We start from the raw sequence: 113279 nt of genomic DNA, 5'->3' as shown, positions 1-113279 counted from the left end.
AGAACGGGAAGATCGAGACGAAGGCCGCGAGGCCGAGCAACAGGTAGGTGGCCGTGCGCCCGATGAGGTGCGGGAGGTTGAACCAGCGCGTGCGGCGCTCGATCCGGGATGTGGCGAGGGGAAGAGCTTGATCGGTCATTTGCTGCGGTCCCGTGCAACGATGAACTGCAGGAAGCTCAGGACAGCGACGAGCAGCACAATGACCCAGGAGACGGTGGCGGAGTAGCCGAAGCTGGGCATGAACTTGAAGGTCAGGTTGTAGATGTAGAGCGACAGCGTCAGCGTCGCATCGGACGGGCCACCGACGGTGATGTTGTTGACCTCGTCGAACAGCTGCAGCGTGCCGATGGTGGAAACGATGGTGGTAAAGAGGATCACCGGCTTCAGCATGGGCACGGTGATGTACCGGAAGCGATGCCAGGCCGAGGCGCCGTCGATCCGCGCCGCCTCGTAGATCGAGCGGTCGACGTTCTGCAGCGCCGCCAGGTAGAACACCATGTTGTAGCCGGTCCAGCGCCAGGTGATGGCGATGATGATCAGGACCTTGGCCCAGAACGGATCCTGCAGCCAATGGATCGGCTCCTGGATGATCCAGACCGCCATCAGCATTTTGTTGACGATGCCGTCGGTGGCGAACATCGACTTGAACAGGGTCGAGTAGGCAATGAGCGAGGTCACGCAGGGCAGGAAGATCGCCGTGCGGAAGAAGCCGCGGAAGCGAAGCTTCGGATCGTTGAGCGCGACTGCCGCGAGCAGCGCCAGCACGATCATGATCGGCACCTGCACGACGAGGAAGGTCAGCGTGTTGACCAGCGCGCGGATGAAGATCGGGTCCTTGGTCAAGCGGACGATGTTGGCGAAGCCGCCGAAACTGAAGTTCATCCCCTTACCGACCTGGAAGCTCATCCAGAGCGACCAGATGATCGGATAGAGCATGAAAACGCCGAGCAGCACGAGGGCGGGCGCGATGAACGTCCAGCCGGTGATGTGCTCGGTGCGGCCAAGTCTTTCGTTTGCCATGCCAACTCCCCGACAGGCGACTACAACAGCTGTCGGCCGCGCCCCGGCGAAGGGTGCGACCGGCGAAAGGGAGGAGGCGGCGCCTTGGGCCCCGCCTCCGGACCCGTTACTGCATCAGCTGGCTGGCCTGGTCGTTGATGGCCTTCAGCGCATCGTCGACGCTGCCGCCCTTTGCAACGGCCGGCAGCTGCGCGACCACGGCGGAGTCCACTTCGGCGGTGAAGATGCCGTAGTCGACGCCCGGGATCTTGGCCTGCCAGTCCGAGAAGTTCGCCCAGACCGGCTGACCGCCGAAGAAGTCATCCGACGACTTGTAAGCTTCGCCAGCCGAGGCCGGCAGCCAGGTGCTGAACGCGCCCTGGCCGATGAGGATCTTCTGGTAGAAGTCGACATCGGTGGCCCAGACCGACTTCAGGAAGTCGACAGCGGCGTCCTTACCGGGGCCCGACGACAGGACGTACCAGCTCGAGCCGCCTTCGTTGGAGTAGCCGGTGGCGCCGTCGACGCCTTCGAGCTTCGGAATGGGAGCGACGCCCCACTTGCCGGCCTGGTCGGGCTGCGACTTGATGGTGCCGGTCATCCACACGCCGTTGAGCGCGACAGCAGTTTCACCCGAGGTGAAGGCGCCAGTGAACTCGGTCCAGCCGGAAACCGGCTTGACGATGTCCGCCTGCCAGATCTTGGCGTAGTTTTCGAGAGCGGCCTTCAGCGGCTTGTTGTCGAGAACGTTGAGGCTGCCGTCGGCGTTGAAGAACCAGGCGCCAGCCGACTGCATCATGACGCGGATGAGGCCGCCGCCGTTAAGGTCGAGCGCGATCAGGTTGTGACCGGTCTTGGCCTTCACGTCCTTGCCGATCTGGATGAACTTGTCCCAGGTCAGGTCCTGCATGTCGGCGGCCTTGTAGCCGGCCTCCTCGAGGTAGTCGGCGCGGTAGAAGAGGCCGGTAACGCCCGAGTCGAAGGGCAGCGAGTACGACTTGCCGTCAAAGGTCGCGGCCTTCACCTTGTAGGGCGCGAACTGGGTCATATCGATCGAGTCCGAGAGCGGCACGAAGGCGCCCGGGAACGACTGTAGGTATTTCTGCGCCACGTCATCCTGGACGAGCACGATGTCGGGCAGGCCGCTGGTGTCGCCGGCGAGCAGCTGGGTCTGCAGCTTCTGGCGGATGTCGTCCTGCGCCATGCTGTCGTCGATCTTGATGTTCACGTCCGGGTGCGACGTGGCGTAGCGGGCCACGGCTTCCTTCATGGCGGCGCCGTTGAAGTTGGTATCCCAGCACCAGACGGTGACATCGACGGCCATGGCGGCCGTCATCGTGAGCATGGAAACGCCGGCGGCAGCTGCAATGGCGAGCGCGTGGCGCCACCGCGATGCGATGGTAGTCATGTAATCCTCCCGTTTTCATTTGGCTCACCTTGGGCAAGCGTGGTTAGAATATGCGACCAAGGGTGTATGTCCGCGTCAAAGGGAATGTGGAGTTGGCGGAAAGTAAGGTGCATCAGCGGGAGATTTATCAGCCGAACGCCACGACCATCGAGGCCCATCCGACGATCCTGTCGATGTTCCACGACCACCCGCGGGTGATGCTGAAACCGCACTGGCACGCTCAGGTCGAAGTGAACTTTATCGTCGCTGGCACAGTGCATTACCGCATGCACACGCACGAGCTGACGCTCTCGGCCGGGCAGATGGTGCTGTTCTGGGGCGGCCTGCCACACCAGATGTACGACCTCTCCGACGACGCGATCTACGCCGGCGCGCACCTGCCGCTGATGCATTTCTTCCGCCTGAGGCTGCCCGAGGACGTGCCGCACCGGCTGATGCAGGGAACGACGCTGCTCAGCTGCACTCCCGACGATTCCGATGCGCATAATTTCGAACGGTGGAACCGCTATGCCCGGTCCGGCGACCCGGTAAAGGCGCAGCATGCGGTGGACGAGCTGCTGCTGAGGCTCGAGCGGATGCGGTTCGAACCCTACGAACTGGTCGGTACCAGCAAGATCGCGGGCGAGACCGTCGAAACCGCGGAAGTCCAGTCGTCACGCAACGTCGGAAAGATGTGCGACTACATCGCCGAGAATTTCCTGCACGAGATCGACTCGATCGACATCGCCCGGGCCGCGAACCTCCACCCCAAATACGCCATGAGCATCTTCAAGCGCTCCACCGGCATGACGCTCAACGAGTATGTGAGCCTGTTGCGGCTCAGCTACGCCCAGGCGCTGCTGCTGCGCGACGATGCCAATGTGCTGCGGGTGGCGATGGAGTCGGGGTTTGGCTCGCTGAGCGCGTTCAACAAGTCGTTCCGCAAGATCGCGGGCATGTCGCCCTCGGATTTCCGACGCGATGCGTTCGTCCCGGGGGCCCTCGCCTCGTGAGCTTGAACTTCCGCGCACCGGCATTGTAACGATGCCCATCCGTGGAGCGAGCTTGCTCGCCCTTGGCCCCTGATTTTCGCGCGCGAGGAATGCTCAATGTTCGTAGTGGGTGGCGAGAGCCTGATCGACCTCATCTCGGAGCCGGTCGGGGCCGATGGCGTCATTCGCCTCGTGGCGCACCAGGGCGGCTCGCCCTACAACTGCGCCATCGCACTCTCGAAGCTGGGCAACGATACCGGCTTCCTCTGCCCGATCAGCTCGGATGGCCTCGGCACGTATCTGCTTGCCCCGCTTGCAGAAGCCGGCGTTAAGCCACTGCTCACCGAGCGCGTCGCGGCCTATACGACGCTCGCCGTCGTCACCTTCGATGCCAAAAAGAGCGCGCAATACGGCTTCTACCGCCAGGCCGATCGGGCGTTCACGCGCGAGGGGCTGATCGCGGCGCTGCCGTCAAAGCTCGAGGCGTTCCAGGTCGGCGGCTTCTGCCCGATCGAGCCGGAAGACGCCGTTGTCTGGATGGATGTCGCCAAGGAAGCGGCGCGGCGCGGCGCAACGCTGACCATTGACCCCAATGTGCGGCCCTCGCTGGTTTCGGATTTCGCCGCATTCAAGCAGCGGCTCTCGGGCTTCCTTGACATCGTCAACCTGGTGAAGGTGTCGATCGAGGATTTGGCCTCGCTCGAACAGAATCGTGCGGTCCGCGCGACCGAGCTGACGCCGGCCGATATCGAAGCGTTGGTGGCGAAATACGTGGCCGATTTCCTCGGCCGACCCAATTGCGAGCTGGTGATCGTCACTTTTGGCGACGAGGGGAGCCGTGCGTTCACCAAGGCGGGATCCGCCAGGCAGGGTATCTACAAGGCTGTGCCGTTCGGCGATACGGTCGGCGCGGGCGACACGCTGATGGCCGCAGTGCTGACGCTGCTCAACGAGCAGGGCAACCTGAAGCCGGGCAAGCTGGGTGCGATGGACGATGCGGCGCTGGGCACGATGCTGCGCTTCGGCGCGGTGGCAGCCGGGCTCAACTGCCAGTTTGTCGGCTGCCATCCGCCGACCCGCGGCGAAGTCGACGCGGTGCTGGCGGCGGCCTAGCGGTTCACGCGCTCGTCAGTTGCGTGGCATCGGCACCGCTGCTCAACTCCGCCGCACTTAGGCGGAGAGGTCAATATGCGGGCTTGGATGTGGCTGCTGGCGGCAGCAGTCGTCGTTGCGGGCGGGGCCAGCCTCTACATGCTGCGGCCGGTGCAGGGCGCTGCCCGCGACCTGACGCTGGTCGGTGACGTCACGCGCGGACAGTACCTGCTGCGCCTAGGCGATTGCATCACCTGTCACACCGACAAGAAGAACGGCGTGGCCGAACTTGGCGGTGGGCCGGGACTGGTGACGCCGTTCGGCACCTTCTACGCACCCAACATTACCCCGGATCCGAAGGCCGGTATCGGCGGCTGGACGCTGGCGCAGTTCTCGAAGGCGATCAGCGATGGTGAAGGGCCGGCGGGGCACCTCTATCCGGCGTTTCCGTACGAGAACTATACGCTGATGAGCGACCAGGACGTGGCTGACCTCTATGCCGCGCTGCAGCAGGTGCCGCCGGTCGCGACGTCGGCGAAGCCGCACGAAATCCCGTTCCCGTTCGACATCCGCCCGCTGGTCGCGGGCTGGAAGAACCTGTTCTTCACGCCGCGCCGCTACGAGGCCGATGCCACGCATTCGGAGCGCTGGAACCGGGGCCGCTATCTCGTTGAGGGGCCCGGCCACTGCGTGATGTGCCACTCGCCGCGGAACCTGCTTGGCGCCGTGGAGAAGGGCAAGGAACTCACCGGCAACCCGGCGGGCGGTACGGGCGGCAAGGCCCCGGCGCTGACCGCCGAGCGGCTGAAAGGCGAAGGCTACGATGTCGCCTCGATCGCGAGCGCGCTGAGTGACGGCTTCACCCCGGAGTTCAACGTGCTGGGCAGTGCGATGGGCGAGGTGATCGCCGACGGCACCTCGTTCTGGACGGAAGCGGACCGCGCGGCGGTGGCGGCGTATCTGCTGGGCGAGGAGTAACTTACGCCTCGGCGCGGATCGCCAGCGCGTCTTCCAGCGTCATCTCGGTGTGGTGTTCCCATTCCGCTCGCGGCTCGGGGAAATCGGTGCGGAAATGGCCGCCGCGGCTCTCCTCGCGCTGCAGCGCGCCGGCAGCGACCAGCGTCGCCGAGGTGGTCATGTTGAGGAACGAACGGGTGACGCCCTGGGCCGTGGCTTCGATCTCGGCGATACGACGCAGCGCAGTGCGGAGATCCGCGGCGTTGCGCTCGACGCCGACGAGGTCGGTCATGGTGCGGCGCAACTCCTTCACCGAGATGTGGTTGCGCAGGCGCTCCTCCACCTTCTCGCCCTCGACCGGATCCCAGCCGATGCCAGGGAAGGGGGCGAGCGGGTTGCGCAGCGGCTCCAACCCGGAGATGTCGGCGGCGATACGGGCGCCGTAGACCACGGCCTCGAGCAGCGAGTTCGAGGCGAGGCGGTTGGCGCCGTGCAGGCCGGTTGACGAGCATTCGCCGGCGGCCCATAGGCCGGGCAGCGAGGAGCGGCCGTTGGCCTCCACCTTGACGCCGCCCATGTGGTAGTGCGCCGCCGGGGTAACCGGGATCAGCTGAGTCACCGGGTCGATGCCGAAATCGGTGCAGTATTTCGCGACGGTCGGGAAGGCGGTGAGGATGCGCGCGCCGATGGCCTCGCGGGTATCGAGGAACACCTTCCGACCAGCCTTGATCTGCCGGTAGTTGGCGCGGGCGACGATGTCGCGTGGGGCGAGTTCAGCGTCCGGGTGGATCGCCGGCATGAAGCGCTCGCCGAGATCGTTGACGAGGATGGCGCCTTCGCCGCGCAGCGCCTCGGTGGCGAGCGGGGCGGGGTCGGCGCCCGTGGCAATGGCGGTGGGGTGGAACTGCACGAATTCGGGATCGGCGATCAGCGCGCCGGCGCGAGCCGCCATGCCCATGGCGTGGCCACGCACGCCGGACGGATTGGTGGTGACGGCGTAGAGCCCGCCGAGACCACCCGCCGCGAGCACGGTGGCGCGGGCGCGGATGAGGACCGGCTCGGCATAGCGATCACCGAGCTTGCGGGCATAGACGCCGATGATGCGGCCATCGGCGCGGGCGAGGTCGACGACGGTGAGGCCCTCGACAATGCGGATCGACGCGGTCTTCCGCACCTCGGCGATGATCGCCTGCATGATGGCATAGCCGGCGCGGTCGCCTTCGACGCGCACCACGCGGTTGCGGGAGTGGGCGGCTTCCTTGCTCAGGACGTAGTGACCGAGTTCGTCGCGGTCGAAGGGAGTGCCCCAGCGGGCGAGGTCCTCAATGCGAGCGGCCGCTTCGGCGGTGACCGACTCGGCTTCGTCCTCATCAACGATACCGGCGCCGGCGATCTCGGTGTCGACCGCGTGCGCGTGCGAGGTGTCACCGGGGCCGACGGCGGCGGCGACGCCGCCCTGCGCCCAGGCAGACGACGCGCCGTTGCCGAGCGGTACCGGGGAAATGACGGTAACTGGGCGGGGCGCCAGCTTCAGCGCGCAGAACAAGCCTGCAAGACCAGCGCCGACGATGAGCGCACCGTCGGCGTTTAGGACGTTGTCAGTAAAGGTCATCGGTCTCCCCCGGGCGAAACGCCCGGATCAGGCCTCGTCGACCACAGGGGTTTCTGCAGCGCGCTTCTTAAGCGATTCTATGGCGTTTTTGGCGCTCGACTTCGACTTGTAGGTTTCGGTCCGGACCATGGTCTCGCCGTTCGCCGCGACGAAGCGCACGAAGGTCTGGCCGTCCTTGGAGGCAGCCAGCTCGAAGCGGTAGCCCTTGCCGGCTTCGCCTTTGGCTGTGTCCACCACCGATGCGCCGGGGGCGTTCTTCTTCAGCGAAGCGATGGCGTTCTTGGCGCTGTCCTTGCCCGCGTAGTTCTCGGAACAGAAGATGGTTTCGGCATTGTAGACGTACTTGGCAACGAACTGGCCGCCCTTGGCGGACGTGATCTTGAAGGAATGTGGCACGACGCTTTACCCCTCGGTTCGCGGGCCGGGGAAGTCGTGGCCCGATTGGGCAAATCTAACGGGGCGTCGGAGTCGCGCAACCCTCAAAGTCATGCACCCAGTTGATTTGATTGAGCTTGCGGCAAAGCTGTCGCCATACTGATGGTTGAACTACGTAGACGAAAGTCCATATCCACCGATACAGTGACGGCCATCGCGGGGGCGACGGTTGGTCAAGCTGGCACTAGCGGTGGAGGAGGCGAAGAGGCTCGGGCCCGACCGGGTGAGCTTTCGCATCACTTCGCGCGCCGGCCAGCTGGCTCACAAGGCCTTCGGCGAGACGATCATCGTCTATCAGCGGGCTCCCGATCTCGTGCTGTTCGTGGGGAGCGGGCGCGTACTGGGCCTCGATTTCGAGGCGCCCGGCTTCGACAGCTTGCGGCTCGGCGACTACCGAGCCTTCCCCGCCCCGGTGCCCAGCGACGCCGCGGGCGAGGCGCGAGACCCGGGAGTCCGGCGCAGCCTGTCACTCGACGAGGCGAGGTTCGACGAAATCCTTCGACTGGCGGCGACGGCCGACGTCACGGCGCTTGCCGAGGCGCAGGCCGTTTTCGCGCATGACCGGCAGGCTGGGCTCGATGCCTATCTCAAGCTGCACGACCGGGTGCTGCAGCGCTGGAAGCACCGCTGCGTATTTACCGGAAAACAGTTCAGGCCCGCTGACACGCGGCCACACCCGCACCTGCGGGTGGTGGCGATCCGCCCCCGCGAGCTTGGCGGGCAGTTGCACGTCCGGAACTACTTGCCGATGGTGGCTGAGGTCGAGCACGCGTGGACGAGCGGACACCTGACGCTCGGCCCGAGTTTCGGCTTCCAGGTTTCGGAGCGACTGATAGATCCGGAACTGCACGAGCGGCTGTTGCCGCTTGGTCGGCTCGATCTACCGGGCGAGCCCTCACTCTGGCCCGACCCTGAGTCCGTCGCCTACCACCGGCTGAACATCTTCGACCGCGACTAGTCGCGCTTCTTCGAGAAATCGATCATCCGCTGCACGGCGGCGCGGGCCGGTTCGAGCAGTTCGGGGGCCACCGTGACCTCTTCGGTCATGGTGTGGAGCGACCACAGGATGTTCTCGAGGTTGATGCGCTTCATGTGCGGGCAGATGTTGCAGCCGCGGAGGAAATCGACGCCCGTCGCTTCTGATGCGACGTTGTCCGACATCGAGCACTCGGTGACCATCACCACGCGCGGCGGCTTGTTCGACTTCACGTAGTCGATCATCGCGGCGGTCGAGCCGGAGAAGTCCACCGCGTCGATCACCTCCGGCGGGCACTCGGGGTGGGCGATGATTTTTGCCGTCGGATAGGCATGGCGCAGTTCGGCGATGTCGTCGGCGGTGAAGGTCTCGTGCACCTCGCACGAGCCGGCCCAGGTGATGATCTTCTTGCCAGTCTTTTTGGCGGTGTTCCGCGCCAGATACTGGTCGGGGATCATGATCACCGTGTCGCCGGGCACACCGTTGACGATGTCGACAGCGTTGGACGAGGTGCAGCAGACGTCGGTGACGGCTTTCACCGCAGCGGAAGTGTTCACGTAGGTGACGACCGGCACGCCTGGATATTGCGCGCGCATGGCGATGACATCCTCGGGGGTGATCGAGGAGGCGAGCGAGCAGCCGGCGCGGCTGTCGGGGATCAACACTGTCTTCTTGGGATTGAGGATCTTGCTGGTCTCGGCCATGAAGTGCACACCGCACTGCACGATCACCGACTGCTTGACCTTGGTGGCTTCGATGGCGAGCTGCAGGCTGTCGCCGACGATATCGGCGACGCCGTGATAGATCTGCGGCGCCTGGTAGTTATGCGCCAGGATCACCGCGTCCTTTTCCTTCTTCAGCCGGTTGATCTGCAGGATCAGCGGCGCATAGAAGGGCCATTCGATCTCGGGGATACGGTCTTTCACCTTGTTGTAGACGCGGGAGGTCACGCGTTCGACCGCCTTGGTGAACTTGAGGTCGAAACTCTCCGCGAGGATGGCGCGAGCCTCCTCCAGCGGGGTGAGAGCATTGATAAGCTGCACCGGATCGTCCCTCCAGACCGGGGGAGACTTAAGGTCGATCGCGCCTCTTTTCAATGTGGTGATTTGGCTTGATCGACATGCGCCAAGTGCCTAACGCTCTCGCCGAACGTTCCGCACTCGAGGATTACCATGCCGCAAGATGCCGCCGCCCTTCGCCAGACGCTTTCACTTGCGCCGGTGATCCCGGTCATCGTGCTCGACGACGTCTCGGCGGCACGTCCGCTGGCCGAAGCGCTGGTCGCCGGCGGTTTGCCGGTGTTGGAGGTGACGCTTCGCACTCCGCACGCGCTGCAGATCATCGAAGAGATGGCCAAGGTGCCCGGCGCCGTCGTCGGTTCGGGGACCGTGCGCTCGCCGCTGCAGATGGGACATTCGGTCGACGCCGGCTGCCAGTTCATGGTGTCGCCGGGCGCTTCGCCGCGCCTGCTCGAGGCGGCCGAGGAGCACGCCATCCCGCTGCTGCCGGGTATCGGCACGCCAACCGAGGCTATGACGGCGTCGGAACATGGTTACTCGTTCCTTAAGTTCTTCCCGGCCGAGGCGCTGGGCGGGGTGAAGGTGCTGAAGGCCTATGCGAGCCCGCTCGCCGACATCACGTTCTGCCCGACCGGCGGTATCGATGTGGCGAAGGCGAGGGAATACCTGGCGCTGCCGAATGTCATCTGTGTTGGCGGTTCCTGGATCATGCCGGCGGATGCGATCGCGAACAAGGACTGGAAGCGGATCGAGACGCTGGCGCGCGAAGCCGCGGCGCTGAAGCAGGGCTGAGATCTCTTGCCTTCTCCCCCTGTGGGAGAAGGTGCCCGAAGGGCGGATGAGGGGTTGTCTCCACGCACCCCGACCGCTCCTCGTTACACTCGGATCGCGCGACGCGAGCGTCGCGGACCCCTCATCCGGCCTGTCGGCCACCTTCTCCCACAAGGGGAGAAGGCGATCACGGAGATGGCGGTGCCAAAGAACGCGACCATCGGCCTCTCCCATCTCCGCATCACCCTGTCCGAGAGCTTCTACATCGGTCCCGGCCGCGCAGACCTTATGCAGTTCATCGCCGAAACGGGCTCGATCTCCGAGGCGGCGAAGCGCATGGGCATGTCGTACAAGCGGGCCTGGGGGCTGGTGCAGGCGCTGAACGAGGGGTTCGGGGCGCCGCTGGTCGAGGCATCGCGCGGCGGGAATGCTCAGGGGGCGTCGCTTACCGAGGCGGGGCGCGAGGTGCTGGAGCGCTATCGCGGCATGCAGGAGGCGACGCGCAAGGCGATCGCCCGTGATGTCGAGGCGCTGGTTGCGCTGCAAGGCGATATGTCCGAGCGAAAATAACGCTTGCTGGCTGGCTCTCGCGTTGGCACAACCATCGATATCCCCATTTGGACATATCGAGGGCTTCATGCGTCGGATCACAGTTCTGCTTGGCGTCAGCCTGCTTGCGCTCACCGGCGCTCCGGCCTTTGCCGCCGACGTCAGCGCAGCGGTGGCTGCGAACTTCACCAAGCCGGCCGAAGAGCTCGGCGCGGCCTTCACCGCAAAGACCGGCGACACGGTGACCTTCAGCTTCGGCGCCACCGGGGCGCTCTACACCCAGATCAGCCAGGGCGCGCCGTTCGAGGTGTTCTTCTCGGCGGACAATAAGCGGCCGAAGCAGGCGGTGGCCGAGGGCTTTGCTGTCGATGGCACGGTGTTCACCTACGCCGTGGGCAAGGTGGTGCTTTATTCGCCGACACTCGACCTCACAGATGGGGCGGCCGTGCTCAAGGCCAGTGCGTTCCAGCACCTGTCGGTCGCCGATCCCAAGACCGCGCCCTATGGCGCCGCGGCGATGGAGACGCTCGACAAGCTCGGGTTGACCGAAGCACTGACGCCGAAGTTCGTCACCGGCGAGAACATCAGCCAGGCGCTGCAGTTCATCGACACCGCCAATGCCGAGCTTGGCTTCGTGGCGCTCAGCCAGGTGATCGAGAGGCCGGCGCCGCAGGTCTGGCGCGTGCCAGCCGAGGATTACGCGCCGATCCTGCAGGACGCGGTGCTGCTGAAGGCCGGCGAGGCCGATCCGGCGGCGGCCGCCTTCCTCGAGTTCTTGAAGGGCGACGAAGCCCGCGCCATCATCGAGAAATACGGCTACGAGGTTGGCTCGATAGATTGAGGGATGTGGGATGCTGAGCGCCAGTGAGATCGTCCAGCCCGTTGGGCTGACGCTGACGCTGGCGTTCATCGTCACCGCCATCCTGCTGGTCATCGGTACGCCGATCGCCTGGTGGCTCTGCCGCACCCGCTCCCCGCTGCAAGCTCCGATCGCGGCGGTAGTGTCGCTTCCGCTGGTGTTGCCGCCCACGGTGCTCGGGTTCTACCTGCTGCTGGCGTTCGGGCCGAACGGGCCGGGCGGCTTGCTCGCGCCGCTCTGGGGGGCGCGGACGCTTGCCTTCTCGTTCGAGGGGCTGGTCATCGCTTCGGTGATCTATTCGCTGCCCTTCATGGTCCAGCCGCTGCGTACTGCGTTCGAGGCGGTAGGCGACGATCCGCTCGAGGCAGCGGCGACCCTCGGCGCTGGGCCGTGGAAGACGTTCTTCCGCGTCGTCCTCCCCCTGTCGCGGGCGGGCTATCTCACCGGCGCGATCCTCACCTTTGCCCACACGGTTGGGGAGTTCGGCGTGGTGCTGATGATCGGCGGCAATATCCCGGGCAAGACCAAGGTGCTGTCGATCGCCATCTACGACTATGTCGAGCGGCTCGAATGGGGCAACGCCCACATCCTCGCTGCCGGCATGGTGGTGTTCGCGTTCGTGGTGATCACGGCGGTGATGCTGATCGACCGGCGGGTTGGGCGGGTGGTCGGCTAGTCCCCGCCATCCGCCAACACGATGTCATTCCCGCGTAGGCGGGAACCTAGTGGGATGCTTCAGCACAAGCGGGCGTGGAGAGATCGCACTGGGTCCCCGCCTTCGCGGGGATGACGCCGTGGGGGGCAGTCCGAGGTCGCTCTAAGGCAGCCGCAGCAGTTCCACGAAGCGCTTCAGCGCCTTGCCCAGGCCCTTGCGCTTCTTCTGATCCAGGTCGGCGAACAGCGCTTCCTCGAGTTGCTCCCAGTTCGCTGCCAGCACCTCGCGGATGCGTGCTCCGCGCTCCGTCAGGGCCAGGCCCGGCACCAGGTCCGGACCGATGGCCTGGCGGGCCACGATGTCCCGCTCGATCAGCCGGTCGAGCCGCGGCTGCAGGGCTTCCGGCTCCAACCCCAGTTCCTCGGCCAGCGCCGCCTCGCTCGCCCCGAGCTCGGCGTGCAGCACGAAGATCACGGCATCGTCGCCGGCTTCCAGCCCGCGGTCGAGCAGCGGCACCAGCAGCGCCTTGTGGGCGAGCTGGCCAGCTTCGATCAGCCGGTAAAGCGTTGAGCGGGCTTCGGGTTTGGTCATGGGTGGATAGATAGACTTCAGGATGGGTTCTAGCGACATGGGACCCAGTCTATCGTTAATCGGTAAACGACCAAGGGGCGGCATTGTTCACCCTATGCAGATGACTTAAGCGTGGAGAGCGTGTTCGGGTGGAACGCGCTTCAGTCTACACATTTCAGGTCAGCAACGCATGAGCCAGGACCTCGCCCGCATCCGGGCTTTCGTGCAGGTGTTCGATGCCGGTGGCTTTTCCTCCGCGGCGCGGCAGCACGGGCGCTCCAAGGCGCTGCTGTCCAAATATGTCACCGACCTCGAGGATTATCTCGGCGTCCGGCTGATGAACCGGACCACCCGCAAGCTAAGCCTCACCGAAGCCGGCGAAGCCTATTACCGCGAGGCGAGCCAGCTGCTGCAGCAACTCGACGATCTCGACGCGACGATCTCCGATCAGACCGCGGAGCCGCGGGGGCTGGTGCGGGTATCGGCGCCGCGCAATCTCGGCGAAACCACGCTGGCGCCGGCGATCTTCGCGTTCATCGCCAAGAACCCGCTGATGTCCGTCGATCTGCGGCTCGAGGATCGCTACGTCGATCTCGTCGAGGAGAGCGTCGACGTGGCGCTCCGCATCTCGACGCTGGCGGATTCCTCGCTCATCGCCCGCAAGATCTCGGACATGCGGCATGTCATCTGCGGTTCGCCGGAATTGGTGAAGCGCGTGGGGTTGCCGACCTCGGGCGAGGCGCTGCGCAACATGCCCTGCGTGCTCGATACCAACATGCCGTCGCACAGCTCCTGGCGCTTCATCGAGGATGGCAAGCCCCTGTCGGTGCACGTGTCCGGTCCGGCACGCGTAAATTCACCTGTGGCGGCCATGCAGGCGGCGCTTGCCGGCCTTGGCTTCGCCGTATTGCCGACCTACCTCGCTGACCCGCATATCGCCGAAGGGCGGCTGGTGCGCGTGCTCGAGGACCGGATGCCGGAAGGCCCCAGTCTGCAGGCCGTTTACCCGCACCGGCGGCATCTTGCCGGCAAGGTCCGCGCGCTGATCGACCATCTGGTCGCCTGGTTCGCCGACAACCCGGTTAAGTAGATCTAGGCAACGGGGCAGGGGCGTCGATGGCGGGTTTGTTGCGCAAGCTGGCGCTGGCTTCGGCAGCCGCTTTCGGTTTCGTCGGCGCCGCCCAGGCCCACCCGCATATCTTCATCGATGCCAAGGCGACCATCGTCTTCAACGACGCGGGCGAACTCTCCGAGATCCGCAACGCCTGGACCTTCGACGAGGCCTTCTCGGTCTGGCAGATCCAGGGCCTCGATACCAACAATGACGGCATCACCTCGTCCGAGGAGATGCAGGAGCTGGCCGACGAGAACATCAAGGGGCTCGGCGAGTACAACTTCTACACCTCCGCCGGCGAGACAGCTGCGTCCATACCGTTCACCTCGACCGGCCCCGGCAAGTTCGAGTTCCGGAACAACCGCTCGACGCTGAGTTTTTCCATCGCGCCGCAGCAGCCGTACCGGATCAAGAACAAGCTCGAGATTGCCATTGCTGACCCCGAGTACTATGTGGCGATCGCCTTCAATGCGCCGGCCGATGTGACGTTGGAGAACGCTCCGGCCGGGTGTGCCGTGCACATGGAGCCGCCGCGCGAGCTGTCGCCCGACCTGCAGGCGCGGCTGTTCGACCTGTCGCCCGACGTGACGCAGTTGCCGCCCGATCTCGAAGCGGCGGTACGCGGATCACAGGGCGCCATCGTGCTCGATTGCGCCGGCGCCGCGCCGCCCAAGGAAGCGGCCACCGCTGTCGAGGCCGTAACGCAGGTGGCCGAGGCCAAGCCGGCGCTGCCGTTCGGAGGCCCGCCGCCCGAGCCGGGGTTCAAGCTGCCCAAGACCGGCTTTCTCGGCTGGGTTTCGCAGATGCAGTCCGATTTCTACCAGGCGCTCACGGCTGCGCTGGGCAAACTCAAGACCGACTACACCGCGTTCTGGGTGCTGGGCGGGCTGAGCTTCCTCTACGGGGTGTTTCACGCCGCCGGCCCGGGGCACGGCAAGGTGGTGATCGGGTCGTACATGCTGGCCAACGAGCGGCAGGTGCGGAGGGGCATCGGGCTGAGCTTTGCCGCGGCGATGATGCAGTCGCTGGTGGCGGTGGTCTTCGTCGGCGTGGCGGCGGCGATTCTCGGGCTATCGAGCGTTGCCATGAACCACGCCGTCGGCTGGATCGAGAAGGCCTCCTATGGGCTCGTCGCGCTGCTCGGGCTGTGGTTGATCGCGCGAAAGCTGTTCGGCTGGGGCGGCCACTCGCACGACCATGGCCCCGATCTCACCGCCAAGGCGCACCAGCATCTCCACGCCGGCGAAGCGCCGAAGCACGCGTTGCTGAGCGAGCGAGGCCAGAGCTTCAACTTCCGCTCCAGCCTGCAGCCGGCGGATGGCCCGCGGCTCGATGCGCATGGCCGGGTGCCGGGCGACGCGCATTACGGCCACGACCACGGCGATCACGGTGACGATCACGACCATGGCCATCATCACGTGGTGACCGCCGAGCAAACCGGCGGCGATTGGCGCGAGCAACTGGGCGTGGTGCTCGGTGTCGGGCTGCGGCCCTGCTCGGGGGCGCTGGTCGTGCTGGTGTTTGCGCTGAGCCAGGGCATCCTCGCGGCAGGTATCGCTGCGGTGTTCCTGATGGGCCTCGGCACGGCGATCACCGTGTCGGCGCTGGCGGTGCTGGCCGTCGGCGCCAAGGGTTTTGCGCAGCGCTATCTCGGCTCCGAAGGCAAGATCGGCGGCCGGCTGGTCTGGTGGGCTGAACTCGTCGGCGCGCTGGTGGTGTTTGCGTTCGGCGCAGTGCTGCTGCTCGCCAGTTTCTGAGCCTGCCGCGACACCCTTGCACTTGTGTTCGGGGCGGCCCTGACTATGTTGCGCGCCAACAACGTTTTCAAGCTACAGGCCAGCCCATGGCAACCGGACTTCCTGCCGGACACCCCCCGATTGCGACGCCGAAGGTCGGGGTGCTGCTGCTCAATCTGGGCACTCCCGATGGTACCGACTACTGGTCGGTGCGTCGCTATCTCAGCGAATTCCTCTCCGACAAGCGCGTCATCGAGGCATCGCCGTGGATTTGGCAGCCGGTGCTGCAGGGCGTGATCCTCACCACCCGGCCGCAGAAGAGCGGCGCCAACTACGAGCGCATCTGGGACAAGGAGCTGGACGAGAGCCCGCTTCGCGTCATCACGCGCAAGCAGGCGACCAAGCTGCAGGAGCGGCTGGGCAAGAACATCGTGGTCGAGTTCGCCATGCGCTATGGCAACCCGTCGACCAAGTCGGGCATCGATGCGCTGCAGGCCGCCGGATGCCAGAAGATTCTCCTCGCGCCGCTCTATCCGCAATACTCGGCGACCACCACGGCGACCGCCAACGACAAGGCGTTCGATGCGCTGAAGACGATGCGCTGGCAGCCAGCGATCCGTACGCTCCCGGCCTATTTCGATGAGCAGGCCTATGTCGAGGCGCTGGCGCAGAGCATCGCCGATGGCGTCGCAGCCCTGGATTTCACTCCGGACCTGATCCTCACCTCGTATCACGGCATGCCGGTCGAGTACCTCGAGAAGGGCGACCCGTACCATTGCCAGTGCCTCAAAACGACGCGGCTGGTGCGCGAGCACCTGGGCTGGTCCGAAGAAAAGCTGAAGGTGACGTTCCAGAGCCGGTTCGGGCCGACCAAGTGGCTCGAGCCCTACACCGACGCGACACTGATGGCGCTGCCCGGCCAGGGGGTGAAGCGCGTCGCCGTCGTGGCGCCGGCCTTCTCCGCCGATTGCATCGAGACGCTAGAGGAAATTGCCATCACCGGCCGCGAGCAATTCGAGCACGCCGGCGGCGAGCGCTACGCCTACATCCCGTGCCTCAATGACAGCGAGCTGGGGATGGGCATGCTGGAGAGCGTGATCCGCAGGGAACTGCAGGGCTGGGTTTAGGCTCGTTGGTGCCCGATGCTCGGGCGGCCCGCCAACCGGTGGGCTGTGGGACGCTCAGTATGCCAAGTCAGAGCTTCAGATCCTTCAGCGGCCCCGCCACCGCCTCCACCATGCCCTTGGTGATCGACTGGGTCAGGTCGAAATATCCCACCCACGGATCCGGCTCCTGCGCCTTGGCCGCGGCGGCTTCGATCTCGAACAGGTTGGCCGCCTTGATCGTCTCGAGTTCATCCCAGCCGACCGGCACGGCGCAGGGCGCGTTGGGGCGGGCGCGGGTGGAGAACGGGGCGATCGCGGTCGAGCCGCGCTCGTTGCGCAGGTAGTCGACGAACATCCGGCCCTTGCGCTCGACCTTGCGGATGTTGGCGGTGAAACTGTCGGGCTCGTTGTCCTCGAGCTTTTGCGCGAAGGTGCGGCAGAACAGCTTGACCAAAGGCCACTCGGTCACCGGTTTCAGCGGTGCGATGACGTGGATGCCCTTGCCGCCAGTGACCATCGGGAAGCTCTTCAGCCCCCATTCGCCTAGCACGTCGCGGATATGGATGGCGGCCTGGCGGGTCACCTTGAAGTCGAGGCCCTCGTCCGGATCGATATCGAAGATGATGCGGTCGGGCTTTTCCAGGGTATCGATATGGCTGCCCCAGATGTGGAACTCGAGCGTCGACATCTGCACGCCGGCGACGATGCCGGCGAGGTCGTCGACATAGAAATGGTCTTCCCGTTCGCTTTCCTTGAGCTCGATGGCGACGCGCTTCATCACATCGGGAAAGCCGCCGGTATCGTGCTTCTGGAAGAACGGCTTGCTGCCGCGCGGCACGCGGACGAGGCTGAGCGCGCGTTTCTCGATATGGGGCAGCATGCGCTCGGCCACGGCATCGTAATAGGCGACGAGTTGGCCCTTGGTAACGCCGCCGTCCGGCAGCGCCTCGCGGTCGGGGCTGGTGAGCCGCACGCCGAGCCGCTCGGCCACGGCTATTCCCATGTCGTCGGTGAGCTTCATGGGCTTGAGCTTAGCCGCTGATTTCCGCTTTGTCGCCACGGGCTTGGGCGCCTTGGTTTCCAGTTTCACTTCGCGGGCGGGCTTATCCTTCCTGAGTCCGACGAAGGACGGATGACGCAATACTCCGTCGGGGGTGAACTCCGTGAAGTCGACTTCAGCGACCAGTTCCGGCTCGATCCATTTCGCCCGGCGCGAGATATCGCGCGGCACGGTCTCGAAGGCCGGGGTCTTCCGCGCCCGCTTGTCCATCTCCGCCTGCAATTCCGCGGCGCTCTTCGCATTGAAGCCGGTGCCGACGCGGCCACGATAGACCAGCTTGCCGTGCTCCCACGTCCCCAGCAGCAGCGAGGCGAAACCCTTGTGCTTGTCCGATGGCCGCCAGCCGCCGATGACGAATTCCTGCCGGTTGGTGCATTTGATCTTCAGCCACGTGCGGGTGCGCTCATGCCGGTAGGGCGCGTCGGCAAGCTTGGCGATCACCCCCTCCTGGTGTGCCTCGCACATCGCCTTGAACACTTCGTCGCCGTGTCCGCGCACGTGATCGGAGTACTGCACCTCGGCATGCTGGTTCACCCTGCCAATGAGCTTCCGTAGTCGCTCCTTGCGCTCCAGCAGCGGCAGCTTCTCGAGGCTCTCGCCGTCCTGTTCGAGGATGTCGAAGACGAAGTAGACCAGCGGTCCGCCGCTCGACAGCGCGTCCTTCAGCGTCGAGAAGTCGGTGCGGCCGTCCTTGAACGAGCAGATTTCGCCGTCGAGCAGTACGGAGCCCTTGGTGAGCTTGGACAGCGGCTCGACGAGGCGGCCGAACTGCGTCGTCCAGTCGTTGCCGTTGCGGGTGAAGAGCCGCACTTCGGGCCCGGCGACCGAGGCGATGCAGCGGTAGCCGTCGAACTTCATCTCGAACAGCCAGTCGTTACCGCTGGGGATTTCCTCTACCAGCGTCGCCAATTGCGGCTCGCGGAAATCCGGCAGTGCCACAGCCTTGCCGCCCGTCCACACCTTGGCGTTCGAATCCCCCTTGGCTTCTGCCTTCGCCGCCTTCTTGCGCGGCTTATTGCCCTTGGCGATGCCGGAGAGGTCGCGGCCGGTTTCGACGCTGGTGGTGAACTTCTCGGTGAGGCCATCCGTGTCGGTGGAGTGGTCGTCGCGGTGCTTGATCAGCAGCCAGTTCTCGCGGGTGCCGTTCTTCGTCTTGTTGTCGCGGCCCTTCATGTGGACGAGCACCCATTCGCCCTTCATGCGCTTGCCGTTGAGTCGGAATTTCAGGTCGCCCCCATCGAGGCCCTCGTGCGGATCGCCGACGGGCTCCCAGGTGCCTTCGTCCCACAGCATCACCGTGCCGCCGCCATATTCGCCTTCGGGAATGGTGCCCTCGAAGTCGCCGTAGTCGAGCGGATGGTCCTCGACCCGTACGGCCAGCCGCTTGTCGGCGGGGTTGGTGGATGGTCCCTTGGTGATGGCCCAGCTCTTGAGCACGCCGTCGAGTTCGAGGCGGAAGTCGTAATGCAGCCTCGTGGCATCGTGCTTTTGCACCACGAAGCGCAGCGGCTTGCCCTTGGCGGCGCGCTTCGCCTTCTTGCCGGAGGGTTCCGAGGTTTTGGCGAAGTCGCGCTTCGCCTGGTAATCCCTAAGCAATTCGCTGGGGGTGGCAGACATCTCAGCTCGCCTTCTTGCGTGGGGTGGCCTTGGCCAGCGCCTTGGACTTGCTGGCGCTGCCGCCTTCGAGACTCTTCTTCAGCGCGGCCATCAGGTCGACGACGTTGTCGCCGCGGGGCGAGCGGCTTGGCTCTTCGACATCGGTGGTGATCTTGCGGCCCTTCGATTTCAGCTTCCGGCCAATGAGTTCACGCAAGGCCGCCTGGTAGTGGTCCTTGAAAGCCTTAGGGTCGAACTTCTCGGTCTTCTTCTCAATCAGTGCCGTCGCCACATCGAGCAGGTCCTCGTCGCTGGATTTGGCCGGAATGTCGGAGAAGAAGCTGTCGGACTTCTTCAGCTCGTCCTCGTAGTGCAGCGTTTCGAGCAGGATGCCCTTGCCGCAGGGCTTGATCGAAACGAGGTATTCCTTGCCGCGCAACGCCAGTTGGCCCAGCCCAACCTTCTTTGCCTTGCGCAGTGCATCGCGCACGACACGGAACGCGTCCTCGGCCAGTTCGTCAGCGGGGGTCAGGAAGTAGGGCGTGTCAAAGTACATCGGCGGGATCTCGTCCTCATCGACGAATTGCACCAGCTCCAGGGTCTTCCGCGTCTCCAGCTTCACCGCATCGATCTCGTCATCGGTGAGCAGGACATAGTCGCCCTTCTCGTACTCGAACCCCTTGCGGATCTCGTCTTTCTCCACCGGGCCGACGCCATCGACCACCTTCTCGTAGTGGATTGGCTTGCCGGTCGGTTCGTGGATCTGGCGGAAACTTGGCTTGGCGCCAGATTTCGTGGCCGTGAACATTTCCACGGGAATCGAAACGAGAGAAAGGCGTAACTGGCCTTTCCAGATTGGACGGGTGGCGGGCATGGTCTCAACTCGCGAACGATTGGTCGATCATTCAACGGCATTTGCCGCCCGAGTGTTCCCACCGGCTAGCGATGGATAAAGACCAACCAACATTGCGCCGACTCCGCCCCGCACATACATATTTCGCAACGGGCCGGGCACGTGGAAGGGGACGAGGCATGGACTTTCTGGAACTCGATGGGTTGAGCCTGACGCTGATCACGCTGGGCGTGCTCGCCGTGCTGGTGCTGTTCGCCGGCGCCAAGGTGGTTCCACAGGGCTATAACTACACGGTGGAGCGGTTCGGGCGGTATATCCGCACGCTGAAGCCGGGCCTCAGCCTGATCATCCCGTTCATCGACGGCATTGGCCGCAAGATGAACATGATGGAGCAGGTGGTTGATGTCCCGCACCAGGAAGTCATCACCCGCGACAACGCCACGGTCACCGTCAATGGCGTGAATTTCTACCAGATCCTCGATGCCGCGGCCGCTGCCTATGAAGTGGCGCAACTGGACCTCGCGGTGCAGAACCTGACCATGACCAACATTCGTACGGTCATGGGCTCGATGGACCTCGACCAGTTGCTGAGCAACCGCGACGAGATCAACCAGCGCCTGCTCAAGGTGGTGGACACGGCGGTGTCGCCCTGGGGCCTCAAGATCACCCGCATCGAAATCAAGGACATCGATCCGCCCAAGGACCTTATCGACTCGATGGGCCGGCAGATGAAGGCGGAGCGCGAAAAGCGCGCGCTGATCCTCGAAGCCGAGGGCAAGCGGCAGGCCGCGATCCTCCAGGCCGAGGGGCAAAAGCAGAGCCAGGTGCTCGAGGCCGAGGGCCGGCGCGAAGCGGCGTTCCGCGATGCCGAGGCGCGCGAGCGTTCGGCCGAAGCCGAAGCCAAGGCGACGCAGGTGGTGTCGGACGCCATCGCGTCGGGCAACGTGCAGGCGATCAACTACTTCGTTGCCAATAACTACATCAAGGCGCTCGAAGCGCTTGCCAAGTCGCCGAACCAGAAGGTGCTGATGCTGCCGGTCGAAGCGGCCAGCGTCATCGGCGCCATTGGTGGCATCGCCGAGATTGCCCGCGAAACCTTCGGCGCCGAAAAGCCGGCGACGCGGCCGTCCAGCGGCCGCCCGCCGTCCACCACGTAACCCACGCGAACCCAGGAGGCAGACATGCAGGTCCTCGACTTCATCGCCACCCACGGCGCGTGGTCATGGATAGTGGCGGGATTGGTTCTCCTGGCGCTCGAGCTGGTGGTGCCCGGCGGTGTGCTGGTGTGGCTCGGCGCCGCGGCGCTGATCACCGGGCTCGGCGCGCTGTTCATCGACATCTTCTGGCCGCTGCAGTTCGTGATCTTCGGCGTCCTGGCGCTGGTCAGCATCTGGCTGTGGCTCAGGTTCCGCGGCCCGGGCGTGGTGTCCGACCGGCCGTTCCTCAACCAGCGCGCCAACCGCTTCATTGGCCACGAGGCGGTGCTCGACGAACCAATCCGCGATGGCTTTGGTCGGTTGTCGCTCGATGACACGGTGTGGCGCGTGCAGGGCCCCGATCTCGCCGCCGGTTCGCGCGTGCGGATCGTCGAGGCGCACGGGGCGCTGTTGAAGGTCGAAGCCGCCTAGGGCCTAAGGTCCACCGGCACCGGCGGCTTCTCGAATTTCAGCAGGATCGAGACGCGTTGGTTGGCGCTGAGATAGGGGTCGTTCGGAAAGAACGGATCGGTGGCGCCGCGACCGGTGACCGATCGCAGCCTGTCCGGTGACAGGCCGAATTCCTCGAGGATCTGCCGCACCACGTTGGCGCGGTCAAAGCTCAGCTCCCATTCGCCATAGCGCGGGTTGTCGTAGGTGCCGCCGGCCGAGGTGTGCCCGGTGATCTCGATCTGGTTTGGCAGCTTGTTGATCAGTGGCGCCAGCGCGGCGATGGCCTTGCGGGTGATCTCGTAGGGATATTTCGAGCCCTCGGGGAACATGGCGCGGCCCTGCTGGTCGGCGATGACGATGTTCAGCCCGTCCTCGGTGTTCTCGACGATCAGGTTGTCCGCCAGCGCGGTGATGTCGGGCTGGTCCTGCCAAGCCTGCTTCAGGCTGGCCGCGGCCAGCGCATACTGGGCCGCACGCTCAAGGGAGGTGCGCTCGTCGGCGAAAGTGTTGGCTTCCTGCCCCTGGCTTTGATTTTCCTGCTGGTCTTCGGTCGCGAACTCGGTATCGGCCTTGGTCTGGGTGGTTGCGACGCTCTTGAGATAGTCGCGCTCGGGATTGCCCTGCCGCTCGATCATGCCGGTCATCTGCGAGAACGGCTGGATGCCGAAGGCGTCCTGCACGGAGCCGGCCGCCATGTTCAGCTTTTCCTGGTCTTGCACCGAAAAGCTCAGCAGCATGACGAAGAACGCCATCAGCAGGCTCATCAGGTCGGCGAACGAGATGACCCAAGCGCCGCCATGGCCGCCGCTGCCGATGGCCTTCTTGCGGTGGATGGCCATCACGCGGCTTCCAGCAGTTTTTCGCGGGTATGCAGCGGCAGGAAGCTCGCCAGCTCGTCGCGGATGGTGTTGGGGCTGCGGCCCTCGCGGATCATCACGAGCGCCTCGATGATGAGGCTGCGGTTGGTGCCCTCCTCGGTGGCGCGGTTGGCCAGCTTGTCGGCGATAGGGAGCGCGAAGACGTTGGCGAGCACCGCGCCATAGAGCGTGGTCAGCAGGGCGATGGCCATCCCGGGGCCGATCTTCTTGGGATCGTCCATGTGGCCGAACATCGAGACGAGGCCGATCAGCGTGCCGACCATGCCCATGCCGGGCGCGGCTTCGCCGAATGCCTTGAATATCTTGTGGCTTTCCTCGATGCGCTCGTAATCGAGATCGCGCTCGCGCTCCAGCGAAGCGCGGATGGCCTCGGCCGAGAAGCCGTCGGCGATCATGCGGACGCCGCGCTTGAAGAACGGATCCTCGACCTGCACGTTCTCGAGCGCGATCGGGCCCTGCCGCCGCATCGTCTCGGCGATCTCCGCGATCTGGTCGATGAGGTGGTTGGTCGAGACGTGCTTGTAGAACAGCACCGACTTGAAGCCATTGACCGTGCCATTGGCAAAGCCGGCCATCGTGTAGCGCGCCATCACCGCCATGATGCCACCGCCCACCACGACGACCGTCGCCAGCAGGTTGATGAAGCTCATGGGGCTTGAGCCTTCGAGCAGGATCGCGCCGAACAGCATGGCGAAGCCGCCAACGATCCCGATGAGGGTTGCGATATCCATAGTCGTGAGCCCCGACGCTGCAAATATAGGCTAAAAGCCGAGGCCTATCCTGACCCCCACCGAATAATTCCCATTTAAGAGCAAGGGTTAACGGGTGGTTTTGTGATTGGCGGCCGGGCTGGGGCAAGGCTTCCTTAACCATAAGCTGCAAGGGTTCGTTGAGGATTATCCGGCGGGACGCTGCAGCTGATGGGAACGAGGAGAGCCGGCATTGTCGCAAGCGCCACGGCGCTGGCGCTGCTCGTCGTCCCCACCATGGCGGGCGAGTTCAACCCGCTGGGCGATGGATCGGGCACCAACAATGCCGACCTGACCCGCGACCCCACCGCCGACTGCGACAATTGCCGCGCCACGCCGCCCTATGAATGGGGCGACGCGCCGTTCGATCTCGACTGGAGCCTCGGCCTGCGTGGTGGCATCACGGATGATGGCAGCGAGCAGACCTACCAACTGATCGCACTGCCGAGCTTCACACTGCGGCACGAAACCATCCGCGGCGGCTATGATGTCGGACTGAAGGGCGAGCTCACCTACGACCTCGATGGCACCGCGCGCATCGACTCGATCACCGGCACGGCGGGCGGCGAGTACGAGCTCGATGCGCTGACCACGCTGGCCGGCCGGGGCAACCTCATCGTGTCGCAGGACGATCCGGACGCGCCCAACGTTGCATCCGAGCCGGTGGTGATCTCGGGCGATGGCGAAGTCAGCGCATCGCGCGACCTCGGCGCGTTCAATGTGGCAGTGCGCGGCCGCGCAAGCCGGGTGGTCAATGGCGAGACCGTCTACGTCGACAATTCGACCAGCGACAACAGCTTCCAGAACACCACCGGTTACGGTGCGGGCGCCCGCCTCGGTTATGAGCTGACGCCGGGCCTCGTCGCCTTCGTCGATGCCGAGGCCGACTACCTGACCTACGACCAACCGTCGCCGAGCCTCCTGGTCAAGCTCGACAACGTCACCTATGCGGGTCGCGCCGGGCTCAGTGCCAAGTTCAACGAAACGCTCGAACTGGAAGGCTCGCTCGGGCTTGGCTACAGCGATTTCGCCGATAGTTCGCTCTTGGATTTCTCCGCTGTGCTCTACGACGCCAAGGCGACCTTCCGGCCTCACGAAACGCTGACGCTCTCCGGCACTTTCTCGACCACCATCTCGTCGCCTGGCACCACTTCGGGCGCGACGTCGAAGCTCACCTACGCAGCGGTGGGCGACATCAGCTACCAGGTGAACCCGTGGCTGCGGCTGCGCGCCGACGCGCAGTGGAGCGAGGCGCACTACCAGGGCATCGACAACGACGAGTACAAATGGGGTTTTGGCGCGGGAGCGGACTACCTGCTCAACGAGCACATCGACCTCACGGCCGATTACAGCTTCCTCAGGACCGAAAAGACGCCGGCCCCGGCCACCGATGAGCACCAGGTGACCGTGGGGGTCACCTTCCACAAGTAATCGCGGCCAAGCGTCAGATCAGGTGGCGGATTTCCTTGCGGAAGGCCTCGGCGAGATCCGGCCGGTCTAGTGCGAACACCACGTTGGCGGTGAGGAAGCCGAGCTTCGAACCGCAATCGAAGACCTTGCCGTCGTATTTCACGCCGGTGAAGTTCTGCGTGCGGATCAGGATCTGCATGGCATCGGTCAGCTGGATTTCGCCACCGGCGCCCTTGGTCTGCTCGCTGAGTAGCGTGAAGATTTCGGGCTGCAGGATGTAGCGGCCGGAGATGAAAAGGTTGGACGGGGCGTCCGCCGGCTTGGGCTTTTCCACCATGCCGGTGATCTTGAAACCCGAATCGGGGCCCTTGCCGCGCGCCACGATGCCGTAGCTCGACACCTCCGCTGGGTCGACTTCCTCGACGCCGATGATGTTGCCGCCGGTTTCCTCATAGGCTTGCATCATCTGCTTCATCACGCCGGGCTTGGCCTTGAACACCATGTCGGGCAAGAGCAGTGCGAAGGGCTGGTTGCCCACCAGTTCGCGAGCGCACCACACCGCGTGGCCGAGCCCGAGCGGCTCCTGCTGGCGGGTGAAACTGGTCTGGCCGGCCGAGGGCAAGTCCTTCTGCAACTCCGACAGAGCATCGGTCTTGCCGCGGGTTTCGAGTGTATGCTCGAGTTCGTACTGGCGATCGAAATGGTCCTCGATGACGCCCTTGTTGCGCCCGGTGACGAAGACGAAATGCTCGATGCCCGCCTCGCGCGCCTCGTCCACGGCGTACTGGATCAGCGGCCGATCGACCACGGTCAGCATTTCCTTGGGCATCGCCTTGGTGGCAGGCAGGAAGCGGGTGCCGAGACCCGCAACCGGGAAAACGGCGGTGCGCACGCGATTGGGCAAGGAGGAACTCCTGAAAAGGCGGGAGAGGGGGCTATAGGCAGGCTATAAGGCGTTTCTTAGCATCTCGCGAATTAGCGTCCATGCCGTTAATTTCGGGTTTGAGGGTTGAACCATGACGGTTCTGGTCACCGGCGGCGCCGGCTATATCGGCAGCCACATGGTGCTGCGGCTAGCCGACGCCGGACAGCAGGTCGTGGTGCTCGACAACCTCACCACCGGCTTCGATTGGGCCATCGACCACCGGGCGACGTTCGTTCAGGGCAATGCCGGCGACATGGAGCTGGTGGGCAAGCTCATCGCCGAGCACGGCATCACCGAGATCGTCCACTTCGCCGGCTCGATCGTGGTGCCGGAATCGGTCAGCGATCCGCTGAAGTACTACGCCAACAATACCGCCACCTCGCGCAACCTCATCGAGGCGGCGGTGAAGGGCGGGGTGAAGCACTTCATCTTCTCGTCGACCGCCGCGGTTTACGGAAATGCCGGGCTCGAGCCGGTGGCCGAGACGAACCAGCTAATGCCCGAGTCGCCCTATGGCCGCTCCAAGCTGATGACCGAGCTGATGCTCGCCGATGTTGCTGCGGCGCACCCGCTGACCTATGGCGTGCTGCGCTACTTCAATGTCGCCGGCGCTGATCCCAAGAAGCGCAGCGGCCAGTCGTCGCCCACTGCGACGCACCTGATCAAGGTCGCCGCGCAGGCCGCCCTTGGGCAGCGGCCGAGCATGGGGATTTTCGGCACCGATTTCCCGACCCCCGACGGCACCGGGGTGCGCGACTACATCCATGTCAGCGACCTGGTCGAGGCGCATGCCCTGCTGCTCGACTACCTGCGCAAGGGCGGCGCGTCGGTCACCATGAACTGCGGCTATGGCCGTGGCTTCTCGGTGCGCGACGTGGTGCGCACGGTGAAGGAAGTCTCGGGCGTCGACTTCAAGGTGATCGAGGAGCCGCGCCGCGCCGGCGACCCGGCTTCGATCGTCGCCAAGGCCGACAAGGTGCGGCAAGTGCTGGGATGGAAGCCGGCGCATGATGACCTGAACGAGATCGTTGACGCGGCGATGAACTGGGAGCGCTATTTAGCCACACGGAACAGGTAGCGATTCGTTATGCAACGTAAGCTCGCTCTTTTCGTCGCGCTCCTCGGTCTCAGCTCGCCGGCGTTGGCTCAGCCGGTTGAGAGCTTCGAGTCTTTCATCAAGAACTTCGAAGCGACAGCGGTGGCCGCTGGTGTGACCCATGAAACTTACGCCAAGGCGATGTACGGCCTGAAGCCCGATCCGAATGTGCCGGAACTGGTGACCGCGCAGCCCGAGTTCACGACTCCGCTGTGGGACTACATCGACAAGCGCGTCACCGAGTGGCGCATGGGCAAGGGCAAGGAAGCGATCGAGCAAAACCAGGCCCTGCTGACAGCTACCGGCGAGAAGTATGGCGTTGATCCTTATCTCCTGGCCTCGATCTGGGGCATCGAGACCAACTACGGTCGAGTGCTCGCCGATCCCAAGTTTATCCGTCCGATCATCCCATCCCTGGCCACTCTGGTGCATCAGCGGCGCGTTCGGCTCGAAGGCGACACGGCGGACCTGATCGCGGCGCTGCTTCTGGTCCAACGCGGGCCGCTCGACGCCACCCAACTGGTCGGCAGCTGGGCCGGCGCGATAGGGCATCTCCAGGTTAACCCCTCCAATGTCATCAAATACGGCAGGGACGGCGATGGCGACGGTGCCATCGACCTGCAGAACTCTCTCGCTGACGCTCTTGCGACCACTGCCGAGTACCTGCTCGGGTTCGGCTACAAGCCCGGCCTCGACTGGGGCTATGAAGTGAGTGTGCCGGATGGGTTCGATTACCTGCTGGCAACACGCGACCAGCTGCGCCCCATCTCGTTCTTCACCGATCTCGGCGTGAGCCGGCTCGGCGGCGCTGCCTTCAGCGACCCGTCGATTCCGGTGTTTCTCTATGCGCCAACGGGAGCCAAGGGACCCAAGTTCCTGATGACGAACAACTACCTCGTCCTCAAGAGCTACAATTTCTCCGACAGCTACGCGATGGCCATCTCTCACCTCGAAGACCGACTGAAGGGGCGCGGCGAGTACATTACGGCCTGGCCGCGGGACACCGAATTCCCCAATCTCGAGCAGCGCAAGGCGATCCAGGAGGCCCTGATCAAGCTCGGGCTCTACGAGGGGCTGGTCGACGGCCGCATTGGGCCGGTCAGCCAGGCTGCATACGCCAAGTTCCAGGCGTCAAAGGGTGAGGTGGCCGACGGGTTCATCACGCTGCACAGCTATGAGGAACTGACTACTGCCGCTTCGCAGTAGATTCTGCGCGAGCGGCCTTAACTTCACCGCGTCACCTCCGCTAAATACCTGCCATGCAGAAGAAACCCAACCGTTTCGTCCTCTGGATCATCGGCGCCGTTGTGGCGGCGCTGGTGCTCACCGACATGCTGCCGATGTTCGTGCAGGCGCGCGAGGCTGAGCAAGCCGCGCCGGCGATCACCCAGCAGGCCGATGACGGGAGCATGCTGGTTGCCCAGCAGGAGCAGCCGCGCAAGAAGCGCCGCACGCTGATGGACCTGCTGTTCGGCAACGACGATCAGCAGCAACAGGAAGAAGCTCCGCTGGTCGAAAAGCCGGTGGTGAAGAAGCAGAAGAAGGCCGCCTTGCCGCCCGCCAAGCCGGCGGTGGAGAAGGCGACCGGCGCCACCCGCCTCGCGGTGTTCGGTGACTCGATGGCGAACGATGTCGGCAAGGCGCTGGAGCGCTTCTATGCCGAGGATCCGAACATCGCCATCCTGACGCAGGGCGTCGCGGACTCGAGCTTCGTGCGGCCGGATTTCTTCGATTGGCCCAAGACCATCAACGAGCAGATCGCGGCCAACAGCTTCGACATCGCGGTGATCCTGATCGGTATCAACGATCGCCAGAAGATGCGGCTCAACGGCGAAAGCTACGGCTCGCTGACCCCTGAATGGACCACCGAATACTCGGCTCGCGTCACCAATGTGGTGAAGGCGCTGCGTGCTGCTGGCAAACCGACGATCTGGATCGGGCTGCCGCCAATGGAGGCGCCAAAGTTCGGCAAGGCGATGATCCAGGTCAACGAAATCCAGCGGCTCGCGGCCTTCAGCGGCGGCGCCGAGTTCCTCGATATCTACGAGCGCTTCGCCACCGAAGATGGCGGCTACACGTCGCGCGGCCCGGACCTCAACGGCAACCAGGTCCGCATGCGCAAGGATGACGGCATCCACTTCTCCGCCGCCGGTGCAGACAAGCTTGCCTTCTACCTCAGCCAGAGCCTCAAGAACTATTATCGCGGCGGCGGCACGGTCGGCATCGAGGTGGCCGATCCGCTGCTCGGCACCGACGCGCAGCTGATGGTGCGTCCACCCTACCAGGGGCTGGGGCAGATGAAGCTGCTCGAAGTCGCGGGCGCGGTGATCTCGCTCACTCACACGCCGCGACGCGCTACCGATCTCGTCACAGCCGACATGGCCGACGCCACATCGGTCGGCTTCGACCTCACGCAGATGATCGATGCGCCAGTCGGCCGTGCTGATGCATTCGGTGTTGGCAGGGTCGAGAACCCCAACCCGAAATGAAGAAGGGGCGCCGAAGCGCCCCTTGAACTCTCAGTACTCCCGCGTTTAGCGCGGCAGCTCAGTGGTCCCCATCAGCCACTGGTCGATCGAGCGGGCGCACTGGCGGCCTTCGCGGATCGCCCATACCACCAGCGACTGGCCGCGGCGCATGTCGCCGCAGGAGAACAGCTTCTCCTTGGTGGTCTTGTACTGCATCACGTCGGCCAGCACGTTGCCGCGCTTGTCGTATTCAACGCCCGAGGCGTTCAGCATGCCGTCCTGCACCGGGCCGAGGAAGCCCATGGCGAGCAGCACCAGGTCGGCCTTGAGCACGAACTCGGTGCCCGGGATCGGCTGGAACTTCGAATCGGCGCGGGCGCAGTGCAGCGCCGTGACCTTGCCGTTCTCACCGTCGAACTTCACGGTGGCAACGGCGAAGTCGCGGACCACACCCTCTTCCTGCGAAGAGGAGGTGCGCATCTTCATCGGGTAGTTCGGCCAGACCAGCGCCTTGTTCTCCTTCTCAGGAGGGGCGGGCATGATTTCGATCTGGGTCACCGACAGGGCGCCCTGGCGGTTCGAGGTGCCGATGCAGTCCGAACCCGTGTCGCCGCCGCCGATCACCACGACATGCTTGCCGGTGGCGAGGATCGGGGCGACGTTGTTCAGCGGCTCGTCGCCATTGCGGCGGTTCTGCTGCGGCAGGAACTGCATGGCGAAGTGGATGCCGTCGAGCTCGCGGCCAGGGATCGGCAGGTCGCGCGGCTTCTCGGCGCCACCGGCGAGGGCCACGGCGTCATACTGGGCCTGCAGTTGCTCGATGGTCACGTCGTAGCCGACGTGGACGCCGGTATGCAGCGTCACGCCTTCGGCCTGCATCTGCTCGGCGCGCCGGTCGATGTGGCGCTTCTCCATCTTGAAGTCGGGGATGCCGTAGCGCATCAGCCCGCCGATCTTGAGGTTTTTCTCATAGAGGTGCACGTCGTGGCCGGCGCGGGCCAGTTGCTGGGCGCAGCTCATGCCGGCGGGGCCGGAGCCGATCACCGCGACCTTCTTGCCGGTCTTGTTGGGGTTGATCTGCGGCTTGATCCAGCCTTCTTCCCAGCCCTTGTCGACAATGGCGCACTCGATCGACTTGATGTTGACCGGGGTGTCCGGGATGTTCAGCGTGCAGCTCGCCTCGCACGGGGCGGGGCAGATGCGGCCGGTGAATTCCGGGAAATTGTTGGTGGAATGAAGGTTCTTCAGCGCCTTCAGCCACTCGCCCTTGTAGACGAGGTCGTTCCAGTCCGGGATCTGGTTGTTCACCGGGCAGCCGTTGTGACAGTACGGAATGCCGCAATCCATGCAGCGCGCCGCCTGGTCGCGGGTGCCCTTGTCGCCCAGCGGGATGACAAACTCGTTGTAGTTCTTCAGCCGCTGCTCGACGGGAAGGTAATCTCGGTCGACGCGATCGATCTCGAGGAAGCCAGTGATCTTGCCCATTATTCTTACTCCGCGGCGATCTGCTGCGCCGCAGCGCGTTGCTGTTCCATCTTGGCCAGGGCCTTGCGATACTCGACCGGCATCACCTTCCTGAACTTGGGCAGGAATTCGTCCCAGTTGCTCAGGATGTGGTTGGCGCGCGACGAGCCGGTGAAGCTCTTGTGGCGCGCGATCAGCTGGTAGAGCCGCTCGGCGTCACGCCGGCCGAGATCGTGGAGGATCTCGACGACGCCCATGGTTTCGAGGTCGCCATGGTGGCCGTATTCGCGGCCGGAGATGTTCTCCTCCTCGACCACCGGCTCCAGCTCGACCATCGCCATGTTGCAGCGGCTCTCGAACGTCTCGTCCTCGTCGAGGACATAGGCGACGCCGCCCGACATGCCAGCCGCGAAGTTGCGGCCGGTCTTGCCCAGCACCACCACCACGCCGCCGGTCATGTACTCGCAGCCATGGTCACCGGTGCCCTCGACCACGGCGATGGCGCCTGAGTTGCGGACCGCGAAGCGTTCGCCGGCCACACCGCGGAAGTAGCACTCCCCGGTAATGGCGCCGTAGAGCGCGGTGTTGCCGATGATGATCGACTCTTCCGGCACGAAGCCGCGCTGTTCCGGCGGCCGGACCACGAGGCGAGCGCCCGAAAGCCCCTTGCCGACATAGTCGTTGGCTTCGCCGACGAGGTCGATCGAGATGCCGCGCGTCGCCCAGGCGCCGAACGCCTGGCCGGCGGTGCCGGTCAAGGAGATGGCGATGGTGTCCTCGGCGAGGCCGGCATGGCCGTAGCGCTTGGCCACCGCGCCGCCGAGCATGGCGCCCGCCGAACGGTCGACGCTGGCGATCTTTTCGACGATCTTCACCGGAGTGCCGTGGTCGAGGGCAGGCCGTGCCTGCTCGATCAGCCGCCGGTCCAGCACGTTGTGGATCGGGTGGTTCTGCACTTCGGTGTGGGTGATCGACACGCCTTCGGCCGCGAACGGCTTGTGGAAGAGCTTCGAGAAATCGAGCCCCTTGGCCTTCCAGTGTTCGACCGCCTCGGTGCGGTCGAGCATCTGCATCTGGCCGACCATTTCCTCGAACTTGGTGTAGCCGAGTTCGGCCATCAGTTCGCGGACTTCCTCGGCGACGAAGAACAGGTAGTTGATGACGTGCTCGGGCTTGCCGGTGAAGCGCGCGCGCAGCACCGGGTCCTGCGTTGCGACGCCGACCGGGCAGGTGTTGAGGTGGCACTTGCGCATCATGATGCAGCCGGCAGCGATCAGCGGAGCCGTCGCCATGCCGAACTCATCGGCACCCAAGAGGGCACCGATCACCACGTCGCGGCCGGTACGGATACCGCCGTCGACCTGCACGGCAATACGGCCGCGCAGCTTGTTGCGCACCAGCGTCTGGTGGGTTTCGGCAAGGCCGATTTCCCACGGGCTGCCGGCATGCTTCAGCGAGGTCAGCGGCGAAGCGCCGGTGCCGCCTTCATAGCCGGAGATGGTCACATGGTCGGCGCGCGCCTTGGCGACGCCGGCGGCAACAGTGCCGACACCGACTTCGGAGACGAGCTTCACCGAGACCTGGCCGTCGGGATTGACGTTCTTCAGGTCGAAGATCAGCTGCGCCAGGTCTTCGATCGAGTAGATGTCATGGTGCGGCGGCGGCGAGATCAGGCCGACACCCGGGGTCGAGTGACGCACCTTGGCGATGGTCTCGTTGACCTTGTCGCCGGGCAACTGGCCGCCTTCGCCGGGCTTGGCACCCTGCGCCATCTTGATCTGCATCATGTCGGAGTTGACGAGATACTCCGTCGTCACGCCGAACCGGCCCGAAGCCACCTGCTTGATGGCCGAGCGCTTGGAATCGCCGTTCGGCATCGGCTTGAAGCGGTCGACTTCCTCGCCGCCCTCGCCGGTGTTCGACTTGCCGCCGATCCGGTTCATGGCGATGGCGAGCGTGGTGTGCGCCTCGAGCGAAATCGAGCCATAGCTCATCGCACCGGTCGAGAAGCGCTTGACGATCTCGACCGCCGGCTCGACCTGATCGAGCGCCACGGGAGCACGGCCATCCTCGCCCGCGCCCTTGATACGGAACAGCGAGCGAATGGTGACGTACTTGTCCTCAACCTCGTTCACGAGCTTCGAGAATTCGCGATACTTGTCCTGGGCATTGCCGCGGGCGGCATGCTGCAGGTTCGCAACCGTCTCGGAACGCCAGACATGCGCCTCGCCGCGCTGGCGGAAGGCGTAGTCGCCGCCGATGTCCAGCACGTCCTCGAGCACCGGCGAGTTGCCGAACGCATCGATGTGGCGCTTCACCGTCTCTTCGGCGACCTCGGCGAGGCCGGCGCCTTCGATGGTGGTGGCGGTACCGGTGAAGTAGGTGTTCACGAACTCCGAGGTCAGGCCGACGGCGTCGAAGATCTGCGCGCCGCAATAGGACTGATAGGTCGAGATGCCCATCTTGGCGGTGACCTTCAGGATGCCCTTACCGATCGCCTTGATGTAGCGATAGATGATCTCGTCTTCGTCGACCTCGCCCGGCAGGTCGGGCTTCATCGCGATCAGTGTCTCGAACGCCAGATAGGGGTTGATCGCCTCGGCGCCATAGCCCGCGAGAGCGCAGAAGTGGTGGATTTCACGCGCTTCGCCGGTCTCGACCACGAGGCCCACCGAGGTACGGAGGCCCTTGTTGATCAGGTGATGGTGCACGCCCGCGGTCGCCAGCAGCGCCGGGATCGCCACCCGGTCGCGACTCATGGCGCGATCGGAGAGGATGATGATGTTGTCGCCCGAGTGGACGGCCATCTCGGCATCCGAGAACACCTGGTCCAGCGCCCGCTTCATGCCCTCGGCGCCTTCCGACACCGGATAGGTGATGTCCAGCGTCTTCGAACGGAACGGGTTGTCCTCCATGCCGCCGATGGCCCGGATCTTCTCCAGGTCTTCGTTGGTGAGGATCGGCTGGCGCACTTCCAGCCGCTGGCGCTTGCCGCCGCCCTTCAAGTCCAGAACGTTCGGGCGCGGGCCGATGAACGAGACGAGGCTCATCACCAGCTCTTCGCGGATCGAGTCGATCGGCGGGTTGGTGACCTGCGCGAAGTTCTGCTTGAAGTAGGTGTAGAGGAGCTTGGACTTGTTCGACAGCGCCGAGATCGGCGTGTCCGTGCCCATCGAGCCCACCGCTTCCTGCCCGGTGGTCGCCATCGGGGTGAGGAGGAGCTTCAGGTCTTCCTGGGTGTAGCCGAACGCCTGCTGCCGATCGAGCAGCGGGATGTCCGAGGTCTTGGGCTCGAAATGCACGGCCGGAAGGTCCTCGAGCACGATCTGGGTGCGCCCGAGCCAGGTCTTGTACGGATGTGCCTGCGCGAGGTCCGCCTTGATCTCCTCGTCGGAGACGATGCGGCCCTGCTTCAGGTCGATCAGCAGCATCTTGCCCGGCTGCAGGCGCCACTTCTTCTTGATCTTTTCGGCCGGGATCGGCAACACTCCGGCTTCCGAGCTCATCACCACTTCGTCATCTTCGGTGACGAGATAGCGGGCCGGGCGCAGCCCGTTGCGGTCGAGCGTCGCGCCGATATGGACACCATCCGAGAAGCACATGGCGGCGGGGCCGTCCCACGGCTCCATCAGCGCAGCGTGATACTCGTAGAATGCGCGGCGATCCTCATCCATCAGCGGGTTGCCGGCCCAGGCCTCGGGGATCAGCATCATGGCCGCATGCGGCAGCGAGTAGCCGCCACGGATCAGGAACTCGAGCGCGTTGTCGAAGCAGGCGGTATCCGACTGCCCCGGATAGGAGATCGGCCACAGCTTGTTGATGTCGCCGCCGAACAGCGGGGACTCGACCGAAGCCTGGCGCGCCGCCATCCAGTTGACGTTGCCGCGCACGGTGTTGATTTCGCCGTTGTGGCAGACGAACCGATAGGGGTGCGCCAGCCGCCAGCTGGGGAAGGTGTTGGTCGAGAAGCGCTGGTGGACGAGCGCGAGCGCCGACTCGAAGTCGGGGTCATGCAGGTCCTGGTAGTAGGCGCCAAGCTGGGCCGCGAGGAACATGCCCTTGTAGACCAGCGTCCGGCAGCTCATCGACACGATATAGAAGTCGTTCGGCTTGCCCTCAAAGGCCGAGAAGATCTTGGCCGACATCACCTTGCGGATGATGTAGAGCTTGCGCTCGAACGCTTCCTCATCGGCGATGCCGTCGCCGCGGCCGATGATCACCTGCCGGTGGCAGGGCTCGGTGGCGACGATCTCGGGGTCCTTCGACAGCGAGGCGTTGTCGGACGGCACATCGCGCCAGCCGACGACCGTCTGGCCCTCGTCTTCGATAACCTTGTTGACGACGCGCTCCATCTTGGCGCGCAGGTCTGCATCCTGCGGCATGAAGATGAAGCCGACGGCGTACTTGCCCTGCTCGGGCAGGTGGAAACCCAGCCGCGCGCTCTCCTTGACGAAGAACTTGTGCGGGATCTGCACCATGATGCCGGCGCCATCGCCCATGAGTGGGTCAGCGCCCACGGCGCCGCGATGCTCGAGGTTCTCGAGGATAGCCAGACCGTTCTGCACGATCTTCTGGCTGGGCAGGTTCTTCATGTTGACGATGAAGCCCACGCCGCAAGCATCGATCTCGCGCGTCGGGTCATAGAGGCCCTCGGCCTGCGGACGCATCACGCCTGTGGGCAGGTCGGTGCGATAGCCGTTTTTGCGATTGGCGGTATCCGTGACGGGAAGTGAGACCATTCCGTTCCGTGCATCAGCCATTTCGCAAAATCCTCTGTTTGCAGTCGTCTTCGAGACCAGGGCGAGTGCCCCGGTGTTCAAGTTCCTTTCGACGCGCCTTCGTCCCCCAGTCGTACCTCAGTGTACGGCTCGAATCCGAGTGCGCAATCCTTTAGTGGGGAGCGGCTCTGCATCCAAATGGCCGCTCATTCGGGCTCGATAAGGCCCCACCCCTCCGTTTCCGCTATCGACAAGCGGTCCAGCCGGATCGGCGTGTGAAACGCATCCGGGGAGACCGGCCGCTCACGAAATTGGACAGACGTACTGTCCTATCGAGGCTACATTTGCATAATTCCAAACTGCGAGCAAGCGCCCGGGAACACTTTTTTGCCGTCTTGTGACAGCTCGGGCGTAGGAGATCGCCCAGAGGTATAGGAAAACAGTAGGAATTGAAGCCCCGGCAGCCTGTGAGTATGCCGTGGTCCGACCCGGAAATCCGGCCGGCAGCAATAGGAGATTTCGCGCTTCGCCAAAGGCATCAGAGTAGGCGCCGGCCAGTTTCTGCCGATGAAACAACAGCTTGCATTTCTATCGACATTGGCCGCGGGGCTCGGCATGTTTCGCGCCGATCCGCGGAGGTACGCCGTGACCACCAGACCGTCGTTCATCGTCAACATCCGCGACGGGCTGCGGCCATTGGATCATGGCGGCTTTGCCGACATGGGCGGGTTAGACCATCCGATCGGCGGTCTGCATGGCCTCACCCATATCGGTATCAACTACGAGGTCACCCCGCCGGGCTCTCGCACCTCATTTCCGCACGCAGAGAAGCTGGAGGAGGAGTTCGTTTTCGTGCTCGGCGGCCGGCCTGATGTGTGGATCGATGGGGAGTTGCACCAACTCGAGGCAGGCGACGCGGTGGCCTTCCCGGCTGGCACGGGAATCGCCCACTCGTTCCTCAACAACAGCGACGAGGACATGCACCTCATCATCCTCGGCGAGCATGAGCTCCCGGGCAACCAGCTCTATTACCCGCTCAATCCCGAGCGGATGGCCGAATTCACCAAGTGGAAAGGCGCCTGGCTCGATGCTCCGAAACGTCCGCTCGGGCCGCATGACGGCAGGGCCCGCGCCGGCACCCGCGAGGCTGATGCGGGCAGCGCCACCCGTCCGCCGTTCATCGCGCGCTACTCCGACGGGCTGAAGCCGTTCCCCAATCCCAGGCACACCAACCACGGCGGCCAGAGCAGCCGCATGGGCGCCGCGCTGGGCCTCACCCGCCTCGGCATCAACTACGACATCGTCGCCCCCGGCAACCGCACCTCCCGCCCACACGCCGAGAGCCACGAGGACGAGTTCGTGCTGGTGCTGCAGGGCCGCCCGGACGTCTGGATCGACGGATATCTCCACGAGCTCACCGAAGGCGATGCCGTGGTCTTTCCTGCTGGCACCGGCATTGCCCACTCGTTCCTCAACAACAGCAGCGAGGACGCCCACCTGCTGGTGATCGGCGAACACGCCCGCGAGGGGAATCAGCTGAACTACCCGCTCAACCCGGAGCGCATGGAGGAGTTCGCGAAAGTGGGGCGTGCGTGGCTCGATGCGCCGAAGCGGGAACTGGGGCCGCATGACGGGATGGCGCGGGCCGGGACGCGGAAGAGTTAGCCGTGATCGTGTTGCGGCAACGAGAAACGTGCCGAACAAAAGTGCAGGACGACAACATGCGTAATTCGGTTGGCGGATGGATACGTCAGGTCACTTATGCGGACGGCAATCCCTCGCCGGCCGAGAACACGGCGATCCTGCAAATTGCAGACGCCATGCGGGAGGTGCGGCGGTCACTGCCGCACTAACAGGGTTAGACAGCAGGCAGCTCCTGCTACCGCCTACTCCAGATGGCTCTTCAAGAACCACAGGTTCTTGTCCAGGCTCCGCGAGAACGCCGTGAAGATGTCCGCCGTGTCGGCGTCCCCCGCCTCATCGGCCGCATCAATTCCCTCGCGGGTCGATTTGCTCAACGCGGCGTAGCGCTCGACCAGTGCACCGACGTGGTCGGCGACCTTGCGGATGTCGGTGGGGTAGGGGGCAAGCTTGCTGGCCTTGCTCACCGTCTGCAGGGTGCCAAGGGCGATGCCGTCGAGCTGGGCGACGCGCTCGGCGATGATGTCGACGTGCTCATCGACGTCGTCGCGGAGGGTGTCGAGCAGTTCGTGCACGGCGATGAAGGTCGGACCCTTGAGGTTCCAATGCGCCTGCTTGGTGACCAGCGCCAGGTCGATGGCGTCGGCCAGCCGGGCGTTGAGCAGGTTGATCATTTCGGTCTTGGTGTTGGACTTGAGCCCAATTTCGGGGGAGATCATCAGGTGCCTCTGGAGACGGGTTGAACCGCCTGTGAACGGCGGACTGAGCCCGAGGTTCCAGGCTGTGAGCCGGTTTCGCCATCGTGCGAAAGTGTACCTTGTTCAAACCTTAGGGGGGCCGCGCCCAGTGCACCTACGGAAAAGGGCGCGGCCCTTGCGGACCACGCCCCTCACTTCCGTTCACCTGGCGATCAGACCGCCTGGTTCGTCGCCAGGTCGTTCGTGACCGGATTAGTTGACGGTCTTGTCCTCGATGGTCTTGGTCGAGGCGCTGATCGGGATCTGGCGGGCCTTCTTGCTCTCCGGAATCTCGCGCTTCAGCTCGATGTGGAGCAGGCCGTTCTCGAGGTTGGCGCCGGCGACCTCAACATAGTCGGCCAGCTGGAAACGCAGCTCGAAAGCGCGCTCGGCGATGCCGCGATGCAGGAACTCGCGAGCCTTGTCCTCACTCTCGGTGGGCTTGGCGCCCTTCACGACGAGGTTGTTCTCCTTGCTCTCGATGGCGATGTCGCCATCGGCAAAGCCGGCGACGGCGATCGAGATGCGGTAGGTGTTCTCGCCCGTCTTCTCGATATTATAGGGAGGGTAGGACTTCGCCTCCTGGCCCACCAGGGCATCGAGACGATTGAAGACGCGGTCGAAACCGACGGTCGAACGATAGAAGGGGGAAAAATCGTAGGCAGCCATTTCACATTCTCCTTTGAGCAACGTGGCTTTTCGGGTGTCCCATGCGCGCTCCCCGATTGGGCAAGCACACATTCCCGGGTGTCCCGGTTCCCGGGGCAATCCCGGCGAACAGCATTGATTTAGGAAGCCTTGGCGGCGGTTCAAGACCCCTGTTCAGGTCGATGAACCGAACATGAATGTCGTGATCAAAGCCGGTTCAGACGGCGGCTCCTATAAGCGGGACTGTGCTTACTGTCTGCTGCAGGGCACACCGAATGAGCCGCCTTCACCCGCCCCCCGCAAGGCGGCCATCACAGGAAAGCCAGTGTCTCAACCGAGGCGCTGGCTTTTCTGTTTCTGGGGTCGGCGGGTTCAAACCTCTCGGTCGTCATTCCCGCGAAGGCGGGAATCCAGTATGCACAGGACTATCGTCTCGGCCGGTTCAGTTTCCGACATCCCACTAGGTTCCCGCCTTCGCAGGAATGACGATGGTGGATGGGGTAGGGCCAGTCACTCGGAGCAGGCAGCATGAACGCCATCGTCGATCCCAACGGCCCCACGCTTGCGGTTGTGCCGTCAAATCCGGTGCCGGAGGGAGCGCGGGTCGGCTATTTCACCACGGCCGACAAGGTGCAGCTGCGCTTCGCCACCTTCCCCAAGGGCGAGGGTGCGGCCAAGGGCACTATCTGCCTCGTGCAGGGACGCACCGAGTTCATCGAGAAGTATTTCGAGACCATCGCCGATTTCCAGTCGCGCGGCTTTGCCGTCGCCACCTTCGATTGGCGCGGGCAGGGCGGCAGCCAGCGGCTGATAGGCAACAAGAAGCTCGGCTATGTCCGCCGCTTCGATGACTATTGGACCGACCTCAAGAGCTTCCACGGCTCGATCCTGTTGCCCGATTGCCCTGCACCTTATTATCTCGTCGGCCATTCGATGGGCGGGCTCGCCTCGCTCTATGCCGGCATCCGCGACCGCATGATGTTCGAGCGCATCTTCGTCTCGGCGCCGATGGTCGGGCTCGATCGCCAGCCGTTCGGCATGGCCGGCATGGCGCGGTTGACCGGCACGCTGGCCAATCTCGGCCTCGGTCGCCTGCCGATCGGGCGGCGGGGCGACAAACCGCAATCGCAGCTGAGTTTCGCCGGCAACCTGCTGACCTCCGACATGCGCCGCTTCACCCGCTCGGTCGATGTGCTGAAGGCGCGTCCTGAGCTCGAAATCGGGGCGCCGACGATTCGCTGGGCCGCCTCGGCGTTCGATGCAATGGCCGGCGCCGCGACGGATCAGTTCCCCGGCGCTGTGCGCATTCCCGTGCTGATGCTGGCCGCAGCGCGCGACGAGATCGTTTCCACCGCTGCCACTGAGACCCTGGGCCTCAGGATGCGAACCGGCCGCCACGTGATCATCCCCGGGGCAAGGCACGAGCTGTTCATGGAAAACGATTCGATCCGCGCCCAGGTGTTCGCGGCGTTCGACGCATTCATCACTGAGCAGAGCGCCTGACCAACCTCCCAGTCGGTGCTTTCTCCCCTCGTGGGAGAAGGCAATCAGCCGACAGCGCAGAGTACTACCCCCGCAACACCGCCATCGCCGCCGCATGTAGCTCCGGCGTCGCCGCTGCCACGCAGTTGCCGCCCTGTTCGGCGCGGCCGCCGTCCCAGGTGGTGATGACCCCGCCGGCGTTCTCGATCAGCGGGATCAGCGGGCAGATGTCCACATCCTTCAGCGCCGCCTCGACCACCAGGTCGATATGTCCGGCCGCCATCAGTGCGTAGCCGTAGCAATCGAGCCCATAGCGGGTGGTGAGCACGGAGCGGCGGATCCGGTTCCACGGCTCGGCGACGCCCTTCCGCTGGAACAGGTCGGGCGAGGTCGTGGTCATCTTGGCCCGAGCCAGTTCCGTCACCTTCGAGGTGCGCATCTCCACGCGATCCGTACCGCGGTGATAGGACGCCTCGCCGGGCAGGCTCATGAAGATTTCGCCGGTGAAGGGTTGCGCCATCAGCCCGGCCACCGCCTTGCCATCGATGGTCAGCCCGACCAGCGTTCCCCACACCGGCACGCCGGTGATGAAGGCGCGGGTGCCGTCGATCGGATCGATGATCCAGGCGAAGCGTCCGGCGCCCGGCTTGTCGTCCCATTCCTCGCCGATGATGGCATGATCAGGAAAGCGGTTGCCGATCACCTCGCGGATGGCGAGCTCGGCCTGCCGGTCGGCCTCGGTCACCGGATCGAAGCCCTGCGCCTCCTTGTTGTCGACCGCCAGCGCGGAGCGGAAGCGCGGCAGCGTCACCGCGGCGGCGATCTCGGCGGCATCGAGCAGGGTGCGGCGCACGAGGTCGGCGGTGAGGCCGGCAAGATCGGTGCCGGCAAGAGGTGTATCGTTCATATCAGCCTTCCGGGCGCGATTTTGTGAGATGTTCCAGTGATCTAGCGGCGGCTGTCAGCACATTTTCGCGAATAGCCGGTGACGGTCATGATTCATTTTTGCAACAACAACCGAAGTTTATCTGTTGAAGACTTCTGGCCACCTTGTGAAGGGAGGCAAATCAGTTCACGCCGGTAGTTGCATGATGGATGGGCGGGTCTGGCGCCTCTTGCCTCGACTTAGGCAACGCACTCTGGCCGCCATCGTTTCCTCCCTTGACTGGGCCGCTCCGGCGGCCCCATTTTTGTGGGGACCTGCCACTCCGCTCAGTGTTGAAATGTCCCGTGGATAGTCGCCCGCTCCGTGCGGCGCGCCTTCACTCCGCCGCGTATTTCTCCGGCACGGTTGCCGGCGGCGACAGCACCGAAAAATCGAGCCCGATCAGCGTCGACACCAGCCGATCCACCAGCTGCCGCATCGCGGCGAAGCCCTCGTTCTTCTCGAGCGTCACCTCGTTCATGTAGAGGTGCCTGCTGAGCTCGATCTGCAGCGCGTGCACGCCGTGCTGCGGGCGGCCATAGGTACGGGTGCAGAAGCCGCCGGCATAGGGCCGGTTGCGCGCCACCCGCAGTCCGGCGCCGGCGAACACCATTTCCGCTAGGTCTGCGAGAATCGGGGCGCAGGTGGTGCCATAGCGATCACCCAGCACAACGTCGGGACCGAGCCGGTCGCCGGAACGCGACAGCCGCGGCATCGAGTGGCAATCGATCAGTACGGCCACTCCGAAGGCGCTATAGGCCTCGGTCAGCAACCGCTGCATGGTGGCGTGGTAGGGCTGGTAGATGCCCTCGATGCGCATCCGCGCATCATCGAGCGTCAGGCGCTCTCTATATATCGGCTTGTTCTCGGCCACGACGCGGGCAAGCGTGCCGAGCCCTGCAGCAACGCGCGGGCTGGTGGTGTTGAAGCGCTCGGACAGCGGCTCGACGAACATCGTCGGGTCGAGCTCCCAGGGCTCGCGGTTCACATCGAGATAGGCCCGTGGAAAGTGCGCCCGGATCAGCGGCGAGCCCAGATGCGGGGCGCGCGCGAACAGCTCGTCGACGAACGCATCCTCGGATTGGCGGATCGACAGGTGATCGAGCCGCGTCATCGAGAGGAAGCGTTCGGGGTAGTCGCGGCCGGAATGGGCGGAATTGAACACCAGTGGCGCCATCACCCGGCGGGGCCGGATGGTTTCGAATGCTGGCCTGTCCCAATAGTCGGACTGCACCGGGGCTCCCTTCAGCGCCGAAGCGCTGTCTCACCACGACAATCTGCCGCGCAAGCCGCCGAATGTCCATAAGGCCGAAAGGGGCATGTTCACACTTCTTGGCTATGGGTTCTCGATAGAGAAAACTTGCATTAAACATCACTCACTAGAGTCCCGCGGCAGAACGCCGTCAAAGAGGGACGCTCAAGGGGACATCATGAAGCGCATATTGCTCGCCGAAGACGATAACGACATGCGCCAGTTCCTCACCCGCGCGCTGAAGACCGCGGGCTACGAGGTGGTGTCCTTCGACAATGGCCGGTCGGCCTACGAGCGGCTGCGCGAGGAACCGTTCTCGCTGCTGCTCAGCGATATCGTGATGCCCGAGATGGACGGCATCGAACTGGCGCGCCGGGCCACCGAGCTCGATCCTGATCTCAAGGTGATGTTCATCACCGGATTCGCGGCCGTGGCGCTCAATCCCGATTCCGAGGCCCCCAAGGACGCGTCGGTGCTGTCGAAGCCCTTCCATCTCAAGGATCTCGTGCACGAGGTCGAGCGGCTGCTGGCCGCCTGAACCACTGAGTTTGCAGTCGGGATGCCTTCTCCCCTTGTGGGAGTAGGTGGCGCGCAGCGCCGGATGAGGGGTCCCGCATCGCTTGCGATGAGCGATCGGAGCGACGCGACGGGCGACTATGTGTGCGGAGACAGACCCGTCATCCGCCCTTCGGGCACCTTCTCCCACAAGGGGAGAAGGCGACACACCGCCGGATTCTGCCCCCGTTTTCCCGCCCCGCAATTGACCCTTGACCGGCAAACAGGTTTTATGGTCTACCGCGCTCCCAACGACGGGCGCCGCCCGAAGTTGATGGCGAAGTGATGGGTGTATAGCTCAGCGGGAGAGCACTACCTTGACATGGTAGGGGTCACAGGTTCAATCCCTGTTACACCCACCATCCTCCGCCCGGGGACTCCCGAAGTCCTTGAATACGCCGAACAAATCGGCGCCGCAGTTTGGTCGCGACGGACGTGGTCGCAACCCGCACGGATGGGTGTGTAGCTCAGCGGGAGAGCATCGCCTTCACACGGCGGGGGTCACAGGTTCAATCCCTGTCACACCCACCATCCAAACCAAAAGCCCCTGGCGCCGATCGGCTGCCGGGGGCTTTTGTTTTCGGCGACGGCGTGTGGCTGGCAAATTCGAGCACCATGCGTCCGGGATGAACAGTTGATGATGCCGAGCACAACAAGAATCGTCCCCCAATCTCGAGTCATCGCCGCGCCGAATGCAGTTGTCACGGCTTCGCCACAAAGTCGTCACCCCAGTCACGGACGCGTGAACGGATACACGATTCCAAGTAGATGAGCCGGCTAACTGGTTGCAACATAAGGCGAAGACTCTTGCTATGCCAAAGGTTGGAGTCGATGCAGGGCTGCAACACTTGCCTGGATAGTGACAATTGTTGCCCCGGGAAGGCTCGATTCCTGCCGTATTCCGTGTGAGGGTACGGTCAACCTATGGAGGGCAACCATGAAACGCATCACCATTGCACTGCTGGCCGCCGTGGTCGGCGCTGGTCTGATGTCCTCGGCCTACGCTGCCGATCTCATCATTGAGGAGCCTGCCGAAGTCGGCGTCGTTGACGTCGGCGGAGACTGGGACGGCCTATATATCGGCGCTCACGTCGGTTACGGCTGGGGAACTGCGGACCACACGTCCGGTCCGGGCTTCAATGACATGGATCTGAGCGGGTGGCTTGCCGGCGTGCAGCTCGGTGCCAACTTCACGGTGACCGATGGAATCGTAGCCGGCATCGAAGGAGACATCTCCTGGTCGGGTATCGGCGGCGTTTGCGACATCACCTGTAATACTGTCGGCATCACGCACGACATTGACTGGGTTGGCTCGCTCCGTGGGCGACTGGGCTTCGACGGCGGTGCGTTCATGCCGTACGTGACGGCTGGTGTGGCTTTTGCAAGCGCGACGCGCGATGCGCCCAATCTGGCACCGGCCGATACGCAGACGCATGTGGGTTGGACCGCCGGCGCCGGTGTTGAGTTCATGGCGGCAGAGAACGTGTCGCTCAATCTTGAGTGGCGCTACACCGATCTGGGCGAGGCCGAGTACGACACCGGCGGCATTCCTCCGACGATCGACCTGCAGTTCCACCAGATTCGCGCCGGTCTGAACTGGCACTTCTAAGTCAGCTTCAGCGCCAAAAACTGATGACCCCGTCCAGCGCGAGCTGTGGCGGGGTCTGTTCTTCTGCAGTGGTGAGGCGCTTCTTCTGCATGCGAGGACTCGCATACCGGCCACTCGAAGATGGTGCGGCCCTGCAACAGTAGCAACAATAGTGGCAACTGTTGCCGTCGGACGGCTCGATTTCTGCCGTCTTTCGTGTGAGACTAGGTTTGAGCTATGGAGGCAAATATGAAGCGTTTGACTACTGCAGTGCTGGCTACCGCTGTCGGCTTCGGTCTGATGTCCTCGGCCTACGCTGCGGACCTTATCGTTGAAGAGCCGGCAGAAGCTGGCGTTGTCGATGTTTCTGGCGATTGGGACGGAATCTACGTCGGTGCTTTTGTTGGCTACGCTTGGGGCGATGCTACGGAGCACGACTTTATCGTGGGCGACCTTCCGTACGACCTCGCCGGGTGGCTCGCCGGTGTGAACATCGGTGCTGATTTCACGGTGACCGACGGGATCGTTGCTGGCGTCGTCGCTGACGCGGCCTGGTCCAACATCGATGACGATGTATTCGACCTTATCGACGTCCGGTGGACCGGCTCGGTTCGCGGCAAGCTCGGGTTTGATGGCGGCGCCTTCCTGCCGTACCTCACCGCTGGTCTCGCAGTGGCAGGGGTTGATTTCGATGGTGACTCCAACACGCATTTTGGTTGGACTGCGGGCGCTGGCGTTGAGTTCGCGGTTGCTCAGGATCTTTCGGTGGATCTGGCTTACCGGTACAGCAGCTATGGCGAAGTCGACTACTTCGGGAACGGCGACACCATGGACTTCAACACCCATCAGCTCACCGTCGGTTTGAACTGGCGTTTCTAAGCCTAGAGACGGTTAGAGAGTTGACCCCGCCCGGCGCGAGCCGTGGCGGGGTCTCATTTTTCGCGAAAATTTCTCATTTGTGCCTTGAAATTGCCACCTCGAAACCAGGTGTGGCGCGAATGTAACGAGTCTCTCCGGGAGCGGCCGCGCGTAAACACTTTCTTCGCGATTGGGGTCGTTTTTGCGTTTCACACGGGCTAACCCACAGCCCTCTCTCTTGGAGTTGACTAAATGAATCGTTTTGCAATCGCTCTGCTGGCCGGTGTGGCTGGCGTCTCCGTGATGTCGTCGGCTTTTGCGGCTGACCTCATCGTCGATGAGCCCGCTCCGGCGGTCGGCATCGTCTCCACCACCGGTAACTGGGACGGCCTGTTCATCGGCGCGTTCGCCGGCGCTGGCTGGGGCACCGTCACCGACGAAGACGGCGTCTTCACCGCTGTTGACACCGACTACGATCTGTCGGGCTGGGAGCTGGGCGTCAACGCCGGCTTCAACGTCACCGTCTCGGAAGCCATTGTTGCCGGTATCGTTGGCGACATCGCCTGGTCGAACATCAGCGGCGATAACGCCGATGGTTTCGAGTACGATGTGAACTGGATCGGTAGCGTCCGCGGCCGTCTCGGCTTCGATGGCGGCGCCTTCCTGCCGTACGTCACGGCCGGTGTGGCCTTTGCCAATGCCACTCTCGGTGATACCGTCGCCGCGATCGACGACACTCAGACCCACATCGGCTGGACCGTCGGTGCCGGCGTCGAGTTCGCCGTTGCCGACAACGTGTCGCTCGACCTGCAGTACCGCTACACCGACTACGGCTCGAAGGACTACGACATTCCGGCTGCCTCGTCGTTCGGCCTGACCTCGCACGCCATCACTGCCGGCGTGAACTTCAAGTTCTGATTTCCGCTTCAGCCTAGCTGATCGGTTTTCTGTTCAACCCCGCCCGGCGTAAGCCGCGGCGGGGTTGTTTGTTTCGAGTTACTTAAAGGTCCGTGCGAGGCGTTCCCCGCAAATCTAAAATGTGGCAAAATATAGACTTGAAAATACTTGATTGTGGCAAAATACTAGCTGTGACCGGAGGGCAACACAGTCCGGAGAAGCTGTGCGTTGCTGGCTTGCGGAGGGTTCTCTTTCGGCAGAACGTGCGTATCTTACGGTCGGTTGCTTATTTGGAGGCCAAACATGAATCGTCTTGCCATTTCCCTGCTCGCTGGCGTTGCCGCCCTGAGCTTCATCTCCTCGGCCCACGCGGCTGACCTTATCATCGACGAGCCGGCGCCGCCCGTTGGTATCGTCGACACCAGCGGCAACTGGGACGGCGTGTTCGTCGGTGCCTTTGCCGGCTACGGTTGGGGCACGCTCACCGACGATGACTCGCTGCTCGGTCTCACCAGCGGCGATGACACGCTGGATCTCACCGGTTGGCAGGTCGGCGTGAACGCCGGCGCCAACTTCACGGTCTCGGAAGCTATCGTTGCCGGTATCGTAGGCGATATCGCCTGGACGGACCTGAGCGGTGACGACACGACCGCTACCGTGCCTTTCGCCTATGACGTGAACTGGCTTGGTAGCATCCGCGGCCGTCTCGGCTTTGACGGCGGTGCCTTCCTGCCCTACGTGACCGCCGGTGTGGCCTTCGCCAATGCCACCGCCACCGAAACCCCCGCCGTGGCCGAAGACACCCAGACCCACATCGGCTGGACCGTCGGTGCGGGCGTCGAGTTCGCCGTCGCGGACAACATCTCGCTCGATCTGCTGTACCGCTACACGGACTACGGTTCGAAGGACTACGATCTGACGGCCACGACGCCGCTCAGCCTGACCACGCACGCCGTAACGGCTGGTGTGAACTTCAAGTTCTGATCTCGACCTCAGCTTTGGCTGAACGAACCTGATCGAGCCCGTCCCAGCGAAAGCCGGGGCGGGTTCTTTGCATCATTTCCCACTTGTTTGGGGTTGTTGCAGATTTGCCCTTGTCAGATCGGCAGAACAGTCCCACCTTCGCTGTCATGTTCAACCAGCAAAAGGAGGTGGTCCAAGTGTCTCATCAGAAATCGTCGGTTTGGAAGGGTCTTGGAGTCTCCGGTAGTTCGGAGCAGCCTCTGGCCTAATCGAAGGCACCTCGCCCCATCGGAGCGACCTCCTGGTCCTCTCTTGCGGGCAGTGACCACTTCGAAAGCCGCGAAATCGGGAAGGGTCGCCTCAGGGCGGCCCTTTCTTTTTGTCTGTTGCGGGCCCGGGCAGCCCAATGGCTGAGCGGAGTGCCTTCTCCCCTTGTGGGAGAAGGTGCCCGAAGGGCGGATGAGGGGTTGTCTCCGCGCACACCGTCACTCGTCGCTACGCTCCGATCGCGCAACCTCCGGTTGCGGCCCCCTCATCCGGCGCTGCGCGCCACCTTCTCCCACAAGGGGAGAAGGCAAGGCGGTGGTCCTGCCGCGAGGTCTTGCCCCAACCATTCGTTAACCAAACCCTGACGGTTACCGCCGCGTAAACCAGTTGTTTGCAATTTGGATTCGATTCATGCGGGCACGAACCACCTGTTCCCTCGTGTACCTTGGAGGCACATCATGAACCGTTTCTCTCTCACTCTGCTGGCGGGCGTTGCCGTGCTGTCCATGGCTTCGGCCGCTTCTGCCGCTGACCTGCTGGTCCAGCAGCCGTCGATGCCGGGCTTCGTCGATATGGGCGGTGGCGGTGGCTGGGATGGCGCCTATGTCGGCGGCTTCGTCGGCTATGGTTTTGGCACCCTGTCGGAAGATCCCAATGTCCTGCTGACCGACACCGAGCTTGATCTGTCGGGTTGGACCGTTGGTGGAACCGTCGGTGCTAACTTCACAGTGGCGCCCGGTTTCATCCTCGGCGCGGCCGGCGATATCGCCTGGTCGAACATCAGCGGCTACGACGCCGGTGCGACACTCGACTACGACATCAACTGGACCGGCTCCCTGCGCGGCAAGGCCGGCTTCGATGGTGGTGCTTTCATGCCCTACCTGACTGCTGGTCTGGCTTTCGCGGGCGCTACCGCCAGCGAGGGCGGAAACGACAACTCGCAGATGCACTTCGGCTGGACCGCTGGTGCGGGCGTCGAGATTGCGGTCGCCGAGCAGATCTCGCTCGACCTGCAGTACCGCTATTCCGACTACGGCACCGCCGATTACGATCTGCCGACCGACGCAGAGCTGGGCATCAGCACCCATGCCGTCACAGGCGGCGTGAACTTCAAGTTCTAAGCCTCGCCGATCGACAAGATCAGCAGCGGCCGTCCTTCGGGGCGGCCGTTCTCTTTTTGCATTCGGCGCGCAACACGACTATGTAGCGGCCTTCCATACTCGAGCATCCCGATGAACGCCCTGACCGCGGCGGCGCCCGCCACCAGATTGCTGCCCTATCAGTCGCGCCGGACCTTCGCGATCATCTCGCACCCGGACGCCGGCAAGACCACGCTCACCGAAAAGCTGCTGGCCTCGTCGGGCGCCATCCAGCAGGCGGGGCAGGTGCGTCATCGCGCCAACCAGCGCGCCACCCGGTCGGACTGGATGGAGATCGAGCGGCAGCGCGGCATCTCGATCACCTCGTCGGTAATGACCTTCGAGCACCTGGGGCTGACCTTCAACCTGCTCGATACCCCCGGCCACTCGGACTTTTCCGAGGACACCTACCGCACGCTGACCGCGGTCGATGCCGCCATCATGGTGATCGACGTCGCCAAGGGTATCGAGGCGCAGACGCTGAAGCTGTTCGAGGTCTGCCGCCTGCGCGACATCCCGATCATCACCTTCGCCAACAAGGTCGATCGCGAGGGCAAGGATCCGGTCGAAATCCTCGACGAGATCGCCTCGACCCTGGCGCTCGACGTCTCGCCGGTGGTCTGGCCGCTCGGCGGCGGCGTCGACTTCAAGGGCATCGTCGACCTCACTGCAGGCGTCGTAAAGCGGCCGAACGGCGAGGTCTGGAAGACCTTCACCAAACTCGAGGACCTCGCCCGCGACAACGAGTTCGCCATGGACCCGGTGATCATGGCCAGCCTCGAGAATCTCGAACTGGCCCGCGCCGGCTTCCCGGAGTTCGATCACGAAATCTATCTCGCCGGCCACCTGACCCCGGTGATCTTCGGCTCGGCGCTGAAGTCCGTCTCGGTGCCGGAAATGCTCGCCGCCCTCGGCACCTGGGCGCCCGAGCCGCGCCCGCAGCCGGCCGAGCCCAAGCCGATTCAGCCCGATGATCCCAAGGTCTCCGGCTTCGTGTTCAAGGTGCAGGCGAACATGGACGCCAACCACCGCGACCGCATCGCCTTCGTGCGTCTCAGCTCGGGCACCTTCAAGCGCGGCATGCGGCTCAAGAATGTGCGCACCGGCAAGGACATGGCGGTGTCGAACCCGATGTTCTTCTTCGGCCACGATCGCGAACTGGCCGAGGAAGCAGTGGCCGGCGATATCGTCGGCATTCCCAACCACGGCGCGCTCAGCGTCGGCGACACGCTGACTGAGGGCGCCAACATCAAGGTCACCGGCATCCCGAACTTCGCGCCCGAAATCATCCGGCGCGTGCGTCTCACCGATCCGATGAAGGCGAAGCAGCTCGCCAAGGCGCTCAGCGATCTCGCCGAAGAAGGCGTGGCGCAGATCTTCCGCCGCATGGTGGGTGCCGACTACATCGTCGGCGTGGTCGGCCAGCTGCAGCTCGAAGTGCTGCAGTCGCGCATCCAGACCGAATACAACGTGCCGATCAGCTTCGAGTCGATCAATTTCGAGCTGGCCCGCTGGATCTTTAGTGACGACAAGGCGGAGCTGGCGCGCTTCATCTCCACCAACAAGCTGGAGATGGCCGAGGACAAGTACGGCGATCCGGTCTACCTCGCCCAATCCACCTGGTGGCTCGGCCGCGCAGAGCGGGATTATCCCAAGGTGCAGTTCCTGACGACGAAGGAACGGCACTAGCCGCGCTAGTCCGTTCGCGTCGCTTCCCGTTCCAGTCCCAAGCGGCTATGAAACGCCGCAACAAACGGGAGTGGATCATGAACAGGCGCAAACTCGGCAAGACCGGCTACGAGGTCTCGGAAATCGGTCTCGGCACCTGGCAGCTGGGCGAGAGTTTCGGTCAGCTCAGCGACGAGACGGCGAACGAGATCCTGAAGACCGCCCGCAGCGTCGAGGTCAACTTCTGGGATACCGCCGACGTCTACGGCGGCGGCCAGTCCGAGCGGCGCATCGGCGAGTTCAAGGACAAGCGCGGCGTGTTCGTCGCCACCAAGCTCGGCCGCAACGGCGACATCTTCCCCAACAAGACCGGCTACAACCGTAAAAAGATCAAAGAGAGCCTCGCCGGCTCCCTGAAGCGCCTCGGCGTCGAAACGCTCGACCTGGCGCAGCTCCACACCGTCCCCACCGAAGTGCTGGCGGACGGCGAAGTGTTCAACATCATGGATGACCTCCGCGCCGAGGGCATGATGCGGCACTGGGGTGCCAGCGTCGAAAACGTCGAGGAAGCGCTGATTGCGATGAAGGCGGATGGCTGCACCACGCTGCAGATCATCTTCAACCTGTTCCGCCAGGACTACATCACCGAGGTGTTTCCGGAAGCCACGAAGCGCAATGTCGGCATCATCGTCCGCCTGCCGCTGGCCTCGGGCCTGCTCTCGGGCAAATGGAACAAGGACACCAAGTTCGCCGAAACGGATCACCGCAACTTCAACGCCAATGGCGAGAAGTTCAACGTCGGCGAAACCTTCTCCGGCCTGCCGTTCGACAAGGGCGTCGCTTTCGCCGAGCAGATCAAGCAGATGGCCCCGAACTACCCGCTGAGCCAGTTCGCCCTGCGCTGGATCCTCGACCAGCCGGCGGTCTCGACCATCGTCGCCGGCGTGACGCGTCCGGATCAGCTGAAGGCCAATGTCGACGCGACCAAGCGGGAGCCGGTGGAGCCCAAGCTCGCCGAGGAACTGGCTGGCTGGTACCAGGAAAAAGTGCGGCCGGAGATCCGGGGGCGGATTTAGTCTCTAGCTGCGGTGCGGAAAGAGCACCGCCACCCCTGTCCCCTCCCCGCAAGGGGGAGGGAGACCAAAACACTGACGCCAGTGTGAGGGTCACCTCCCCCCTTGCGGGGGAGGGACAGGGTGGGGGGTATCTTCCCGCACCGGTGTTCGCGACCGGCCCCACCTCCCCATCCGCCTAGCCCCCCTTCCATCCGCCCCCGCCGCTGCCTAAGTTACGCACACCCTCCCACCACCTTGAGTACCCACATGTCCGAGCATCCCGCCTTCGAACTCGTCCGCGAGCAGCAGATCGGGGAGATCAGTTCGCTGGCGCGGCTCTATCGGCACAAGAAGACCGGGGCGGAGGTGCTGAGCCTCATCAATGACGATGAGAACAAGGTGTTCGGCGTGACGCTGAAGACCCCGCCGGAGGATTCGACCGGCGTTGCGCACATCCTCGAGCACTCGGTGCTGTGCGGCAGCCGCAAATACCCGGTGAAGAAGCCGTTCGTGGAGCTGCTCAAGGGGTCGCTCCACACCTTCCTCAACGCCATGACCTTCTCGGACAAGACCGCCTATCCGGTCGCCAGCCAGAACCTCAAGGACTTCTACAACCTCGTCGATGTCTATCTCGATGCGGTCTATTTCCCGCTGATCTCGGAGGACACCTTCCGGCAGGAAGGCTGGCACTACGAGCTCGATTCCACCCAGGGACCGATGGTCTACAAGGGCGTGGTGTTCAACGAGATGAAGGGCGCCTATTCCTCGGCCGCCGCGGTGCTCGGCAAGGTCAGCCAGCTGTCGCTCTACCCGGACACCACCTATGGCGTGAATTCGGGCGGCGACCCCAAGGTGATCCCCGATCTCACCTATGAGTACTTCAAGAACTTCCATTCGAAGTATTACCACCCGTCCAACTCGCGCGTGGTGTTCTACGGCGATGACGATCCGGCGCAGCGCCTCGCCATCCTCGAGGAGTATTTCAGCCAGTTCGAGCGCATCGACCCCAAGGCCGAAGTCGGCATCCAGCCGCGCTGGAGCGCACCGCGTTCGCTGCACGAGACTTACGCCGCGAGTGAAGCCGAGGCCGGCAAGAAGACCGCCATGGTCTCGGTCAACTGGATGCTCGACGAAGTCTCCGACCCGGAGCTGGCGCTGTCGCTGAACGTGCTCGAGTCCGTCCTCGTCGGCACGCCCGCCGCGCCGCTGCGCAAGGCGATGATCGATTCCGGGCTGGGCGAGGGCCTTACCGGCTCCGGTCTCGCCGATGGCATCCGCCAACCCTATTTCACCTTTGGCCTCAAGGGCATCGAGGACGATGCCGGGGAGAAGGTCGAGCAGCTGATCATCGCGACGCTCGAGCAGCTCAGCGCCGAGGGCATCGACCCCAAGACCATCGAAGCCGCGATGAACTCGACTGAGTTCGCGCTACGCGAAAACAACACCGGCTCGTTCCCGCGCGGCATCGCGCTGATGTTCCGCTCGATGGGCACCTGGCTCTATGGCGGCGATCCGCTGGAGCCGCTGAGCTTCGAGGCGCCGCTCGCCGCCATCAAGGCGAAGCTCGCCGCCGGCGAGCGCGTGTTCGAGACGCTGATCAAGACCCACATCCTCGACAACAAGCACCGGTCCACGGTGCTGCTCACTGCCGACCCCAACAAGGCGGCCGAGGAGGCTGCCGAGGAACGGGCGCGGCTCGACAAGGCGCAGCAGTCGCTGGACGCCGCCGGCGTCGCGCAGGTGGCCGAGCAGACCCGCCGCCTCAAGGAACTGCAGAACGAAACGGATTCCCCTGAGGCGCTGTCGAAGATTCCGACGCTGACGCTCGATGACCTGCCGCGCGCCAACAAGTCGATCCCTATCGCTCGCGAAGAGCTCGAGGGCGTCACGCTGTTCAGCCACGACCTGCCGACCAGCGGCGTGGTCTATCTCGACCTCGGGTTCGACCTGAAGGCATTGCCGGGCCGGTTACTGCCCTACCTTCCGCTGTTCACCCGCGCGCTCACCCAGACCGGCACCAGCAGCGAGGATTTCGTCTCGCTCACCCAGCGCATCGGCCGCACCACCGGCGGCGTCGGCGCCAGCCGCTGGATCTCGACCCGCCGCGATGGCTCGGGCACCGCCGCCTGGCTGTTCATCCGCGGCAAGGCGACGCCCGATCATGTCGGCGACATGCTGTCGATCATGCGCGACGTCATCACCGATGCGCGGCTCGATAACCGCGAGCGCATCCGCCAGATGGTGCTGGAATCCAAAGCCGGCTTCGAAAGCTCGCTCGCCGGCATGGGCAACGGCATCGTCTCGATGCGCGTGCGCGCCGGCTCCAGCGAAGCCGATTGGCTGAACGAGAAGCTGGGCGGCGTCAGCCACTATTTCTTCCTCAAGGACCTTGCGGCCCAGATCGACGGCAACTGGCCGGCGGTGCAGGCAGCGCTCGAGGAAATCCGCACGCTCCTCATCGGTCGCGCCGGCATGATCGCCAACGTCACCGCCGACAGCTTCGCCATCGCGGCGCTGAAGCCGGAACTGTCGAACTTCATCGCGGCGCTGCCTGCCGGCAAGGGTCCGTCCGTCGAAGGCTGGGGCTTCGAGCCTTCGGCGCTGTCCGAAGGCCTCACCTTCCCGGGCCAGGTCAACTACGTCGCCAAGGGCGCCAACCTCAAGGCGCTGGGGTTCGAGCCCACCGGCGGCACCGCCGTCGCCATCAAGCACCTCAACACCACCTACTTGTGGGACAAGGTGCGCGTGCAGGGCGGCGCCTATGGCGGCTCGTCCGGCCTCGATCCGTTCGCCGGCACCTTCGCCTTCACCTCGTACCGCGACCCCAACCTCGTCGACACCATCGACATCTACGATAAGGCCTCGGCGTTCCTCAAAGCCGGGGTAGGGCAGCAGGACCTGGTGCGCTCGGTGATCGGCGTCATCGGCGCGGTCGATACCTACCGCCTCCCCGACGCCAAGGGCTTCACCTCGCTGGTCTGGGAATTGGCTGGCGACAGTGAGGACGCCCGCCAGAAACGCCGCGACGAAATCCTCGGCGCTTCCAACCGCGACTTCAAGGCATTGGCCGAGGCACTGGATCAGGTGGCCCGGAACGGCCAGGTGGTGGTGCTGGGGTCGGAAACGGCGATCAAGGCCGCTAACGATGAGCGGGGCGGGTTCCTCAAGGTTACGAAGGTGCTGTGATCGAAGGGACCGGCCTCGACCTCACACAACTCAGCGTCCCGGCCATCATCGCCCTGGTGATGGTCGGGATCGCCCTGAACTACTTTATCCCCTGGCTGAAGCGACGCCGCGAGCCGGGGCCGACCAAGCTCTCGGCCTGGAGCCAGTCGCACCTCGATGACTTGCGGCCGAATGGGCGGTGGACGTCTTCGATGAGTTGGTTCAACCGCAGCGTCGCCGGTGCGCTGACGGCGCCACGCGGCGGCAAGAAGGGCGGGCCGGTCGCCGTTGCTGAGGTTCGGGCCCGCATCCGCGCGGCGCTCGTCTGGGTGCTTCACAGCGAGATTGCGCTGCGCGTCGCGGGACGAGAAATCCGGCTCACTGCCGGTGGTTTTTTCGACTGGCCCTTCGTCGTTGTACCCCGCATCGGCCGCTTCGCGGTGTTCGACGGCGCGCGGCCGATGGGCAGCATGGTCGCATCGGCCACTGACATCGTGGCCTACGATACCCACGGCGTCGAAGTCGGCCGTTGGCAGACCGATGCACCGCTCGGCGCCATGCTGCCGGGCGCCGATGAGCCGGTCTATGGTCGTCTGGTGTTGGGGGGCAGGGCGCTCGGCCAGCTTCGAGTGCCGCGCTGGCGCACCCAAAGCCGCAGCCTGCTCGATTTCCCCGGCGTCCCGTTCCTAGTTGGCCACAGCGGCAACGACGACGACGCCGAGCCCTGGCTCCTGGCCTTCCTCGCCCTCTCGGCCCAGGCCTCGCTATACCTACAATCCCGCTCTCCGCACCGGCCGAGGGCGCTGAACGAGCGGTGAGCAGGCATCGCAGCTTCCCACCACCACGCTCAGCCTAGTCGCGATACTCACCGCCCCTATCATCGCCGCCGAACATATCGTTGCGGGCGACGGTGGTGTAGCGGTCGTCGTCGGCCTGCAGGTGCAGCGCCGACAGGATCTTGCCGAGCATGTTCTGTTCGGCCGTGCCGGTATGCTGCTTGCTGAGTTCGACGAGGGTGGCGGAGGTGGCGTCGAGGCGCGTCGCCATCAGCCAGGCGAGGCGCATCGTCATCGCTTGGTCCTGCTCGAGGTACTTGCGCGCATCCTGGATGACACGAACCGTGGTGGTGCGGTCGGCCTTCACCGTGGCGCTGTTGAGCGTTCCGAGCACGACAGACATCTCGCCGACCACAGCGTTCGGCGATGAGATCGTGGCGATCGCCACGCCGTCGCGCTCGACAACCAACTGCCCACTTTCGAGCACGAATAGATCGCCGCCTTCACGACCCTGGGCGATCAGTATTTCTCCCGGCGCCAGCGTGCGGATGGGTCGGGTCGCGGCCAGTTCGAGCAGGCTCTCCATTATCGGCTCCGCGTGATCTCCGGAGCGCAGCCTATTCGCTCCCATGCAACCGGGATAGAGTTCGGCCGTTGATTTTCATGGGCCAGCTTCGGATGCAGGAAGTACTGTAGTTTCATGGCTTCCCCCTTCCTTGATCGCGACCTGCGCGTCCTGCCCATCGACGCCTATATCGACCCGCCGTTCCCGCGGGCCCGGGCCATCATCACCCATGGCCATGCTGATCACGCCCGCGCCGGTCATGGCGCGGTGCTGGCGACGCCCGACACCATCGCCATCATGAAGGCACGCTATGGCGAGGATTCGGCGCGCACGTTCCAGCCGCTTGAGTTCGATACGCCGTTGCAGGTCGACGACGTCACTATCACCCTGAAACCTGCCGGGCACATCCTCGGCTCGGCGCAAGTGCTGATGGAGCACAAGGCGCAGCGCATCGTCGTCACCGGCGACTACAAGCGGCTACCGGACCGGACATCGCAGCCGTTCGAGCTCGCCGAATGCGACCTCCTCGTCACCGAAGCCACCTTTGGCCTGCCGGTATTCCAGCATCCCGATCCGTTCGACGAGATCGCCAGGCTGCTTCGCTCGGCTGCCAGCTTTCCGGATCGCGCCCATGTCATCGGCTGCTATGCGCTGGGCAAGGCGCAGCGGGTCATCGCGCTGCTCCGCGACGCCGGCTACGACGCGCCGATCTACCTGCATGGCGCGATGATCCGTCTGTGCGAACTCTATGTCGAACGCGGCATCCGGCTGGGCGAGCTGAAGCCGACGCTCGGGACCACCAAGTCCGAACTCGCCGGACAAATCGTCATCGCGCCGCCCTCCGCCATCAAGGATCGCTGGAGCCGGCGGCTGCCCGATCCGGTGCTCGCCGTCGCCTCAGGCTGGATGAGCGTCAAGCAGCGCGCCCGGCAGTCCGGCGTCGAGCTGCCGCTGGTGATCTCCGACCATGCCGACTGGAACGAGCTGCGCCAGACCATCGCGGAGACCAAGGCCGGCAAGGTCTGGGTCACCCATGGTCGCGAGGACGCGCTGGTCTACCATTGCCGTCAGCAGGGGCTCGAGGCCGAACCGCTCAACATCCAGGCCTATGAGGAAGGCGAAGAGGGCGGCGAGCCGGAGCAGGGGGAGCTCGAAGAGTGAGACGGTTCGCGCAACTGATGGAGCTGCTGGCGCTCACCCCATCGCGCAATCGCAAGATCGAAGCGCTGAGCCAGTATTTTCGCGACACGCCGGACCCCGACCGCGGCTATGCCCTCGCCATCCTCACCGGCGCGCTGACCTTCAAGAACGTCAAGCCGGCGATCCTCCGCGATGTTGTCCTTGCCGAGGTCGATCCGCACCTCTTCAGCCTCAGCTACGACTATGTCGGCGACCTCGGCGAGACGATTGCTCTGATCTGGCCCCATCACGGCGGCACCGAGCCGCTGCCGTCGCTGAGCGATCTGGTCGAGCTGTTCAACATGACCAGCAAGGCGGAACTGCCGCGCCTCATCGGCTCGCTCCTCACCCGCGCCTCGATCAATGAGCGCTGGGCGCTGGTGAAGTTCGCCACCGGCGCGCTGCGCATCGGGCTATCGGCGCGTCTCGCGAAAACCGCGCTGGCCGAAATGAGCGGCAAGGACCTGCAGGACATCGAGGAGGTGTGGAACGGCCTCGTCGTGCCCTACACCGACCTGTTCGACTGGCTCACCGGCAAGACCGAGCGCCCCGATATCGACCACACCGCCCGCTTCCATGCGCTGATGCTGTCGAACCCGATCGACGAGGGCAGGGACCTCGAAAAGCTCGATCCGGCCGATTTCGTCGCCGAATGGAAATGGGACGGCATCCGGGTGCAGCTGATCGCGTCGAAGGGCAAGGTGTCGCTGTTCTCGCGCACCGGCGACGATATCGCGGCGGCATTCCCCGATGTGGTCGAGAGCGTGTTCGGCGACGCCGTGCTGGATGGCGAATTGCTGGTCGGCGCCGAGTTCGAACCGTTGCCGTTCAACGACCTGCAGCAGCGATTGAACCGCAAGCAGGCAATTGCCAAACATGTAGCGACTTTCCCTGCATTCGTGCGCGTCTATGACATGCTTTTCGAGGGCGTTGAGGACATCCGGAGCCTCCCCTGGACCGAGCGCCGCAAGCGCCTCGAAGCCTGGTTCGTCAGGAACCCGCAGACCCGTCTCGACCTCTCGCCGGTGCTGACCTACCGCGACTGGGACGACCTCGCCGAGATCCGCCGCCGCGGCGCCGCCGAGCACGGCCATGAGGGGGTGATGGTCAAGTTGCGCAGCGCGCCCTACGTCCCCGGTCGCCCCAAGGGCTTGTGGTACAAGTGGAAACGCGATCCGAACGTGGTCGACGCAATCCTGATGTACGCCCAGCGCGGCCACGGCAAGCGCTCGTCGTTCTACTCGGACTACACATTCGGCGTCTGGAAAGGCAACGAGATCGTCCCCATCGGCAAAGCCTATTTCGGCTTCACCGACGAGGAACTGAAGCAGCTCGACAAATGGGTCCGCAACAACACCGTCGCCAGCTTCGGCCCCGTCCGCGAGGTGTCGAAGGAACTGGTGTTCGAGGTAGCCTTTGATTCCGCTCAGGAATCCGGCCGCCACAAATCCGGCATCGCGCTTCGCTTCCCCCGCATCAACCGGATAAGGTGGGACAAGCCGGCCGCGGAGGCCGCGACGCTCGAAGAAATGCAGGTCTTCCTGACCGCCACCTGAGGCCGCAAATGTCGCTCGCCGCCATCGAGAGAAAGATCATCGCGCTCGAAGGCGAAATGCTCGCCGCCGTCACCCGCGAGGACTTCGAGACCGCGGCGCGGCTGCGCGACGAGATCGCGTCGCTGAAGGGTGGCGCCGTCCGGCAGCCGCCTCCGGGCGAGATGGGGCTCGGCACGCAAGTCCCGGTGGTCGAGCCGCCCAAGGGCTGGAAGCGGCCGAAGAAGCCGGACCTGATGACCAATGTAAAACCGCGGAAGCGCTAGTCATCCGCGGCGCCGGACGTCGTCGCGCTTCACGCGGCCTTGTACCAGTCGCCATCCCTCACGATCGTTGCCGGCGGCTCGCCCGTCCCGGCCCACGCAATCAGCGGAGACGTGGTAATCGTGCCCTTGGCCATCAGCTCGATGATCGCTTCGAGCCCGGGGCGATCGATGACCGTGACGGCCTTCTCGGCGATGGTCACGCCGGCAGGTGTGGCGAGCCCGGCAGCTGCGAGTTCAGCGGCCGGATCGGCGGCAAAGATCATGCGCAGCTCCATGATGCCGTCCCGATAGCGGGCGATCCCATACATCACGCCGCCGCCTTCGGCTGACTTGCCCACGACATTGAGCAGGTGGCTCCCGTCGGCGCGCGGCACGAAGTAGACCGTCATCTCGCCGGCGGGATCGGCATAGGTCCTCGAGCCGGCGACTTGTGCAAAGCCGCCCGGCGGCTGGTCCGACGAGCGGGCGAACGCTCCGTCCTTTTCGCTGTAGGTGACGAAGGTGAAGCCAGCTGGCAGCAGTTCGACCGCTTCATCGGTGGGGACGAGCGGAGTTGCGGACCCAAGTACGCAGCCGGAGAGCAGAATTGCGAGGCCAGTCAGAAGAACGGCGGCCGCGGCGCGGCGCCAGATAGCAAAGCTTCTCATCGGATGTCCTTCGTCAACGCGGGTTGTGGCCTTTGGGCGCTGTCGACAAACAGCGTAGGCACTATCGACAACTCGTCTGGGTGGAGCGAGTGCGCTACCCCCGCACCATCTGGTCACCCGCCAGCTTCCGGATCTCCCGCAATTCCCCGATCGTCGTTTCGAGGTCGGCCTTCTGCCGCTCCAGCAGGTCCAGCCGCTCGTCCACCTTGGCGACCAGCAGCTGGGTCTGCGCGGTCTGCGATTGCGCGTCGTAGAGGCTCAGATAGTCGGAGATGTCGCGCAGCGAGAAGCCGAGCCGCTTGCCGCGGAGGATCAGGATGAGCCGTGCGCGGTCGCGGCGGCGGAACACCCGGGTGCCACCGACCCGCTCCGGGTTGAGCAGCCCCTTGGTCTCGTAAAAGCGGATGGCGCGGGTCGAGATGCCGAACTCCTGGCTGAGGTCGGCAATGGCGAACAGGTCGCGGTTTTCGGGTTCAGGCCGGTTCATGCTTCTTCCGCGCTGCGTACTCTTCGCGCAGCTCCTTTTTTGACAGCTTGCCGATCAGCGTCTTGGGCAACTGGTCCTTGAAGATGATTTCCTTGGGCATTTCGATCTTGTTGAGCGTGTCTGCCAGGAATTTCTTGAGTTCGGCCTCGGTGGTCTTCTGCTCCGGGCGTAGCTTGACGAAGGCCACCGGCGCCTCGCCGCGATACTCGTCGGGCACGCCGATGACGTTGACCTCTTCCACCGCCGGGTGGTGCATCATCGCTTCCTCGATGTTGCGCGGGTAGACGTTGAAGCCCGAGCAGATGATCAGGTCCTTGATGCGGTCGACGAGGAAGACATAGCCGTCCTCATCGATGAGGCCGATGTCGCCGGTCCGCAGCCAGCCATCCATGAAGGCGTCCTTGGTCGCCTCCGGGTTGTTGTAATAGCCCAGCATCACTTGCGGGCCTTTCACCTGCAGCTCGCCGCGCTCGCCGAGCGGCACGACGCTGCCGCTTTCGACGTCGACGAAGCGGATATCGGTTGCCGGCAGCGGCTGGCCGATCGACAGGGGCTTGCTCGGTACGCGCAGCGCCGCGCAGCACACCACCGGCGAGGCTTCGGTCAGCCCATAGCCTTCGGCGAGCAGCGAGCTCGAGACCTTGCTCCAGTTGTGGCGCACCTCGTCGGACAGCGGCGCCCCGCCGGAGATCGTCACCTCGACCGAGACCAGATGCGGCTTCGCCTTGTCCCCGGCCTTGGAAAGCGCCTGCACCAGCGTCGGCACGGCCGGCAGGATGTTGGCGCCAGTGCGGGTCATCAGGCTGAGAAAGGCCTTCATCTCGAAGCGCGGCAGCATCACCACCTGCGACCCCACGGACAGCGGCACGTTCATGCACACCGTCATCGAGAAGATGTGGAAGAACGGCAGCACCGCAACCACGCGGCTCGGCGGATAGAACAGCCCGCAGCCCCAGGCGTCGATCTGGCTGAGGTTGGCGGCGATATTGGCGTGGCTCAGCATGGCGCCCTTGGGCAGCCCGGTGGTGCCGCCGGTATATTGCTGCACCGCCACGTCCTTGGTGGCGTCGATGGTCACCGGAGCCGGCATCAGGTTGCGTGACACCAGCTTTTCGAAATGGATCACCTTGCCGGCGATGCCGCTCTGGTCGACCTTGCTGAGGTCCTTGGATTTCGCCAGCCGGTACAGCAGCTTCTTCACACCGGGCAGCGCATCGGGGAAATGGCAGATGATCAGCTGCTTGATGTGCCCGGCCTCGACCAGTGCCTCGGCTTTCTCGAATGTCAGCTTCAGGTCCAGCGTCACCATCAGCTCGGCGCCGGAATTGCCGACGATGTGGCTCAGCTCCTTGACCGTGTAGAGCGGGTTGCAGTTCACCACGATGCCGCCGATGCGCAGCACCGCGTAATAGGCGATCACGTAGAACGGCGTGTTGGGCAGCAGCAGCGCGACGCGCGTACCCTTCTTGACCCCGAACTCGCTCTGCAGTGCCCCGGCGAAGGCATTGATCAGCCGGGCCAGTTCGCCGAAACGGGTCTTCTTGCCGAGAAAATCCAGCGCATCGGTGTTCGGCGTGCGAGCACAGGTGGCCAGCACCTGCTCATGCACCGGCGTCAGGTCGATCGGCGCGTCCCAGGCAATGCCCTCGGGATAATGCTGGATCCAGGGGCGGGCGGCGCCCTCCGCTGCCGTCGTGGCCATCTTCTTCCTCCTCAGGCTTTTCGCCCGTTGGCAGAAATATCCCATCAATTGACGTTAGCGTCAAACGGGAGACGTTGATGCGGGAGTGCCGGAGGTTCAGGGTGGCGCGGCAGCTTGCTCGGTGCCCTCGCAACGCCCGCGTCCACCAGTTGACGTATACGTCAACCATCGCTATTTTGTAGCGATGGTGCCTGCCCGGGCATAACAATCGGCAACAAGAGTCGGACCGGGCGCGTTGTTGAGCGGGGGCTCATCTCGCTTGTTGACGGTGCGCCGCGACCTTGGTCGAGGAGATATGCATGGTCTGGGCGCTGTTGATCCTGTCGATCCTTGCTTTCGCGGTGCTGGCGATGCGCCGCGCGCCGCTCTGGCAGTGGGCGGTCGCCGCGCTGGTCATCGGGGCGTTGAGCCGCATCTCGACAGATAATGGTCTCTGGTTGATGACGGATGTGCTGGGCTGGGTGCTGGCACTCCTGCCGGCCGCCATCCTGGGTCTCCTCACACTCGTTCCGGTCCGCAAGCTGCTGCTGACCGGTCCCGCCTACGGCCTCGTCAAATCCATCCTGCCCCGCGTCTCGCGCACCGAGCAGGAAGCGCTCGATGCCGGCACGGTCGGCTGGGATGCGGAGCTGTTCTCGGGCAAGCCCGACTGGCAGAAGCTGCTCGGCGTCCGCAAGCCGACGCTCTCGACCGAGGAGCAGGCGTTCCTCGATGGGCCGTGCGAAAAAGTCTGCTCGATGATCGACGACTGGGATACGCGCAACAACCGCGCCGATATGCCTCCGGCCGTCTGGACTTATCTCAAGGAGCAGGGCTTTCTGGGCATGCTGATCGGCCGCGAACACGGCGGCCTCGGCTTCTCTGCGCAGGCGCAGAGCCAGGTGGTGTCAAAGATCGCCTCGCGCTCGATTGCTGCCGGCATCACCGTGATGGTGCCCAACTCGCTCGGGCCCGGCGAACTGCTCGAGAAGTACGGCACCGAGGAGCAGAAGAAGAAGTATCTCAGCCGCCTCGCCAAGGGCCAGGAGGTGCCGTGCTTCGCGCTCACCGGTCCACACGCGGGCTCTGACGCGGCCGGCATGCGCGATGTCGGCGTCGTCTGCTACGACATGTACGAGGGCAAGAAAACGCTGGGCGTGAAGCTCAGCTGGGACAAGCGCTATATCACGCTGGCGCCCGTCGCGACCCTGCTCGGCCTCGCGTTCCACCTGCATGACCCCGAACACCTCATCGGCGAGGTCGACAATATCGGCATCACGCTGGCGCTGGTCCCGGCCAAGCACAAGGGCGTCAAGATCGGCCGCCGCCACTATCCGGCACGCTCCGCCTTCATGAACGGGCCGACGCAGGGCCGTAACGTCTTCATCCCGATGGATTTCCTGATCGGTGGCACCGAGTATGCCGGGCAGGGCTGGCGCATGCTGATGGAGTGCCTCGCCACCGGCCGCGCCATCTCGCTGCCGGCCATCGGCACCGTCTCCATCAAGCACGCGCTGCGGGTGACCTCGGCCTATGCCCGCATCCGCCGCCAGTTCGGCATTCCGGTGGGGCTGATGGAAGGCGTCGCCGAGCCGCTGAGCCGCATGGTGCGCTTCGCCTACACCTACGAGGCCTCGCGCGGCCTCACCGCCTCGATGGTCGACGAGGGTCAGCGCCCGTCAGTGCTGTCGGCGCTGCTCAAGTACCGCACCACCGAGGCGATGCGCCTCGCCTTCAACGACGCCATGGATATCCATGGCGGGCGTGCCGTGCAGGACGGGCCGACCAACTACCTGTTTTCAGGCTACATGACGACGCCGGTCGCGATCACCGTCGAAGGCGCCAACATCCTGACGCGCACGCTGATCACCTTCGCGCAGGGCGCACTCCGGGCTCATCCCTACCTTTACGCCGAGATTTCGGCCGCCCAGAACAAGGACCGGAAGGCCGGCATCGCTGCCTTCGACACCGCGTTCGCCGGCCATGTCAGCTTCATGCTGCGCAACATGGCGGGCAGCTTCCTCCACGCCGTAACCTTCGGCGCCTTCGCCTCGACCCCGGTCGATCACGAGATGGCGCACTGGTACAGGCAGCTCAGCCGCTACAGCCAGAGCTTCGCGCTCTGCGGCGACTGGACCGTGGCCTTCCTCGGCGGCGACCTGAAGCGCAAGCAGCGCCTCTCGGGCCGCATGGCGGACATCCTCTCAGACCTGTACCTCCTCTCCTCGGTGCTCCGCCGCTACGAGGATGATGGGCGGCTCGCGGAAGACCGACCGGTGGTCGAGGCGGTGGCGCGCGACCTCGTCTTCTCGATGGAACAGAGCTTTGCAGCTGTGTTCGCCAACTTCCCCAACTTCGCACTGCGGAACCTGATGCGGGTGCTGGTGTTTCCTCTCGGTCGCCATGCCAAGCCGGCCTCGGACCGCGAGACTTACCGGCTGGCCCGTTCGGTGATGCAGCCCGGCGCCTTCCGCGACCGGCTTACCAAGGGAACCTATGTCTCGATGGACCCCAAGGATCCGACCGGCGTCCTCGAAGACGCGCTGATCAAGGTGACAGCGGCGGCCGAGATCGAGACCAAGTTCGTCCGCGCCATCAAGAAGAGCGTCATCGAGCGCCGGCTCGACCGCGACGCGATCAGCGATGCAGTGGAGGCCGGGGTGCTCACCGAGGCGGAAGCGGCGACGCTGCGGCTCGCCGACCAAGCCACCGATCGGGTGATCAAGGTGGACGATTTCGACTTCGATGAACTGGGCTCGAAGCAGCTCAGGCGTGAGCCCGCCGCCATCGACGCCGCCGCCGAGTAGTTCCAGAACGAGGAGCCGGAAATGGCCCAGATGCCCCCAAGCCGCGCCTGGAGTTTCGACCTCGATTTCGAGGGCATCGGCTGGCTGACGATCAACACGCCGGACTCGCCGGTGAACACGCTGAGCCGCGAGACGCTGTCCGAACTGGTGGGCATCGTTTCGACCCTCGAAGAGCTGGCGAACGGTGGCGAGCTGAAGGGCGTGGTCCTGCTGTCGGCCAAGGACTCCGGCTTCATCGCCGGAGCCGATGTCACCGAGTTCGACGACATGTCCGATCCCGGCGTGCTCAAGGCGGCGCTGGACCGCACGCACGCGCTGTTTGATCGGATCGAGGCGCTGAAGGTGCCCGTCGTCGCCGGCATCCATGGCTTCTGCCTCGGCGGCGGGCTGGAGCTGGCACTCGCCTGCCAGTACCGGGTCGCCGTCAACGACGACAAGACCCGCATCGGCTTCCCAGAGGTCAATCTCGGCATCTTCCCGGGCTTCGGCGGCTCCGGCCGCTCTATCCGGCAGGCCGGGCCGGTCGATGCCATGCAGATCATGCTCACCGGCAAGATGCTGCGCGCCAGTCAGGCTCGCCGCATGGGACTGGTCGACAAGCTGGTCCGCCACCGCGACACGCTGCGCTGGGAGGCCCGCAAAGCCGTGCTGCAGAACCGTAAGAGCGTTGAGGCGCCGTTCGCCAAGCGCGCCGCTGCCCTCGGCCCGGTGCGAGGCTACATCGCCAACAAGATGCGCGAAGAGGCGAAGAAGAAAGCCAGCCCCGAGCACTTCCCGGCGCCGTACTCGCTGATCGACCTGTTCGAGGAACACGGCAACGACTGGCGCGCCATGAAGCAGGGCGAGGCCGAGCGCTTCATCCCGCTGATGGCTTCGCCCACCTCGAAGAATCTCCGCCGGGTGTTCTTCCTCTCCGAAGGCCTCAAGAAGCAGGGCGTGCGCGGCAAGGAGAAGCCGGTATTCCAGCGGGTCCACGTGGTCGGCGCCGGCGTCATGGGTGGCGACATTGCCGCCTGGTGCGCGCTGCGCGGCATGGGCGTGACCCTGCAGGATCTCGACCTGGAGCGCATCAAGCCGGCGCTCGATCGGGCCAAGAAGCTGTTCCAGAAGAGGCTGCGCTCGAAGACCGAGATCGGCAATGCCGTCGCCCGGCTTGAGGCCGACGTCTCCGGCAAGGGTCTGGCCCGCGCCGACGTGGTGATTGAAGCGGTGGTCGAGAACCTCGAGATCAAGCGCAAGATTTTCGCCGATGCCGAGCTGAAGACCAAGCCGGGCGCGATCCTTGCCACCAACACCTCGTCGATCGAACTCGAGCGCATCGCCGAGAACCTCACCGCCCCCGGCCGCCTGATCGGGCTGCACTTCTTCAACCCGGTCGCGCAGCTGCCGCTGGTCGAGGTGATCCGTTCCCGCTTCAATTCGGACGCCGACATCGCCCGTGGCGCCGCCTTCGCGCTCGCCATCGGCAAGTCGCCGGTCGTGGTGAAGTCTGCGCCGGGCTTCCTCGTCAATCGTGTGCTCATGCCCTACATGCTCGCCGCCGTACAGCGCGTCGAGGCGGGGGAGAACAAGGAGCAGATCGACGCTGCTGCTGTCGCCTTTGGCATGCCGATGGGGCCGATCGAACTGATGGATACGGTTGGGCTGGATGTCGGCAAGTCGGTCGCCGAGGAGCTCGGCAGTCCGGTGCCCCCGGCCAGCGATTTCGCCCGGCTGGTCGCCGAGAACAAGCTCGGCCGCAAGACCGGGCAGGGGTTCTACACCTGGACCAACGGCAAGGCGGTGAAGGGCGAGGTGCCGCCGCATCCGGATCTCGCCGGCCTCGGGCGCGAGCTGGTGCAGCCGCTGGTCGATGCCACCGAAATCGCCGTGGCCGAAGGCGTCGTCGCCTCGGCCGATCTTGCCGATATCGGCGTCATCTACGGGACCGGTTTCGCGCCGTTCCTCGGAGGGCCGATGCAGGCCCGCAAGGACGGGAGAGCCTGAGATGGCCGAACTGCGTAAAGTCGCCATCGTGGGCTCGGCCCGCATCCCCTTCGCACGCGCCTATACCGGGTACGCCGAGGAGGGAAACCTCTCGATGCTCGGTGCGGCGCTCGGCGGCCTCGTCGACAAGTACAACCTCAAGGGCGAGGTGATCGGCGAGGTGATGGCCGGCGCCGTGCTCAGCCACAGCCGCGATTTCAACCTCGCCCGCGAAGCCAGCCTCGATGCCGGCCTCTCACCCCGCACCCCCGGCACCAACGTGCAGATCGCCTGTGGCACCTCGCTGCAGGCAGCCCTTAGCCTCGGCGCCAAGATCGCCACCGGCGAGATCGACAGCGCCATCGCCGCCGGCTCCGACACCGTTTCGGACAGTCCGGTGGTGTTCGGTGACAAGTTCCAGCACCGCATGATCGAACTCAGCCGCGCCCGCACCACCGGCGAGAAGTTCAAGGTGTTCAAGGGCTTCAATCTCGGCGAACTGACCCCGATCGCGCCCTCGACGCAGGAGCCGCGCACCGGCCTCTCCATGGGGCAGCATTGCGAGCTGATGGCCCGCCAATGGGGGATCTCCCGCGAGGACCAGGACGCGCTGGCGCTGAAGAGCCACCAGAACGCCGCCCGCGCCTATGACGAAGGCTTCCACGACGATCTGATCGTCCCCTTCGCCGGCGTCCTCAAGGACAATAATGTCCGCGCGGATACCAGCCTCGAGAAGATGGCGACGATGAAACCGGCTTTCGACAAGCAGTCGGGCAAGGGCACGCTGACGGCCGCCAACTCCACCCCGCTCACCGACGGCGCCGCGTCGGTGTTGCTGGCCGGCGAGGAGTGGGCCAAGGCCCGCGGCCTTCCCATCCTCGCCTACCTCACCCTGGGCCAGGTCGCCGCCAACGATTTCGCGCATGGCGAGGGCCTGCTGATGGCCCCGACCATCGCCGCCTCGGAGATGCTCCGCCGCTCCAACCTGACTTTCGCCGATATCGACCTGTTCGAGATCCACGAGGCCTTCGCCGCCCAGGTGCTGGCGACCCTCAAGGCCTGGCGAGACCCGGACTACAACCGGAACGTCCTCGGCCGCGAGACCCCGCTCGGCGAGATCGACCCCGACAAGATCAACACCAAGGGCTCCAGCCTCGCCTACGGCCACCCCTTCGCCGCCACCGGCGCCCGTATCCTCGGCCTCACCGCCAAGCTGCTGAATACGACGGAAAAGCAGCGCGCCCTGATCTCGGTCTGCACCGCCGGCGGCATGGGTGTCACCGCGCTGGTGGAGCGGGCGGCGTAAGCGGCAGCAAAGGCCCCGTGACGCAGGCGTTTCCCACAGCCTTCTCACACTTGACGCTTACGTCAATGTCCCGCTTGTCAGCGAAAACCCGATGCCCTAGGGTCCGTACCCAATCGGGCGGTTTCGACCAGTCCGGCCAAAATGAGGCATGGCATGCTAATCGCCAAGCCCGTCAGGAAACGTCTGTTCAAGGAGATGGGACAAGAATGAAAATAATTGGGGTCCTGAAAGCGGTCGCGGCCGCCGGCGCGTTAGCGCTGTTCATGGGGAGCGCGGCGCAGGCCGTGACGCTCAACCTGGGTAATGGCAGCGAGCCCGGCTCACTCGACCCGCACAAGGCATCCGGCGATTGGGAAAACCGGATCATCGGCGAGCTGTACGAAGGCCTGATGGCCGAAGATACGCATGCCGACGCGATTGCCGGCCAAGCCGAGTCCTGGACGATCTCCGATGACGGCCTCGTTTACACCTTCAAGATCCGCGCCGACGCCAACTGGACCGACGGCGTGCCGGTCATTGCGCAGAACTGGGTCGACGCCTTCCAGCGTCTGTTCGACCCCAAGACTGCAGCCGAATACGCTTACCTGCAGTTCCCGATCAAGAATTCGTCCAAGCTTGCCGGCGGTGAGATCACCGATTTCAGCCAGCTGGGCGTCAAGGCCATCGACGACAAGACGCTCGAGATCACCCTCGAAGCCTCGACCCCGTTCTTCCTCCAGGCGCTGACCCACTACACCGCCTATCCGATCCGCAAGGACATCATCGAGAAGTTCGGCGACCAGTGGACGCAGCCCGACAACATCGTCGGCAACGGTCCCTATAAGCTCGTCGAGTGGGTGCCCGGCTCGTACCTCCGCGGCGTCAAGTCCGACACCTATTACGGCAAGGACAGCCTGAAGATCGATGAAGTCCGCTGGGACAACACCGAGGACCTGACCGCGGCGCTCAACCGCTATCGCGCGGGCGAGCTCGATATCCTCACCGACTTCCCGGCCGACCAGTACAAGTTCCTGCAGGACAACTATCCCGGCCAGGCACACGTCGCGCCGTTCCTCGGCATCTACTACTACGTGCTGAACCAGTCGAAGCCTCCGCTGGACAACGTCAACATCCGCAAGGCGCTCTCGCTCGCCGTGCTTCGTGACGTGATCGGGCCGGACGTGCTCGGCACCGGCGAACTGCCGGCCTATGGCTGGGTCCCGAATGGTACTGCCAACTACGAAGGCGTGCCGTACTCGCCCGATTGGGCAGAGTGGCCCTATGACCAACGCGTCGAAGAAGCCAAGAAGCTGATGGCGGAAGCCGGCTACACTCCGGAAAACCCGCTGAAGCTGCAGCTGCGCTACAACACCAACGAGAACCACCAGCGCATCGCCGTGGCCATCTCCGACATGTGGAAGCAGATCGGCGTGCAGATCGAGCTGTTCAATGCCGAGACCGCTGTGCACTACGACGCACTGCGCGCCGGTGACTTCAATGTCGGCCGCGCCGGCTGGCTGCTCGACTATTCCGATGCCAGCAACACGCTCGACCTGCTCAAGACCGGCACCACGCAAGATGGCGTGATGAACTGGGGCAACAACTACGGCCGCTACTCCAATCCGAAGTTCGACGACCTGCTGACCCAGGCCTCAAAGGAACTGGATCTGGTGAAGCGTTCGGACCTGCTGCACCAGGCTGAAGCCCTGGCGATGGACGAGTTCGCGGCAATCCCGATCTACTGGTACGTGTCCAAGAACGTCGTCTCGCCCAAGATCACGGGCTTCGAAGACAATGCCAAGGACATCAACCGTGTCCGCTGGATGACTAAGTCGGAGTAACCGGCTCAACGGGGACCGCGGGCAAAACCCGCGGTCCCAGATTGTATTTTTGCCGCCGGCTTACGGCGCTCCCCGCGGGCTGGCGGGAAAGGTCACACACAACATGTTCGGATATGCGCTCAGGCGCGTGCTGACGGCTATCCCGATCGTCCTGATCACGATCACCGTCTGCTTTTTCATCCTCAGGCTGGCGCCCGGTGGGCCGTTCGACGGCGAGCGCGCGCTGCCGCCCGACGTGATGAAGAACCTCAGGGCCCACTACAATCTCGATCAGCCGCTGATCACTCAGTACCTCATCTACCTGGGTGGGGTGTTCCGCGGCGATTTCGGTCCATCCATGGTGATGGAGGATTTCTCGGTATCACGGCTTATCGGCATCGGGCTGCCCTTTACCCTGATGCTCGGCTTTTCCGCCTTCGTCGTCGGCACCATCGGCGGCATGGTCGCCGGTGCAGTTGCGGCGGTGAACCAGAACAAGTGGCCGGATTACCTGCTGGTCGCCATCGTCCTGGTCGGCATCATCATCCCCAATTTCCTGATGGCCAACCTCGTGCAGCTGTTCTTCGGGGTGTACCTCCGCTGGCTGCCGGTGGGCGGCTATCAACCGGGCTCGCTCATCCACCTCGTGCTGCCGATCTTCATTCTGGCGCTGCCGCATGGCGGACGCGTCGCCCGGCTGGTGCGTGGCTCGATGATCGAGGTGCTCGGCACCAACTACGTGCGCACCGCCCGCTCGAAGGGGCTCGGCACCCGTCTGATCCTCGCGCGTCATGCGCTGAAGCCTGCACTGCTGCCAGTGGTCTCCTATCTGGGGCCAGGGCTCTCCTACCTCCTCACCGGCTCGCTGGTGGTGGAGCAGGTGTTCGCGCTGCCCGGTATCGGCAAGTACTTCATCACCGCCGCGCTCAACCGCGACTACGGGCTCGTGCTGGGCACCACCATTCTCTACGTTTTCATCATCCTGGCGCTGAACCTCATCGTCGACGTTCTCTACGCCTGGCTTGATCCCAAGGTGAGGTACCGCTGATGGCCGGGATTACTGGCAAGGATGCGGCCCTCACCGCTTACGCCGATGCGCTGGCCGCCGAGGCCCCCAAGGGCCGGTCGCTGACGCAGGACGCGTTGCGCCGGCTGTTCAACAACAAGGCGGCGCTGGTCTCGATCTTCGTGCTCACGGCCATCGTGCTGTTCGCGCTGGTCGGGCCGTATTTCCTGCCCTGGGCTTACGACAAGATCGATTGGGCCGGCATCCGCAAGCCGCCCGACTGGGCCAAGGGCCACTATTTCGGCACCGACCAGAACGGCCGCGACATGCTGGCACGTACGCTCCAGGGCACGCAGATGTCGCTGCTGGTGGCGGGCGTCGCTACCGTCGTGTCGGTGGTGATCGGCATCCTCTACGGCGCCATCGCGGGCTATTTCGGCGGCAAGATCGACGCCGTCATGATGCGCTTCGTCGATATCATGTACGCGCTGCCCTACATCCTGTTTGTCATCATTCTGGTGGTGATCTTCGGGCGCTCGCCGGTGCTGCTGTTCGTCGGCATCGGTTGCCTCGAATGGCTGACCATGGCGCGCATCGTTCGCGGGCAGACGCTGTCGATCAAGCAGCGCGAGTTCATCGAAGCGGCGAAGGCGGGTGGGGCAGGACCCTTCACCATCATCTTCCGCCACATCGTGCCCAACCTCACCGGCCCGGTGGTGATCTACGCCACGCTCACCATCCCCGAGATCATCATCACCGAGAGTTTCCTCTCTTATCTCGGGCTGGGCGTCCAGGAACCGCAGACCTCGCTCGGCACGCTGATCTCGTTCGGCGCCCCCGTGGCCGAGGCGCTGCCATGGATGCTTTTCACCCCGGCCGCCATCCTCGTCAGCATGCTGCTCTGCCTGTCCTATCTGGGCGACGGCCTGCGTGACGCGCTCGACCCCAAGGACCGATAGACATGGCCGATGTGCTTGTCGTCGACGATCTCGACGTAACGTTCGCCCTCCACGATTCCGAAGTGAAGGCAGTTTCCGATCTCGATTTCACCCTCTCCGAGGGCGAAACGCTCGCCATCGTGGGCGAAAGCGGGTCGGGCAAAAGCCAGGCCTTCCTCTCGATCATGGGCCTGCTCGCCAAGAACGGCAAAGCCTCCGGCCGCGCCATGCTGGGTGACGTCAACCTGATCGGCATGCCGGTGGACCGCTTGGACAGGTATCGCGGCAAAGACATCGCGATGATCTTCCAGGATCCGATGACCTCGCTGAACCCGACTTTGCGGGTCAAGACGCAGCTCGCCGAAGTGCTGGTGCGCCACCAGGGCTACGACAATGAGAAGGCCTATCGCGCCGTCATCGAGATGCTGGAGCGGGTCGGCATTCCTGAACCGGTCAAGCGCGCCAACGCCTACCCGCACGAACTGTCGGGCGGCATGCGGCAGCGCGTGATGATCGCCATGGCACTGCTCTGCAAGCCCAAGGTGCTGATCGCGGACGAGCCGACCACCGCGCTCGACGTGACCGTGCAGGCGCAGATGCTCGACCTGTTCAAGAACCTCACCAACGATTTCGGCACCGCGCTGGTGCTGATCACCCACGATCTGGGTGTCGTCGCCGGCGTCGCCGATCGGATGATGGTGATGTATGGCGGGCGCTGCGTCGAAAAGGGGCCGACCGACACGCTGTTCTACGATCCGCGCCACCCCTACACGCTGGGCCTCTTGCACTCGACGCCGCACGTCGCCAAGCGGGCCAAGCGGCTCGACCCAATCCAGGGCTTGCCGCCCAGCCTCGAGCATCTGCCGCGCGGCTGTGCGTTCCATCCGCGTTGCGCCTTCCGCTTCGAGCGCTGCTTCGAGGAACGGCCGCCATTGCTGCCAGTCGAGGACGTGCGCGAAAAGGCCTGCTGGTATCAGGGCGAACTCAAATACGAGGAGGTTGCGTGATGCTCGATCGCACCGAAGACCTCCTGAAGGTCGAGAATCTCTCGAAGAGCTTCTCCATCTCGGCCGGGCTGTTCGCCAAGCCCTTCCAGCTGCGCGCCCTGCAGGACATCAACTTCACCGTCAAGCGCGGCGAAACCCTCGGCATCGTGGGCGAGAGCGGCTGCGGTAAGTCGACCCTGGGCCGCTGCATCCTGCAGCTGCTGACCCCCGACGAGGGCCGCGTCCTCTGGCTCGGGCAGGACATCAGCAAGCTGCCGGCCGAAGAGATGCGGAAGAAACGCCGCGATCTGCAGATCATCTTCCAGGATCCGCTGGCCTCGCTCAATCCGCGCATGACCGTGGGTGAGATCATCGCCGATCCGCTGCGCACCCTGATGCCCGAGATCGACGCCAAGGGCAGGCGCGAGCGCGTGTTGCGGACCATGGAGGCCGTCGGCCTCCTGCCTGAAATGATCAACCGCTATCCGCACGAGTTTTCGGGCGGGCAGGCGCAGCGCATCGGCATTGCCCGGGCGCTGATCAGCGAGCCCAAGCTGATCGTCTGCGACGAGCCGGTGTCGGCGCTCGACGTGTCGATCCAGGCGCAGATCCTGAACCTCCTCAGCGATCTCAAGGACGAGTTCGGGCTAACGCTGATCTTCATCTCGCACAACCTGAGCGTGGTGCGGCACGTCTCCGACCGGATACTCGTGCTCTATCTCGGCCGGGTGGTCGAGCTCGCCGATGGCGACGACCTCTATGACGATCCCAAGCACCCCTACACGCGTGCGCTGCTGACGGCAGTGCCGATTCCCGATCCGAAACGGGCGCGACAACGGACCATCGAAGGGCTGGTGGGCGAGATCCCCTCGCCGATCAATCAGCCATCGGGGTGCACGTTCCGGACGCGGTGCCGCTATGCGATCGAGGGTTGCGCCAAGGTAAGGCCGCCGCTGGAGACGCTGCCAGGCGGCCGGCTCGTCGCCTGCATCCGCTGGCCGGAGCTCGACCTCAAGCCGGGCGCTTAGTCCGGCGCTCGTCGCCCTTGAAGCCGGCGCGTTTCCGCCTGCGGTCAGGACCGGCAAAGGTCCTGGCCTCGATGAAGTCGCGCGGTGCGGCAAGGACGGAGGCCAGCCGGGCCTCGATGTGCTGGGCGGCGAATGGCTTGCGCAGGAACTCGGTAACGCCCGCGTCGCGCGCCATCGCGATCTCGGTCGCATCCGGGTTGGAGGACATCATGAGGACCGGCGTGTCGCGGTTGAGGCCGGCGGACGCGGCGCGCAGCGCTTTCACCAGCGCAATGCCGTTCATCGGCTGCAATATGTCGTTCAGCATGATGGCGCCGAAGCGGTGGGTTTGCAGCGCCATGGCCGCGCCGTCGGAGCTCTGCACTTCGTCGACGCGTCGCACCTTGAGATGACGCAGCATCTGGCCGATCAACGCTCCCATATGCGGGGAGGGATCGACAACGAGCACGTCGAGCTTGGAAAAGCTGGGTTTCTGCATTCGGGCAGTGTCGCACCTGGCCGTTGCCGGCCGGTTAATCGCGCAGGCCCGGAAAACCGGCGCAAGGGCGTTGACAGAGGGGGCTTTTGCCCTTAATCACAGCCCCAATTCGAAGGGCGCGCGGCGCCTGTTTTTATTTTGGTTCCGAGGTTCGGCATGAAAGTCACTAATTCGCTCAAGGCTCTGATGGGTCGCCATCGTGCCAACAAGCTCGTTCGCCGCCGCGGCCGCGTGTACATCATCAACAAGGTGGACAAGCGCTACAAGGCCCGCCAGGGCTGAGCTGCTGCTCACGACTGCGTATCTAGAAAGGCCCGCGAAAGCGGGCCTTTTGCTGTTGGTGACCATTCCATAGGCCTTCCCCTCCACCGGCCGGCGGTTAGCCGACATCGAAGAAGGCCCCCGGGCCTTGCCGATCAGGCCCTTAGCCAGCAAACCCCGCGATAATGCGCAGCCACGAGCGGATGCCCTTGTGGAAGCTCGAGAGGTTGTACTTCTCGTTGGGCGAGTGGATGCGGTCGTCGTCGCGCGCGAAGCCGATCAACAGCGTGTCGAGCCCGAGCGTCTTCTTGAACTCGCCCGCCACCGGGATCGAACCACCCGAGCCGATCAGCGCCGCCTCGCTGCCCCATTCTTCCTTCAGCGCTGCCGCCGCCTTGCCGACGAACGGCCCATCGGTCGGCACCGAGACCGCCGGCGCCCCGCCGTGCTCATGAAAGTTCACCGTCGCGTCCGGCGGCAGGCGATCCTGCACGTGCTTCCTGAACGCCGCGCGCATCTTCTTGGGGTCCATGCCCGAGACGAGCCGGAACGAGATCTTGGCGCTGGCCTTGGCCGGGATCACCGTCTTGAAGCCGTCCCCGGTATAACCGCCGGTGATGCCGTTGATTTCGCAAGTCGGGCGCGAACGGGTCTGCTCCAGCACCGAGCGGCCCTTCTCGCCGGCCGGCGTCGTCAACCCGGCGCCCTGCATGAACGCCGCCTCGTCATAGGGCAGGCGCTTCCACTGTGCCGCGATCTCGGCCGGCAGGTCCGCGACATCGTCGTAGAAGCCTTCAACTGCGACGCTACCATCGGGGTTGCGCAGCGAAGCAATGATCTCGGCCAGCACCTGGATCGGGTTGCGCGCCGCGTTGCCGTACATGCCCGAATGCAGGTCATGGCTGGCACAGGTGATCTCCACCTCTTCGCCCACCAACCCGCGCAGGCTGGTGACAATGGCCGGCGTCTCGGCGTTCCACAGGTCGGTGTCGCAGACCAGCGCGATATCGGCCGCGCCGAGCTCGGCCTTATTGGCTTCGAGGAAGCCCGGCAGGCTCTTGCCACCCGACTCTTCCTCGCCCTCGAAGAACAGCGTCACTTTCACCGGCAGTGCGCCATTCACAGCCTTCCAGGCGCGGCAAGCCTCGACGAAGGTCAGGAGCTGCCCCTTGTCGTCCGAAGTGCCGCGGCCGACGATTCGCGTCTCGCCATCATCGCCCTTCACCAGCGTCGCGACGAACGGGTCGGTGTGCCACAGGTTCAGCGGATCGACCGGCTGTACGTCATAGTGGGCGTAAAACAGCACATGCGGGCCGCTGGCCGATTGGTCATGCGCCACCACCATCGGGTGTCCCGGCGTCGGCCGCACCGAAGCGTCGAAGCCGAGCGCCTTGAGGTCCGCCGCCAGCCAGTCCGCCGCCTTGCGCACCTCGCCGGCGTAGGCCGGATCGGTAGAGATCGACTTGATCGCCACCAGCGTCTTCAGCCGCTCGACGCTGTCATCGAGATGGGCATCGGCATGGGCGAGGGCGGCGTCGAGGGCGTTGGACATCGGGGCAATCCATCAATGAAAACGAAAATCCCTCCCTTTGTGGGGGAGGGATCGAGAAGTGACAGCCTAAGCGGACCGGATCAAGAGGATCCGGCGCCGTCCTGGCGGACGAAGGCGATGCGCAGCATGTTGGTCGCGCCGGGCGTGCCCAGCGGAATGCCGGCGGTGATCGCGATGCGGTCGCCGGGGCGGGCGAGGCCCTCGTTGTAGGCGATGACGCAGGCGCGATCGACCATGTCCTCGAGGTTCACCGCATCGGGCGATTCCACGCAGTGGATGCCCCACACGACTGAAAGCCGGCGGACGGTTCTGAGATTCGGCGACAGCGCGAGGATCGGCTTTGATGGCCGCTCGCGCGCCGCTCGGATCGCGGTTGAGCCGGACGAGGTGTAGGTGACGATGGCCGCCAGATCGAGCGTCTCGGCCACCTGGCGGGTCGCCGCGGAGATCGCGTCGGCTGCCGTTGCCTCAGGCTCGGCAGCCTGGGCGCGGATGATGCCGCGGTAGTTGCTGTCGCCTTCGACGGCGACAGCGACCTTGTTCATCATGGCCACGGCTTCGACCGGATACATACCCGAGGCGCTTTCGGCCGACAGCATCACCGCATCGGCACCCTCGAACACGGCGATCGACACGTCCGAGACTTCGGCGCGGGTCGGCACAGGCGAGGTGATCATCGATTCCAGCATCTGGGTCGCAACCACCACGGGCTTACCATAGCGGCGGGCGATGCGGATCATGCGCTTCTGGAGGCCCGGGACCTGCTCGAGCGGCAGTTCCACGCCGAGATCGCCGCGCGCCACCATGAAGGCGTCGCACAGCTTGATGATCTCTTCGAGCCGCTCGACGGCCTGCGGCTTTTCGATCTTGGCCATGACGCCGGCGCGGCCCTGGACGATCTTCCGGATATCGATGATATCCTCGGGCCGCTGCACGAAGCTGACCGCGATCCAGTCGGCTTCCGCCTCGAGGCCCTTCAACAGGTCGGCGTGGTCCTTCTCGGTCAGCGCGCCCATCGGCAGCAGCGTGTCGGGCAGGCTTACGCCCTTCTTGTCGCTCAGCTTGCCGCCGTAGATCACTTCGGTCTCGACCTGCCCGCCGCCGACCTTGGTGGCCCTCAGCTGCAGCTTGCCGTCATCGAGCAGCAGGCGATCGCCCACCGAGACGGACTCGAGGATTTCCGGATGCGGCAGGAACACGCGCTCGACCGTGCCGGGCGTCTCGGAGCTATCGAGCGTAAACTTGGCGCCGGCAACCAGCTGCACGGCACCATCGGCGAAGCGGCCGACGCGGAGCTTGGGGCCCTGCAGGTCGACGAGGATGCCGATCGGATGGTGCAGCCGGGCCTCGACATTGCGGATGAAGCCGACGGTCTGCTTCAGCAGCTCGTGGCTGGCGTGGCTCATGTTGATGCGGAACACGTCCGCACCGGCGCGCGCCAGCTTCTCGATCGTGGCTTCATCGTTGGACGCAGGGCCCAGGGTGGCGACGATCTTCACGCGTCTCATGCGTCTCATTCGAGGGGTGCACCTTCATCAGTAGGAGTATCGTCGGCGGGAGGAGCCGCGCCGTCGGTGGGGAGGTCGCCTTCCAGCGGTACAGTCTCTTCGGTGGCGTCCGTATCGTTGCTGATCACCTCGCCGTCGGTGAGCTGCAACGTCCAGTCGCTGCGGTTATTGGTGTCGACCTCGAAGAAGCCGGTGCGTTCGTAGCCGCGCGCCAGGCAATCCTCAACCCCGAAGATGGTGAAGGTCTCGTCGCGGGTGCACATGAAGACGCTGCCGTCCCAGGCCCCGCCGCTGATATCGTCGGCGGCATAGAGGTAGTAGTAGCGCCGCGCCTCGAGGTCGCCGCGGTAGACGGTGACGCAATTGTCGGGCTCAGCCACCCACCAGCCTTCGGACTGCCAGCCCTTCTCGGCGCGATAGCCGAAGGCGATGGAGACCTTGTTGGCGGTTTCGTTGCAGACGCGGAAGCTGCCTTCACCGGCTTCGGTGGCGGCGTTCGGGTCGGCCGGAGCCTGCGATTGGGCTTGGGCGGCGGCAGGGCTCAGCGGCGCGTCAGCGCGCGGCAGGAAAACCCAGATGGTGATAGCGATGAACGCGGCGGCGAGCACACCAGCGATGGCCAGGATGTAGCGCAATGGACCGTCCGGATTCGATGCCTGAAATCGTTTGCAGCGCGCGAGGTGTTGTGCGCAGCGCTCCGCCCGCTGTCAACCGGTAAACGAGGCTTTTGGCGGAATTACGAAACTGCTTGGGCACGCGGTGTGGATTGATGTCGAATGAGCTTGAACCAGCGTCGCCGAACGGGTTGAACGGGGGCCGAAAAGCAGAGGAATTCGACTATGGCCACCGTCTCCCCCGATAGCGTCGCACAGGACCAGATCAAAGCCTTCATCGAGCGCATCGAGCGGCTCGAGGAAGAAAAGGCCGCAATCGCCGGCGACATCAAGGAAGTTTACGCGGAGGCCAAGGGCAACGGCTTCGACACCAAGGTGCTGCGCAAGATCATCTCGATCCGCAAGCAGGACCACGCCGAGCGCATGGAGCAGGAAGCGCTGCTGGAACTCTATCTGACCGCACTCGGCATGGCCGCTGCGCCCAGCGACGACGAGTAACAAGACCAACCGGGGCGGGAGGCACCAATGAGCGCGCCGATCTATCGCGATCCGATCGCCGATGGTGCCGCCGACCCGACGGTCGTCCGCAAGGCGGGCACCGGCGAATGGTGGATGTTCTACACCAATCGCCAGCCCGCTTCGGACGGGCCCAAATTCACCTGGATTCACGGTTCGCCCATCGGTGTCGCGGTCTCGACCGACGATGGTGCCAGTTGGGTTTACCGCGGAACCGTCGCCGGGCTCGATGCGCCCGCGGACCTGGGGCAGCGCAATACGCACTGGGCGCCCGAGGTGATCTTTGCGGAGGGGCAATATCATATGTTCCTCAGCTACCTTACGGGCGTGCCGCATGATTGGCCGGGCTTCGACCGGACGATCGTCCATTTCACCAGCCCCGATCTCGAGAATTGGACACGGGTCGGCCCGCTGACCCTATCAAGCAGCAGGGTTATCGATGCCTGCGTGTTCCACTGTCCCGACGGGCTGTGGCGGCTCTGGTACAAGGACGAGGCCAAGGGCTCCGGCACCTGGGCCGCCACCAGCCCCGACCTGTTCGACTGGACCGTCGAGGGTCAGGTGCTGCCCGGCAACCCGGACGGCCCGCCGCACGAAGGGCCGAACGTCTTCGAACTCGGCGGCTGGTACTGGCTCATCGTCGATGAATGGCACGGGCAGGCGGTCTATCGCTCGACTGATACCCGCAACTGGGAGCGGCAGGGCCTGATCGGCGGCGAGCCCGGCGTGGACCCGGTGGACCGGCGCTATGTCCGACACGCCGATGTCGAGGTCGTCGGCGACCATGCGGCGCTCTACTACTTCACCCATCCCGAATGGGACGAGCGCAGCCAGGCGGAAGGGCCGCCAGACGTCGCTGCGCGGCGCACCGCAATCCACCACGCTCGCCTCACGGTTTCGGATGGCAAGCTGGTGTGCGAGCGGAATATTCCCGCCGACCTGCCGCTGCTGCGCGGCTAAGCCTTATTCCGCCGCCGAGCGTTCGTCATGATCGGGCGCATCAGGGCTGCCCGGCCCGGTTTCGGTGCCCAGATCGGGGAAGGCGACGATGCGCTGGTTGCGCAGGTCCATGCGCACCACCAGCAGCCCTCGTTCCTCGAAATAGGCGAGGAGGCGGCGAGCCCGTCCGGTCGAATGGGTGCCATAGGCACGGGCCAGCGCCGCGTCGGAAGGGCAGGGGGCGCCTTCGAGAGCGGCCCGGGCCAGCACCAGGAACACGCCCTGGACGTCGTCGGCCAGTTGCGTCGAGAGCGACAGCGCGTGCTGCCAGGTCTCGGAGCCGGCGGTATCGGCATCGACGCCCGCCCGGACCACCGCGAGCTTGCGGCGGAAGGCCGGCAGAGCCAGCACGTCGCCCGGTACGCGGCGGATGCGGCAACGGACCAGGAAGTCCTGATAGAGCACCGCCACAGAGCGGAACGAGGCGTCGCGATCCTCGAGCAGCTCGCGGATCACGCCGTCGAGTGCCGCCTCGCGCTCGGACGCGTCGATCGGCGCTTCCTCGACGCGGAGTTGCGGCGTCTGCGTGCGCACCAGTTGCTCCAGCAACTCAGTGGTCGAGGGCGGCGGAGGCGGGGCAGGGCGGCGGACTCGCGGTGCTGGTTCCGGCGCGCGGGTGAAGATCAGTTCCTTGGCATCTACCGGCGCATCGGGCAGCGGCATCAGCTTGGGGCTGGTGGAGCGGGCCGAGGTCTCGACCTCGCCGATCACCATCGGCAGCGGCCGGCGCGACAGGGCGGGACCGAGGGCGACGAAGTGGCCGCGCGCCAGGTCGCGGAACATTTCGGCCTGCCGGCGCTCCATGCCGAGCAGGTCCGCGGCGCGGGCCATGTCGATATCGAGGAAGGTGCGGCCCATTAGGAAATTCGAGGCTTCGGCGGCGACGTTCTTCGCCAGCTTGGCCAATCGCTGCGTGGCGATCACACCGGCCAGCCCGCGCTTGCGGCCGCGGCACATCAGGTTGGTCATCGCCCCGAGCGACAGTTTTCGCGCTTCGTCCGAGACTTCGCCGGCGATCGCCGGGGCGAACAGCTGGGCTTCGTCCACCACCACCAGCATCGGATACCAGTAGTCGCGATCGGCATCGAACAGCCCGCCGAGGAAGGCCGCGGCGCAGCGCATCTGCTGCTCGACATCGAGCCCCTCGAGGCTCAGCACCACCGAGACGCGGTGCTGGCGGACGCGGGCGGCGATACCGGTGAGCTCAGCCTCGCTGCGCGAGGCGTCGACGACGAGGTGGCCGTACTTGTCAGCCAGGGTGACGAAATCGCCCTCGGGGTCGACGATGCATTGCTGCACCCAGGGTGCACTTTGTTCGAGCAGCCGCCGCAGCAGGTGGGATTTGCCGGAGCCGGAATTGCCCTGGACGAGCAGACGCGTCGCGAGCAGTTCCTCGAGATCGAGCCTTGCCTCGGCGCCACCCTGCGCCACACCCATGTCAATGCCGACCTGCATGGGGTGTGGTTAGCTGATTCTTGGGTGGAAGGTCGCACTGAACACGGCTTAACCCCCGAGCGTCACATCCAACACCGGCCGTCATCCCGGCGAAAGCCGGGACCCACTGCTCGAACGGCAGGTCCGGACGCGGGACGTGCCGGTCCATCGTCGATAGGTCGGAGACGGCCAGCGTCGTGATGGGCTGGTGCACTGGGTCCCGGCTTTCGCCGGGATGACGGCCGGTGGGGTAGGAGGCCCCTAAGCCTAAGCCTTAGTCGTCCGCGGCGCCGCGGCCGTGTCGATTCCCAGCGTCGTCAGCGCAGTCGCGACAATCCCGGCTCGGTCCAGACCCGCCACGGCATACATGTCGTTCACGCCCGCCTGCTCGGTGAACACGTCAGGGATCATCAGCGGCCGGAACTTCAGCTTGCCGTCCAGCATGCCGTTACGCGCAAGGAAGGTCGCGACGTGGCTGCCGAAGCCGCCGATGCCGCCTTCCTCGATGGTAATCAGCACCTCGTGCTCCTTGGCCAGCCGGGCGAGCAGCGTCTCGTCCAGCGGCTTCAGGAACCGCATATCTGCGATGGTCGGGTTGAGGCCATAGGCCATCAGCTTTTCGCCCGCGGCGATGACTTCGCCGAGGCGGGTGCCGAAATTGACCAGCGCCACCGACTTGCCTTCGCGCAGGATGCGACCCTTGCCGATCTCCAGCACGCTGCCGCGCTGCGGCAGCTCGACGCCGAGCCCATCGCCACGCGGATAGCGGAAAGCGATCGGGCCCTCGTCATAGGCCGCGGCGGTCGCCACCATGTGGCGGAGTTCGGCCTCGTCGCCGGCCGCCATCACCACCATGCCGGGGATGGCACCGAGATAGGCGGCATCATAGTTGCCGGCGTGGGTCGGGCCGTCGGCGCCGACATAGCCGGCCCGGTCGATGGCGAAGCGCACCGGCAGGCCCTGCACCGCAACATCGTGCACCACCTGGTCATAGGCGCGCTGCAGGAACGTCGAGTAGATGGCGACGAACGGCTTCATGCCCTCGGTCGCCATGCCGGCGGCGAAGGTCACGGCGTGCTGCTCGGCGATGCCGACGTCGAAGACGCGCGTTGGGAACAGCTCGGCGAACTTGTCGAGCCCGGTGCCGTTGGGCATCGCGGCGGTCACCGCGACGACGCGGTCGTCGGCCCTGGCTTCCTCGATCAGGCTCTGCGCAAACACCGAGGTGTAGCTCGGTGCGTTCGACTGCGGCTTGGTCTGGGCGCCGGTGATGACGTTGAACTTGTTGACGCCGTGGTACTTGTCGGCGGAGCTCTCCGCCGGGCCATAGCCCTTGCCCTTCTTGGTCACCACGTGAACGAGGATCGGGCCGGACTCGGCATCGCGCACGTTCTGCAGCACGTCGAGCAGGTCGTTCAGGTTGTGGCCGTCGATCGGGCCGACATAGAAGAAGCCCAGCTCTTCGAACAGCGTGCCGCCGGTGAAGAACGAGCGGGCGAACTCCTCGGTCTTTTTCGCCGTCTCGTGGATCAGCTTGGGCATCTTTTCGGTGATCGACTTCGCCGTGTCGCGGAAGCCGCGATAGAACGGGCCGGAAACGAGCTTCGCCAGATACGAGCGCATCGCACCGGTGGGCGGCGCGATCGACATGTCGTTGTCGTTAAGGATGACGATCAGCCGGGCGTCCATGGCGCCGGCATTGTTCATCGCCTCATAGGCCATGCCGGCGGACATCGCGCCATCGCCGATCACCGCAATAACATTCCGCTTCTCGCCCTTCAGCTCGGACGCCACTGCCATGCCGAGGCCGGCCGAGATCGAGGTCGAAGAGTGCCCGGCGCCGAACGGGTCGTATTCGCTCTCGGCGCGGCGGGTGAAGCCCGACAGCCCATCCTTCTGGCGCAGCGTGCGGATGCGGTCGCGGCGGCCGGTCAGCACCTTGTGCGGATAGGCCTGGTGGCCGACGTCCCAGATCAGGCGGTCGTTGGGAGTATCGAAGGTGGCGTGCAACGCAACGGTCAGCTCGACCACGCCGAGGCCGGCGCCAAGATGCCCGCCGGTCACAGATACAGCGTCGATCACCTCGGCGCGCAGCTCATCGGCAACCTGGCGGAGTTCGTCGCGCGACAGCGATTTCAGGTCGGCGGGGGTCGATACCTGATCAAGCAGCGGTGTTTGGGGCTTGTCCAAAAATCCCGATCCTTCGCCGGTGCGCGCCGGTCTCTCAAGAGAGACTTAGAGGCTCGGGTTCGGCATTGCAACGCCCGGAAGGCGCGGCTTTTTAGCGTTCCGCGACGAGCTGCAGACCGTCCGTCACGAAGCGGTCGTAAGCGGGAATTGCGGCGTTGTCGGGAAGGAAGGCGACACGGCCGGTCAGTGGGCCGAGTTCAGTGCCCTTTTCGAGGTAACCCTCGGCCTCGGTCATCTCGGCCCAGAACGCCGTGGTCATCAGCACCGGCTGCACCAGCGTGTCGTTGACGTGGTCGATTTCGGGGGCGACCAGCTCCATGTCGCGCAGCGCAATGCTCTGGTTGGGCTGGCGGCTCAAGGCAAGGTCGGCGAGGGCGGCCTGCATCGGCTGCGAGGCTTCGCTGCCGGTCAGCGCGTTGAAGGTCATGTCGAACATGCCCTTTAGCGCCGGCAAGCCATCGCCGCCGCCCAGCGATGCGGTCTGGATGCCGTCGGGGTTGAGCAGCTGTTCCTTGGTCGGCAGGCTGGCGACCACGGCGTTCTCACGCTCGATGATCATCTGCAGCGCCTTTTCGGCGGCCGGGTTGGTGCTGGTCGGCACATAGGCCGTGACCATGTCCTCGTCCTTGGGGCTCATCAGCTGACGCGGCTTGGGCAGCGGCTGGTCGATGGCGGCGAGGGCTGCGACCGCGGTCTGGCCGGTCTCGCCGCCAAGCGGCGAACGCGTGGCGAGCTGGATGCGGGCGGATTTGGTCAGCGGTACCGGAGCGCCGACGGCCTCGAAGGCCGATATGTCGATGGCGGGCGGCAGGGCTGCTTCGGCCAGCTGGCTGCCGGTCTTGGAGCGGAACACCGGGACCGGGGCAGTGACTTCGAACGTCGGGACCACTCGCTGCGCCGGCTCTTCGGCCGAGGCGAGCATCACAGTGGCGCCGCCGAGCGTGCGCGGACGGATGGCAGGGATTGGCGCGGCTTCACCGGCATTTTCGGCGAGCATGGTGGCCGGAGCGCTCTCGAAGATCGAGTCGCCATCACAAGGCACGGTATGGCACTTGGTCCACTGCGCCTGCGCGTAGGCGCGGCCGTCATTGGACAGCGGCTTGCCGTCGGTGGGCAGATGCAGGGTCTTGCCGTCGGGGAAGACCTTCTTCAGCTGCGCCCGGGTCATGCGCGGCCAGGCGCGCACATTGCCGGTGTCCATGTGGACGAACGGGCTGCCGGAGGTGGGATAGAACCCGACGCCGCCGACCTGATGCTTCATCGCGGTGGCGCGCAGCTTCGACAGGTTCACGCCCGGAATGAAGACGTCCATCGCCTTGCCGCGCATGTGCTGTGAATTCTCGGCGACGCCGGACGACTTGGCGCGCAGCATCTTGTTGGTCTTGGGCGAGCGGTAGGACGAAACGATGTTGTAGGGCTGGGTGGCGCCGACCTCTTGGTACACTTCCCAGAGGAGGTCGAAGAGGGCGGGATCCATCTTCGTCGGTTCCTTGGTTCGCCAGTCGGCGAGGAACACATTCATCTGCCGCAGCACGGCCTGGTCGTACTGGCCGTTGCGCTTGAAGGTGAAACGGGCGGTCTCGCCGGTGTGGGTGTGGTGCAGGTAGAGCGTGCGGTCGCCGGCGCTGCTACCGCTGCCAAAAGCAGCGTTCACCGGCACGACGCTCGGCGGCAGCAGGACGGTCAACGCCATCGTCGCGGCGAAGAACAGCCGCGGCAAAGCCCGCCAAGATCCCAACAGTTTCCCCAACACGCCCCGAACGACCCGTTGCAACCCAGTAGACGAGAAAGCCTAGCGCCAGTTCGATGAGAATACATTAACGCTAACGGCGGGTAAGCAAAGCAAGGCGCCCACCGTGCCGCTTTCTAGGCAGAAAATCCGGCTGAACCAAGGCCGAATTCCTAAGCAGTCGTAAACGCTTGGCCAACTGGCCTCATGCGACACCATGCGAAAGGGCCGGCGCCTCGCGGCAGCCGGCCCTTACTTCTAGTCTCGAACTGCCCTCAACGCTATTCCGCGAGCAGGTCTTTCAACCGCTGGTTCAGCCCATACACATCGCCGTAGGAGCGGATGGTGCCGTCGGCGTCGACGCGCAGCGTGAAGTACGAGATGTGAACCGGAATATGGGTCTCGAGGTTCACCCAGCGCTCGGTATCGCCGAACATCGCCTCGAGCTTTGCGGCATTGAGCTCCGGCTCGAGCGCCAGCAGCGCATCGGCAAAGTCCATCGGGTTCTCGACGCGCACGCAGCCATGGCTGTAGGCGCGGAACGAGCGCGAGAACAGCGATTTGGACGGCGTGTCGTGCAGGTAGACATCGTGCTCGTTGGGGAACAGGAACTTCACCCGGCCCAGCGCGTTGCCGCCGCCCGGCCGCTGCCGGATGTGGAAATTGTTGATGTTGGTCTGCGTCCAGTCGACGGCGGCCGCATTGATCACCTTGCCGCCCGACAGCATCTCCATGTTCTGGCTGGCGAGATAGCCCGGGTTGGCGAGGAGATGCGGCTTGATCTCGTTGGTCGCGATCGAGGCCGGCACGTTCCAGTACGGGTTGACGACGATATGCTCGATCTCGTCGTTGAACACCGGCGTCTGGTTCTGCGGACGGCCAACGACGACGCGCGTCGTGTAGTGGACGTCGTCCTTGTTCATGATCCAGAGGCGGAACTCGGGGATGTTCACCGTCACCTGGAAGTCGCCGTAGTCGTTCGGCTCCCAGCGCCAGCGCTCCATGTTGGCGACGATGTCTTCCTTGGTGGTGGCCGATCCGCCATTCAGCGCCGCGATGGTCGCGGGCCCGATGACGCCGTCACCGTTGAGCCCGAGGCTCTCCTGGTAGGCCTTCACCGCGTCAACCAGCGGCTCGTCGTAGTCGAGGTCGACGGCGGCAGTGGCGCCGGCGGTCTCCGGGATATCGGGCTCGGGCACGTCGAGGCGCTGGCGCAGCAGCGTGACGCGTTCGTCCTGCATCCCCGGCTTCAGGAGCTTGCCCTCGGGAATGGTGATCGCGGCGTCCATCACGGCGCCGTCGTAGAATTTCGCCAGCGCGGCCTTGAGGCCAAGGAATTCCGGCTGGGTGGGCGACAGGGCGAGCAGGACCTTGTCCGGCTCCGGGCTGTCGGCCAGCTTCACCAGCATCTCGGCTTCGTTGATGCGCTTGGGGGTGATGGTCCAGGTGTCGTTCACCGCGGTCGGCGCGATGCGGCCGCCAAAGGCGTCCTGAGCATAGCGGATTGCCGCGGTGGAGAAGGCGGTCTCAAGCGCGGCGAGCTTCGCCGGATCGGTGCCAGCTGCTGCGACGTCGAGGTCGGCCGTCAGGTAGTCCGAGGGGCGGAAGCCTTCGAGTTCGGAAGCCTTGAAGACGTCGATGATCTTTTCGGCATTGGGCGAAAACGCGATCGAGCCGTCGGCGGCCTTGGTCAGCCAGAGCGGCTCGAAATGGCGAGCGCCATAAAAGAAGTAGAGCTTCTGGGTCTGCTGGTACGAGCGGGTGCCCTTTTCGGCAGCCGCGTAAGCCTGGGAGAGCCCAGCCTTGATGATCCGCGCCAACTCGGTCTTGGGCGGCGCGATGACGATGCGGGTGGTTTCGATGCCGGCGACCGTCACGGTTTCCTGGGCCCAGGCTTGCGTGAAGATCGCAAATGGCGATGCGAGCGCCACCGTGCCCGCCAACAACAAGGCCTTCAGCATAGTCATTAAGTACTCCGTGCCCGGCTGGTGGGCTGGCAAGGGGCGGTGCGAGGGGGAGGATTCGGCACTTTTGCCCCAGATATGCATTTTGCTTAGCCCACAAATCTTAACGCTGACAATTCCTCGCGATTTTGTGAGTTCGGTCTGTGGACTTGGTGCAACTAACGCCCCGATCTCCTAGGCGGCGTCGCTCTCCAGGCCCTCGTCCAAACCGTACTCACGCAGCTTGCGGTAAAGTGTCGACCTGCCGATGCCCAACGCCCGCGCCACCCGCGACATGCGGTAGCCGTAGTGGCGCAGCGCGAACACGATCAGTTCGCGCTCGACATCGGCAAGGGCGGCGACCTCGCCACTCTGCGCAACGAAGCGGTCGGCGACCGCATTCGTGCTCACAACCTCGCGTATTGGAGCGATAGCCTCGTCGATGTGAACCGGGGCTGAAGGGCTCGGAACGCTGGAAGTGAGCTTCAGCGCCTCCGCGCGACCGGCGCCGAGCGCCGCAATCTGCGGGAAGTCGGCGCTCTCGAGATAGGCGCCATCGCTCAGCACCACGGCGCGATAAACTGCATTCTCCAGCTGCCGGATGTTGCCCGGCCAGTTGTAGCCGCGCAGCAGCTCCACCGCAGGCTCCGAAATCCCGACGATGCGCTTGCCCGCCTCTGCAGCAAGCCGGGCGATAAAGTGCTCGACCAGCACGGGCAGGTCTTCCATGCGGTCGCGCAACGGCGGCACGTAGAGCGGGAAGACGTTGAGCCGGTAGTAGAGATCCTCGCGGAACGCGCCGGCTTTGGTGAGGTTCAGCAGCCGGCGATTGGTCGCCGAGATCAGCCGCACATTGACCCGCACCGGCTTGTCGGCGCCCAGCGGTTCAATCTCGCCCTCCTGGATGACGCGCAGGAGCTTCACCTGCGTTTCCATCGGCAATTCGCCGACCTCATCAAGGAAGATGGTGCCGCCGTTGGCTTCCATGAACTTGCCGGCATGGTCGGTGGTGGCGCCGGTGAACGCGCCCTTCCGATGCCCGAAGAGGATCGACTCGACGAGATTGGCGGGGATGGCGCCGCAGTTGACCGTGACGAACGGTTTTCCTGCCCGGTCGCCCGAGCCCTGGATCACCCGTGCCACCAGCTCCTTGCCGACGCCGGTCTCGCCTTCGATCAGTACAGGGATGGTCGATTTGGCCGCCTTGGCACAAAGCGACAGCACCCGGTCCATGCTCGGCGCGCGGGTGACGATGTCGGCAATGCCCATCGTGCCGCTGAGCCGGCTGCGATCGGTGCGCACCAAGGTCTCGAGTTCGCCGAGCTTCAGCGCGTTGCGTAGCGACATGATCAGCCGCTCCGGCGCTACCGGTTTGACGAAGAAATCGGCAGCGCCCTGGCGCATCGCGGTGACGACGGTATCAAGTGACGAGTGTCCGGTCTGGACGATCACCGGAGTCGAGAGCCCGTCGCGGCGCATTGCTTCCATCACCGCCATGCCATCGAGATCGGGCATCACCAGATCGAGAACCATGGCGCCGATGCCGGGGTCGGCGTGGAGCAGTTCCAGCGCCTGCCTGCCGCTGGTGGCTGTCACGGCAGAGAAACCGGCCCGGTTGGCGACCTCCGAAGTCAGCCGCAATTGCACCAGGTCGTCATCAACTATCAGAACGCGCGTCATGGTCCTCCAGGACTTTTCGTTGCACGAAACGCCGCCCGCGGCGAATCGCGCTGTGCCGTTTTGGAGCAGCATGGGAGGGGTGGGTTAAGAGGCGATTAAGCCTGCCGAATCCGCCTTCCGCTTCCCATCGGCTGGCCCGGTGGCTAAGGTCGCGGCCGCTTTGAAGACCGAGGTGATGAATTGTCGAAGATCGAACTGACGCGTGCCCCCGAAGCCCAGGCCCAGCGGGGCCATAACCAGCTCGGCGACATGCCGGTGTGGAACCTCGACGATCTCTACACAGGCAACGACTCGCCCAAGTTGAAGGCTGATCTGGCGGCCGCCAAGGCCGATGCCAAGAGCTTCGAGGCCGACTACAAGGGCAAGCTCGAGGCGCTGGCCAAATCCGGCAAGCTGATCGACGCGATCAAGCGCTACGAAGCGCTGAGCGATCTCAGCGGCAAGCTCGGTTCCTACGCATTCCTTCAGTACGTGCGGAACACCCAGGAGCCCGACAAGGTGAAGTTCCTCGGCGACCTCAGCCAGGCACTGACCGACCTTTCGACCGGCCTCATCTTCTTCGGCCTCGAACTCAACCGCATCGACGAGGGCGTACTAGAAACCGCGCTTGCAGGTAGCGCCGAGCTCGGCCGCTACCGGCCGTGGTTCACCGAACTGAGGAAGGCCAAGCCGTATCAGCTCGAAGACAAGATCGAAGAGCTGTTCCACGAAAAGTCGGTGACCGGGGCAGGTGCCTGGAACCGGCTGTTCGACGAGACGATGGCCGCCCTCAAGTTCAACGTCGACGGCGAGGAACTGAACCTTGAATCGACGCTCAACTACCTCTCCGACAAGGACGAGGCGAAGCGCGAGGCGGCGTTCGGCGGCATTTCGAAGACCCTGCACGGCAACGAAAAGCTCTTCACCCACATCACCAACGTCCTCGCCAAGGACAAGGAAATCGCCGACCGCTGGCACGGCTTCAAGGACATCGCCGACAGCCGCCACCTCGAGAACTCGGTGGAGCGTGAAGTGGTGGATGCGCTGCAGACCGCCGTACGCGCCGCCTATCCGCGGCTCAGCCACCGCTATTACGCGATGAAGGCCAAGTGGTTCGGCAAGGACCAGCTCAACGCCTGGGACCGCAACGCGCCGCTGCCGACCAGCGATGATCGCGTCTACGACTGGCAAAGCGCCAAGGACACGGTGATGCAGGCCTACGGCGCCTTCTCACCCAAGCTGGCCGAGATTGCCGCTCCGTTCTTCGAAAAGGGCTGGATCGACGCGCCGACCAAGGACGGCAAGTCGCCGGGCGCTTTCGCCCACCCGACCGTCCCCTCGGCGCACCCGTATTTGATGCTCAATTACCTGGGCAAATCGCGCGACGTGATGACCCTCGCGCACGAGCTGGGCCACGGCGTCCATCAGGTCCTCGCCGGCCCGCAGGGCGCGCTGATGGCGCCAACCCCGCTGACCCTCGCGGAAACCGCCTCGGTGTTCGGCGAGATGCTGACCTTCCGCTCGATGCTCGCCAACACCACCGACCCGACGCAGCGCTTCGCGATGCTCTCGAGCAAGGTGGAAGACATGCTCAACACCGTGGTGCGGCAGATCGCGTTCTACACCTTCGAGCGCGAGGTCCACACCAAGCGCAAGGAAGGCGAGCTGACCACGGCCGATCTCAATAAGATCTGGCTCGACGTCGGCGCCGAGAGCCTCGGGCCCGCCATCAAGCTGAACGAAGGCTACGACATCTTCTGGGCCTACATCCCCCACTTCATCCACTCGCCGTTCTACGTCTACGCCTACGCCTTCGGCGATTGCCTCGTGAACTCGCTCTATGCGCAGTACGAGAAGTCGAGCGAAGGCTTCGCCGAGCGCTACTTCGAGTTGCTGAAGGCCGGCGGCAGTAAACACCACTCAGAGCTCCTCGCCCCCTTCGGCCTCGACGCCCGCGACCCCGGCTTCTGGTCACTTGGTTTGGGGATGATCGAGCGGCTGATCAACGAGCTGGAGGCAACCCAGCCAAGTCGATGATGACGATATCATGGAACGGTGCCCGGTAAGACTCCGCGGCTATCTTGCAACACTATGTGACTACTGTTGAGGCTCCGACGACGTCTTGTTGACTTGTGTCCATTTGAAGGCATTCTGATGGCTACCAAATTGGGCGTCGGGAGCTTGGAATGATTCGTGCGTTGATCGTTGGCCTGCTGGCCGCGACTGCTGTGTCTTCGACAATGGCTGCCGATTTGATCGTCGATGAACCGGTTGCCGAGGCCGCTCTCGCCGCCCACGACTGGGATGGCGTCTACGTGGGCGTGTTTGCCGGCTATGGTGCCGGCACCGCGAATTCGTTTGGTGTCGATACTGACATCTCTGGTTGGCTGGCTGGCGGCGCTGTAGGCGCGAACTTTACTGTCTCCGAGGCGATCGTTGCCGGTATAGTTGGTGACCTTGCGTGGAGCAGCATCTCTGGCGTGACCGGCGGTGCCGACGTCGACCTCGATTGGGTCGGGTCTGTGCGCGGACGCCTGGGCATCAATGGCGGAGCGTTCCTGCCGTATTTGACGGGCGGTCTCGCGGTTGCAGGCGTATCGCTGGATGCGCCTCCCGACAGCGCCTCTCAAGTCTATGTCGGCTGGACTGCTGGTGCCGGTGTCGAGTTTGCAGCTACCGACGATCTGTCGATCGATTTGCTGTACCGCTACTCAGACTATGGCTCTCACGATATCACGCTGAACGCGGCCACCTCGCCGGTCACCTTGAACACCCACCAAGTCAGCGTTGGCCTCAACTGGGCACTCTGACCTCTCGATAGTGGTTTGAAAGAGGGTCGCCCTTTTTGGGCGGCCCTTTTTGTTTCTGGGAGGCCCTTGAGGCCGGGAGCCGCATAGATGTTGGGTGGGTCAGCCAGCGGCGCGCTTGTAAGCTGTGCATCGGCAAAGTATGAGAAACCACGGCTCGTCCCACGCCGGCCTGGTCATGTGCCGGTTCTCGTTGGGACGCGCGAAGCCTGATTTCATCGAGGACCTGATGGCCAAGAAACCTGCCGCTGCTGCCACCCAAGAACTGCCGCCCGCGATGGACTATGCCCAGCACGAGGCGACCTATACCGGCTTCATCACCTTCGTGAAGTGGTCGATCGTGGCGTTGGTGTTCATTGTCCTCGCCCTCTACGCCTTCATCGAGGCGCATCAGCCGATCATCGGCGCGCTGCTCCTGCTGGTCATTCCAGTCGGCGCCATCGGCGTGACAGTGATGGGATCCCGCCGCGGCTAACGGCGGGATTTTTTGTATGTGGCGACCCGCGCGGTCCGGCTGACGCTCTGGAGACGTTCATGAAGATTGCAGTGTTGCGGGAACGCGCCGAAGGCGAGACGCGCGTCGCGGCGACGCCTGAAACGGTCGCCAAGCTGATCGGGCTGGGCGCCAGCGTTGCCATAGAGGCCGGGGCGGGCGAACTCGCGCGCTTCCCCGATGCCGACTATGCGGCGGCCGGCGCCACCGTCGGCGCAGCGGCCGCGACGGTAAAGGGCGCCGACATCGTGTTGACGGTGCGCCGACCGGGTGCGGCCGTCCTGGCCGGCGCTGCCGCCGGTGCACTGGTAGTCGGCGCGATGGACCCCTACGGCAACGAAGGCGAGATCGCCGCGCTGGCCAAGGCCGGCGTCACCGCCATCGCCATGGAATTCATGCCGCGTATTACCCGCGCCCAGGTGATGGACATCCTCTCCAGCCAGGCCAATCTCGCCGGCTACCAGGCCGTGGTCGATGCCGCGGGCGCGTTCGACCGCGCAATGCCGATGATGATGACGGCGGCGGGTACGATCCGTCCGGCCAAGGTGTTCGTCATGGGCGCCGGCGTCGCGGGGCTGCAGGCCATCGCCACCGCCAAGCGCCTCGGCGCCGTGGTCACCGCCACGGACGTGCGCGCCGCCGCTGCCGAGCAGGTGGCGTCGCTGGGTGGCAAGTTCATCATGACCGACGCGCTGAAAGATGCGTCGGGTGCGGGCGGCTATGCGCGCGAGTTGACCAAGGACGAGCAGGCGGCGCAGGCCGAGCTGGTTGCCGGCCACATCGCCAAGCAGGACATCGTCATCACCACTGCGCTGATCCCCGGCCGCCCCGCACCCAAGCTGGTAACCAAGGCGATGGTCGAGTCGATGGCCCCGGGTTCGGTGCTGGTCGATCTCGCGGCGGAGCGCGGCGGCAATATCGAGCTGACCCAGCCGGGCAAGACCATCACCACCGCCAATGGCGTCACCATCATCGGCTTTACCAACGTCGCTGGCCGCCTTGCCACTTCGGCCAGCCAGCTGTTCTCGCGCAACCTCGTCTCCTTCCTCGAAACGCTGATCGACAAGAAAGAGAAGAAGCTGGCGGTGAACTGGGACGACGAGCTGGTGAAGGCCACCGTGCTCACCCGCGACGGCGCCATTGTTCACCCCAACATCAAGTTCGACGCCGCGCCGGCCGCCAAGCCTGCCGCAGCGAAGGTTGCCGAGCCGAAGAAGACCGGCGCTACCGGCAAGGCCGTCGCGCCGAAGAAGGTCGCTGCTCCGAAAGCTGAGCCTGCCCCCGCCGCACCGGTGAAAACCGCGGCGATGGCTAAGTCGGCCGGCGGTAAGGTCAAGAAGGCCGCGCCGATCGTTGCGCCGATCGCCAAGGCTGCTGAGCCGAAGAAGGCCGCCGCCAAGCCCACCGCAAAGCCTGCCGCGGCGAAACCCGCCGCGACCAAGGTTGCTGCGACCAAGACTGCCGCTGCCAAGCCCGCCAAGGGGAAGAAGTAAATGGAACAGACCGCTGCCAATACCGCGGATGCCATCACCGCCGCGGTCAGCGTCGCGACCGGCGGAGCGATCGATCCGTTCGTCTTCCGCCTGTCGATCTTCGTCCTCGCCATTGCGGTGGGCTACTACGTGGTTTGGAGCGTCACCCCGGCGCTGCACACGCCGTTGATGTCGGTGACCAACGCCATCTCCTCGGTGATCGTGGTGGGCGCGCTGCTCGCCGTCGGCGTGCCGCTTGCGGCAGACAGCAACTGGGTGTCGAAGCTGTTCGGCTTCCTCGCGCTCGTGCTGGCCAGCGTCAACATCTTCGGCGGCTTCCTTGTCACCCAGCGCATGCTGGCGATGTACAAGAAGAAGGAAGCCCCGGCCAGCAAGGCAGGGAGCCGCTGATGGCCCTGCTCAATCGTTTTGCCGTCGCGCTGGGCCTCATCCTGGCACTGACGCTTCCGGGCTTTGCCCAGGAACTGGACGACGCCCAAAAAGCGGCGCTCGCTACGCGCATCGAGAGCTTCGATGCCGCAATGAAGGCCAGCGACATGTCCGGCGTCCTTGGCGTGGTTCCACCCAAGATGCTCGAGAAGATCGCCGCGGCGAACAGCGTCACAGTCGAACAACTGATCGCCGCCACGCAGGATCAGATCAACGAAGCGCTGAAGAACATGACGATCGTCTCGTTCGGCATGGACCTCGAGGCCGCCGAGTTCGTCGCTCTCGCCGACGGCACGCCTTACGCCCTGATCCCGACCGAGACGTTGATGGATCTGGGCGAGGCTGGCGGCAAGTACCGCGCCAAGTCGTCCACCCTCGGGCTGCTCGATGGCGAGACCTGGTACCTGGTTCGCGTCGAAGACCCGCAGCAGGTCGCCCTGCTCAAGGAAGTCTATCCCGGTTTTGCCGACGTGGTGTTCCCCACGGGCAGCATGGAGCCTGTTACAGAATGATCGACGCCAGTCTCGCCGCCGTTCTCTACCTCGTCTCCGGCGTCCTCTTCATCCTGGCGCTGCGCGGGCTCTCCAGCCCGGCCTCGTCGCGGCAGGGCAACACCTTCGGCATGGTCGGCATGGGCATCGCCATCGTCACCACGCTGCTGGTGGCCGGTGTTTCCGATTGGCTGAGCTGGGTGCTGATCATCGGCGGCCTCGCGGTCGGCGGCGGCATCGGCGCCGTGCTGGCGCGCAAGGTCAAGATGACCGACATGCCGCAGTTGGTCGCAGCGTTCCACTCGCTGGTCGGCCTCGCGGCGGTGTTCGTCGCCGCCGCGGCGCTCTACGCGCCGGAGGCCTTCGGCATCGGTGCTGTGGGCCACATCCACGCGCAGGCGATCGTCGAGATGAGCCTCGGCGTTGCCATCGGCGCCTTCACCTTCACCGGCTCGGTCATCGCCTTCGCCAAGCTCAATGGCAACATGAGCGGCAAGCCGATCATCCTGCCGTTCCGCCACATCATCCACATCGCCCTTGGCCTCTTACTGCTGGTGCTGATCTGGGCCTTCGCGGTCACCGTCGATCCGATCTGGTTCTGGGCCATCACCCTCGTGGCGCTGGTGCTGGGCGGGCTGATGATCATCCCGATCGGCGGCGCCGACATGCCGGTGGTCGTCTCGATGCTCAACTCCTACTCGGGCTGGGCAGCCGCAGGCATCGGCTTCACGCTGGGCAATACCGCGCTGATCATCACCGGCGCACTGGTCGGCTCGTCGGGTGCCATCCTCTCGTACATCATGTGCAAGGCGATGAACCGCAGCTTCATCTCGGTGATCCTCGGCGGTTTCGGTGGCGATGCGGCTGCCGGCGGCTCGGGCGAGGAAGAGACGCGGCCGGTCAAGCAGGGCTCGTCCGACGACGCGGCCTTCATGATGAAGAACGCCGGCAAGGTCATCATCGTCCCAGGTTACGGCATGGCGGTCGCCCAGGCGCAGCACGCGCTGCGTGAAATGGCGGACCTCTTGAAGGCCGAGGGCGTCGAAGTGAAGTATGCCATCCATCCGGTGGCCGGTCGCATGCCCGGGCACATGAACGTGCTGCTGGCCGAAGCCAACGTGCCCTACGACGAAGTGTTCGAGCTCGAGGACATCAACTCCGAGTTCGCGCAGACCGACGTCGCCTTCGTCATCGGCGCCAACGACGTCACCAACCCGGCAGCCAAGACCGACAAGACCTCGCCGATCTACGGCATGCCGGTGCTGAACGTCGAAGACGCCGGCACGGTGCTGTTCATCAAGCGCGGCATGGCGGCGGGCTATGCCGGCGTCCAGAACGAGCTGTTCTTCCGCGACAACACCATGATGTTGTTCGGCGACGCCAAGAAGGTCACCGAAGATATCGTCAAGGCGCTCGGCCACTAACCGAGCATTTGATCAACGCCGGATACTAGTCTAGGGTCGCCGTGAGGCGGCCCTATTACTTATCTCTTATTGTCATCTCCTCCGGGCCAAATGGGGGACGGGAATGGCTGAGGGAAATCGGCGCAGAACCTGGAAGACGCGCCGGCAAGCGGTATTGGTTATCCACGGCATGGGCGAGCAGGTTCCGCTCGAGACCATGCGGAGCTTTGTCGAAACCGTCTATCAGCGCGACGACCAGCTCGGTGCCAAGCCCGTCGAGGATCCCGATCTGGGCGAGGTCAACCAGGTCTGGACGGTGCCCGACACCGCGACCGGCTCGTCGGAGTTACGCAAGATCTCGACCCAGCCGCGCACCAATGACCGGCTGCGCACGGATTTCTACGAGTTCTACTGGGCCGACATCATGCAGGGAACGCCGATCGAGGCGGTCTACGCATGGGTGCGCGGCCTGATCCTGCGCTCACCATGGGCGGTGCCGCATAGCGTCCGCGTCTGGATCGCTTTCCTCGCGCTGTGGGCAATCACCATCGCCGTCATACTCAACACGCTGGCGACACTCGATCCTACCAGCGCCATGGCGAATGGCATGCTGGCTGGCATCACCGCCTGGCTAGCGGGCAATCACGGGTGGCTCGGCGTTGTCGTTGCCGGCTTCGGTATCCTCGCCTTGGCCGTACGATTTGTCGGGGCGCGCAAGCTGGCGCGCGTGAGGGTTGGCATGCCACTGGCGCTGGTCGGTGCCGGGCTCGTGTTGCTGTTTGCGCCGGGCGAGACGCTAAGCAGCGTCAAGGTTTGGTCAGGCATCTTCGCGATCGTTGCTGCAGCGCTGCTGGGTGGCATCATCGCGCCCTATGTCGGCGACGTCGTGCGCTACGTCAGGGCGACGCCGGCGACTGTCGACAAACGGCAGCAGGTCCGCAAGCGCGGCCTCGAGTTGTTGCGAGCGCTGCACGAAAAGGTCGATCGCAGCGGCGGCGAGGTACGGCCCTACTATGAGCGCATCATCGTCGTTGCCCACAGCCTTGGTACCATCATCGCCTACGATCTCATCCAGCTTTACTGGCAGGCGGAAGGGCCGAGCCACCTGCGGCCGGCGGTGGCCGGTGTGAAGGAGCCGCTGGAGAAGATCGACGAGGCGGTCAAGGCCTGGTGGGGTACTGCCGAGGAGCAACGCAAACCCTTCGACCTTGCCGAGTTCCAGAAACAGCAAAGCCTGACGTTCGAGGCGATGGTGCTGGGCGGCATCAATTTCCGCATCTCGGATTTCATCACCATGGGGGCGGCACTCGGCCATGCCGAGTTCCTGCTCAAGGACGACAAGGCGGCCCTTGAGCGCGAGTTCGGGGAGCGCGGGCTCTCCTCGGCACCGCCTCGGCCGGACCGGCCAAGCCCGAAGGCCAGCTATATGCTTGGTGAGAGTGGACCGTTTGCCCATTTCGCCGCGGCGTTTTCGGCCGTGCGCTGGACCAATCTTTACGACATCCACTGGTTTCCGCTGTTCGGCGACATCGTGTCGGGGCCGCTGCAGCCGGTGTTCGGCCCAGGGATCGAAGAGTACGACGTCAAGATCAAGCGCCCCGGCTGGCCGCCTATCCTCAACCGCTTTGTCACGCACACGCTCTACTGGACCTGGCACAAGAGCTACGCCGGCAAGTCTGAAGATGAGCTGCCGCTTCACATCCGCCAGCTGCGCAAGGCGATGCACCTCAAAGGTGATATCGAGACGCGGACGAACTGATCTCCCGACGAATCCCTGTTGACCTCAACTTCGCTTGAGGTCGTATCCCTTGGCTCCTTCACTGGAAAAGGGGCTCGGCAGCCATGGATCTCGTCTTCAATTTCCTCCTCATCGTCCACCTCGCGGCCTTCGGCCTGGGGATCGCCACTACAATCGCGGCGCCTCTGGTTGGCAGCCGAATGGCGCTGGCCACGCCGGATAGCCGGCCGCTATTGGGCGGCATCGGCAAGCAACTGATGATCAACGCGCGCATTGCGTTCGGCCTGCTGCTCATCACCGGCATCTCGATGGTCTTTGTCCGCTACGGTGGGTTCGAGGGGCAGAGCGTCTGGTTCTTCATCAAGATGGGGCTGGTGGCCGTCGTGCTCGTTGCGATGATCATCGGCGCCGTCACCAAGCCGGGCACCATCAGCCCGCGCGTCATGGGCTGGATCACGCGCCTCGCCATGGCCGGCATCGTGATCAGCGCGGTAATGGCGTTCAACTAGCCTTCATCCGCGTTCATAAAGCGGAGCCGGCATATGTCCGTTCTTCTGTCCTATCTCACTTGGGATAGGCAGGCGAGCGGATGCTAGTTACCTCGGTGTGCGTTCTTGCGCCGCCGAGGTTCCGCAGCCATGTGTTGCCGGTTCAGCCAATGAGGATCGCCGTGGCCCGCACCGTCAAGATCGACCTGTTCACCGATACTGTCTGCCCGTGGTGCCTCGTCGGCTCAGCGCGGCTCGACCAGGCGATCGCGGGGCTGCCGGACGATGTGGTGGTCGAGGTCGAGAATCATCCGTTCTATCTCGACCCGAACACGCCCGACGAAGGCGTCGTCGTCGCCGACATGCTGCGCGAGAAGTATGGGCGTGATCCCAAGGAGATGTGGGCGCGGGTGGAGGGCGAAGCCCGCAAGTCCGGCATCGACCTCGATCTCAGCCAGCAGCCGCGCTCGTTCCCGACGCGCAAGGGCCACACGCTGGTGCGGCTCGCCAAGGCCAAGGGCACGCAGCATGCGCTGGCCAATGCCATTGCCTGGGCCTATTTCATGGATCACCAGCTGATCAACGATGACGAGGTGCTGGCAGGCATCGCCGAGCAGCACGGCTTCACCCATGCCGAGGCGCTGGACGCGGTGCGCGACCCACGCGAGTTGGCGATCACCCACGAGCTGGCGGTCACCGCGGCGCAGCAGGGCATCCAGGGCGTGCCGTTCTTCGTGTTCGACAACAAGTTCGCGGTCTCCGGCTGCCAGCCTGACGAGGTGTTCGCCCGCGCCTTCGAATACGCACTCGACCCCGAGAAGCTGGCGGCGCAGGGCTGACATTGCCCTGTCGCTAGCGACGTGGCATGCCCTTCGCAACGGAGGGCAGGGCATGAAGTGGCTGAGGCGGATCGCGGTCGGCGTGGGTATCGTTGCGGTGCTCGCCTACCTTATCGTGCTGGGCGTGATGTACTTTTTCCAGCGCGACTTCCAGTACGAGCGCGGTGGGCGGATGTTCGCGCTGAGCGAGACGAAGCTGCCGCAGGCGGAGCTCGTCAGCATCCCGAGTGCCGACGGCTCGGCCGTCGCCGGCTGGTATCAGCCGCCCACCGGGGGCAAGCCAATGATCCTCTACTTCCGCGGCAATGCCGAGAGCTTTTCACGCGAGCACGAGCGCTACGAAGCGTTCGTTGCGGATGGCTATGGCTTCCTCGCCTTCGACTATCGCGGCTTCCCCGGCTCGCCGGGTGAGGTGACCGAGGAGCATATCCTGGCCGATGCTCTTGCCGCCTTCGATTGGGCGACGGCCAAGGGCTTCCCAATCGTCCTCTGGGGGCGCTCCCTTGGCGCGGGGCCAGCGACGTACGTGGCAAGCCGGCGCGACGCCGATGCGCTGCTGCTCGAGACACCGTTCGACTCGGCGGTATCGGTCGCGGCGGACCGCTACTGGTTCCTGCCGGTCGGGCTGCTGATGTTCGATCAATTCCCGGTCGACCAGTGGATCAAGGACGTGACTGAGCCGGTCTACGTGGCGCATGGCACGGCCGATCGCACCATCGGGGTCAGCCACGGCGAGCGGGTGTACGTGATGGCGCCGCACAAGGATGAGTTGTGGATCGAGCCCGGCGCCGGCCACAGCGACCTATGGGATCGTGGCATCTGGGGCAGGGCGAGAGGGTTCTTCGAGCGGGTTGAGGCGGCGCGCTAGAGCTCATCTGCCGGCGCTAGCCGACCTTTACCCGGGGAGGGGACCAGAACACTGGCACTTGTGAAGGCGTCTCCCTCGCCCTTGCGGGAGGGGACAGGGGKGGGGGGCACAACCACCAGCCCAAAAGAAAACGCCGGCCCAAGGGACCGGCGTTTCAAACTCCAGCGGGGTGCGCCGGCTCAGTACAGGGTCAGGCCCGAGAAGGCGACCGAGTAGTTGAGGCCGGTCTGGCCCTGGATCGACCAGGGCTGCAGGGCGAAGCCCTTGCGCGAGCCGCCGATCAGCCAGTTGCCGCCGAGGCCGACGCCGATGGTGGCTTCAGCCGAGCCGCCGACATAGGTGCCTGCCAGCGAACCCTTGCCGTATTTGGTGTTGGAGGCGGAGAACACCAGCCAGACGATCTCGGTGCGACCGGTGACGCCGATGTCGATGCCGAGCTTCTTGATGTTGCCGTGGTACTTTTCGGTCTTGTAGCCGTCGCGCTTGAAGCGGCAGGTCATGTCCTTGGACGAGCCGATGATGAAGCCGATACCGGCTTCGACGGAGCAGGAGAGCACGCCCACCTTCACCTGAGTGGCGGCCTGGGCGGCGCCGGCAGACATCAGCATGACAGCGGCGAGGGCCGCGGCGATGAACTTCTTCATGATTGGAGTCCTCAATGTTTGACGCGTTTTTAGTCGACCCTAAGTGGATCGGGAGTCTATCCGTTGCCGCCAACGGCACAAGGCCTCATCCGGTTGCGCAGAGACTGCACAAGTGTGGGCGAATTCTGGCGGTACGTAACAAAAACGCCGCCCTTGTGAGGCGGCGTTCCTGAACCAAATCTGAACGCGCTCTTACGGGCGCGCGGGGCGGGCAGCAGCCGCCGGAGCGGGCAGGCCGCCTTCGCGCTGGGCGCGCTTGCGAGCGAGCTTACGGGCGCGGCGCACGGCCTCGGCCTTCTGGCGCGCCTTCTTCTCGGACGGCTTCTCGTAGTAGTTGCGAAGCTTCATCTCGCGGAAGACGCCTTCGCGCTGGAGCTTCTTCTTCAGTGCGCGCAGCGCCTGGTCAACATTGTTATCGCGAACAACTACTTGCAAGCGCAACCGCCCTTCGTAATACGTCAGAACTGTTTGATGTGAACGCCCCAAAGGAGCGCCGACCGGCTGAACCGGTCATTCGTGGGCGGCTATATAGGCCAATCGAAACGGCTTGTCCACACCGGCAGCCACGCGAAATCGCTCATTTCGCGCGCTTTTTCAATGCAACCCGGTTGATGTGGCCCATTTTCCGTCCGCGACGCGACTCAGCCTTGCCGTAGGCGTGCGGCTTGATCGCCGGGCCGAGCCGCTCGGGAATCGCTGCAATCTCGTCGCCGATCAGGTTTTCCATCACCACATCGGCCATGCGGGCGGGGTCGCCCAGAGGCCAGTTGAGGACCGCACGGATGTGCTGCTCGAACTGGTCGGTGATGGCCACCGCCTCGGTCCAGTGCCCGGAATTGTGCACCCGCGGAGCGATCTCGTTGACCAGCAGCTTGCCGCCCGGCAGCACGAAGAACTCGACGCCGAGCACGCCAACGTAGTCGAGGGCCGCCGCGATGGTCTTGGCGATTTCGCCGGCCTTCTTCGCGCTCTTGCCGGTGATGTCGGCTGGCACCGTACTAGTCTTGAGGATGTGGTCGCGGTGGACATTCTCGGCGGGGTCGAAGGCGGCGACCTCGCCCAGCGCGTTGCGCGCCACGACCACCGAGATTTCTTTTTCGAACTCGATGAAGGCCTCGAGCACCAGCGGCTTGGGCGACAGCAGTTCCCAGGCGAGAGCCGCGTCCTCCATGTTGCGGACGATGCGCTGGCCCTTGCCGTCGTAACCGAGGCGGGTGGTCTTCAGCACCGCCGGGGTGCCGATCTCTTCAAGCTCGGCCTCGAGCCGGTCGAGGTCGGTGATGGCGGCAAACGGCGCTACCGGGATGCGGTTGATGGTGAGGAAGGCCTTTTCTGCCAGCCGGTCCTGCGACACCGCCAGCGCGTTGGCACCGGGGCGCAGCGGCTTCAGGTTGGCGAGGAAGGCGGCGGTCTTCGCCGGCACGTTCTCGAACTCGTAGGTGACGACGTCGACGCTCGCGGCAAAAGCGGCGAGGGCGTCCTCGTCGTCATAGGCGGCGACGGTCTTCAGCGGCGTCACGTCGAAGGCCGGGCTCTCGGGATCGGGGCAGAAGATGTGGGTCTTCATGCCCAGGCGGGCGGCGGCGAGGGCCAGCATGCGGCCGAGTTGGCCGCCGCCAAGGATACCGATGGTGCTGCCCTGCGGCAGCGGACGGGCGTCAGACATCGTCGGATGGAAACTCGGGGATGGAAGCGGTCTGGTCGGCGCGGAAATCATCGAGCGCCGAGGCGATCTCGGGGTCGGACAAGGCAAGGATGGCGGCGGCTAGCAGTGCAGCGTTGATGGCGCCCGCGCGCCCGATGGCGAGTGTGCCGACCGGAATGCCCGGCGGCATCTGGACGATCGACAGCAGGCTGTCCTCGCCACCCAGCGCTGCGGTCTGGGCGGGTACACCTAGCACGGGCAGGGGGGTCAGCGCGGCGACCATGCCGGGCAAATGGGCAGCGCCGCCGGCCGAGGCGATGATCACCTGGAAGCCTTCGGCCTTGGCGCCCTTGGCGAATTCGTACATCCGGTCGGGCGTGCGGTGCGCCGAGATGATGCGCGCCTCGTAGTCGATCTTCAGCGAGTCGAGCGTCTCGGCGGCATGGCGCAGGTTGGGCCAGTCGGACTGGCTGCCCATGATGATGGCGACGGGTGGCGAGGTCGGCACTTTGGTCCCCCGGAAGGCGCGGCACTCAAGTTGTCACCCATAGGTGGCAGCGCCGCCGAGCGCAAGCGGTCAGGCAGCGGTCGGCGGCCGATCAAGCGCGCAGGCCAGAACGTCGAGCGAGTTGCGATCGGCGAGTTCGATACTGCCCTCGGGCAGGCCGAGGATGCGATCGATGACGGTGCCCAGGTACTCCATCTTGGCCAGCAGGCGCTGCGCCAGGCGCTCGAAATGCAGCCGGTCGCGGGTTTGATACAGCTCGACGATCAGTTGGCGGTTGGAGGTCATCAAATGCATGATGGTCTCGGCTGCGCCTTCCGGATCGGGCGTATCGAAGGTCTGCTCGGCGACGCCTTCGACGATGATGCGGGTGAGAATCGGCTGCACCACTTCGGTCACGGCGCGCTGCGTGCGCTCGAACAGCTGCAGGTTCTCGGCCCGGAACATCGGCTCGAACGTGGCGCGCAACTCGGCGGCCGTCTCCGTCTTGTGGCGACGCATGGTGCCAAGGAACCCGGTGAGCTTGGAGAAGGCATCAAGCGTGGGGTCGGAGAGTTCCTGCTCGGTCAGCGCCGCGGTCTGTCGCGCATAGCGGCAGGCGAGGGCCTCGACCAGGTCCTCTTTCGATTCGAAGTGGTGGTAGAACGCCCCCTTCGACACGCCGACGGCAACGATGATCTGGTTGACCGACGTCGCGTCGTAGCCGTTGCCGGCAAACAGGCGCTGGGCGGCATCAAGGATTTCGTCGCGCCGGGCCGGTGCGGATTTCACGATACGAGGAAACGGCATTCCGCCCTCCCAAGGACAGTCGCGCGCTAGGACCGACCGCTGGTCGGTCCAGCTTCCTAGCACGGCCATTTGCGATTGTGGAGCGCGACGTCAGGACGCAGAGCGGCTCAGGCGATGATGTCGGGGAGCAGGATGTTCTCGAGCTGCACGATGCGATCCTTCAGCGTCAGCTTCCGCTTTTTCATGCGCTGGATCAGCATCTGGTCGGAATAACCGGAGGCGGAGAGGGTGTGGATCGCGGCGTCGAGATCGGCATGTTCCTGGCGTTTTGCAGCCAGTTCCAGACCGAGCGCAGCTTCTTGTTCCTTGGTAAGCGGCAGCATCGCAGCGGTTAACGGAGTCCCTCAGCGAGGCGGAATGGCCTGCATCAAAGGGTTAGCCGATCGGTCGGGGATTTGCACCTGATTTTGCACCGCCGGATGGGTGTTGCACGGTTGCACGTCGACAGCGCGTGAAATTTTTGTGACGATCAGAGGTCGAAGAAAGCTGGAGAGGAGTTGTCATGACGACTGAAGGCCACGTCGAATCGCTCGAGCGGCGTCACCGGGAACTAGACCGGAAGATCGAGGATGAAATGAGCCACCCCAGCCACGATGACTTGTACGTCGCGGCACTGAAGCGGAAGAAACTGGAGATCAAGGACGAGCTGGCACGGATGCTCAGCGAAGCCTGAGGAAACGAATAGAATCCCATGCAGTTGTGAGGGCCACGGCAAGCGCCGCGGCCTTTTTTCATGCCCGGCGGTTGGCGCGAGTAGACCCTGGTCGGGGCAGCCGCCAGCTACCTGAAGTCGTTGATTTCGAACCAGTAGCCGTTGGGGTCCTGGAGGAATACGGCGCGCATGCCGTCGGGGCGGGTGTTGACCGCGCCCGGGGTGCCCTGCATGTCGGAAAACGGGGCGCCCAGCGCGCGCAGATGCGCCAGGACGGCCTCGAAGTTAGGGGCGGAGAGCGCGAAGTGCGTGCGCTTTTCCACGTGCGTTCTGCTGACGTCGCCCGCCTGGATGTGGAAACGCTGGCTGTTGCCGAACTCGAACCAGCGGATGTGAGTGCCGCCCATCGGATCGGGCACTTCGCGGACCTGCAGTACCTCGGTGAGGAACTTCGCCGTCTCGTCGAGATCACGAACCAGCAGCGCTATATGATCGAGGCGATAGTCGATGCTCATCTGGTTGCTCTTGCCCCCTCAGGCAGCCGTGGCGCCGACGAAGAACACGCCCACGGCCCCATCATAGATCAGTTTCAGCGACAGCAGGAACACCAGCCAGTAGGTCAGTTGGTAAAAACGCTTCACCGAGATGCGGCGCACCAGCCAGACGCCGATCATCACGCCGACCACGGCCAGCGGGGCAAGGATGGCGGCGCGCTCGAGATTGGCGACGTTGAGCTGGCCGAGGAAGAAATACGGGACCAGCTTGGCCGTGTTGACGATGGCGAAGAAGAACGCGGTGGTGCCCGAATAGATCACCGGCGTCAGGCGCTGCGGCAGCACGTAGATCTGGAACGGCGGGCCGCCGGTGTGGCTGATGAAGCTGGTGAAGCCGGCAAAGCCGCCCCAGAACGCACCCCAGGGTTTCGACGGCGGCAGGCCTTCGAGTTTCTTCCTGATCGGCAGCAGCGCATCGAGGATGAACAGCAGGGTGATGATGCCGATGAACAGCAGCACCATGGCGTCGCTGACGAAGCTCCACAGCGCCCAGCCGACCAGCGTGCCGACCATGGCGCCAGGCAGCATGATCCTGAGGATGCGCCAGTCGGCATCCTTGCGGTAGGTCCAGATGGCAATGGCGTCCATCACCAGCAGCAGCGGCAGCAGCATGCCGGCGGCATCGCGCGCCGGCATCACCAGCGACATCATCGGCACGGCGACCATGCCGAGGCTTCCCAGCAGACCCGATTTGCTCAAGGCAACAATGAAGACCGCGAGGACCGCGACGGTCCAGAAGTAGAGTTCGGGCATGGGGAAAGGGGAACCGGAGGGAAAAACGCGGCGCTAGTCGGACGCTCGCGGCGCCGGCTTGTCAATATCGCCTTCAGCAGCATCGCTGGGGGCGGCCGACTGTTCCCGATCCGCCTTCATCACCGCATCTAGCATTTCCGTGGAGCGGCGCACGAACCCGATATAGGCGGCCTGGTCGTGGCGCACGGCGTAACTCTCGTGCAGCATGCGGGTGTCGTGCTTTTCGAAGGCATTGGCGACGCGGCTGGCTTCGTCTTCTTCCTGGCCTAGCGCGACCAGCGCTTGCTCACCGAGCTTGATTGCGGCCCGGAAGGTCTCGCGCTCGATGACGTGGACGCCGAGCGCCATCAGGTCGTGGGCGTGGGAGCGGTCGACGGCGCGCGCCGCAATGATGACGTCGGGGAAGTTGCGGCGGATCAGTTCGGCGATCCCGAGGATGCGATCGCCGCCGGCGACCGCAATGACAATCATCTTGGCCTGGTCGGCGCCCGCAGCGCGCAGGATCTCGATGCGGCCGCCGTCGCCGTAGAACACCTTCACGCCGAAGCGCTTCACCAGCTCGATCTGCGCCGGATCGTCATCGATCAGCGTCATCTCGAAGCCCTGGGCGCGCAGCAGCCGGGTGACGATCTGGCCGAACCGGCCATAGCCGAGGACGATGACCTTGTCGTGTGGGTCGTCGACAGTGGGTCCGGGCGGCAGGTCGTCTTCGTCGGCCGGGGCATTGAGGCGTGGCGCCCACAGCCGGTCGTAAAGGAAGATCAGGAACGGCGTCACCGCCATCGACAGCGCCACGACTACGGTCAGCAGTTCGACTTCCGGCCCCGACAGGTTACCGGCAGTGCGGGCGAACTGCAGGACGACGAAAGCAAACTCGCCGGCCTGGCTGAGGAGGATGGCGAGCAGCAGGCGCTCAGCCATGTGCATCTTGAAAAAGGTGGCGAGGACGAACAACACCAGCATCTTCAGCCCGATCAGCGCGACGACCAGCGCCAGCACCACCAGGGGGTCTTCGATCACCACGTTGAAGGCGATCGACATGCCTACCGTGATGAAGAACAGCCCGAGCAACAGCCCCTTGAACGGCTGCAAATTGCTCTCAAGCTCGTGGCGGTATTCGCTGTCGGCCAGCAGCACGCCGCCGAGGAAGGCGCCAAGCGCCGGCGACAGCCCCAGGCTCTCGGTGACCAGGGCGGCGCCGATCACCAGTGCCAGCGCAAAAGCGGTGAAAGCCTCCGGCACCCGGGTGCGGGCGAGCCAGCTCATCAGCGGCCGGATCACGAAGCGCGACCCGAACAGCGCGGCGATAAAGGCGCCGACCACGACCAGCGCCAGCCACCAGTCGATCGGGTTGTCGACCGCCTGCAGCACATCCTCGCCGATCGCCTCGATCGGCGAGCCACCCATCGAGGTGAGCAGCGGGATGAGGGCCAGGACGGGGATCACCGCCACATCCTGCACGAGCAGAATGGCAAGCGAGGCGCGGCCCGTATCGGTCTTGGTGATGTTACGCTGGTCGACCGACTGCATGGCGATGGCGGTGGAGCTCATTGCAAGCGCCAGGCCAACCACTACCGCGTCGGCCCAGGCGAAGCCGATCAGCCGCGCCAGCACTGCAATGACAGCGCTGGTCGCCGCCATCTGAGTGAGCCCCAGGCCGAACACCTTGTGGCGCATGCGCCAGAGTTCGCTGCCATCGACCTCTAGGCCGATGAGGAACAGCATCATGACGATGCCGAACTCGGCGACCTGGTGGATCAGGTCGGTATCGGAAACCAGCGACAGCCCGTAGGGGCCGATCAGGATGCCGGCAGCGAGGTAGCCCAGGATGGTGCCGAGGCCCGCCCACTTGAACAGCGGGACCAGCAACACTGTCGCGGCCAGGAGGACGAAAATGGCGAGCAGCAGGTTGGTTTCCATATCCGCTGCTCGCGTCCAGTCTTACTCGTCGGTATCGCCCTTCAGCGACTTCAGCTTGGCGAACACCGAATCGGCGTCGATCTCTTCCTCGCGCTCCGGGCGGCGCTCGACGCCGTCCTCGTCTTCGGTGCGATCCATGCCGGCGCGGCCGTGTGCCCCTGCCAGCGCCTCTTCGGCGGTGAGCAGCATGGTGCCTTCCTCGGCGACCTCACCGCTGGCGGCGCCCTTGGAGGCGCGGCTCACTTCGAGATCGAGATCGATCTGGCTGGCGAGCCCGAGGGTCACCGGGTCCATCGGGGTGATGTTGGCGTTGTTCCAGTGGGCGCCGTCACGCACTGCGTCGATGGTCGACTTGGTGGTGCCGACCAGCCGCATGATCTGCGCATCCTTCATTTCGGGATGGTTGCGCAGCAGCCACTTGATGGCGTTCGGGCGCTCGTTGCGGCGCGAGATCGGGGTGTAGCGCGGGCCCTTGCGCTTGGGCGCGGCGACGCGGACCTTGGGGTCCGAGATCTTCATGCGGTAGTTCGGGTCGGCTTCCGCCTTCTCGATCTCCTCGCGGGTCAATTGGCCGTTCTGCAGCGGGTTCACACCCATGATGCCGCTGGCCACATCACCATCGGCGACGCCCTGCACTTCAAGCGGATGCAACCCGCAGAAGGCGGCGATCTGCTCGAACGAGAGCGCGGTGTTGTCGACCAGCCAGACGGCGGTTGCCTTGGGCATCAGAAGGGGCGTGGCCATGATAAATCTCTCCTTGAGGCGCGGCCGGGTTCTTCCGGTCGCCCCGCCTCGTGGTTCGTAATGAGGGGGAATAATTGCTGCCTATATACGCGCGGACTCAGGCCGATTCAATCGGATTGTCGCCATCTGCCGAACTGTTCATCTGAGTTTCGCCCCACGGGGTGACGAGGATCAGCTTGCCGTAGTTGCTGGCTTTCTCGAGTTCGACGTGGCCGCGAGAGGCCTCGGTGAGGGGCACGGCGCGGATGCGCGGGCGGACGACGCGGCCGTCGGCCAGCGCCGGCCACACGGTCTTGATCAGGCTGCGGGCGATTGTCGCCTTCACCTCGCGGGTCTGTGGCCTCAGGGTCGAGCCAGAGAGGGTCAGCTGCTTCATCAGAATGTGACTGGCGTTGATCTCGGATTTCGGCCCCGCCAGCGTCGAGACGATGACGATGTGGCCGAAGCGCGCGGAGGCGCGGATGTTCTTTTCCAGCGCGTCGCCGCCGACAATGTCGACGATGCGGTCAGCACCCTTGCCGCCGGTGATCGACAGCGTGCGGGCGACGAAGTCCTCGGTAGCGCGATCGATGGTGTCGGTTGCGCCGAGGCTGCGGGCGTAGGCGGCCTTCTCGGAACCGGAGACGATAGCGATGGGGCGGGCGCCGTGGAGTTTCGCGATCTGGATGGCGGCGCCGCCGATGCCGCCGGCCGCGCCGTGGATCAGCACGTCCATGCCGGGACCCACACCGGCACGCATCACCAGGGTCTGCTCGATGGTGAAGAAGGTTTCGGGCAGGGCGGCGCCGGCGGCCATCGACCAGCCGGTGGGCAGTGGCAGCACTTGGCCGGCAGGCACCGCGACATACTCGGCATAGCCACCGCCATGGGTCAGCGCCACCACGGGATCGCCGAGCGACCAGCCGCGCACGCCCTTGCCGAGCGCGGCGATCTCGCCGCCGACCTCGAGGCCGGGCAGGGGGGAGGCGTCTGGCGGCGGGTTGTAGGTGCCGCGGCGCTGGCCGAGATCGGGGGCGTTGAGACCGGCGGCGGCGACTCGGATCAGCACCTCGCCAGGACCGGGCTGCGGCACCGGCAGTCGCACCGGCTGCAGCACCTCGGGGCCGCCGAATTCGGTAATGGAAATGGCGGTCATTTCGGCTGGGATCGGCATGTCCTTAGCTAGGACGAGCCGAGGCCGGCTGGCAATCGCTGATCAGCAAGCCGGGAGCCAGGGTTGCGTGGCGTCTCAGGAGGGCTAAAATTCGGGAAAAGCCAAGCCGGGAGAACATCATGTTCGGTGACGACGAGGTCAAGAAGCCCAGAGGGCACGAAGTCGGCATGCCCATCGACACCATGTCGGTGGAGGAACTCGAGGAACGCATCGGCATGTTGAAGGCCGAAATCGCGCGCCTCGAGCAGGCCATCGCCGCACGCCAGAAAACCCGGACGGAAGCGGATTCGCTGTTCAAGTTCTGAGCCGTCGCTATTGCCCCGATCGCCGGTCCATCTCGGCTTCGAACGAATCCTGCGCCTGGCGCATCGTCGCAAGTTCGGTGGGATCGCCGAAGCGCCGAGCCATCTCCTCGGGTGTGACATCCTCCAGGTGGGTCTGCAGCCACCAGATGTTGCCGAGCGGGTCGCGCACCCGCGCGCCGCGGTCGCCGATGATCTTCGACGTCGCCAACGCGGTTACTGAAACCGCGCCCGCCGCCAGCGCCTTCGCATAGGTAGCATCGACGTCGGCGACGTACAGGCAGAGGAAGCTGGGCGTGTCGACCCAGTGCGGCTTGGCGTCAAAGGCCATGATGACAGAGTCGCCGATGCGCGCTTCGGCGTGGCCAATCGTGCCGTCGGCATTGGGCACCTTCAGGTAGATGTCCGCGTCGAACGCCGCCGCGATGAATTCGAGCAGCCTTTCGACCCCTTTGGTCACGAGGTACGGGGTCACGGCGTGCTTGCCGGCGGGAATGTGGTTGATCTGGGCTTGCGTCATTGGGGGCCTCCTAAAGGACGGGATGGTCAACTCCTTCCCTTTGCCCGACTGCTCCTGACAGCCAATGTCAGCAATCGTCGGCGGCTGGCCCGTGGCAGCGTCGCCGGCATGGTCACGATTTGCCAAGGTTAAGAAAGCGAGTCTCGTTAACCTCGAATTAACACTTCCGAGTTAACTTAAAGGCTGTCCAGTTCTCTGGATTTGCAGAGTGGTTTCTCCCTCTGTTTGACGCCTCCCTGTTAACTTTCGAGAGCCGTTTCGACGGCTCTTTTCTTTTGTGCTGTAGCCATCAAACCGTTAAGCCAACGGCAACCGGGGTGGGCGCACAACAGAGTTAACCGGCTGAATGCGCCGGCCGCAGATTTCTCCGTTACCGGGCAACAGCGTGGACGACAGCAGGCAAAAGCAGAAGCCGGTGGCCATCGGGCCGCGGATCGTCGCGTCCGGCGGGTTCGACATGCTCTATCGCGAGGGCATGGTGCTGATCGAAGAGGTCGCGTCCTATCTCGATGGCGACGGCCGGGCGGAAAGCCGCGGCCTGCCGCGCGAGGCCTCGTTCGTCTATGCCACCGAGAGCATGCGGCTCACCACGCGACTGATGCAACTCGCCTCGTGGCTGCTGCTGCAACGCGCCGTCAACGAGGGCGAACTTACCGCCGAGAATGCCCGTACCGAGAAGGAAAAGGTGCGCTTCTCAGCCACCCCCTCCGATCGCGGCGGCCCCGGCTATGCCGATCTGCCCGAGCGGCTTCGCACCTTCATCACCAAAGGCGACCGCCTGTTCGACCGCGTGCAGCAGTTCGACAAGCTCGAGCGCGGTGGTGTGCCCGAATACGCAACGACCGGCGAGGGCGGCATCGCCGACCAGTTGGCGCGGCTCAAGGCGGCGTTCGGAAGACTCAAGGAATAGCGGCGCCGTCCGTGATCACCTTCTCCCACAAGGGGAGAAGGCGCTGACTGAGAGTGCACCCGCAAGCAAGCCAAGTAACAAAAAGCCCGGCGCAATGGCCGGGCTTTTGCATTCGTCGGTACCGTCAGGCTTAGAAGCCGAGGCCCTTGAACTTGTCCTTGAAGCGGGTGACGCGGCCGCCGCGGTCCATCAGGTTGCCCTGCACACCGGTCCAGGCCGGGTGCGTGGTCGGATCGATGTCGAGCTGCAGCGTGTCGCCTTCCTTGCCGTAGGTCGAACGGGTCTGGTAGGTCGTGCCGTTGGTCATCGCCACGGTGATCATGTGGTAGTCGGGGTGGATGTCGTTCTTCATGGCGCTACCTCAAATCAAACGGGCGCCGCGGCGCCCGGACGGAACTATCAATTCGGATTGGCCGGGTTCATAGAGAAAATCCCGGTCCAGCGCAAGGGGAAGCCGCGCGATGTCGCAGGGCGGCAATTCGGTTGCGGCGCGCTCGCCACCTGCCTATATCGATGGCACTTTGAAAAGTACGATGCGCAGCACCGCTCCGGCCGGCTCGACTGGCAAGTTGGGCGACAAGGGCGAAGCCCTCAAGGCCGGACGACGGGACCTCAGGCCCATCCGCCGGCTGATGCCTTTTGTCTTCAAGTATCCATGGCGCTTGGCGCTGACCATCGGTTTCCTGCTGGTCTCGGCCACATCCTCGCTGGTGATCCCGTCGCTGGCGGGCAGCATTATCGATAAGGGGTTCGTTGAACGGAACCTCTCGATGGTGGGCCAATACGGCATCCTCGCTATCGTCGTGGCGCTGGTGATGGCGTTGGCGAGCGCCGGGCGGTTCTACTACATTTCGATGCTCGGTGAGCGCGTGCTCACGGACTTGCGGCGCAAGGTGTTCGATCACCTGCTGACGCTCGACGCGACGTTCTTCGACCTGCACCGGGTGGGCGAACTCACCTCGCGCCTCAACGGCGACGTGGCGACGATCCGCGGTGCGATCGGCTCGAGCCTGTCGATCATGCTGCGCGGCGCGGTGACGCTGGTCGGCGCGGTGACGCTGATGTTTCTCACCAGCCCCTATCTGGCGCTGACCATCGTGGTCGTCGGTCCGGCGATCCTCATTCCTGTGCTGCTCTATGCGCGCCGGCTGCGGCGGATGTCGCGGCGCACCCAGGATGCGCTGGCCGATATGTCGGCGATGGCCACCGAGGTGCTGGGGGCCAGCAAGACGATCAAGAGCTTCGTGCAGGAGCCGGAGCAATCACGGCTCTACGGCTCGCATGCCGAGGAATCGTTTGAAGCCGAGGTCAGCCGGCTGGGCGCGCGTGCGGCGCTGCTGGGCGGGCTGTTGTTCCTCTCCACGACCGCGCTCGTGGTGCTGGTGTGGTGGGGCGCCAATGCGGTGTTCACCGGCGTCGTCACCGTCGGCGAGCTGGCGCAGTTCATGATCTATGCACTGATGGCCAGCAGCGCGCTGACCAATCTCTCTGAGATCATGGGCCTGCTGCAGACGGTTGCCGGCGCCACCGAGCGGCTGGTCGAGATCCTCGACACCGAGCCCGCGATCAAGCCGCCGGCCCATCCGCTGGCGCTGCCGATGCCGGCGCTCGGGACGGTGGCGTTCGAGGACGTGCGCTTCGCCTACGAGACGCGCGACAGCGCGAAGGTGATCGAGGACATGAATTTCTCGGTGGCCCACGGCGAGACGGTGGCACTGGTCGGTGCCTCGGGCGCCGGCAAATCGACGATCTTCGCGCTTGTGCAGCGCTTCTACGACGTGACCGGGGGACGCATCCTCGTCGATGGCGTCGACGTGCGCGAGGTCGAGCCGGCGCAGTTGCGCCGCCGCTTTGCCTATGTCGAGCAGGAGCCGACGATCTTTGCCGGCACCATCGCCGACAACATCCGCTTCGGCCGGCCGGAGGCGACGTTCGCCGAGATCGAAGCCGCGTCGAAGGCGGCGCTGGTGCACGACTATGTCAGCGAACTCAGCAATGGCTACGACTCGATCGTCGGCGAGCGCGGGGTGATGCTGTCGGGCGGCCAGAAGCAACGGCTGGCGATCGCGCGTGCCCTGCTCAAGGATGCGCCGATCCTGTTGCTCGACGAAGCTACGTCGGCACTCGACGCCGAAAGCGAGCGCCTAGTGCAAATGGCGCTGGAGCGGCTGATGGAGGGGCGGACGACCCTGGTGATCGCGCATCGGCTCGCCACCATCCGCGACGCCGACCGCATCCTGGTGCTCGAAAAGGGCCGGCTGATCGACCAAGGCACGCATACCCAGCTGGTGCGCAAGGGCGGCAAGTACGCTGAGCTGGCGAAGCTGCAGTTTCGCGCTGAGCTGCAGCCGGAAGTGGCGGAGTAGGGCTGCCCCGACCCCTCGCCAGGCTCAACCGTCAGTAAGCTTGAACTCGATCCGCCGGTTCTTGGCGAAGGCTTCCTCAGTGTCGCCGGCATCGATTGGGCGGCTATCACCGAAACCCGCAGCGACGAGGTGCTGGGCTGGAATGCCCTGCTCGACGAAATACTTAGTCACGGCAATGGCGCGGGCGGCCGAGAGTTCCCAGTTCGACGGGAATTCCGGGGTGTTGATCGGGCGCTTGTCGGTGTGGCCGTCGATGCGCAGCACCCAGTTCACGTCGGCCGGAATCTGGCTGATGAGTTCCTTGATCACGGCGGCGAGCTTGGCCATTTCAGTTCGGCCGGCATCCGAGATAGTCGCCTCGCCGGC

103 protein-coding genes and 2 tRNA genes (2 of these 105 only partly in view) are annotated in these 113279 nt (G+C 64.6%); 60 read left to right on the top strand and 45 right to left on the bottom strand.

Going from position 1 to position 113279, the window contains the following annotated elements; all coding sequences use genetic code 11:
• The 3 genes from AC1DWU_RS10665 to AC1DWU_RS10655 all read right to left on the bottom strand — a co-directional run.
• Nucleotides 1–139, bottom strand: partial view of a carbohydrate ABC transporter permease gene (locus AC1DWU_RS10665; protein ID WP_477149948.1) — the 5' portion only. Its footprint begins 734 nt before the window's first position; only the first 139 of its 873 coding nucleotides appear in the window; it begins with the start codon at nucleotides 137–139; the stop codon falls past the left edge of the window.
• Nucleotides 136–1020 (bottom strand): carbohydrate ABC transporter permease, encoded by an 885-nt coding sequence (locus tag AC1DWU_RS10660; protein WP_477149947.1) that lies wholly within the window; start codon nucleotides 1018–1020, stop codon nucleotides 136–138. Before AC1DWU_RS10660 ends, AC1DWU_RS10665 begins: the two co-directional genes overlap by 4 nt.
• 106 nt (nucleotides 1021–1126) lie before the next feature.
• Entirely contained in the window at nucleotides 1127–2407 is a 1281-nt protein-coding gene (locus AC1DWU_RS10655) for an ABC transporter substrate-binding protein (RefSeq protein ID WP_477149946.1), read from the bottom strand.
• Nucleotides 2408–2493: 86 nt separating this feature from the next.
• Between AC1DWU_RS10655 and AC1DWU_RS10650 the strand changes: the two genes are divergently transcribed.
• The 3 genes from AC1DWU_RS10650 to AC1DWU_RS10640 all read left to right on the top strand — a co-directional run bounded on the left by AC1DWU_RS10650 (nucleotide 2494) and on the right by AC1DWU_RS10640 (nucleotide 5448).
• Nucleotides 2494–3399, top strand: coding sequence for a helix-turn-helix domain-containing protein (locus tag AC1DWU_RS10650; RefSeq protein WP_477150068.1), 906 nt, complete (start codon nucleotides 2494–2496; stop codon nucleotides 3397–3399).
• Between the two features lie 96 nt (nucleotides 3400–3495).
• Nucleotides 3496–4491: a PfkB family carbohydrate kinase gene (locus AC1DWU_RS10645; RefSeq protein WP_477149945.1), complete on the top strand. Its 996-nt coding sequence runs from the start codon at nucleotides 3496–3498 to the stop codon at nucleotides 4489–4491.
• Between the two features lie 75 nt (nucleotides 4492–4566).
• Nucleotides 4567–5448, top strand: coding sequence for a c-type cytochrome (locus AC1DWU_RS10640; protein ID WP_477149944.1), 882 nt, complete (start codon nucleotides 4567–4569; stop codon nucleotides 5446–5448).
• A 1-nt stretch (nucleotide 5449) separates the two neighbouring features.
• Here the strand turns inward: AC1DWU_RS10640 and AC1DWU_RS10635 are convergent, their stop codons facing one another.
• Entirely contained in the window at nucleotides 5450–7039 is a 1590-nt protein-coding gene (locus AC1DWU_RS10635) for an L-aspartate oxidase (protein WP_477149943.1), read from the bottom strand.
• A gap of 27 nt (nucleotides 7040–7066) precedes the next feature.
• A complete protein-coding gene (locus tag AC1DWU_RS10630; RefSeq protein WP_477149942.1) occupies nucleotides 7067–7435 on the bottom strand; it encodes a YegP family protein in 369 nt (122 codons plus the stop codon).
• A gap of 208 nt (nucleotides 7436–7643) precedes the next feature.
• Here AC1DWU_RS10630 and AC1DWU_RS10625 point away from each other — a divergent pair, with 208 nt between their 5' ends.
• Nucleotides 7644–8432, top strand: coding sequence for a hypothetical protein (locus AC1DWU_RS10625; RefSeq protein WP_477149941.1), 789 nt, complete (start codon nucleotides 7644–7646; stop codon nucleotides 8430–8432).
• Here the strand turns inward: AC1DWU_RS10625 and nadA are convergent.
• On the bottom strand, nucleotides 8429–9484 hold the full coding sequence (gene nadA / locus AC1DWU_RS10620) for a quinolinate synthase NadA (protein ID WP_477150067.1): 1056 nt from the start codon (nucleotides 9482–9484) through the stop codon (nucleotides 8429–8431). The two genes, AC1DWU_RS10625 and nadA, sit on opposite strands and share 4 nt — an antisense overlap.
• A 138-nt stretch (nucleotides 9485–9622) precedes the next feature.
• Here nadA and eda point away from each other — a divergent pair, with 138 nt between their 5' ends.
• From eda to modB, 4 genes are all read left to right on the top strand, one after another.
• A complete protein-coding gene (eda, locus tag AC1DWU_RS10615; protein ID WP_477149940.1) occupies nucleotides 9623–10261 on the top strand; it encodes a bifunctional 4-hydroxy-2-oxoglutarate aldolase/2-dehydro-3-deoxy-phosphogluconate aldolase in 639 nt (212 codons plus the stop codon).
• Nucleotides 10262–10441: 180 nt separating this feature from the next.
• Nucleotides 10442–10810 (top strand): winged helix-turn-helix domain-containing protein, encoded by a 369-nt coding sequence (locus AC1DWU_RS10610; protein ID WP_477149939.1) that lies wholly within the window; start codon nucleotides 10442–10444, stop codon nucleotides 10808–10810.
• Nucleotides 10811–10877: 67 nt separating this feature from the next.
• The gene (gene modA, locus AC1DWU_RS10605) at nucleotides 10878–11630 is read left to right on the top strand and encodes a molybdate ABC transporter substrate-binding protein (RefSeq protein WP_477149938.1); all 753 of its coding nucleotides are present in this window, start codon (nucleotides 10878–10880) and stop codon (nucleotides 11628–11630) included.
• Nucleotides 11631–11640: 10 nt separating this feature from the next.
• A complete protein-coding gene (gene modB / locus AC1DWU_RS10600; RefSeq protein ID WP_477149937.1) occupies nucleotides 11641–12324 on the top strand; it encodes a molybdate ABC transporter permease subunit in 684 nt (227 codons plus the stop codon).
• A gap of 141 nt (nucleotides 12325–12465) precedes the next feature.
• Here modB and AC1DWU_RS10595 read toward each other — a convergent pair whose 3' ends face one another.
• Nucleotides 12466–12894, bottom strand: coding sequence for a hypothetical protein (locus AC1DWU_RS10595; RefSeq protein WP_477149936.1), 429 nt, complete (start codon nucleotides 12892–12894; stop codon nucleotides 12466–12468).
• A gap of 169 nt (nucleotides 12895–13063) precedes the next feature.
• On the opposite strand from AC1DWU_RS10595, the gene AC1DWU_RS10590 reads away from it, so the two are divergent.
• From AC1DWU_RS10590 to hemH, 3 genes are all read left to right on the top strand, one after another.
• Nucleotides 13064–13963 (top strand): LysR family transcriptional regulator, encoded by a 900-nt coding sequence (locus AC1DWU_RS10590; protein WP_477149935.1) that lies wholly within the window; start codon nucleotides 13064–13066, stop codon nucleotides 13961–13963.
• Between the two features lie 26 nt (nucleotides 13964–13989).
• Nucleotides 13990–15744, top strand: a complete 1755-nt coding sequence (locus AC1DWU_RS10585; protein WP_477149934.1) for a HoxN/HupN/NixA family nickel/cobalt transporter — start codon at nucleotides 13990–13992, stop codon at nucleotides 15742–15744.
• An 86-nt stretch (nucleotides 15745–15830) separates the two neighbouring features.
• Nucleotides 15831–16850, top strand: coding sequence for a ferrochelatase (hemH, locus tag AC1DWU_RS10580; protein WP_477149933.1), 1020 nt, complete (start codon nucleotides 15831–15833; stop codon nucleotides 16848–16850).
• 67 nt (nucleotides 16851–16917) lie between these two features.
• Here hemH and ligD read toward each other — a convergent pair whose 3' ends face one another.
• On the bottom strand, nucleotides 16918–19506 hold the full coding sequence (gene ligD / locus AC1DWU_RS10575; RefSeq protein WP_477149932.1) for a DNA ligase D: 2589 nt from the start codon (nucleotides 19504–19506) through the stop codon (nucleotides 16918–16920).
• A gap of 1 nt (nucleotide 19507) precedes the next feature.
• Entirely contained in the window at nucleotides 19508–20359 is an 852-nt protein-coding gene (ku, locus tag AC1DWU_RS10570) for a non-homologous end joining protein Ku (protein WP_477149931.1), read from the bottom strand.
• Nucleotides 20360–20517: 158 nt separating this feature from the next.
• On the opposite strand from ku, the gene AC1DWU_RS10565 reads away from it, so the two are divergent.
• Both AC1DWU_RS10565 and AC1DWU_RS10560 read left to right on the top strand, forming a co-directional pair.
• The gene (locus AC1DWU_RS10565) at nucleotides 20518–21495 is read left to right on the top strand and encodes an SPFH domain-containing protein (RefSeq protein ID WP_477149930.1); all 978 of its coding nucleotides are present in this window, start codon (nucleotides 20518–20520) and stop codon (nucleotides 21493–21495) included.
• Nucleotides 21496–21519: 24 nt separating this feature from the next.
• On the top strand, nucleotides 21520–21966 hold the full coding sequence (locus AC1DWU_RS10560) for an NfeD family protein (RefSeq protein ID WP_477149929.1): 447 nt from the start codon (nucleotides 21520–21522) through the stop codon (nucleotides 21964–21966).
• Here AC1DWU_RS10560 and AC1DWU_RS10555 read toward each other — a convergent pair.
• Nucleotides 21963–22826: an OmpA/MotB family protein gene (locus tag AC1DWU_RS10555; RefSeq protein WP_477149928.1), complete on the bottom strand. Its 864-nt coding sequence runs from the start codon at nucleotides 22824–22826 to the stop codon at nucleotides 21963–21965. The genes AC1DWU_RS10560 and AC1DWU_RS10555 overlap by 4 nt on opposite strands.
• Entirely contained in the window at nucleotides 22826–23596 is a 771-nt protein-coding gene (locus AC1DWU_RS10550; protein ID WP_477149927.1) for a motility protein A, read from the bottom strand. The genes AC1DWU_RS10555 and AC1DWU_RS10550 overlap by 1 nt, the downstream gene beginning before the upstream one ends.
• A gap of 189 nt (nucleotides 23597–23785) precedes the next feature.
• Between AC1DWU_RS10550 and AC1DWU_RS10545 the strand changes: the two genes are divergently transcribed.
• A complete protein-coding gene (locus AC1DWU_RS10545; protein WP_477149926.1) occupies nucleotides 23786–25045 on the top strand; it encodes an outer membrane beta-barrel protein in 1260 nt (419 codons plus the stop codon).
• A 13-nt stretch (nucleotides 25046–25058) separates the two neighbouring features.
• On the opposite strand, the gene galU is transcribed toward AC1DWU_RS10545, so the two are convergent.
• A complete protein-coding gene (galU, locus tag AC1DWU_RS10540; RefSeq protein WP_477149925.1) occupies nucleotides 25059–25928 on the bottom strand; it encodes a UTP--glucose-1-phosphate uridylyltransferase GalU in 870 nt (289 codons plus the stop codon).
• Between the two features lie 112 nt (nucleotides 25929–26040).
• Between galU and galE the strand changes: the two genes are divergently transcribed.
• From galE to AC1DWU_RS10525, 3 genes are read left to right on the top strand one after another with little or no spacing between them, the layout of a single operon-like run.
• Nucleotides 26041–27027, top strand: coding sequence for a UDP-glucose 4-epimerase GalE (galE, locus tag AC1DWU_RS10535; protein ID WP_477149924.1), 987 nt, complete (start codon nucleotides 26041–26043; stop codon nucleotides 27025–27027).
• A gap of 9 nt (nucleotides 27028–27036) precedes the next feature.
• On the top strand, nucleotides 27037–28251 hold the full coding sequence (locus AC1DWU_RS10530) for a lytic murein transglycosylase (protein WP_477149923.1): 1215 nt from the start codon (nucleotides 27037–27039) through the stop codon (nucleotides 28249–28251).
• 53 nt (nucleotides 28252–28304) lie between these two features.
• Nucleotides 28305–29534, top strand: a complete 1230-nt coding sequence (locus AC1DWU_RS10525; protein WP_477149922.1) for an SGNH/GDSL hydrolase family protein — start codon at nucleotides 28305–28307, stop codon at nucleotides 29532–29534.
• A gap of 45 nt (nucleotides 29535–29579) precedes the next feature.
• On the opposite strand, the gene AC1DWU_RS10520 is transcribed toward AC1DWU_RS10525, so the two are convergent.
• Nucleotides 29580–30998, bottom strand: a complete 1419-nt coding sequence (locus AC1DWU_RS10520) for a glutamate synthase subunit beta (RefSeq protein WP_477149921.1) — start codon at nucleotides 30996–30998, stop codon at nucleotides 29580–29582.
• Nucleotides 30999–31003: 5 nt separating this feature from the next.
• Complete coding sequence (gene gltB, locus AC1DWU_RS10515) at nucleotides 31004–35644, bottom strand: glutamate synthase large subunit (RefSeq protein ID WP_477150066.1); 4641 nt, start codon at nucleotides 35642–35644, stop codon at nucleotides 31004–31006.
• Between the two features lie 696 nt (nucleotides 35645–36340).
• On the opposite strand from gltB, the gene AC1DWU_RS10510 reads away from it, so the two are divergent.
• Entirely contained in the window at nucleotides 36341–37360 is a 1020-nt protein-coding gene (locus AC1DWU_RS10510) for a cupin domain-containing protein (protein WP_477149920.1), read from the top strand.
• Nucleotides 37361–37581: 221 nt separating this feature from the next.
• Here AC1DWU_RS10510 and dps read toward each other — a convergent pair whose 3' ends face one another.
• Together dps and AC1DWU_RS10500 are read right to left on the bottom strand one after the other, a co-directional pair.
• The gene (dps, locus tag AC1DWU_RS10505; RefSeq protein ID WP_477149919.1) at nucleotides 37582–38055 is read right to left on the bottom strand and encodes a DNA starvation/stationary phase protection protein Dps; all 474 of its coding nucleotides are present in this window, start codon (nucleotides 38053–38055) and stop codon (nucleotides 37582–37584) included.
• 231 nt (nucleotides 38056–38286) lie between these two features.
• Nucleotides 38287–38742: an Hsp20 family protein gene (locus AC1DWU_RS10500; RefSeq protein WP_477149918.1), complete on the bottom strand. Its 456-nt coding sequence runs from the start codon at nucleotides 38740–38742 to the stop codon at nucleotides 38287–38289.
• A 507-nt stretch (nucleotides 38743–39249) separates the two neighbouring features.
• Here AC1DWU_RS10500 and AC1DWU_RS10495 point away from each other — a divergent pair.
• The gene (locus tag AC1DWU_RS10495) at nucleotides 39250–40224 is read left to right on the top strand and encodes an alpha/beta fold hydrolase (protein WP_477149917.1); all 975 of its coding nucleotides are present in this window, start codon (nucleotides 39250–39252) and stop codon (nucleotides 40222–40224) included.
• Between the two features lie 64 nt (nucleotides 40225–40288).
• Here AC1DWU_RS10495 and hisN read toward each other — a convergent pair whose 3' ends face one another.
• Both hisN and AC1DWU_RS10485 read right to left on the bottom strand, forming a co-directional pair.
• Nucleotides 40289–41110 (bottom strand): histidinol-phosphatase, encoded by an 822-nt coding sequence (gene hisN, locus AC1DWU_RS10490; protein WP_477149916.1) that lies wholly within the window; start codon nucleotides 41108–41110, stop codon nucleotides 40289–40291.
• Nucleotides 41111–41465: 355 nt separating this feature from the next.
• Entirely contained in the window at nucleotides 41466–42362 is an 897-nt protein-coding gene (locus tag AC1DWU_RS10485) for an N-formylglutamate amidohydrolase (RefSeq protein WP_477149915.1), read from the bottom strand.
• Nucleotides 42363–42558: 196 nt separating this feature from the next.
• Here AC1DWU_RS10485 and cpdR point away from each other — a divergent pair, with 196 nt between their 5' ends.
• From cpdR to AC1DWU_RS10425, 12 genes are all read left to right on the top strand, one after another.
• Complete coding sequence (gene cpdR, locus AC1DWU_RS10480; RefSeq protein ID WP_055883308.1) at nucleotides 42559–42918, top strand: cell cycle two-component system response regulator CpdR; 360 nt, start codon at nucleotides 42559–42561, stop codon at nucleotides 42916–42918.
• A gap of 304 nt (nucleotides 42919–43222) precedes the next feature.
• A tRNA-Val gene (locus AC1DWU_RS10475) sits at nucleotides 43223–43297 on the top strand.
• A gap of 94 nt (nucleotides 43298–43391) precedes the next feature.
• Nucleotides 43392–43466, top strand: a tRNA-Val gene (locus AC1DWU_RS10470).
• Nucleotides 43467–43872: 406 nt separating this feature from the next.
• Entirely contained in the window at nucleotides 43873–44544 is a 672-nt protein-coding gene (locus AC1DWU_RS10465) for an outer membrane protein (protein WP_477149914.1), read from the top strand.
• A gap of 228 nt (nucleotides 44545–44772) precedes the next feature.
• Entirely contained in the window at nucleotides 44773–45402 is a 630-nt protein-coding gene (locus AC1DWU_RS10460; RefSeq protein WP_477149913.1) for an outer membrane protein, read from the top strand.
• Between the two features lie 231 nt (nucleotides 45403–45633).
• Nucleotides 45634–46299 (top strand): outer membrane protein, encoded by a 666-nt coding sequence (locus tag AC1DWU_RS10455; protein ID WP_477149912.1) that lies wholly within the window; start codon nucleotides 45634–45636, stop codon nucleotides 46297–46299.
• A 282-nt stretch (nucleotides 46300–46581) separates the two neighbouring features.
• Nucleotides 46582–47262, top strand: coding sequence for an outer membrane protein (locus AC1DWU_RS10450; protein ID WP_477149911.1), 681 nt, complete (start codon nucleotides 46582–46584; stop codon nucleotides 47260–47262).
• 704 nt (nucleotides 47263–47966) lie between these two features.
• Nucleotides 47967–48629, top strand: a complete 663-nt coding sequence (locus AC1DWU_RS10445; RefSeq protein WP_477149910.1) for an outer membrane protein — start codon at nucleotides 47967–47969, stop codon at nucleotides 48627–48629.
• A 111-nt stretch (nucleotides 48630–48740) separates the two neighbouring features.
• Nucleotides 48741–50336: a peptide chain release factor 3 gene (locus tag AC1DWU_RS10440; RefSeq protein WP_477149909.1), complete on the top strand. Its 1596-nt coding sequence runs from the start codon at nucleotides 48741–48743 to the stop codon at nucleotides 50334–50336.
• Nucleotides 50337–50413: 77 nt separating this feature from the next.
• A complete protein-coding gene (locus tag AC1DWU_RS10435; protein WP_477149908.1) occupies nucleotides 50414–51391 on the top strand; it encodes an aldo/keto reductase in 978 nt (325 codons plus the stop codon).
• A gap of 246 nt (nucleotides 51392–51637) precedes the next feature.
• Nucleotides 51638–54556, top strand: coding sequence for an insulinase family protein (locus AC1DWU_RS10430; RefSeq protein WP_477149907.1), 2919 nt, complete (start codon nucleotides 51638–51640; stop codon nucleotides 54554–54556).
• Complete coding sequence (locus AC1DWU_RS10425; RefSeq protein ID WP_477149906.1) at nucleotides 54553–55353, top strand: hypothetical protein; 801 nt, start codon at nucleotides 54553–54555, stop codon at nucleotides 55351–55353. The genes AC1DWU_RS10430 and AC1DWU_RS10425 overlap by 4 nt, the downstream gene beginning before the upstream one ends.
• Nucleotides 55354–55387: 34 nt before the next feature.
• On the opposite strand, the gene AC1DWU_RS10420 is transcribed toward AC1DWU_RS10425, so the two are convergent.
• Nucleotides 55388–55897 (bottom strand): Crp/Fnr family transcriptional regulator, encoded by a 510-nt coding sequence (locus tag AC1DWU_RS10420; protein ID WP_477149905.1) that lies wholly within the window; start codon nucleotides 55895–55897, stop codon nucleotides 55388–55390.
• 114 nt (nucleotides 55898–56011) lie between these two features.
• Here AC1DWU_RS10420 and AC1DWU_RS10415 point away from each other — a divergent pair, with 114 nt between their 5' ends.
• Genes AC1DWU_RS10415 through AC1DWU_RS10405 form a run of 3 tightly spaced genes read left to right on the top strand, consistent with a single transcriptional unit; the run spans nucleotide 56012 to nucleotide 58874 of the window.
• Entirely contained in the window at nucleotides 56012–57037 is a 1026-nt protein-coding gene (locus AC1DWU_RS10415) for a ligase-associated DNA damage response exonuclease (RefSeq protein ID WP_477149904.1), read from the top strand.
• Nucleotides 57034–58611 (top strand): cisplatin damage response ATP-dependent DNA ligase, encoded by a 1578-nt coding sequence (locus tag AC1DWU_RS10410; RefSeq protein WP_477149903.1) that lies wholly within the window; start codon nucleotides 57034–57036, stop codon nucleotides 58609–58611. The genes AC1DWU_RS10415 and AC1DWU_RS10410 overlap by 4 nt, the downstream gene beginning before the upstream one ends.
• An 8-nt stretch (nucleotides 58612–58619) precedes the next feature.
• Nucleotides 58620–58874, top strand: coding sequence for a UvrB/UvrC motif-containing protein (locus tag AC1DWU_RS10405; RefSeq protein WP_477149902.1), 255 nt, complete (start codon nucleotides 58620–58622; stop codon nucleotides 58872–58874).
• A 29-nt stretch (nucleotides 58875–58903) separates the two neighbouring features.
• Here the strand turns inward: AC1DWU_RS10405 and AC1DWU_RS10400 are convergent, their stop codons facing one another.
• From AC1DWU_RS10400 to AC1DWU_RS10390, 3 genes are all read right to left on the bottom strand, one after another.
• Nucleotides 58904–59521, bottom strand: coding sequence for a hypothetical protein (locus AC1DWU_RS10400; protein ID WP_477149901.1), 618 nt, complete (start codon nucleotides 59519–59521; stop codon nucleotides 58904–58906).
• 94 nt (nucleotides 59522–59615) lie between these two features.
• Nucleotides 59616–60008: a MerR family transcriptional regulator gene (locus AC1DWU_RS10395; RefSeq protein ID WP_477149900.1), complete on the bottom strand. Its 393-nt coding sequence runs from the start codon at nucleotides 60006–60008 to the stop codon at nucleotides 59616–59618.
• The gene (locus AC1DWU_RS10390; RefSeq protein ID WP_477149899.1) at nucleotides 59995–61710 is read right to left on the bottom strand and encodes a long-chain-fatty-acid--CoA ligase; all 1716 of its coding nucleotides are present in this window, start codon (nucleotides 61708–61710) and stop codon (nucleotides 59995–59997) included. The genes AC1DWU_RS10395 and AC1DWU_RS10390 overlap by 14 nt, the downstream gene beginning before the upstream one ends.
• 299 nt (nucleotides 61711–62009) lie before the next feature.
• Between AC1DWU_RS10390 and AC1DWU_RS10385 the strand changes: the two genes are divergently transcribed.
• The 8 genes from AC1DWU_RS10385 to AC1DWU_RS10350 all read left to right on the top strand — a co-directional run bounded on the left by AC1DWU_RS10385 (nucleotide 62010) and on the right by AC1DWU_RS10350 (nucleotide 73524).
• A complete protein-coding gene (locus tag AC1DWU_RS10385) occupies nucleotides 62010–64496 on the top strand; it encodes an acyl-CoA dehydrogenase (RefSeq protein ID WP_477149898.1) in 2487 nt (828 codons plus the stop codon).
• A 21-nt stretch (nucleotides 64497–64517) separates the two neighbouring features.
• Entirely contained in the window at nucleotides 64518–66482 is a 1965-nt protein-coding gene (locus tag AC1DWU_RS10380) for a 3-hydroxyacyl-CoA dehydrogenase NAD-binding domain-containing protein (protein WP_477149897.1), read from the top strand.
• 1 nt (nucleotide 66483) lies between these two features.
• The gene (locus AC1DWU_RS10375; RefSeq protein WP_477149896.1) at nucleotides 66484–67767 is read left to right on the top strand and encodes an acetyl-CoA C-acetyltransferase; all 1284 of its coding nucleotides are present in this window, start codon (nucleotides 66484–66486) and stop codon (nucleotides 67765–67767) included.
• Between the two features lie 206 nt (nucleotides 67768–67973).
• Complete coding sequence (locus AC1DWU_RS10370) at nucleotides 67974–69587, top strand: peptide ABC transporter substrate-binding protein (protein WP_477149895.1); 1614 nt, start codon at nucleotides 67974–67976, stop codon at nucleotides 69585–69587.
• Between the two features lie 103 nt (nucleotides 69588–69690).
• Nucleotides 69691–70614: an ABC transporter permease subunit gene (locus AC1DWU_RS10365; protein ID WP_477149894.1), complete on the top strand. Its 924-nt coding sequence runs from the start codon at nucleotides 69691–69693 to the stop codon at nucleotides 70612–70614.
• Nucleotides 70614–71531 carry an ABC transporter permease gene (locus AC1DWU_RS10360; RefSeq protein ID WP_477149893.1) on the top strand — a complete coding sequence of 306 codons (918 nt, stop codon included), beginning with the start codon at nucleotides 70614–70616 and terminating at the stop codon, nucleotides 71529–71531. Before AC1DWU_RS10365 ends, AC1DWU_RS10360 begins: the two co-directional genes overlap by 1 nt.
• 2 nt (nucleotides 71532–71533) lie before the next feature.
• On the top strand, nucleotides 71534–72517 hold the full coding sequence (locus AC1DWU_RS10355) for an ABC transporter ATP-binding protein (RefSeq protein WP_477149892.1): 984 nt from the start codon (nucleotides 71534–71536) through the stop codon (nucleotides 72515–72517).
• On the top strand, nucleotides 72517–73524 hold the full coding sequence (locus AC1DWU_RS10350; protein ID WP_477149891.1) for an ABC transporter ATP-binding protein: 1008 nt from the start codon (nucleotides 72517–72519) through the stop codon (nucleotides 73522–73524). Before AC1DWU_RS10355 ends, AC1DWU_RS10350 begins: the two co-directional genes overlap by 1 nt.
• Here AC1DWU_RS10350 and AC1DWU_RS10345 read toward each other — a convergent pair.
• Entirely contained in the window at nucleotides 73508–74002 is a 495-nt protein-coding gene (locus tag AC1DWU_RS10345) for a response regulator (protein WP_477149890.1), read from the bottom strand. The genes AC1DWU_RS10350 and AC1DWU_RS10345 overlap by 17 nt on opposite strands.
• Before the next feature lie 156 nt (nucleotides 74003–74158).
• Between AC1DWU_RS10345 and ykgO the strand changes: the two genes are divergently transcribed.
• Entirely contained in the window at nucleotides 74159–74284 is a 126-nt protein-coding gene (ykgO, locus tag AC1DWU_RS10340) for a type B 50S ribosomal protein L36 (protein ID WP_055046235.1), read from the top strand.
• 142 nt (nucleotides 74285–74426) lie between these two features.
• Here ykgO and AC1DWU_RS10335 read toward each other — a convergent pair whose 3' ends face one another.
• The 3 genes from AC1DWU_RS10335 to AC1DWU_RS10325 form a co-directional block, all read right to left on the bottom strand.
• Complete coding sequence (locus AC1DWU_RS10335) at nucleotides 74427–75815, bottom strand: M20/M25/M40 family metallo-hydrolase (RefSeq protein ID WP_477149889.1); 1389 nt, start codon at nucleotides 75813–75815, stop codon at nucleotides 74427–74429.
• Nucleotides 75816–75895: 80 nt separating this feature from the next.
• On the bottom strand, nucleotides 75896–77332 hold the full coding sequence (gene pyk, locus AC1DWU_RS10330) for a pyruvate kinase (RefSeq protein WP_477149888.1): 1437 nt from the start codon (nucleotides 77330–77332) through the stop codon (nucleotides 75896–75898).
• Entirely contained in the window at nucleotides 77329–77958 is a 630-nt protein-coding gene (locus AC1DWU_RS10325; protein WP_477149887.1) for a DUF1036 domain-containing protein, read from the bottom strand. Before AC1DWU_RS10325 ends, pyk begins: the two co-directional genes overlap by 4 nt.
• A gap of 204 nt (nucleotides 77959–78162) precedes the next feature.
• On the opposite strand from AC1DWU_RS10325, the gene AC1DWU_RS10320 reads away from it, so the two are divergent.
• Together AC1DWU_RS10320 and AC1DWU_RS10315 are read left to right on the top strand one after the other, a co-directional pair.
• Nucleotides 78163–78435, top strand: coding sequence for a DUF2312 domain-containing protein (locus AC1DWU_RS10320; RefSeq protein WP_299639417.1), 273 nt, complete (start codon nucleotides 78163–78165; stop codon nucleotides 78433–78435).
• Nucleotides 78436–78462: 27 nt separating this feature from the next.
• Nucleotides 78463–79413 (top strand): family 43 glycosylhydrolase, encoded by a 951-nt coding sequence (locus AC1DWU_RS10315; protein ID WP_477149886.1) that lies wholly within the window; start codon nucleotides 78463–78465, stop codon nucleotides 79411–79413.
• Nucleotides 79414–79416: 3 nt separating this feature from the next.
• Here the strand turns inward: AC1DWU_RS10315 and AC1DWU_RS10310 are convergent, their stop codons facing one another.
• From AC1DWU_RS10310 to AC1DWU_RS10290, 5 genes are all read right to left on the bottom strand, one after another.
• On the bottom strand, nucleotides 79417–80907 hold the full coding sequence (locus AC1DWU_RS10310) for a helicase HerA domain-containing protein (protein WP_477149885.1): 1491 nt from the start codon (nucleotides 80905–80907) through the stop codon (nucleotides 79417–79419).
• 246 nt (nucleotides 80908–81153) lie between these two features.
• Nucleotides 81154–83076 (bottom strand): 1-deoxy-D-xylulose-5-phosphate synthase, encoded by a 1923-nt coding sequence (gene dxs / locus AC1DWU_RS10305; protein ID WP_477149884.1) that lies wholly within the window; start codon nucleotides 83074–83076, stop codon nucleotides 81154–81156.
• 91 nt (nucleotides 83077–83167) lie between these two features.
• Entirely contained in the window at nucleotides 83168–84814 is a 1647-nt protein-coding gene (locus AC1DWU_RS10300) for a peptidoglycan L,D-endopeptidase MepK (protein WP_477149883.1), read from the bottom strand.
• A 272-nt stretch (nucleotides 84815–85086) separates the two neighbouring features.
• Nucleotides 85087–86772, bottom strand: a complete 1686-nt coding sequence (locus tag AC1DWU_RS10295) for a L,D-transpeptidase family protein (RefSeq protein ID WP_477149882.1) — start codon at nucleotides 86770–86772, stop codon at nucleotides 85087–85089.
• 171 nt (nucleotides 86773–86943) lie between these two features.
• Nucleotides 86944–88428 (bottom strand): sigma-54-dependent transcriptional regulator, encoded by a 1485-nt coding sequence (locus tag AC1DWU_RS10290; RefSeq protein WP_477149881.1) that lies wholly within the window; start codon nucleotides 88426–88428, stop codon nucleotides 86944–86946.
• Between the two features lie 249 nt (nucleotides 88429–88677).
• Here AC1DWU_RS10290 and AC1DWU_RS10285 point away from each other — a divergent pair, with 249 nt between their 5' ends.
• From AC1DWU_RS10285 to AC1DWU_RS10235, 11 genes are all read left to right on the top strand, one after another.
• A complete protein-coding gene (locus tag AC1DWU_RS10285; RefSeq protein ID WP_477150065.1) occupies nucleotides 88678–90444 on the top strand; it encodes a M3 family oligoendopeptidase in 1767 nt (588 codons plus the stop codon).
• Nucleotides 90445–90593: 149 nt separating this feature from the next.
• On the top strand, nucleotides 90594–91217 hold the full coding sequence (locus AC1DWU_RS10280; RefSeq protein WP_477149880.1) for an outer membrane protein: 624 nt from the start codon (nucleotides 90594–90596) through the stop codon (nucleotides 91215–91217).
• A gap of 226 nt (nucleotides 91218–91443) precedes the next feature.
• On the top strand, nucleotides 91444–91689 hold the full coding sequence (locus tag AC1DWU_RS10275) for an aa3-type cytochrome c oxidase subunit IV (protein ID WP_477149879.1): 246 nt from the start codon (nucleotides 91444–91446) through the stop codon (nucleotides 91687–91689).
• Between the two features lie 59 nt (nucleotides 91690–91748).
• Nucleotides 91749–93200 carry a Re/Si-specific NAD(P)(+) transhydrogenase subunit alpha gene (locus AC1DWU_RS10270; RefSeq protein ID WP_477149878.1) on the top strand — a complete coding sequence of 484 codons (1452 nt, stop codon included), beginning with the start codon at nucleotides 91749–91751 and terminating at the stop codon, nucleotides 93198–93200.
• Nucleotides 93201–93590 carry an NAD(P) transhydrogenase subunit alpha part 2 gene (locus tag AC1DWU_RS10265; RefSeq protein ID WP_477149877.1) on the top strand — a complete coding sequence of 130 codons (390 nt, stop codon included), beginning with the start codon at nucleotides 93201–93203 and terminating at the stop codon, nucleotides 93588–93590.
• A complete protein-coding gene (locus AC1DWU_RS10260; RefSeq protein ID WP_477149876.1) occupies nucleotides 93590–94141 on the top strand; it encodes a hypothetical protein in 552 nt (183 codons plus the stop codon). The genes AC1DWU_RS10265 and AC1DWU_RS10260 overlap by 1 nt, the downstream gene beginning before the upstream one ends.
• The gene (locus AC1DWU_RS10255) at nucleotides 94141–95544 is read left to right on the top strand and encodes an NAD(P)(+) transhydrogenase (Re/Si-specific) subunit beta (RefSeq protein ID WP_477150064.1); all 1404 of its coding nucleotides are present in this window, start codon (nucleotides 94141–94143) and stop codon (nucleotides 95542–95544) included. Before AC1DWU_RS10260 ends, AC1DWU_RS10255 begins: the two co-directional genes overlap by 1 nt.
• Before the next feature lie 103 nt (nucleotides 95545–95647).
• A complete protein-coding gene (locus AC1DWU_RS10250; RefSeq protein WP_477149875.1) occupies nucleotides 95648–97282 on the top strand; it encodes a hypothetical protein in 1635 nt (544 codons plus the stop codon).
• Between the two features lie 83 nt (nucleotides 97283–97365).
• Nucleotides 97366–97770, top strand: a complete 405-nt coding sequence (locus AC1DWU_RS10245; RefSeq protein WP_477149874.1) for a hypothetical protein — start codon at nucleotides 97366–97368, stop codon at nucleotides 97768–97770.
• 161 nt (nucleotides 97771–97931) lie between these two features.
• A complete protein-coding gene (locus AC1DWU_RS10240; protein ID WP_477149873.1) occupies nucleotides 97932–98588 on the top strand; it encodes a DsbA family oxidoreductase in 657 nt (218 codons plus the stop codon).
• Nucleotides 98589–98640: 52 nt separating this feature from the next.
• Nucleotides 98641–99456 carry an alpha/beta hydrolase gene (locus AC1DWU_RS10235; RefSeq protein ID WP_477149872.1) on the top strand — a complete coding sequence of 272 codons (816 nt, stop codon included), beginning with the start codon at nucleotides 98641–98643 and terminating at the stop codon, nucleotides 99454–99456.
• Between the two features lie 179 nt (nucleotides 99457–99635).
• Here AC1DWU_RS10235 and AC1DWU_RS10230 read toward each other — a convergent pair whose 3' ends face one another.
• From AC1DWU_RS10230 to AC1DWU_RS10205, 6 genes are all read right to left on the bottom strand, one after another.
• Nucleotides 99636–100100 (bottom strand): DUF992 domain-containing protein, encoded by a 465-nt coding sequence (locus AC1DWU_RS10230; protein ID WP_477149871.1) that lies wholly within the window; start codon nucleotides 100098–100100, stop codon nucleotides 99636–99638.
• 192 nt (nucleotides 100101–100292) lie between these two features.
• A complete protein-coding gene (gene rpsU, locus AC1DWU_RS10225) occupies nucleotides 100293–100535 on the bottom strand; it encodes a 30S ribosomal protein S21 (RefSeq protein WP_055046207.1) in 243 nt (80 codons plus the stop codon).
• Between the two features lie 142 nt (nucleotides 100536–100677).
• Nucleotides 100678–101766: a 5-(carboxyamino)imidazole ribonucleotide synthase gene (locus AC1DWU_RS10220; protein ID WP_477149870.1), complete on the bottom strand. Its 1089-nt coding sequence runs from the start codon at nucleotides 101764–101766 to the stop codon at nucleotides 100678–100680.
• Nucleotides 101759–102223: a 5-(carboxyamino)imidazole ribonucleotide mutase gene (purE, locus tag AC1DWU_RS10215; RefSeq protein WP_477150063.1), complete on the bottom strand. Its 465-nt coding sequence runs from the start codon at nucleotides 102221–102223 to the stop codon at nucleotides 101759–101761. Before purE ends, AC1DWU_RS10220 begins: the two co-directional genes overlap by 8 nt.
• A gap of 99 nt (nucleotides 102224–102322) precedes the next feature.
• Complete coding sequence (locus AC1DWU_RS10210; RefSeq protein ID WP_477149869.1) at nucleotides 102323–103039, bottom strand: TetR/AcrR family transcriptional regulator; 717 nt, start codon at nucleotides 103037–103039, stop codon at nucleotides 102323–102325.
• Nucleotides 103040–103146: 107 nt separating this feature from the next.
• Nucleotides 103147–103362, bottom strand: a complete 216-nt coding sequence (locus AC1DWU_RS10205) for a YdcH family protein (RefSeq protein WP_477149868.1) — start codon at nucleotides 103360–103362, stop codon at nucleotides 103147–103149.
• 179 nt (nucleotides 103363–103541) lie between these two features.
• On the opposite strand from AC1DWU_RS10205, the gene AC1DWU_RS10200 reads away from it, so the two are divergent.
• Nucleotides 103542–103712 carry a YdcH family protein gene (locus AC1DWU_RS10200; RefSeq protein ID WP_477149867.1) on the top strand — a complete coding sequence of 57 codons (171 nt, stop codon included), beginning with the start codon at nucleotides 103542–103544 and terminating at the stop codon, nucleotides 103710–103712.
• A gap of 107 nt (nucleotides 103713–103819) precedes the next feature.
• Here AC1DWU_RS10200 and AC1DWU_RS10195 read toward each other — a convergent pair whose 3' ends face one another.
• The 5 genes from AC1DWU_RS10195 to AC1DWU_RS10175 form a co-directional block, all read right to left on the bottom strand.
• Nucleotides 103820–104206, bottom strand: a complete 387-nt coding sequence (locus AC1DWU_RS10195) for a VOC family protein (protein ID WP_477149866.1) — start codon at nucleotides 104204–104206, stop codon at nucleotides 103820–103822.
• Nucleotides 104207–104224: 18 nt separating this feature from the next.
• Complete coding sequence (locus tag AC1DWU_RS10190; protein WP_477149865.1) at nucleotides 104225–104998, bottom strand: sulfite exporter TauE/SafE family protein; 774 nt, start codon at nucleotides 104996–104998, stop codon at nucleotides 104225–104227.
• Nucleotides 104999–105031: 33 nt separating this feature from the next.
• A complete protein-coding gene (locus AC1DWU_RS10185) occupies nucleotides 105032–106918 on the bottom strand; it encodes a monovalent cation:proton antiporter-2 (CPA2) family protein (RefSeq protein ID WP_477149864.1) in 1887 nt (628 codons plus the stop codon).
• Nucleotides 106919–106939: 21 nt separating this feature from the next.
• Nucleotides 106940–107662: a DUF1013 domain-containing protein gene (locus AC1DWU_RS10180; protein ID WP_477149863.1), complete on the bottom strand. Its 723-nt coding sequence runs from the start codon at nucleotides 107660–107662 to the stop codon at nucleotides 106940–106942.
• A gap of 97 nt (nucleotides 107663–107759) precedes the next feature.
• Entirely contained in the window at nucleotides 107760–108797 is a 1038-nt protein-coding gene (locus tag AC1DWU_RS10175) for an NAD(P)H-quinone oxidoreductase (protein ID WP_477149862.1), read from the bottom strand.
• A gap of 137 nt (nucleotides 108798–108934) precedes the next feature.
• Between AC1DWU_RS10175 and AC1DWU_RS10170 the strand changes: the two genes are divergently transcribed.
• Nucleotides 108935–109120, top strand: a complete 186-nt coding sequence (locus tag AC1DWU_RS10170) for a DUF1192 domain-containing protein (protein ID WP_477149861.1) — start codon at nucleotides 108935–108937, stop codon at nucleotides 109118–109120.
• Between the two features lie 7 nt (nucleotides 109121–109127).
• Here AC1DWU_RS10170 and AC1DWU_RS10165 read toward each other — a convergent pair whose 3' ends face one another.
• On the bottom strand, nucleotides 109128–109637 hold the full coding sequence (locus AC1DWU_RS10165) for a VOC family protein (RefSeq protein WP_477149860.1): 510 nt from the start codon (nucleotides 109635–109637) through the stop codon (nucleotides 109128–109130).
• 385 nt (nucleotides 109638–110022) lie between these two features.
• On the opposite strand from AC1DWU_RS10165, the gene rcdA reads away from it, so the two are divergent.
• A complete protein-coding gene (gene rcdA, locus AC1DWU_RS10160; RefSeq protein ID WP_477149859.1) occupies nucleotides 110023–110547 on the top strand; it encodes a protease adaptor protein RcdA in 525 nt (174 codons plus the stop codon).
• Nucleotides 110548–110677: 130 nt separating this feature from the next.
• On the opposite strand, the gene rpmE is transcribed toward rcdA, so the two are convergent.
• Nucleotides 110678–110899 (bottom strand): 50S ribosomal protein L31, encoded by a 222-nt coding sequence (rpmE, locus tag AC1DWU_RS10155; protein ID WP_055046196.1) that lies wholly within the window; start codon nucleotides 110897–110899, stop codon nucleotides 110678–110680.
• 181 nt (nucleotides 110900–111080) lie between these two features.
• Here rpmE and AC1DWU_RS10150 point away from each other — a divergent pair, with 181 nt between their 5' ends.
• A complete protein-coding gene (locus AC1DWU_RS10150; protein WP_477149858.1) occupies nucleotides 111081–112913 on the top strand; it encodes an ABC transporter transmembrane domain-containing protein in 1833 nt (610 codons plus the stop codon).
• Between the two features lie 24 nt (nucleotides 112914–112937).
• On the opposite strand, the gene AC1DWU_RS10145 is transcribed toward AC1DWU_RS10150, so the two are convergent.
• Nucleotides 112938–113279, bottom strand: partial view of a peptidoglycan -binding protein gene (locus AC1DWU_RS10145; RefSeq protein WP_477149857.1) — the 3' portion only. 687 nt of this gene lie beyond the right edge of the window; only the last 342 of its 1029 coding nucleotides appear in the window; its start codon lies off the right edge, out of view — the gene reads right to left on this strand; it ends in the stop codon at nucleotides 112938–112940.

It is taken from the genome of Devosia sp. P2_G7 (genome assembly GCF_056403495.1).
This window is presented reverse-complemented; position numbering and strand designations above follow the sequence as displayed.

What these genes read in the sequence shown, in the direction of transcription:
- rpmE (WP_055046196.1), bottom strand. Translation starts at nt 110,899, where the DNA reads ATGAAGAACGACATCCACCCCGACTACCACATGATCACCGTGGCGATG.
- AC1DWU_RS10220 (WP_477149870.1), bottom strand. Translation starts at nt 101,766, where the DNA reads ATGTCTGACGCCCGTCCGCTGCCGCAGGGCAGCACCATCGGTATCCTT.
- AC1DWU_RS10280 (WP_477149880.1), top strand. Translation starts at nt 90,594, where the DNA reads ATGATTCGTGCGTTGATCGTTGGCCTGCTGGCCGCGACTGCTGTGTCT.
- AC1DWU_RS10260 (WP_477149876.1), top strand. Translation starts at nt 93,590, where the DNA reads ATGGCCCTGCTCAATCGTTTTGCCGTCGCGCTGGGCCTCATCCTGGCA.
- AC1DWU_RS10645 (WP_477149945.1), top strand. Translation starts at nt 3,496, where the DNA reads ATGTTCGTAGTGGGTGGCGAGAGCCTGATCGACCTCATCTCGGAGCCG.
- ligD (WP_477149932.1), bottom strand. Translation starts at nt 19,506, where the DNA reads ATGTCTGCCACCCCCAGCGAATTGCTTAGGGATTACCAGGCGAAGCGC.
- AC1DWU_RS10295 (WP_477149882.1), bottom strand. Translation starts at nt 86,772, where the DNA reads ATGACTATGCTGAAGGCCTTGTTGTTGGCGGGCACGGTGGCGCTCGCA.
- gltB (WP_477150066.1), bottom strand. Translation starts at nt 35,644, where the DNA reads ATGCGTCCGCAGGCCGAGGGCCTCTATGACCCGACGCGCGAGATCGAT.
- AC1DWU_RS10500 (WP_477149918.1), bottom strand. Translation starts at nt 38,742, where the DNA reads ATGGCTGCCTACGATTTTTCCCCCTTCTATCGTTCGACCGTCGGTTTC.
- AC1DWU_RS10450 (WP_477149911.1), top strand. Translation starts at nt 46,582, where the DNA reads ATGAATCGTCTTGCCATTTCCCTGCTCGCTGGCGTTGCCGCCCTGAGC.
- hemH (WP_477149933.1), top strand. Translation starts at nt 15,831, where the DNA reads ATGGCAACCGGACTTCCTGCCGGACACCCCCCGATTGCGACGCCGAAG.
- dps (WP_477149919.1), bottom strand. Translation starts at nt 38,055, where the DNA reads ATGATCTCCCCCGAAATTGGGCTCAAGTCCAACACCAAGACCGAAATG.
- AC1DWU_RS10175 (WP_477149862.1), bottom strand. Translation starts at nt 108,797, where the DNA reads ATGACCGCCATTTCCATTACCGAATTCGGCGGCCCCGAGGTGCTGCAG.
- pyk (WP_477149888.1), bottom strand. Translation starts at nt 77,332, where the DNA reads ATGAGACGCATGAGACGCGTGAAGATCGTCGCCACCCTGGGCCCTGCG.
- AC1DWU_RS10530 (WP_477149923.1), top strand. Translation starts at nt 27,037, where the DNA reads ATGCAACGTAAGCTCGCTCTTTTCGTCGCGCTCCTCGGTCTCAGCTCG.
- AC1DWU_RS10550 (WP_477149927.1), bottom strand. Translation starts at nt 23,596, where the DNA reads ATGGATATCGCAACCCTCATCGGGATCGTTGGCGGCTTCGCCATGCTG.
- AC1DWU_RS10660 (WP_477149947.1), bottom strand. Translation starts at nt 1,020, where the DNA reads ATGGCAAACGAAAGACTTGGCCGCACCGAGCACATCACCGGCTGGACG.
- galE (WP_477149924.1), top strand. Translation starts at nt 26,041, where the DNA reads ATGACGGTTCTGGTCACCGGCGGCGCCGGCTATATCGGCAGCCACATG.
- AC1DWU_RS10375 (WP_477149896.1), top strand. Translation starts at nt 66,484, where the DNA reads ATGGCCGAACTGCGTAAAGTCGCCATCGTGGGCTCGGCCCGCATCCCC.
- AC1DWU_RS10405 (WP_477149902.1), top strand. Translation starts at nt 58,620, where the DNA reads ATGTCGCTCGCCGCCATCGAGAGAAAGATCATCGCGCTCGAAGGCGAA.
- AC1DWU_RS10445 (WP_477149910.1), top strand. Translation starts at nt 47,967, where the DNA reads ATGAACCGTTTCTCTCTCACTCTGCTGGCGGGCGTTGCCGTGCTGTCC.
- AC1DWU_RS10460 (WP_477149913.1), top strand. Translation starts at nt 44,773, where the DNA reads ATGAAGCGTTTGACTACTGCAGTGCTGGCTACCGCTGTCGGCTTCGGT.
- AC1DWU_RS10310 (WP_477149885.1), bottom strand. Translation starts at nt 80,907, where the DNA reads ATGCAGGTCGGCATTGACATGGGTGTGGCGCAGGGTGGCGCCGAGGCA.
- AC1DWU_RS10180 (WP_477149863.1), bottom strand. Translation starts at nt 107,662, where the DNA reads ATGGCCACGCCCCTTCTGATGCCCAAGGCAACCGCCGTCTGGCTGGTC.
- AC1DWU_RS10185 (WP_477149864.1), bottom strand. Translation starts at nt 106,918, where the DNA reads ATGGAAACCAACCTGCTGCTCGCCATTTTCGTCCTCCTGGCCGCGACA.
- AC1DWU_RS10235 (WP_477149872.1), top strand. Translation starts at nt 98,641, where the DNA reads ATGAAGTGGCTGAGGCGGATCGCGGTCGGCGTGGGTATCGTTGCGGTG.
- AC1DWU_RS10585 (WP_477149934.1), top strand. Translation starts at nt 13,990, where the DNA reads ATGGCGGGTTTGTTGCGCAAGCTGGCGCTGGCTTCGGCAGCCGCTTTC.
- AC1DWU_RS10415 (WP_477149904.1), top strand. Translation starts at nt 56,012, where the DNA reads ATGGCTTCCCCCTTCCTTGATCGCGACCTGCGCGTCCTGCCCATCGAC.
- AC1DWU_RS10455 (WP_477149912.1), top strand. Translation starts at nt 45,634, where the DNA reads ATGAATCGTTTTGCAATCGCTCTGCTGGCCGGTGTGGCTGGCGTCTCC.
- modA (WP_477149938.1), top strand. Translation starts at nt 10,878, where the DNA reads ATGCGTCGGATCACAGTTCTGCTTGGCGTCAGCCTGCTTGCGCTCACC.
- AC1DWU_RS10165 (WP_477149860.1), bottom strand. Translation starts at nt 109,637, where the DNA reads ATGACGCAAGCCCAGATCAACCACATTCCCGCCGGCAAGCACGCCGTG.
- AC1DWU_RS10440 (WP_477149909.1), top strand. Translation starts at nt 48,741, where the DNA reads ATGAACGCCCTGACCGCGGCGGCGCCCGCCACCAGATTGCTGCCCTAT.
- AC1DWU_RS10420 (WP_477149905.1), bottom strand. Translation starts at nt 55,897, where the DNA reads ATGGAGAGCCTGCTCGAACTGGCCGCGACCCGACCCATCCGCACGCTG.
- modB (WP_477149937.1), top strand. Translation starts at nt 11,641, where the DNA reads ATGCTGAGCGCCAGTGAGATCGTCCAGCCCGTTGGGCTGACGCTGACG.
- ku (WP_477149931.1), bottom strand. Translation starts at nt 20,359, where the DNA reads ATGCCCGCCACCCGTCCAATCTGGAAAGGCCAGTTACGCCTTTCTCTC.
- AC1DWU_RS10275 (WP_477149879.1), top strand. Translation starts at nt 91,444, where the DNA reads ATGGCCAAGAAACCTGCCGCTGCTGCCACCCAAGAACTGCCGCCCGCG.
- AC1DWU_RS10365 (WP_477149894.1), top strand. Translation starts at nt 69,691, where the DNA reads ATGTTCGGATATGCGCTCAGGCGCGTGCTGACGGCTATCCCGATCGTC.
- AC1DWU_RS10315 (WP_477149886.1), top strand. Translation starts at nt 78,463, where the DNA reads ATGAGCGCGCCGATCTATCGCGATCCGATCGCCGATGGTGCCGCCGAC.
- AC1DWU_RS10245 (WP_477149874.1), top strand. Translation starts at nt 97,366, where the DNA reads ATGGATCTCGTCTTCAATTTCCTCCTCATCGTCCACCTCGCGGCCTTC.
- AC1DWU_RS10230 (WP_477149871.1), bottom strand. Translation starts at nt 100,100, where the DNA reads ATGAAGAAGTTCATCGCCGCGGCCCTCGCCGCTGTCATGCTGATGTCT.
- AC1DWU_RS10320 (WP_299639417.1), top strand. Translation starts at nt 78,163, where the DNA reads ATGGCCACCGTCTCCCCCGATAGCGTCGCACAGGACCAGATCAAAGCC.
- AC1DWU_RS10195 (WP_477149866.1), bottom strand. Translation starts at nt 104,206, where the DNA reads ATGAGCATCGACTATCGCCTCGATCATATAGCGCTGCTGGTTCGTGAT.
- AC1DWU_RS10640 (WP_477149944.1), top strand. Translation starts at nt 4,567, where the DNA reads ATGCGGGCTTGGATGTGGCTGCTGGCGGCAGCAGTCGTCGTTGCGGGC.
- AC1DWU_RS10495 (WP_477149917.1), top strand. Translation starts at nt 39,250, where the DNA reads ATGAACGCCATCGTCGATCCCAACGGCCCCACGCTTGCGGTTGTGCCG.
- AC1DWU_RS10335 (WP_477149889.1), bottom strand. Translation starts at nt 75,815, where the DNA reads ATGTCCAACGCCCTCGACGCCGCCCTCGCCCATGCCGATGCCCATCTC.
- cpdR (WP_055883308.1), top strand. Translation starts at nt 42,559, where the DNA reads ATGAAGCGCATATTGCTCGCCGAAGACGATAACGACATGCGCCAGTTC.
- AC1DWU_RS10545 (WP_477149926.1), top strand. Translation starts at nt 23,786, where the DNA reads ATGGGAACGAGGAGAGCCGGCATTGTCGCAAGCGCCACGGCGCTGGCG.
- AC1DWU_RS10265 (WP_477149877.1), top strand. Translation starts at nt 93,201, where the DNA reads ATGGAACAGACCGCTGCCAATACCGCGGATGCCATCACCGCCGCGGTC.
- AC1DWU_RS10560 (WP_477149929.1), top strand. Translation starts at nt 21,520, where the DNA reads ATGCAGGTCCTCGACTTCATCGCCACCCACGGCGCGTGGTCATGGATA.
- AC1DWU_RS10555 (WP_477149928.1), bottom strand. Translation starts at nt 22,826, where the DNA reads ATGGCCATCCACCGCAAGAAGGCCATCGGCAGCGGCGGCCATGGCGGC.
- AC1DWU_RS10520 (WP_477149921.1), bottom strand. Translation starts at nt 30,998, where the DNA reads ATGGGCAAGATCACTGGCTTCCTCGAGATCGATCGCGTCGACCGAGAT.
- AC1DWU_RS10345 (WP_477149890.1), bottom strand. Translation starts at nt 74,002, where the DNA reads ATGCAGAAACCCAGCTTTTCCAAGCTCGACGTGCTCGTTGTCGATCCC.
- AC1DWU_RS10465 (WP_477149914.1), top strand. Translation starts at nt 43,873, where the DNA reads ATGAAACGCATCACCATTGCACTGCTGGCCGCCGTGGTCGGCGCTGGT.
- AC1DWU_RS10370 (WP_477149895.1), top strand. Translation starts at nt 67,974, where the DNA reads ATGAAAATAATTGGGGTCCTGAAAGCGGTCGCGGCCGCCGGCGCGTTA.
- AC1DWU_RS10170 (WP_477149861.1), top strand. Translation starts at nt 108,935, where the DNA reads ATGTTCGGTGACGACGAGGTCAAGAAGCCCAGAGGGCACGAAGTCGGC.
- AC1DWU_RS10525 (WP_477149922.1), top strand. Translation starts at nt 28,305, where the DNA reads ATGCAGAAGAAACCCAACCGTTTCGTCCTCTGGATCATCGGCGCCGTT.
- AC1DWU_RS10285 (WP_477150065.1), top strand. Translation starts at nt 88,678, where the DNA reads ATGCCGGTGTGGAACCTCGACGATCTCTACACAGGCAACGACTCGCCC.
- eda (WP_477149940.1), top strand. Translation starts at nt 9,623, where the DNA reads ATGCCGCAAGATGCCGCCGCCCTTCGCCAGACGCTTTCACTTGCGCCG.
- AC1DWU_RS10190 (WP_477149865.1), bottom strand. Translation starts at nt 104,998, where the DNA reads ATGCCCGAACTCTACTTCTGGACCGTCGCGGTCCTCGCGGTCTTCATT.
- AC1DWU_RS10205 (WP_477149868.1), bottom strand. Translation starts at nt 103,362, where the DNA reads ATGCTGCCGCTTACCAAGGAACAAGAAGCTGCGCTCGGTCTGGAACTG.
- AC1DWU_RS10390 (WP_477149899.1), bottom strand. Translation starts at nt 61,710, where the DNA reads ATGGCCACGACGGCAGCGGAGGGCGCCGCCCGCCCCTGGATCCAGCAT.
- hisN (WP_477149916.1), bottom strand. Translation starts at nt 41,110, where the DNA reads ATGAACGATACACCTCTTGCCGGCACCGATCTTGCCGGCCTCACCGCC.
- AC1DWU_RS10430 (WP_477149907.1), top strand. Translation starts at nt 51,638, where the DNA reads ATGTCCGAGCATCCCGCCTTCGAACTCGTCCGCGAGCAGCAGATCGGG.
- AC1DWU_RS10360 (WP_477149893.1), top strand. Translation starts at nt 70,614, where the DNA reads ATGGCCGGGATTACTGGCAAGGATGCGGCCCTCACCGCTTACGCCGAT.
- AC1DWU_RS10210 (WP_477149869.1), bottom strand. Translation starts at nt 103,039, where the DNA reads ATGCCGTTTCCTCGTATCGTGAAATCCGCACCGGCCCGGCGCGACGAA.
- AC1DWU_RS10270 (WP_477149878.1), top strand. Translation starts at nt 91,749, where the DNA reads ATGAAGATTGCAGTGTTGCGGGAACGCGCCGAAGGCGAGACGCGCGTC.
- AC1DWU_RS10590 (WP_477149935.1), top strand. Translation starts at nt 13,064, where the DNA reads ATGAGCCAGGACCTCGCCCGCATCCGGGCTTTCGTGCAGGTGTTCGAT.
- AC1DWU_RS10355 (WP_477149892.1), top strand. Translation starts at nt 71,534, where the DNA reads ATGGCCGATGTGCTTGTCGTCGACGATCTCGACGTAACGTTCGCCCTC.
- AC1DWU_RS10400 (WP_477149901.1), bottom strand. Translation starts at nt 59,521, where the DNA reads ATGAGAAGCTTTGCTATCTGGCGCCGCGCCGCGGCCGCCGTTCTTCTG.
- AC1DWU_RS10565 (WP_477149930.1), top strand. Translation starts at nt 20,518, where the DNA reads ATGGACTTTCTGGAACTCGATGGGTTGAGCCTGACGCTGATCACGCTG.
- AC1DWU_RS10395 (WP_477149900.1), bottom strand. Translation starts at nt 60,008, where the DNA reads ATGAACCGGCCTGAACCCGAAAACCGCGACCTGTTCGCCATTGCCGAC.
- AC1DWU_RS10655 (WP_477149946.1), bottom strand. Translation starts at nt 2,407, where the DNA reads ATGACTACCATCGCATCGCGGTGGCGCCACGCGCTCGCCATTGCAGCT.
- AC1DWU_RS10595 (WP_477149936.1), bottom strand. Translation starts at nt 12,894, where the DNA reads ATGACCAAACCCGAAGCCCGCTCAACGCTTTACCGGCTGATCGAAGCT.
- AC1DWU_RS10385 (WP_477149898.1), top strand. Translation starts at nt 62,010, where the DNA reads ATGGTCTGGGCGCTGTTGATCCTGTCGATCCTTGCTTTCGCGGTGCTG.
- AC1DWU_RS10380 (WP_477149897.1), top strand. Translation starts at nt 64,518, where the DNA reads ATGGCCCAGATGCCCCCAAGCCGCGCCTGGAGTTTCGACCTCGATTTC.
- AC1DWU_RS10250 (WP_477149875.1), top strand. Translation starts at nt 95,648, where the DNA reads ATGGCTGAGGGAAATCGGCGCAGAACCTGGAAGACGCGCCGGCAAGCG.
- AC1DWU_RS10200 (WP_477149867.1), top strand. Translation starts at nt 103,542, where the DNA reads ATGACGACTGAAGGCCACGTCGAATCGCTCGAGCGGCGTCACCGGGAA.
- AC1DWU_RS10435 (WP_477149908.1), top strand. Translation starts at nt 50,414, where the DNA reads ATGAACAGGCGCAAACTCGGCAAGACCGGCTACGAGGTCTCGGAAATC.
- purE (WP_477150063.1), bottom strand. Translation starts at nt 102,223, where the DNA reads ATGGGCAGCCAGTCCGACTGGCCCAACCTGCGCCATGCCGCCGAGACG.
- AC1DWU_RS10150 (WP_477149858.1), top strand. Translation starts at nt 111,081, where the DNA reads ATGCGCAGCACCGCTCCGGCCGGCTCGACTGGCAAGTTGGGCGACAAG.
- AC1DWU_RS10635 (WP_477149943.1), bottom strand. Translation starts at nt 7,039, where the DNA reads ATGACCTTTACTGACAACGTCCTAAACGCCGACGGTGCGCTCATCGTC.
- AC1DWU_RS10290 (WP_477149881.1), bottom strand. Translation starts at nt 88,428, where the DNA reads ATGACGCGCGTTCTGATAGTTGATGACGACCTGGTGCAATTGCGGCTG.
- ykgO (WP_055046235.1), top strand. Translation starts at nt 74,159, where the DNA reads ATGAAAGTCACTAATTCGCTCAAGGCTCTGATGGGTCGCCATCGTGCC.
- AC1DWU_RS10350 (WP_477149891.1), top strand. Translation starts at nt 72,517, where the DNA reads ATGCTCGATCGCACCGAAGACCTCCTGAAGGTCGAGAATCTCTCGAAG.